This window comes from Ciceribacter ferrooxidans (genome assembly GCF_004137355.1).
Lineage (GTDB): Bacteria > Pseudomonadota > Alphaproteobacteria > Rhizobiales > Rhizobiaceae > Allorhizobium > Allorhizobium ferrooxidans.
This window is the reverse complement of sequence record NZ_SDVB01000170.1, coordinates 352,918-466,825: the sequence shown is the minus strand read 5'-3', so window position 1 is coordinate 466,825 and position 113,908 is coordinate 352,918. Positions and strand designations below refer to the sequence as shown.

Below are 113,908 nucleotides of genomic sequence, written 5' to 3'. Positions count from 1 at the left end.
GACGATCGAAGGCGTGATGATGCCGGGCAAGGGCCGCATGACGGTCACCGGCAACCTGCGCGACGTGATGAAGGAGTCCATTTCGGCGGCGGCATCCTATGTCCGCTCGCGCGCCGTGGACTTCGGCATCGAACCGCCGCGCTTCGACAAGTCGGACATCCACGTCCACGTGCCGGAAGGCGCCACTCCGAAGGACGGTCCGTCCGCCGGTGTTGCGATGGCGACCGCCATCGTCTCGGTGATGACCGGCATTCCGGTCCGCAAGGACATCGCGATGACGGGTGAAATCACCCTGCGCGGACGCGTCCTGCCGATCGGTGGCCTCAAGGAAAAGCTCCTCGCGGCGCTGCGGGGCGGTATCAAGAAGGTTCTGATCCCGGAAGAAAACGCCAAGGATCTGGCGGACATTCCGGACAATGTGAAGAACAGTCTGGAGATCGTTCCGGTCTCGCGTATGGGCGAGGTGATCCGCCAGGCGCTGGTCCGGGTTCCCGAGCCGATCGAGTGGGACGGCACCGTCGAAGGCCCGACCGTGGCTGCGGTCGACGTCGCCGACGACGCCGGACAGACCGTCGCTCACTGAGGACTTTCTGCCATAGTCCCGCCAAAATGGGACATCGACATCGAAAAGGCTGGCATTTTTGCCAGCCTTTTTTGTGTAAATAGGCCGAAACCCCTTGTTTTCCGGGCGATAGCGGTGCTTTTGGGTTGCTCAGGGCAGATGCTTACGTATTCTCCGCCTGACTTATCCATTGAGTCGTTTCATACCAATCAGAAAGGGTGGAAACATGAATAAGAACGAACTCGTATCCGCGGTTGCCGAGAAGGCCGGTCTGACCAAGGCTGACGCCGCTTCTGCCGTTGACGCTGTTTTTGAAACGGTCCAGGGCGAACTGAAGAAGGGCGGCGACGTTCGCCTCGCTGGCTTCGGTGCCTTCACTGTATCGCGTCGCGAAGCTTCGAAGGGCCGTAACCCCTCGACCGGCGCGGAAGTCGACATCCCGGCGCGCAACGTTCCGAAGTTCACGGCCGGCAAGGGCCTGAAGGACGCCGTCAACAGCTGATTTCCGCCCGCGCACGCGGATGGGCTCGACGCCCTCCGCAAGCGCTTGGAAACGACATGACGAAGCCCGGCCCCGGCGGCCGGGCTTTTTTCTTTTCCGCCGTTGCGCAGCGAGCCGCTCTGGCTTAATCCGTTTTCGGGCCGGTCGAAGACCGGCAATTCGTTCTCAGGGCGGGGTGAAACTCCCCACCGGCGGTATGAGGTTCGCCCTCGAGCCCGCGAGCGCCGCTTTCCGATGAAGGCGGGTCAGCAGATCCGGTGAGATGCCGGAGCCGACGGTTACAGTCCGGATGGAAGAGAATGAGGTCATGGCGGCACCGGTCCGCGCCTCCGGGCGGGCGGCCGGCACCGTGCACGGGGAAGGGCGAGTGTCGGCTGCAGGATTGCGGCCGGTCTGCCGGACGTCCCGTGCGTCATCCCCTCATGCGTCCTGGTTTGTGTTGGTCCTTTGTGTCGAAGGGAAAAGACATGAATCAGAGCCCCCTTGCGCTCACCCGTTCCGGTGCAGTCCTCGGCGCCGCTTTCATGGTTCTGGCGGGGATCGCCTTCGCCGTCGTCAATGTCGCGACCCAATGGGTGGCGATGGTCGCGGGCTTCCCGGCCACCTCGATCGCCTTCTGGCAATACGCCTTCGCGCTCGTCCTGTCGGTTCCGCTGCTACGGCGGCTCGGCCTGCGGGCCATGCGAACCCGCTTTCCGGGCCGCCACCTGGCGCGCGTGCTGCTTGCCGCCTTCGGCGTTCAGGCCTGGGTGGAGGGGCTCGCTACCGTGCCGATCTGGCAGGCGATCGCACTCGTGATGACCTCGCCCTTCTTCATCATCGTCGGGGCGAAGCTCTTCCTCGGGGAGCAGGTCGGCTGGAAGCGCTGGGCGGCGACGCTCACCGGCTTCTCAGGTGCGATGGTCATCCTGGAGCCGTGGTCGGAGGCCTTCACCACGGCCTCGCTGCTCCCGGTGCTCGCAGCCCTGCTCTGGGGCGCTTCCTCGCTGCTCGTCAAGGACCTGACCGCACACGAGCGGCCGGAGACGATCACCATCTGGCTTCTCGTATTGCTGACGCCGATCAACGCCGGGCTCGCCGCGGCGGCGGGTTTCGCCGTCCCGACCAGTACCGGTCTTGTGGTACTCGTGGCGGCGGGTCTCCTGACGGTCGTGGGACAATATTTCCTGACCGCCGCGTACAAGGCGGCCGATGCGGCCTACGTCCAGCCCTTCGACGATCTCAAGCTGCCGCTCAACGTGCTCGCCGGCTGGATCGCCTTCGGCTACGCACCCGCCGGCTATCTTTGGGTGGGCGCTGCGATGATCCTCGGCGCCTCGCTCTTCCTGATGGCGAGCGAGTTCTTGAAGGAGAAGGGGAGAGGTTGAGCAGGACGGTCGTATCCCCGCATTTTCGCAGGCATGTCATGCGCCTGTAACGACGAACCGGCAAAAACCTCCTGTCTCGTTTGAGGAAGCTGGAGGTTTTCCGATGAAGTACCGCCTTTCGCGCGCAGCATTCATGACTGCGCTGCTGACGTCCGTGGCGATGCCCGCCGCCGCAGAACAGGTTTTCAATCGCATCGCATCCTTCCCCGTCGCCGCCAATCTTCCGGCCGACAAGGAAAAATCCACCGCCACGTCCGCCGAGATCATCGCCGCGACGGAGGACGGCAACACGCTCGTCTATTCCGACAGTCCGCTCGGCGCGATCGGCTTCATCGACATTTCCGACGCCCGCGCTCCGAAGGCCGGCGGTGCGCTGATGATGGACGGAGAGCCGACCTCCGTCGCCATCCTCGGCGGCAAGGCGCTCGTCGCCGTCAACACGTCGGAAAGCTATGCGAAGCCCTCGGGCAGGCTCGCGGTCGTCGACATCGCCTCGAAGACGGTCGAGACCTCCTGCGATCTCGGCGGCCAGCCGGATTCGGTCGCGATCTCTGCGGACAAGAGCTTCGCGGTTATCGCCATCGAGAACGAGCGCGACGAGGAGCTCAACGACGGCAAGCTGCCGCAGATGCCGGCGGGCGATCTCGCGATCGTCACGCTGAAGGACGGCGGCGTCGATTGTGCGACGATCAGGCACGTCACGCTGACCGGCCTGGCCGAGGTCGGCGGCGAGGACCCGGAACCGGAATTCGTCGCGATTAACGGCCGCGGCGAGATCGCGCTGACGCTGCAGGAGAACAACCACGTCGTGATCGCCGATGGCAAGACCGGCGCGGTTACGTCGCATTTCTCCGCCGGCACGGTCGATCTCGAAGGCATCGACACCAAGTCCGACGGTGCGCTGAACTTCACCGGCAAGAAGGCGGGCGTGAAGCGCGAGCCGGATGCCGTCAAATGGCTGGATGACGATCGTCTCGTCGTCGCCAACGAGGGCGACTACGAAGGCGGCTCGCGCAGCTTCACCATCTTCGACAAGACCGGCAAGGTGCTCTTCGAATCGGGGCCCGCACTCGAACGCGAGATCGCGGCGATCGGTCACTTCCCGGACAAGCGCGCGAAGTCGAAGGGCGTCGAGCTCGAAGGACTGGAAGCCGCGACCTTCGGCGACCAGAAATACTTCTTCGTCCTGTCCGAGCGCGCCTCGGTTGTCGGCGTCTACAAGGACACCGGCGCAGAGCCTGAGCTGGTTCAGATCCTGCCGTCCGGCATCGGGCCGGAAGGCGCGGTCGCCATTCCGGGCCGCAACCTGTTCGTGACCGCCAACGAGACGGACCTCGTCGAGGACGGCGGCGCCCGCTCGCATGTGATGCTCTACGAACTCGGCGAAGGCGAAGCCGCCTATCCAACGATCCGCTCGGAAACGGTCGACGGCAACCCGATCGGCTGGGGCGCTCTCTCCGGCCTCGTCGGCGACGCGGAAAAGGCAGGCCGGCTCTATGCCGTCAACGACAGCTTCTACGGCATGCAGCCGCGGATCTTCACCATCGACACGACGGCGAAGCCCGCCCGGATCACCGACGCGCTTGCCGTGACTCGCAACGGCGAACCCGCCCAGAAACTCGACATCGAAGGCATCACGCTCGACGGCGAGGGCGGCTTCTGGCTCGCCTCCGAAGGCAACAGCGAGAAGCTGCTGCCGCACGCGCTCTATCATGTGAACGGGAAGGGCGAGATCAAGGAAGAGATCGCGCTGCCCGCCGAACTGCTGAAGGGCGAGACGCGCTTCGGCCTCGAAGGCGTGACGCAGGTCGGCACCGGCGACGATGCGGTGCTCTGGATGGCCGTGCAGCGCGAGTGGAAGGATGACGAGAAGGGCACCGTCAAGCTTCTCTCCTACAAGCCGGAGAGCAAGGAGTGGGGCGCTGTCCGCTATCCGCTCGACAAGACGGAAGCCGGCTGGGTCGGCCTTTCGGAAATCACCGCCCACGGCGACCATCTCTACGTTGTCGAGCGCGACAACCAGATCGGCGACCAGGCAAAGCTCAAGAAGCTCTACCGCATCGCCATCGCCGACCTGAAGCCGGCCGCGATCGGCGGCGCGCTGCCGACCGTCGCCAAGGAAGAGGTCCACGACTTCGTCCCGGATCTGAAGGCCGCCACCAACGGCTATGTCGTCGACAAGCTGGAAGGCTTCGCCTTCGATGCCGCCGGCACCGCCTATGCCGTCACCGACAATGACGGTGTCGACGACTCGTCCGGCGAGACGCTGTTCTTCCCGGTCGACTTGAAGGGCACCAACTGATCATCGTCCTCCCAAGACGATTGGAGGCCGGGTGAGCAATCACCCGGCCTCCTTCTACCTCGCCCTCGGCCCACCTTGCCGGAGTCAACCAGTCTGTCATCCCCCGGTTGCATGCAGCCTGGGGTCGTATAGCATGGTGCCGTACTGATGGAGACTCCGATGATCACCCGAATTGTGAATGTCCTGCGTCCGGTCTGCGTCGTCGCCACGATTGCGCTCGCAACGCTGTTTGCGCTCAGCTTTTGGGGCATCGAACTCGTGACGACCGCGACTTTCTGGAAACTGTTCCTGACCTATCTCGTCTTGATGATCGGTTCGACGCTCATCTGCTTCATCGATAATCCGAGTCGCATTACCGGACGCTGAACCGTTCGGGGCGTCGGGTATCACCAGCGATGATGCACGTGGGGTGCGACCAGACGGTCGTAGGTATCGCGGGCAGCCTTCATCACGTCTGCCGAAAGCGCCGGCAACTCGGCCGCTGCCGCGTTGGCGCGGGCCTGCTCGGCATTCCGGGCGCCGGGGATGACCACGGTCACGGCCTCGTTCATCAGGATCCAGCGGAGCGCAAAGGCCGCCATCGACGCGCCCTGCGGCACCAGCTTGCGGATTTCCTCCACCGCCTGCAGACCGACCTCGAAGGGGACGCCGGCAAAGGTCTCGCCGACGTCGAAGGCCTCGCCGTGGCGGTTGAAGCTGCGGTGATCGTCGGCGGAGAAGGCGGTCTTCGCGGTGATCTTGCCTGAGAGCAGGCCGCTTGCAAGCGGCACGCGGACGATGACGGCAATGTTCTTCCTCTTGGCTTCCTTGAAGAAGAGGTCGGCCGGCCGCTGGCGGAAGATGTTGTAGATGATCTGGACGCTGACGACGCCCGGATAATCGATCGCCTTCAGTGCTTCCTCGACGCGGGCGACGCTGACGCCGTAGTGGCGGATCTTGCCGGCCTTTCGCAGCTCCTCCATGCCCTCGAAGAGCGCCGGATCATAGTAGACGTCCTGCGGCGGGCAGTGGAGCTGCACGAGGTCGAGCAAATCGACCTCGAGGTTCGTCAGCGAACGATCGATGAAGCGCTCGATATTGGCCTTGGTATAGCCTTCCGCGACATGCGGATCGAGGCGGCGGCCGGCCTTGGTCGCCACCATCGGGCGCTGACCGCCGCGCGACTTCAGGACATCGGCGATGATCTTTTCCGAGCGTCCGTCGCCGTAGACGTCGGCGGTGTCGATGAAGGTGACGCCGGCATCGAGCGCAGCGTTGAGCGCGGCCCGGCCGTCGGCCTCGGAGACATCGCCCCAGGAGCCGCCGATCTGCCAGGCCCCGAAGCCGATCTCGCTGACGGTGAAGGGCGTGTTTCCGAACGAATGGTGTCGCATAGTGTCTCCTCTATGTCTCCTGTCCCGCCTGCCACTAGCAAACGGAGGGGGCCGGAGCAAGGCAGCCTGCGGGCGAGGCTGCTCCGGTGGCGCGCCGGTCACAGACGATATCCATCTTACCGCTGCGGCGATACGGTCGGGCCTCGGGCGCTGGACAGGCGGCCGCAACCGGCGCTAATGCCTCTTGCCCCTCTTTCGGGCGGCCGCCCGGGCAGGGGCGGTCGACGGATCAATTTCCCGCGTTTCGAGGTCGAGATCACACCATGCGCTATTTCGTTACGGGCACCGCCGGCTTCATCGGCTTCCATCTGGCGCGCCGGCTGCTGCAGGACGGCCACGAGGTCGCGGGCTTCGACGGCATGACCGCCTATTACAATCTCCGCCTCAAGGAGGCGCGACACGCAGCACTTGCGCAGTTTCCGGCCTTCCGCCCGACGCTCGCCATGCTGGAAGACCGCGCGGCGCTCGAAAAGGCAATGATCGACTTCCAGCCGGACGTGATCGTCCATCTCGCCGCCCAGGCAGGCGTGCGCTACAGCCTCGAAAACCCGAAGGCCTATCTCGATTCCAACCTCATCGGCTCCTGGAACATCCTGGAACTCGCGAAGACCCTGAAGGTCGGCCACCTGATGCTCGCCTCCACCTCGTCGGTCTATGGCGCCAACCCGGAAGTCCCCTTCCGCGAGACCGACCGCGCCGACGAGCCGCTGACCTTCTACGCCGCCACCAAGAAGGCGACGGAACTGATGGCCCACAGCTATTCGCATCTCTACCGGGTGCCGACCACGGCCTTCCGCTTCTTCACCGTCTACGGCCCCTGGGGACGCCCGGACATGGCGCTCTTCAAGTTCGTCAAGGCGATGATCGAGGACCGCGAGATCGAGGTCTACGGCGAAGGCAAGATGAGTCGCGACTTCACCTTTATCGACGACCTCGTCGATTCGATCATCGACCTGTCGCGGATCGTGCCGTCGGAGGAAAATCGCGTGGAGGGAAGCGTGAGGGATACGCTCTCGCACCAGGCGCCGTTCCGCGTCGTCAACATCGGCGGCGGCCAGCCGGTCGGACTTCTCGATTTCATCGAGGTGATCGAGAGCGTCATGGGCAAGCCGGCGAAGCGCAAGATGCTGCCCATGCAGCAGGGCGACGTGCCGCGCACCTATGCGAGCCCCGATCTCCTCGTCGCGCTGACCGGCAAGAAGCCCGAAACCGGCGTCGACACCGGCGTCCGCCGCTTCGTCGAATGGTATCTCGAACACCGCGAGGAACTGGGGCTGTAAGGGGGAGGGATAGCGGCTGCCACCGCATTCGGCGGCTCAGAAACAAAGACCTGAACGGCAGCCCGATCCGGAACCGATTCTGTGACCGAATTCGTGACGGAAACATGTGCCAAACGCCTTTCGGCGCAAACACATCAACAATTTCCAAGGAAAAATGGTGGGCAATGAGAGACTCGAAAACTCGAATCTCTCATCGCTTTCATCTGTAAGTAAATGAAAATAATAAATAAAAATAGACTAGACCTATTTGTGACGGTGTGACGACCTGATTCTTGTGAGAAATTTATGCCCACAGGGCGTAAACTTCCGCGTCTCGCGCTTTGACAATCAATGGCCTAAAGTTCGCCCTCAGTAGTTAGGGAGAGGGCAGTGGTTAACTTCGAGACCGCGACTTATGATGAACTTGACGAACATGCCATGCAGCAACTCGTCATGGACAATAGTGCCGTGTCAGCGATCTTGCGCGGTCATCTTTTTGTTGAAGGCGTGATTGAGCAGCTTGTCAGGCGGGCACTGCCTAAGCCCGATGCGATCATGGGGAAGGGCAATCTGAATTTCGATATGAAGATTGATCTAGCGCGCGCGCTTGATGTGCTGAGCGATCAACATGTCTCGCAATTTCGAGCGATCAATCGCATTCGAAACCGCTATGCTCATGATGCCGGATATCAAGTAACGGTCGCTGAGTTGAACGCCTTCAAGTTCGATTGGGCGGAAAGTCAGAATAAGGCGTTTGAGGTGTCGGTGGCGAGAGGCCCCGATGAAGCCGCTCGGATTGCGACCGTATTCCTCTGCTGGGAGGCGCTGAGCCTCATTAAGACGCCAATTGATACCGGTTCAGTAGGGTAGAGAGCTGGTTAGAAGGCGGTTGCTTTGCCTGTTGTCGCACCCGCGTTGATTGTGTATTTCGAGCTTTGGTCTACCCTAGACATGTCGCGGGAGGATTCGGCATGGAAGAAGAGCGATTGCGGGAAGTCTGGCGTCAGCGGAAGATTCCAGTCATCATCCGCCGCGATGAAAAAGGCGAGAAGCTTCGCGTGCGCTTACCCTACGCCGAAAACAACCGGCAATGGCTCAACACGGTTGGCAAGTCCACAGTGACGTGGATCGATAACAAGAGCTATTGGGAGCTTCCAAAGAACTGGTTCAACGATTTCGTCAATCGAGCATTGGAGCGCTACGGGAAGCTCTATGTGATCCAGCCCTATCGTGAGCAAGAAAAATGCGCCCGCAAGTGCATGGAGGCGACCGGACATGAATGCAATTGTTCATGCATGGGCCGGAACCACGGCGCGGGCATCAATGGAAGCTGGTTCGAGGTGTCAGAAACGTTCGCCACCCGATGGGGTGAGAAGGAAATCGCTTGCCGATTGATGGTATCTAAGGCTGCGAACATGCAGTGCAGCGCCCTATGAGACCGCCGAAAGCCATTTCGTAACTTCGGCTATCAGTCGTGAGATTAGCGCTTTCACCGCCTCGTCCCCCATCTTTTTCCCGAGCCACAATAGAGTCGGAACTAACAGCCGTCGCAGTAGATTAGAGTCAGCCTGTGGTGCGTTTATCAGCGCATGTCCGGCTTCCAACTCGGCAACCTTTTGCGCCAAATCCGGGTCGCTCATAAGCTCGTTCTTGGATCGGACAACACGAATGGTTTCCCTTATATCGGCTTCGATACCCTGAAACACTTCGGACATATGATCGATGACGATAACGGGACCGCTGCTTTCCACCGCACCGCCTTCAGAACCGGCAGGTTCAGTTTCATGGAAGTCGTCAATTGCCTCCCATAGATCATAGGAAATGGAGTTGCCGTATTCCCCTGCCGTCTCAAGCCCGAACCCCGTCAGCGATACGTAGCTGGCACCGATCATCGGATTGTGATTGAGCTTTGCCTCGCTCGCCAAATCAGAAGCAGCCGTCTCCGCCCATGCGCTTGGAAAGTTACCCTCCATCGTGGCCGCGACCTCTGAAACATCAATTCTGTCTCCGGGTCTGCCTTCGTCATTACGGCAACTTTGAACAGAAACTCGCTCTTGAATTCCTTGTAACTTAAACGGTTACCCATGACGGCCCCACTACTGATTCGCGCATAGTATACAAAAAAAGCCCGCCGAGTTTCCCCGGCGGGCTTATGACTGAATGATTGGCGGCTTATGCGGCGCGAATGTTCGCCTCATCTTCCGGCGTCATGTCCACGAAATCAGGTTCGGACATTCGAAACCCATTTTGTGACGCGATTTGTGACGTCAATATGGGCGAAACGCCTTACGGCGCAAGGGGTGTCAATGAAATCAAAGGGATGGAATGGTGGGCGATGAGAGACTCGAACTCCCGACATCCTCGGTGTAAACGAGGCGCTCTACCAACTGAGCTAATCGCCCTTTCGCGGAAGCGGGTCTGGTGCCCGTCGCGTCGGTGGCCGTGATCTATGCGGATCGCGGAAAATCCGCAAGAGGATTTTCGAAGTTTTTTTGTCTTTTTTTCTGTCCCGTCCGGTCCGTCTCAAGAAAAGGCCCGGATTTGCGGGCCTGTGGCAGGGGAGGGCGCACGGCGCGGGAGGCTGTGGATTTCGGGGCCGCGAGCGGCGGGCCGAACAATTTTCGTTCCGTCATTGTTTTGTCTTCGAACGCGCTTGACACCCATTCGCGAACCCCTTAGTTAGCCGCTCATCGAACGGCCGAGGCCGCTCGGTCGGGCCGGTTCGCCGGTATCCGTCAGGAAGTGCGGGTGTAGCTCAGTCGGTTAGAGTGCCGGCCTGTCACGCCGGAGGTCGCGGGTTCGAGCCCCGTCACTCGCGCCATTCCTGGACATGTTTCTGACGACCTCGCGATGTGGTAACATGCCGCATCAAGAAGTCAGGTTCCGCTTTCGTTGCGGAACACTATGCGCGGGTGTAGCTCAGTCGGTTAGAGTGCCGGCCTGTCACGCCGGAGGTCGCGGGTTCGAGCCCCGTCACTCGCGCCACTTTTTTCTTCCAGAAATGCGTTTGCCGGAAACACGGACATGTGGTCCGGCGTTTCGTTTTCATCGTTCTAAAGTCGGCTGAGAAAGTCGGGATGCGGCGCGTGAAAAGGCCTTTGCGGTCTTGCGCTGGGGCGGCACCTGCGCTAACCACGGCGCGTTACAACTCTCTTTTCGGCTTGTCCGCCTTCGGGCACGGTGCCTCCCGGCATTTCACAGCAAGCAGGGATGGATATGATGACTGAACTGCTCAGTTCCTACGTTCCGATCGCAATCTTTATCGGTATCGCCCTCGTTATCGGCCTGGCGCTGTTGATCGCGCCTTTCGCCGTCGCCTTCAAGGCGCCCGACTCGGAAAAACTCTCCGCCTACGAATGCGGCTTCAACGCCTTCGACGACGCCCGCATGAAGTTCGACATCCGCTTCTATCTGGTGTCGATCCTCTTCATCATCTTCGACCTCGAGGTTGCCTTCCTGTTCCCCTGGGCGGTGTCCTTCGGTGATCTGGGCTGGTTCGGCTTCTGGTCGATGATGGTATTCCTCGCCGTGCTCACCGTCGGCTTTATCTATGAATGGAAGAAGGGGGCGCTGGAATGGGAATGACCCAAGGCAATTCGACCCTGATCGCGCCGCAGCCGAAGGGGATTATCGATCCCAATACCGGCAAGCCGATCGGCAGCGACGATGCGTTCTTCGGCGAGATCAACAACGAGCTCGCCGACAAGGGCTTTCTCGTCACCTCGACGGATGATCTGATCAACTGGGCCCGTACCGGCTCGCTGATGTGGATGACCTTCGGTCTCGCCTGCTGCGCCGTCGAGATGATGCAGCTTTCCATGCCGCGCTACGACGCCGAGCGTTTCGGTTTTGCACCGCGCGCTTCTCCGCGCCAGTCCGACGTGATGATCGTCGCCGGCACGCTCACCAACAAGATGGCGCCGGCGCTGCGCAAGGTCTACGACCAGATGCCCGAGCCGCGCTACGTGATCTCGATGGGCTCCTGCGCCAACGGCGGCGGCTACTATCACTATTCCTACTCGGTCGTGCGCGGCTGTGACCGCGTCGTGCCGGTGGATATCTACGTACCGGGCTGTCCGCCCACGGCGGAAGCGCTGCTCTACGGCGTGCTCCTGCTGCAGAAGAAGATCCGCCGCACCGGCACGATCGAACGGTAACGGCGAGGGACGAGACAAATGAGTGAAGCCCTGGACGAGCTTGCATCCCATCTCGGCGAGGCCTGCCGCACGCTGATCGCGTCCAGCGAAGTCAAGTTCGGCGAGTTGACGCTGACGGCGACGCCGGAGAACCTGATCGCGCTCCTGACCTTCCTGCGCGACGACGTGCAATGCGGTTTCGTCAACCTGACGGATATCTGCGGCGTCGACTATCCGAAGCGCGAGAAGCGTTTCGACGTGGTCTATCACCTGCTCTCGCCGCGCCAGAACCTGCGCGTGCGCGTCAAGGTCGCGACCGGCGAATTCGAGCCGGTGCCGTCGGCCTGTCCGGTCTTTCCCGGCGCCGACTGGTTCGAGCGTGAGACCTGGGACATGTACGGCGTGATGTTCACCGGCCATCCGGACCTCCGCCGCATCCTGACCGACTACGGTTTCGAAGGTCATCCGCTGCGCAAGGACTTCCCGACCACCGGGTTCGTCGAAGTGCGCTACGACGACGAGGCCAAGCGCGTGATCTACGAGCCGGTCGAACTCAAGCAGGAATTCCGCAATTTCGACTTCCTCTCGCCGTGGGAAGGCACCGACTACGTGCTGCCCGGTGATGAGAAGGCGAAACAGTAGGAACGGGCAGTAGGCAATAGCCAATAGGCAGTAGGAAGGGAGACATCAGACGGCTATCAACTCCTACCAGGATCTGAAGGTGTGGCAACGCGCCATGGATCTGGCGGTAGAGAGCTATGAGCTGACGAAGTATTTTCCGCGCGAGGACGTCTACGGACTGACGTCGCAGGTGAAGAGGGCAGCCGCATCGGTGCCCGCCAGCATAGCGGAAGGATACGGTCGGGATGGTGCAGGTTCTTACGTCCAGCATCTGAAAATCGCTCAAGGGTCGCTCAAGGAGTTGGAGACGCATATTCTTCTGAGCTCGCGTATCGGATTGACGTCGCAAGACCGGGTGTCGAAGGCGATGGCAATCAGCGAAGAGGTCGGGAAAATGCTGAGGTCGCTGATCCGCAGCTTGCAGGATGAACGGAATGGTCGCACGAGTGAATAGACGCCCTACTGGCTACTGCCTATTGGCTAGTGCCTCGATGCGCGGAGCGAATCGCAATGACTGAACACAACGTCCGCAACTTCAACATCAACTTCGGCCCGCAGCATCCCGCCGCGCACGGCGTTCTGCGCCTGGTCCTCGAGCTCGACGGTGAAATCGTCGAGCGCGTCGACCCGCATATCGGCCTCCTGCACCGCGGCACCGAGAAGCTGATCGAGACCAAGACCTACCTGCAGGCACTGCCCTATTTCGACCGGCTCGACTATGTCGCGCCGATGAACCAGGAGCATGCCTATTCGTTGGCGGTCGAAAAGCTGCTCGGCCTCGAGATCCCGATCCGCGGCCAGCTGATCCGCGTCCTCTACTCGGAAATCGGCCGTATCCTGTCGCACCTTCTGAACGTCACGACGCAGGCCATGGACGTCGGCGCGCTGACGCCGCCGCTCTGGGGCTTCGAGGAACGCGAAAAGCTGATGGTGTTCTACGAGCGCGCTTCGGGCGCGCGCATGCACTCCGCCTATTTCCGCCCCGGCGGCGTCCACCAGGACCTGCCGCACAAGCTCGTCGAGGATATCGGCGCATGGTGCGATCCGTTCCTGAAGGTCTGCGACGACATCGAGGGGCTGCTGACCGACAACCGCATCTTCAAGCAGCGTAACGTCGACATCGGCGTCGTCAGCCTCGAAGATGCCTGGGCCTGGGGCTTTTCCGGCGTCATGGTGCGCGGCTCGGGCGCTGCCTGGGACCTGCGCAAGGCGCAGCCCTACGAATGCTACGCCGATCTCGACTTCGACCTGATGGTCGGCAAGAACGGCGACTGCTACGACCGTTACCTGATCCGCATGTTCGAAATGCGTGAATCGGTGAAGATCATGAAGCAGTGCATCAACCGCCTGCTCGGCGACGCCAAGACCGGTCCGATCTCCTCGCTCGACGGCAAGGTCGTTCCGCCGAAGCGCGGCGAGATGAAGCGGTCGATGGAAGCGCTGATTCACCACTTCAAGCTCTACACCGAAGGCTACCACGTTCCGGAAGGCGAAGTTTACGCTGCGGTCGAGGCGCCGAAGGGCGAGTTCGGCGTTTATCTCGTCTCCGACGGCTCCAACAAGCCGTACCGCTGCAAGATCCGCGCTCCGGGCTATGCTCATCTGCAGGCAATGGATTTCCTTTGCCGCGGCCACCAGCTCGCCGACGTTTCGGCGGTCCTCGGCTCGCTCGACATTGTGTTCGGAGAGGTGGACCGGTAATGCGCCGTGGTTTGTTGACGCTTGCTCTTTTGGCCTTTGCCCCGGGCGTCTTCGCCCAGGACGCAGCGGTCTCGTCGCAGGGCTCGTCGACAACCATGGCGGAACTCATCAAGCAGGGATACGAGATCAAGGCTGCCGTCCCGAACGGCTCGAAGTTCATCGTGTTCCTGCAGAAAGAGAACTCGGCCTATGCCTGTGAATTCGCGTCTTTGCAGAATTCCAGGTGTGGATCCATAAACTGAGACAAGGCGTGAGGAAGAATGTCCGTTCGTCGACTAGCCGAAGATCGCGTCCAGCCCGCCAGCTTCTCCTTCAACGAGGAGAATGCGGCCTGGGCTGAGAAGACCATTCGCAAATATCCTGAAGGCCGCCAGCAATCGGCGGTCATCCCGCTGCTCATGCGGGCGCAGGAACAGGAAGGATGGGTGACGCGCGCGGCGATCGAACACGTCGCCGACATGCTCGCGATGCCCTATATCCGCGTGCTGGAAGTGGCGACCTTCTACACCCAGTTCCAGCTGAAGCCGGTCGGCACCCGCGCGCACATCCAGGTCTGCGGCACGACGCCCTGCATGCTGCGTGGCGCCGAGGACCTGATCGAGGTCTGCAAGCACAAGATCCACCACGATCCCTTCGAGCTCAATGCCGACGGCACGCTGTCGTGGGAAGAGGTCGAGTGTCAGGGCGCCTGCGTCAACGCGCCGATGGTGATGATCTTCAAGGATTCCTACGAGGACCTGACGCCGGCACAGCTCGAAGACATCATCGACCGCTTCGAGGCGGGCAGGGGGGGCGAGGTGAAGCCGGGCCCGCAAACCGACCGCATCTATTCGGCGCCGGCCGGTGGCCCGACCACGCTGGTCGACGCGACCTCTGCCAAGAAGACGACGGCGAAGGCGGTACCCGCCGGCGAAGAGACCGTTCACGTTCCGCCGGCGAATGCCGGCAGGGTGGACGAGTCGGCTGACGAGACCAATCCTGCCGTCCGTTCGCCCGCCAACGGCAAGACCGCCGTTCCGGGCGGCCCGGAAGTGAAGCCGGCCCGCAAGCGTGCGACGCCTGCGAGCGACGAGATCAAGGAAGTCATCTCCGAGACCGCCGCGGCCGACGCCGCCGGCAAGGGGCCGGTCGACGAGATCTCCCGTGACGACAAGAACCGTCCCGCCGGGATCGAAAAGCCAGCTACCCCGGACGACCTGAAGATGATTTCCGGCGTCGGTCCGAAGATCGAAGCCATTCTCCACGAGCTCGGCATCTACACCTTTGCGCAGATCGCGGCCTGGAAGAAGGCCGAGCGCGAATGGGTCGACGGCTATCTGAAGTTCGGCGGCCGCATCGAGCGGGACGACTGGGTCAAGCAGGCCAAGGCGCTCGCCAAGGGCGGCGAGGCCGAATACATCAAGGTCTTCGGCAAGAAGCCGCGGTAAGAGGTTAGAATATGTTGAAGGATCAGGATCGCATCTTTACCAACATCTACGGCCTCAAGGACAAGTCCCTGAAGGGCGCCATGAGCCGTGGCCATTGGGATGGAACCAAGCAGCTGCTCGAAAAGGGCCGTGACTGGATCATCAACGAGGTGAAGGCGTCGGGCCTGCGCGGCCGTGGCGGCGCCGGCTTCCCGACCGGCCTCAAGTGGTCCTTCATGCCGAAGGAGAGCGACGGCCGGCCGCATTACCTCGTGGTCAATGCCGACGAGTCGGAGCCCGGTACCTGCAAGGACCGCGACATCATGCGCCACGATCCGCATACGCTGATCGAGGGCTGCGTTGTCGCCTCCTTCGCCATGGGCGCCCATCACGCCTTCATCTACGTGCGCGGCGAGTTCATGCGCGAGCGTGAGGCGCTGCAGGCGGCGATCGACGAGTGCTACGAATACGGTCTACTGGGCAAGAACAACAAGCTCGGCTACGACATCGACATCGTCGTCCATCACGGTGCTGGCGCCTATATCTGCGGCGAGGAAACCGCGCTGCTCGAAAGCCTGGAAGGCAAGAAGGGCCAGCCGCGCCTGAAGCCGCCGTTCCCGGCCAATATGGGCCTCTACGGCTGTCCGACGACGGTCAACAACGTCGAGTCAATCGCCGTGACCCCGACCATCCTGCGCCGTGGCGCGGGCTGGTATTCCAGTTTCGGCCGGCCGAACAACACCGGCACCAAGCTCTATTCGATCTCCGGTCACGTCAACAAGCCGTGCACGGTGGAGGAATCGATGTCGATCCCGTTCCACGAGCTGATCGAAAAGCATTGCGGCGGCATCCGCGGCGGTTGGGACAATCTTCTCGCCGTCATTCCGGGCGGTTCCTCGGTGCCGTGCGTACCGGGCGCCCAGATGAAGGACGCGATCATGGACTATGACGGCCTGCGCGAAGTCGGCTCCTCGCTGGGCACCGCCGCGGTCATCGTCATGGACAAGTCGACCGACATCGTGAAGGCGATCTGGCGCCTCTCGGCCTTCTACAAGCACGAGAGCTGCGGGCAGTGCACGCCCTGCCGCGAAGGCACCGGCTGGATGATGCGCGTGATGGAACGCATGGTGAAGGGCAACGCCCAGAAGCGCGAGATCGACATGCTCTTCCAGGTGACCAAGCAGGTCGAGGGCCACACCATCTGTGCGCTCGGCGACGCCGCCGCCTGGCCGATCCAGGGCCTCATCAAGCATTTCCGCCCGGAAATGGAAGCCCGCATCGACCAGTACACCCGAAACGCCATGGCTCATGGCGTCGTGATGGAAGCTGCCGAGTAAGGACGACCGGACGATGGCGAAGGCGAAGGACCAGACACGGGAGGGAGTTGCGGCGAAGCCGGCCGACTTCGGCCGTGCGTCCGACGCCGCGCCGGAAACGACCGGTCTGCCGCTGCACCCGCTGATGGCGCATCCCGCCGCAGCGCTTGCTGCGATGACGGCGGTCGGCTTCGGTTTCGCGACCCAGATGGCGAGTGCCTTCCTCGGTTCGCTGCAGGGAGCACTGGAGGCGACCGAAACGCTCGCCCGCAAGATCGAGGACGAGAAGGTGCGCGACGACCGTCCGGCACCTCCGTCTGAGTCTGTCGCGACGTCGGTCACGCGGAAACCCGCCGCAAAGGTGAAGCGCACGGCCAAGGTACCGGTTGCGAAGGCGGCTCCGGCGAAGTCCGTGAAGGCGACCCCGGTCGTTGCAGCGCCTGTTGCGTCAAAGGCAGCAACGCCGAAGCCCGCAAAGGCGGTCCCCAGGGGGCGCGGCAAGGCCGATGACCTGAAAAAGATTTCCGGCGTCGGGCCGAAGCTCGAGCAGGTCCTGAACGGCATCGGCGTCACCCGCTTTGCCGACATCGCCGGCTGGAGCGATGAGGACGTGGCGCGCATCGATGCCGAGATCGGCCTCGGTGGACGCATCGCCCGCGACGGCTGGGTTGCGCAGGCGAAGGCATTGAAGGAGGGCGGGGCGTGACGCAGCACCTCGCCGAACTCAACATCGCGCGTCTGCGCTATCCGCTGGAAGACCCGCGGGTTGCCGCCTTCGTCAAGGCGCTCGATCTCGTCAACGGCATTGCCGAGCGGTCGGAAGGCTTCGTATGGCGGTTGAAGGACGAGAGCGGCAATGCGACCGCGATCGATGGCTTCGACGATCCGCTGGTGATCGTCAACATGAGTGTCTGGCGCGACGTCGCGTCATTCGAGAATTTCGTATGGAAGACCGTTCACCGGCAGTTCTATGCCCGCCGCGCGGAATGGTTCGAGATCATGGAAAAGCAGCATTTCGTCATGTGGCATGTCACTGCGGGAGAATTCCCCACGGTGGCCGAGGCGAAAGAGCGGCTCGACGAATTGAACAAGCACGGCAACAGCGACAGGGCTTTCGGCTGGTCGCACTTGCCGGAGGTGAAACTCTGGCAACATGCGCGGTGTGCGTGAGACAGGAAGGCGAATATGGCAAAGCTGAAAGTCGACGGTAAAGAGATCGAAGTTCCGGATCATTTCACGCTGTTGCAGGCGTGCGAGGAAGCCGGTGCCGAAGTCCCGCGCTTTTGTTTTCATGAGCGGCTGTCGGTCGCCGGCAACTGCCGCATGTGTCTCGTGGAAGTGAAGGGCGGCCCGCCGAAGCCGGCGGCCTCCTGCGCCATGGGCGTGCGCGATATCCGCGGCGGTCCGAACGGCGAACTGCCGGAAGTCTTCACCAACACGCCGATGGTCAAGAAGGCCCGCGAAGGCGTGATGGAATTTCTGCTGATCAACCATCCGCTCGATTGCCCGATCTGTGACCAGGGCGGCGAGTGCGACCTGCAGGACCAGGCGATGGCCTTCGGCGTCGACAGCTCGCGCTACACGGAAAACAAGCGCGCGGTCGAGGACAAGTATATCGGTCCGCTCGTCAAGACCGTGATGAACCGCTGCATCCATTGCACGCGCTGCGTCCGCTTCACCACCGAAGTCGCTGGCATCGCCGAGCTCGGCCTGATCGGCCGCGGCGAGGATGCCGAGATCACCACCTATCTCGAGCAGGCGATGACCTCCGAGCTGCAGGGCAACGTCATCGACCTCTGCCCGGTCGGCGCGCTGACCTCGAAGCCGTTTGCGTTTACCGCCCGTCCGTGGGAACTCGGCAAGACCGAATCGATCGACGTCATGGACGCCGTCGGCTCGGCGATCCGCGTCGATACCCGCGGTCGCGAAGTCATGCGGATCATGCCGCGCGTCAACGAGGCGATCAACGAAGAGTGGATTTCCGACAAGAGCCGCTTCATCTGGGACGGCCTGAAGACCCAGCGTCTCGACCGGCCGTATGTCCGCCGTGACGGTCGTCTGCAGCCGGCGAGCTGGAGCGAGGCCTTCGCCGCCGTCAAGGCCGCCGTTGCCGCGACCACCGGCGACAAGATCGGCGCGATTGCCGGCGACCTTGCCTCCGTCGAGGAAATGTACGCGCTGAAGGAACTCGTTTCCGCCCTCGGCTCGGCCAATATCGACTGCCGTCAGGACGGAGCCGCTCTCGATCCGTCACTCGGTCGCTCGACCTATATCTTCAACCCGACGATCGAAGGCATCCAAGCCGCTGACGCGCTGCTCATCGTCGGCGCCAATCCGCGCTTCGAAGCGGCCGTCCTGAACGCCCGCATCCGCAAGCGCTGGCGCCACGGCGGCTTCCCGATCGGTGTGATCGGCGAGGGCGGCGAACTGCGCTACCAGTACGACTACCTCGGCGCTGGCTCCGAGACGCTCGCCGACCTCGTCGCCGGCAAGGGCGCCTTCGTCGACGTGCTGAAGAACGCCAAGGCCCCGATGATCATCGTAGGGCAGGGGGCTCTCGCTGGCGAAGACGGTGCGGCCGTTCTCGCGAACGTCGCCAAGCTCGCAGTCTCCGTCGGAGCCGTCTCGCCCGAGTGGAACGGCCTCGCCGTCCTGCACACCGCAGCCGCCCGCGTCGGCGGCCTCGACCTCGGCTTCGTGCCGGGTGCGAACGGTGTATCGGCTGGCGCGATGCTGGGCTCGATGGACGTGCTCTTCCTGCTCGGCGCGGACGAACTCGATTTCGCCAAGAAGGGTTCGACGTTCACCGTCTATATCGGCAGCCACGGCGATGCCGGTGCGCACAGCGCCGACGTCATCCTGCCGGGTGCCACCTATACGGAAAAGTCCGGCACCTGGATCAACACCGAAGGCCGCGTCCAGATGGGCAACCGCGCCGGCTTCGCGCCGGGCGAGGCCCGCGAGGACTGGGCGATCATCCGCGCGCTTTCCGACGTGCTCGGCAAGAAGCTGCCGTTCGATTCGCTGCAGGCTCTTCGCGCCAAGCTCTATGCCGCTTACCCGCACTTCGCCGAGATCGACGAGATCGCTACCGGTTCGGGTGACGAAATTGCCGCGCTTGCGAAAAAAGCCGGGCAGATGACCAAATCCGGGTTTGCGTCACCGATCAAAGACTTCTATTTGACGAACCCGATCGCGCGTGCTTCGGCCGTGATGGCCGAATGCTCGGCATTGGCCCGCAACAATTTCAAGGCTGCGGCAGAGTAAGGGCAGGGGAACATGGACTCTTTCGTTTCAACCTATGTCTGGCCGGCGGCCATCATGATCGCCCAGTCGCTGCTGCTGCTGGTCGCCCTGCTGCTGTTCATTGCCTATGTCCTGCTTGCCGACCGCAAGATCTGGGCGGCCGTGCAGATGCGCCGCGGTCCGAACGTCGTCGGTCCGTGGGGTCTCTTCCAGTCCTTCGCCGACCTGCTGAAATTCGTCTTCAAGGAGCCGGTCATTCCGGCAGGCTCCAACAAGGGCGTCTTCCTGCTCGCGCCGCTCGTCGCGGTCATGCTGGCACTCGCCACCTGGGCGGTCGTGCCGCTCGCCGACGGCTGGGTGATCGCCAACATCAATGTCGGCATCCTCTACGTCTTCGCGATCTCCTCGCTCGAGGTCTACGGCATCATCATGGGCGGCTGGGCTTCGAACTCGAAGTATCCGTTCCTCGGCGCGCTGCGTTCGGCTGCGCAGATGGTGTCCTACGAAGTCTCGATCGGTTTCGTGATCGTCACCGTCCTGCTCTGCGTCGGTTCGCTCAATCTCTCGGACATCGTCTACGCCCAGAAGGACGGTATTGGCACCATGCTCGGCATGCCGAGCTCCTTCCTCGACTGGCACTGGCTGGCGCTGTTCCCGATGTTCATCGTCTTCTTCATCTCGGCGCTCGCCGAGACGAACCGCCCGCCCTTCGACCTGCCGGAAGCGGAATCGGAACTGGTCGCCGGCTTCATGGTCGAATACGGCTCGACCCCGTACATGATGTTCATGCTCGGCGAATACGCCGCCATCGTCCTGATGTGCGCGCTGACCACCATCCTGTTCCTCGGTGGCTGGCTGCCGCCGGTCGACATCGCCATCCTCAACTGGGTGCCCGGCATCGTCTGGTTCGTGCTCAAGGCGTCGATGGTGTTCTTCATGTTCGCGATGGTGAAGGCCTTCGTGCCGCGCTACCGCTACGACCAACTGATGCGTCTCGGCTGGAAGGTCTTCCTGCCGCTCTCGCTCGCCATGGTCGTCATCGTTGCATTCGTGCTGAAGCTGATGGGATGGGCATGATGATGTCCGTTCCGTCCCTCGGCAGATTTGGAGGTTAAGATGGCTGGTCTCTCCCAGGCTATCAATTCCCTGTTCCTGAAGGAGTTCGTCGGCGCCTTCTTCCTGTCGATGCGCTACTTCTTCGCGCCCAAGGCCACGATCAACTATCCCTTCGAGAAGGGGCCGCTGTCGCCGCGCTTCCGTGGCGAGCATGCGCTGCGCCGCTACCCGAACGGCGAAGAACGCTGCATCGCCTGCAAGCTCTGCGAGGCGATCTGTCCGGCCCAGGCGATCACCATCGAGGCCGGTCCGCGCCGCAACGACGGCACGCGTCGCACGGTCCGCTACGACATCGACATGGTGAAGTGCATCTATTGCGGCTTCTGTCAGGAAGCCTGCCCGGTCGAGGCGATCGTCGAAGGGCCGAATTTCGAATTCGCCACCGAGACGCGCGAAGAACTTTATTTCGACAAGGCGCGGCTTCTCGACAACGGCGATCGCTGGGAACGGGAAATCGCGCGCAACATCGCGCTGGATGCTCCGTACCGCTGATCGGCGGGGACATCGACCGTGGGCGGCGCCGGCAAGCGGGGCCGCCTCGGCACATGAGTTTTGAACAGGGGCGTCCAGCCGGTAGGGGATTACCGGCAGCGTCCCATCGGACGGCGGCGCGGACGCGCGTCCCGGGGAAGATGAAAAGGCACCAACATGGGTCTTCAGGCTCTTTTTTTCTATCTCTTTGCCTTTGTCGCCGTGGCTTCGGCGTTCATGGTGATCTCGGCACGGAACCCGGTCCACTCGGTTCTGTTCCTCATCCTCACCTTCGTTAACGCCGCCGGCCTGTTCCTCCTGACGGGCGCGGAATTCCTGGCGATGATCCTGCTGGTGGTTTATGTCGGCGCCGTGGCGGTGCTCTTCCTCTTCGTCGTCATGATGCTCGACATCGACTTCGCCGAGCTCAGGTCCGGAGCGCTGAAATATGCGCCGATCGCCACGCTCATCGGTGTCGTCGTGGCGGCGGAACTGGTGCTTGTCATCGGCGGCAGCGTGATCTCGCCGGAAGCGATGAACGCGGTGACCATGCCGATCCCCGCACTTGCCGAACGCCAGAACACGGCAGCCCTCGGCGACGTGCTCTATACGAATTACGTCTACTTCTTCCAACTCGCCGGCCTGGTGCTGCTGGTGGCGATGATCGGCGCGATCGTGCTGACGTTGCGTCACCGCACCAACATCAAGCGGCAGGACATTTCCAGACAGGTTGCCCGCACGCCCGCGACCGCCGTCAAGGTGGTCAAGGTCAAGCCGGGGCAGGGCGTCTGAGGCAGCACGAGGTCAAGGAACAGAAAACATGGAAATCGGTCTTTCCCATTACCTGACGGTCAGTGCCATTCTCTTCACCCTCGGCGTGTTCGGCATTTTCCTGAACCGCAAGAACGTCATCGTCATCCTCATGTCGATCGAGCTCATCCTGCTCGCCGTCAACCTGAACATGGTGGCGTTCTCCGCCTTCCTCAACGATATGGTCGGCCAGGTCTTCGCCCTGTTCATCCTGACCGTCGCTGCGGCAGAAGCGGCGATCGGTCTTGCTATTCTCGTTGTCTTCTACCGCAATCGCGGCTCCATCGCCGTCGAAGACATCAATATGATGAAGGGCTGATAAAGCTATGATTTTGTATAAGGCTATCGTCTTTCTTCCGCTGATCGGCGCGCTGATCGCCGGCCTGCTCGGTCGCCAGATCGGCGCCAAGGCTTCCGAATACATCACCAGCGGCCTGATGATCGTCACGGCGGTTCTATCGTGGATCGTCTTCGTCAACGTCGGCTTCGGCGAGGGGCACGAGGTCATCAAGGTCTCGGTGCTGCGCTGGATCCAGTCCGGCGGCATCGACGTCGAATGGTCGCTGCGGATCGACACGCTGACCGCCGTCATGCTGGTCGTCGTCAACAGCGTCTCGACGCTGGTCCACATCTACTCGATCGGCTACATGCACCACGATCCGGACCGGCCGCGCTTCTTCTCCTATCTGTCGCTGTTCACCTTCGCCATGCTGATGCTGGTGACCTCCGACAACCTCTTGCAGATGTTCTTCGGCTGGGAAGGCGTCGGTCTCGCCTCGTACCTGCTCATCGGCTTCTGGTTCAAGAAGCCGTCGGCCTGCGCCGCAGCGATGAAGGCCTTCATCGTCAACCGCGTCGGTGACTTCGGCTTCATCCTCGGCATTGCCGGCATCTTCGTGCTGTTCGGCTCGATCAACTTCGAGACCATCTTCGCCGCTGCGCAGAGCTATCTGCCGGCCGAGGGTGCGGAAGGCGGCGAAGCCGTCATCAACCTCTTCGGCATGAGCCTCGACAAGGCAAATGCGATGACCGCCGTCTGTCTGCTGCTCTTCATGGGCGCGATGGGCAAGTCGGCGCAGTTCCTGCTGCACACCTGGCTGCCGGACGCGATGGAAGGCCCGACCCCGGTTTCGGCGCTCATCCATGCCGCCACCATGGTGACCGCCGGCGTCTTCCTCGTCGCCCGCATGTCGCCGCTCTTCGAACTCTCGCCGGACGCGCTGACCTTCGTCACGCTGATTGGCGCGATCACCGCTTTCTTTGCGGCGACCGTCGGTCTCGTGCAGAACGACATCAAGCGCGTTATCGCCTATTCGACCTGTTCGCAGCTCGGCTACATGTTCGTAGCCCTCGGCGTCGGAGCCTACGGCGCGGCGATCTTCCACCTGTTCACGCACGCCTTCTTCAAGGCACTGCTCTTCCTCGGCGCCGGCTCGGTCATCCATGCCGTCGACGGCGAGCAGGACATGCGCTACATGGGTGGCCTCAGGAAGCACATTCCGCTCACCTTCTGGGCGATGACCATTGGCACGCTGGCGCTGACCGGTGTCGGCATCCCGGGAACGATGTTTGGTTTCGCCGGCTTCTTCTCGAAGGACGTCATCATCGAGTCGGCCTATGCCTCGCATTCGGCGGTCTCCGGCTTCGCCTTCACGCTGCTCGTCATCGCGGCGCTGTTCACCAGCTTCTATTCCTGGCGTCTCGCTTTCCTTACCTTCTTCGGCAAGCCACGGGCGTCTGCCGACGTCATGCATCATGTGCATGAATCGCCGATGGTGATGCTGGCGCCGCTCGCGCTGCTGGCGCTCGGTGCGGTCTTCGCCGGCGTTGCCTTCGAGGGTCATTTCTTCGGCCACGAATACGGCGAGTTCTGGAAGGGCGCGCTCTTCACCCTGCCGGAGAACGAGATCCTCGAACAGTTCCACGGCGTTCCGACCTGGGTGAAGTGGAGCCCCTTCGTCGCCATGCTGACCGGCTTCGTTACCGCCTGGTACATGTACATCAAGTCGCCCTCGACCCCGAAGGTCCTGGCCGAGCAGCACCGCGTGCTCTACCAGTTCCTGCTCAACAAGTGGTACTTCGATGAGCTCTACGATCTGCTCTTCGTCCGCTCGGCCAAGGCCCTCGGCCGCTTCCTGTGGAAGAAGGGTGACGTCGGCGTCATCGACACCTACGGCCCGAACGGCGTCGCCGCGGCCGTCGTCGACGCGACCCAGAAGGTCGTCCGCCTGCAGTCGGGCTACCTCTACCACTATGCCTTCGCGATGCTGATCGGCGTTGCGGCCCTCATTACCTGGATGATGCTCGGGAGTTCCTTCTGATGACCGATTGGCCCATTCTTTCAACGGTCACCTTCCTGCCGCTGGTCGGCGTGGCGCTTCTCCTGCTGACCCGGGAGGATACCGCCCTCGGCCGCCGCAATATCCGCAACGTGGCGCTGCTGACGACGGTCTTCACCTTCGTTGTCTCGCTCTTCATCTGGATCGGCTTCGACAATTCGAACCCCGGCTTCCAGATGGTGGAAAAGCACGCCTGGCTCGGAACCGGCATCTCGTACCACGTCGGTGTCGACGGCATCTCGATGCTGTTCGTCATTCTGACGACGCTGCTCATGCCCTTCTGCATCCTCGCGAGCTGGGTCTCGATCGAGAAGCGCCTTAAGGACTACATGATCGCCTTCCTGCTCCTCGAAACCCTGATGATCGGGGTGTTCGTGGCGCTCGACATCGTGCTGTTCTACGTCTACTTCGAGGCAGGCCTGATCCCGATGTTCATCATCATCGGCGTCTGGGGCGGCAAGGATCGCGTCTACGCATCCTACAAGTTCTTCCTCTATACGCTTGCGGGCTCGGTGCTGATGCTGATCGCCATCATGGCGATGTACTGGGATGCCGGCACGACCGACATCACGCAGCTTCTCGCCCACAAGTTCCCGGCGCAGATGCAGACGTGGCTCTGGCTCGCCTTTTTCGCCTCCTTCGCGGTGAAGATGCCGATGTGGCCGGTCCACACCTGGCTGCCGGATGCGCACGTGCAGGCCCCGACGGCCGGCTCGATGATCCTGGCGGGAATCCTGCTGAAGCTTGGCGGCTACGGTCTTCTGCGCTTCTCGCTGCCGATGTTCCCGCTGGCGTCCGACTATTTCGCGCCGCTCGTCTACACCATGTCGGTGATCGCGATCATCTACACCTCGCTGGTGGCGATGATGCAGGAGGACATGAAGAAGCTGATCGCCTATTCGTCGATCGCGCACATGGGCTATGTCACCATGGGTACGTTTGCCGCCAACATGCAGGGCGTGCAGGGTGCGATCTTCCAGATGCTCAGCCACGGCTTCGTGTCGGCCGCACTCTTCTTCTGCGTCGGCGTGATCTACGATCGCCTGCATACCCGCGACATCGCGGCCTATGGCGGGCTGGTGAACAACATGCCGAAATACGCCGTCGCCTTCATGGTCTTCACCATGGCGAATGTCGGCCTTCCGGGCACCTCCGGCTTCATCGGCGAGTTCCTGACCCTGATCGGCGTCTTCCGCGCCAACACCTGGGTTGCGCTCTTCGCCGCGACCGGCGTCATCCTCTCGGCCGCTTACGCGCTCTGGCTCTATCGCCGGGTCGTGTTCGGCGCACTCGAGAAGGAGAGCCTGAAGGCCATGCTCGACCTCTCGCTCCGCGAGAAGCTCATTCTCTATCCGCTGATTGCGCTCACCATCTTCTTCGGTGTCTACCCGGCTCCGATCTTCGATGCCACGGCCGCCTCGGTCGAGCTTCTGGTGAACAACTACTCGGCAGCATTGCAGGCGGCGCAGGACGTTGCGCTCACGGTGAATTGACGACAGGACCCTTTGGACATGAACGCTGAAACACTCGTTGCAAGCCTGCATCTCGTCACACCGGAACTGATCCTCGCGGTCGGTGCCCTGGTGCTGCTGATGGTTGGCGTATTCTCCGGCGACAAGTCCACGCCGACGGTGACCGGACTTGCCGTGGCGCTGCTGATCGCCTCGGGCCTGTGGATGGTGCTGGTGCCGGCCGAGGGTTCCGCCTTCGGCGGTGCCTATCTCGCCGACGGCTATGCCCGCTTCATGAAGGTTCTCGCGCTGATCGGTTCGGTGACGGCGATGATCATGGCGGTCGGCCACGCCCGCTTCGACCATCTCGACCGTTTCGAATTCCCGGTCCTTCTGGTGCTGGCGACGCTCGGCATCATGCTGATGATCTCGGCGAACGACCTCATCTCGCTCTACCTGTCGCTGGAACTGCAGTCGCTGGCGCTCTACGTCGTCGCGGCGATCAACCGTGACAGCCTGCGTTCCACGGAAGCCGGCCTGAAGTATTTCGTCCTCGGCGCGCTCTCGTCCGGCATGCTGCTCTACGGCATGTCGCTCGTCTATGGTTTCACCGGCAACACCGGCTTCGACGAAATCGCGAAGGTGCTGATGGCTGGCAAGCCGCAGCTCGGCCTGATCTTCGGCCTCGTCTTCATCCTCGCCGGCCTCGCGTTCAAGATTTCCGCCGTTCCGTTCCACATGTGGACGCCGGACGTCTACGAAGGCGCGCCGACGCCGGTCACCGCCTTCCTCGCCGCCGCCCCGAAGATCGGCGCGATGGCGATCTTCGTCCGCCTCGTCATCGGCGCCTTCCAGCCGATCTTCGTCGAATGGCAGCAGGTCGTCGTCTTCATCTCGCTCGCCTCGATGCTGCTCGGTTCGTTCGCCGCGATCGGCCAGCGCAACATCAAGCGACTGATGGCCTATTCCTCTATCGGTCACATGGGCTATGCGCTCGTCGGCCTTGCCGCCGGTTCGAAGACGGGTATCACAGGCGTCATCATCTACCTGACGATCTACCTGATCACCACGCTCGGCACCTTCGCCTGCATCATGGCGATGCGCGTCAAGGAAGGCGGCAATGTCGAGAACGTCGACGATCTCGCCGGCCTTTCCACCACCAAGCCGTTCATGGCCGTGGTGCTGAGTGCGCTGATGTTCTCGCTCGCCGGCATCCCGCCGCTCGCCGGCTTCTTCGCGAAGTACTTCGTCTTCGTTGCCGCGGTCGAGGCGCAGCTCTACGGTCTCGCCATCATCGGCGTGCTCTCCTCGGTGGTCGGTGCCTACTACTATCTGCGCGTCGTGAAGGTCATGTGGTTCGATGATGCGAAGGTCGAGTTCACCCGCATCGCTGGCGAGCTTCGCCTGGTCTTCGGTCTGTCTGGCCTCTTCGTCGTCGGCTATCTGCTGGTCGGCGGTCCGCTCGACGTCATGGCCGAGGCCGCAGCCAAGACCCTCTTCTATTGAGCGGGCGCGGCACGTGCCGCCGGCTGTCGGTCGACGACTTCCGGCACGAGGCGCATCGCGTCCTCGCCTCCACCAACAGTGAATGTCTCGCCCGCGCTCGCGCGGGCGATTCCGGTTTTCTGTGGCTGACGGCCGAAAGCCAGACGGGCGGGCGCGGGCGCCGCGGCCGGACATGGGTCTCCGAACCCGGTAACCTCTACGCCTCGCTGCTTCTCGTCGATGCGGCACCGATGGAGCATATCTCGTCGCTGCCGCTTGCCGTCGCCCTTGCCGTGCATGATGCGATCCGTGCCGTGCTGCCGGCGGATGCGCCGCCGCTCGAAATCAAGTGGCCGAACGACATCCTGATCGGCCGGGCGAAGACCTGCGGTATCCTGCTGGAAGGGGAGGCGCTGCCCGACGGGCGCCATGCGATCGCGATCGGGATCGGCATCAACATCGTCCGGAAACCGGAGGGCACGGCCTATCCCGTCACCTCGCTTGTCGAGCACGGGGTGGCGGTGTCCCCGGAAGAACTCTTCGCGCGATTGTTCTCGTCCATGGCCGAGGTGCTGAACCTCTGGGATGCGGGACGGGGAACGGCGGCGGTCGTCGAACGCTGGCGCCGGCACGCCTGCGGGATCGGCGAAAAAATCACCGTGAACCTGCCGGACCGGTCGATTTCCGGTTACTTTGCAGGAATTGATGATAAAGGCTATCTCCTGCTCGATCGCGGCCCGGAAGGGCAGATGGCGATCACGGCCGGTGACGTGTTCTTTGGTTGAACTGGTACAAGGGAAGAATGGCAAAGCAAGAAGAACTGGTGTTCCTGCCGCTCGGCGGCGTCGGCGAGATCGGCATGAACCTCGCACTATACGGCTATGGAACGCCGTCGAACCGCCAATGGATCATGGTCGACTGCGGGGTGACCTTCCCCGGGCCGGACCTGCCGGGCGTCGACCTCGTGCTTCCTGACATACGCTTCATCGAGGCGCAGAAGCGCAATCTCAAGGCCATCATCATCACCCATGCCCATGAGGACCATTACGGCGGCCTGAACGACGTCTGGCCGGGCCTCAACGTTCCCGTCTATGCCTCGGCCTTCACCGCCGGCATGCTGGAAGCCAAGCGCGACTACGAAGGCGGACGCGCGGACATTCCGGTGACGCCGTTCAAGGCCGGCGACCGCATCAATGTCGGCCCGTTCAGCATCGAGGCGGTCGGCGTCAACCACTCCATTCCCGAACCGATGTCGCTGGTGATCCGCACGCCGCTCGGCAACGTGATCCACACGGGCGACTGGAAGATCGACCATGCGCCGTCGCTCGGGCCGCTGACCGACGAGACGCGTTTCCGCGAGCTCGGTGACGAGGGCGTGCTGGCTCTGATGTGCGACAGCACCAACGCCATGCGTGACGGTGTGTCTCCGTCCGAGCAGCAGGTTTCCGACGGTCTGCGTCAGATCATCGAGACGGCGGAAGGCCGTGTCGCGATCACCACTTTCTCGTCGAATGTCGGGCGCATCCGCTCGATCGCGCAGGCTGCGGAAGCGGCTGGCCGCGAGGTTCTCCTGCTCGGCAGTTCGCTGAAGCGCGTTGTCGCCGTCGCCGCCGATATCGGGCTCATGGAGGGTGTGAAGCCCTTCATTGCCGAAGACGAGTTCGGCTATATTCCGCGTGACAAGGTGGTGGTCATCCTGACCGGCAGTCAGGGCGAGCCGCGGGCGGCGCTTGCAAGGATCGCCCGTGACGAAATGCGCAACGTCGCCTTCGCCGCCGGCGATACGATCGTCTTCTCCTCGCGGACCATCCCGGGCAACGAGAAGGCGATCCAGGACATCAAGAATGGCCTGGTCGACCAGGGCCTCCACATCGTCACCGACAGCGAGGCGCTGGTCCATGTCTCCGGCCATCCGCGGCGTAACGAGCTGCTGCAGATGTACGAGTGGACCCGGCCGCAGATGGTCGTGCCGGTGCATGGCGAGGCCGCGCATCTGACGGCGCAAGCCGAACTCGCGCTGCAGGCCGGCGTCAAGACTGTTCCGAAGGTGCGCAACGGCGACATCCTGCGCCTGGCGCCCGGCCCGGCTGAAGTCGTCGACCAGGCGCCGTTCGGCCGCGTCTACAAGGACGGCAAGCTCGTCGGCGACTTCGAGGAGATGGGGATCGACGAACGCCGCAAGATCTCCTATGTCGGTCATGTGTCCGTCAACGTGCTGCTCGACAGCCGTTACGACTTTCTCGGCGATCCGGACGTCGTCGCCTACGGGTTGCCCGAAGTGGACGAGGAAGGGGAGGACATGGAAGACACCCTCTATGACGCCATCCTCGGCGCGGTCGAGAGCATTCCGCGGGTGCGGCGCAAGGATCTCGATGTCGTGCGCGAGAGCATCCGTCGCGCCGTTCGTGCCGCAGCCAACGAGGCCTGGGGCAAGAAGCCGGTGGTGACCGTTTTCGTGACGAAAGTCTGAGTGACGGACGAGCGGTTGCCGGTATAGGGTCCGCCGCGTTCGCAATCTCTGTTTCGTTCGAAGGGAGTATTCCATGCTTGGACGGGTCAATCATGTCGCCATCGCCGTGCCGGATCTCGAGGCCGCGACGGCGTCCTACCGCGACACGCTGGGCGCCACCGTCTCTGCACCGCAGTCCCTGCCGGAACACGGCGTCACCGTCGTTTTCGTGGAACTGCCGAACACCAAGATCGAGTTGCTCGAGCCGCTTGGCGCCGACTCGCCGATCGCGGCCTTCCTCGCAAAGAACCCCTCCGGCGGCATGCACCACATCTGCTACGAAGTGGACGACATTCTCGCCGCTCGCGACCGGCTGACGGAAAGCGGTGCGCGTGTGCTCGGCAACGGCGAGCCGAAGACCGGCGCACACGGCAAGCCGGTACTCTTTCTTCACCCCAAGGATTTCAACGGGACGCTGATCGAGCTCGAACAGCTCTGAGCTTCCTGCCAACGGACCGTTCCGGCCGCGTGCAGCGATCTCACCGATCATTGGCTCCGGGGTTTGTGCCCGCCGTCCGTTCGGCTATAAGGTGCCGACGCGGCGTGCCGCGGCTCGAAAAAATGACGACGCCCGGGTAGGGTGTCCCGGAGTTCTCGACATGACGTTCGTCTCAGCCTTCGCCGTCTACTTCATCATCTGGTGGATCACGCTGTTCGCCGTTCTGCCGATCGGGATGAGGACGCAGGACGAGGAGAAGGACGTCGTGCCCGGCAGCGTCGGGAGCGCGCCGGCCCGGTTCCGCGGTGCCCGCGTCGTTCTCCTGACGACGATCATCTCTGCCGTCATCTACGGGGGATGGTTCGTCGTCTCGACCTATTTCGGAATCAGCATCGACAGCCTGCCGCAGATCATGCCGCGCTTCGATTGAGGCGTTTGCGGTCTCAAGGTGAACTTGACAGCTCGGGAGGCGCCGCTCGCGCGTCTTCCGACTCGTTATGGGTGTCCAGAAAGCAAAAAAAAACAAGGTCGTGTGACCTTGTTTGAAAGTATCGCGTGATCCTTAACCTGTTACGGGGCAGCGAACGAGCGCGCCAAAGATCTGATCCTCCCAAGATTTAACCGCGAGTACGGCAAGAATTTAAGCTCCTTGCCTGTTTTGTGGGCTCACGCTAGCCCAAAGTTTGAACGTTGTCACGTCCAATTTTTGTATTTTTGCTACAGTCCGCGAAAAAATTCGATGATGCCCAAATGTCGCAGGCCGAGGTGCCGAAATCGGGCTGCCGACGACCGGCGCAGGCCCCGCGGGCGGGCAATGTGAGGGGCGAGGGCGCCGGCCGGCGGGCACGTCGGGCGGCAGGCGGGTTGCGGGTTTTCTTCCCCTGCGGAAACAGCTATGAACGCAGCCACACCAACCGTTGCCACGGCTGATTCCGCGAAAATGCGCGGGCGCCATTACCTGTCTGGAATTCGTTATGCGTCTGTCACGCTACTTCATGCCCATCCTCAAGGAAAATCCCAAGGAAGCGGAGATCGTCTCGCACCGCCTGATGCTGCGCGCCGGTATGGTGCGCCAGCAGAGCCAGGGGATCTATTCCTGGCTGCCGCTGGGCAAGCGCGTGCTCGACAAGGTCAACAAGATCATCCGCGAGGAGCAGAACCGCGCCGGCGCCATCGAGATCCTGATGCCGACGCTGCAGTCGGCGGAGCTCTGGCAGGAGAGCGGTCGTTATGACGACTACGGCAAGGAGATGCTGCGCATCAAGGACCGGCAGGACCGGCCGATGCTTTACGGTCCGACGAACGAGGAGATGGTCACCGACATCTTCCGCTCCTACGTCAAGTCCTACAAGGACCTGCCGCTGAACCTTTATCACATCCAGCTCAAGTTCCGCGACGAGATCCGTCCGCGCTTCGGCACCATGCGCTCGCGCGAATTCATGATGAAGGACGCCTATTCCTTCGACCTCACCATGGAAGCGGCGGTGCATTCCTACAACAAGATGTTTGCGGCCTATCTGCGTACCTTCGACCGGCTCGGGCTCCGCGCGATCCCGATGCGCGCCGATACCGGCCCGATCGGCGGCAATCACAGCCACGAATTCATCATTCTCGCCGAGACCGGCGAGTCGGAAGTCTTCTGCCATAAGGATTTCGTCGACTTCGACATTCCCGGCGTCGACACTGACTTTGACGATGTCCGGGGCCTGCAGGCGATCTTCGACAAGTGGACCTCGCTCTACGCCGCGACCTCCGAGATGCATGACGAGGCGGCCTTCGCCGCCGTTCCGGAAGGCGAGCGCCTTTCGGCCCGCGGCATCGAGGTCGGCCATATTTTCTACTTCGGCACCAAGTATTCCGAGCCGATGGGGGCGAAGGTTCAAGGCCCCGACGGCAAGGAGCACACGGTTCACATGGGATCTTACGGCATCGGCCCGACGCGCCTCGTCCCGGCAATCATCGAAGCCTCGCACGACGACACCGGCATCATCTGGCCGGCCTCGGTCGCGCCCTTCGATGCGGTCGTGATCAACATGAAGGCCGGCGACACGGCCTGCGACGCCACCTGCGACGCGATCTATGCCGCGCTTTCGAACGCCGGCAAGGACGTGCTGCTCGATGACACCGACGACCGCGCCGGCACCAAGTTCGCCACCGCGGACCTCATCGGCGTTCCCGTGCAGGTCATCGCCGGTCCGCGCTCGGTCGCCAACGGCGAGGTCGAGCTCAAGGACCGCAAGACCGGTGCGCGTGAAACGATGACGGTCGAGGCAGCCATCAACAAGCTGGTCGGCTGATTGCCGGTCGAGGAGGCGAGATGACAAGCGCAGTCGAAGGCCGCGAGGCGGACAAGGTCACCCCGAGCCCGTCGGCACGGCCATTCTCGGCCTTCGAACGCATCGTCGCCTGGCGCTACCTGCGCGCCCGGCGGAAGGAAGCCTTCATTTCGGTGATCGCCGGCTTCTCCTTCGTCGGCATCATGCTCGGCGTCGCGACGCTCATCATCGTCATGGCGGTGATGAACGGCTTCCGCACCGAACTCATCTCGCGCATCCTCGGCATCAACGGCCACATGATCGTGCAGCCCGTCGATGGACCGCTCGACAACTATGCGGAGCTTGCCGACAAGTTCTCCGGCATCGCCGGGGTGACGATGGCGCTGCCGCTCGTCGAGGGGCAGACGCTGGCCTCCGGCCGTGGCGGGGCGGGAACCGGTGCGCTGGTGCGCGGCATCCGCGCCGACGACCTCACCAAGCTCAAGACGGTCTCGAACAACATCCGTGCCGGCGACATGGTCGGCTTTGCGGCGGGGCAGGGCGTCCTGATCGGCTCGCGCATGGCGAACGAACTCGGGCTCACCGCCGGCGATACGATCACGCTCGTCTCGCCGGAAGGCGACGTCACGCCGCTCGGCGTCAATCCGCGGGTGAAGTCCTATACCGTCTCCGGCATCTTCGAGATCGGCATGTCGGAATACGACGCCTCGATCATCTATATGCCGCTCGAGGAGGCACAGCTCTATTTCAATGCCGAAGGCATCGTCCAGTCGATCGAGCTCTTCGTCGCCGATCCCGACATGGTCGACGAGCTGCGGCCCAAGGTCGAGGAGGCGGCCGGGCGACAGATCTTCATCACCGACTGGCGCCAGCGCAACCAGACCTTCTTCTCGGCCCTTCAGGTCGAGCGCAACGTCATGTTCATGATCCTGACGCTGATCGTGCTCGTCGCCGCGCTCAACATCATCTCGGGTCTCATCATGCTGGTGAAGGACAAGGGAAGCGACATCGCGATCCTGCGCACCATGGGGGCGACCGCCGGCTCGATCATGCGCATCTTCTTCATGACGGGTGCCGCGATTGGTGTCACCGGCACCTTCGCCGGGGTGGCGCTGGGCGTCGTCGTCTGTCTCAACATCGAATCGATCCGCGGCTTCTTCTCCTGGGTCAGCGGCACGGTGCTCTTCGATCCTGAACTCTACTTCCTGAGCCAGCTTCCGGCCGATATGAACGTCGGCGAGACGATGTCGGTCGTCGTTATGGCCCTGACGCTTTCCTTCCTGGCGACGCTCTTCCCCGCCTGGCGCGCTTCGCGGCTCGACCCCGTGCAAGCCCTCCGATACGAATAAGGATGCCGCTTTCCATGGCCACCGAAAAAGTCCTCGCGCTCACCGGGATCGATCGCAATTACGGGCAGGGCGACACGCTGCTGACGATCCTGAAAGGCGCCGATTTCAGCCTCTCGGCCGGAGAAACCGTGGCACTCGTCGCGCCGTCGGGCACGGGCAAGTCGACGCTTCTGCATGTCGCGGGTCTGCTGGAACATCCGGATGCGGGCGAGGTCGTTGTCGGCGGCGAGGCCTGTTCGGCGCTGTCGGAGGATCGTCGCACGGCGGTGCGGCGGCGCTCGATCGGCTTCGTCTACCAGTTCCACCACCTGCTGCCGGAATTCTCCGCCCTCGAAAACATCATGATGCCGCAGCTCATCGCCGGGCTGTCCATGGCCGAGGCCAAGGAGCGGGCCGCACAGCTTCTCGACTACATGCGGATCGGCCACCGCGCCGACCACCGGCCGGCGGAACTCTCGGGCGGCGAACAGCAGCGGGTGGCGATTGCCCGCGCCGTGGCCAATGCACCGCTCGTGCTGCTCGCTGACGAGCCGACCGGCAACCTCGACCCGGAGACGGCGTCCTACGTCTTCTCCGCCCTGCGCGCGCTGGTCCGCCAGTCGGGGCTCGCGGCGCTGATTGCCACCCACAATCACGAACTGGCCCAGCGCATGGACCGCTGCGTGACCATCGTCGACGGCAAGATCGTCGACTACGTGGTCTGAGAGACGTCGCGGCCCTCGCGACGACCATCGCCGCGGTGCGGGCTTTGGCTGCCGTCAACATTCCAGCTCTTCTGTCTTCGCGGGGCGAGAGCCCTTGCCGGTCGCGCCGTCGACCGCGTTTCCCCTATGTTCCCGCGCATTCGCGTCGTTGATCGAACCATATGACCCTTTTTGGGTTGACAAAGGAACAAATAGAGAACAAACTAAAAACATAAGGAGTAAGGAGTGAGCCATGACTGATGTTTTCCGTGATGTTGCCGCATTCGCCTCGATCCTCATGTTCATCACCGGTCTCTCGGTGGTCGTCTCTGCGATTTGAGGTTCCCGCACCTATCCTGTAGAGAGTGACCCGCGTCCCGCCGACAGGGCTGGACTTCCCCGTCGGGGCGACCGAAAATCGCGCCGATTCATCGGATGCGGGTAATGACGGATATGGGCGAAGCAGTTGACGAAGGCGGGCGCGGGTCGGGGTCGCCGGGCTTTGTGCATTTGCGGCTGCATTCGGCCTATTCGTTGCTCGAAGGTGCATTGCCGCTGAAGAAGATTCTCCGCAAGGCCGCCGCCGACGGCCAGCCGGCGATCGCCATTACCGACACCAACAATCTCTTCGTCGCGCTCGAATTTTCGCAATATGCCGTCGGTGACGGACTGCAGCCGATCATCGGCTGCCAGCTGTCGATCGACATGGAGGATGCGAGGGACGACAAGCGGTCGTCCCATGCGCCTGCCAGATACCCGGCGATCGTGTTGCTTGCGGCGGATGCCGCCGGCTACGAGCGGCTCGTCGATCTCGTCAGCCGTGCCTACCTCGAGGGCGAGGGGCACCAGGCGGTGCATGTCACCGCGTCGTGGCTGGAGGAACGCGGGACGGACGGGCTGATTGCCCTGACTGGAGCTTCAGGTGGGCCAGTGGACGTCGCGCTTTTGGAAGGACACGGCGCGCAGGCCGAAGCGAGGCTTTCGACGCTGAAGCGACTTTTCGGCGACCGGCTCTATGTCGAGCTGCAGCGCCACGGCGACTACGACCGCCGCCACGAGACGAAGATGGTGCAGCTCGCCTATCAGTACGACCTGCCGCTGGTCGCGACCAACGAAGCCTTCTTCCTCACCCGGGAGGACTATGACGCGCATGATGCGCTGATGGCCGTCGCTCACAATGCGATCGTTTCCGATGACAACCGTTTCCGCCTGACACCCGATCACTATCTGAAGAGCCGGGCCGAAATGCAGGCGCTCTTCGCCGACCTGCCGGAGGCGATCGAGAACACCGTCGAGATCGCCATGCGATGCTCCTTCGTGCTCAACACGCGCAAGCCGATCCTGCCGCGCTTTGCCGGCGTCGGTGCCGATCCGGAGGAGGCGGAGAAGGCCGAGGCGGAGGAACTGAGGCGGCAGGCGGTCGAGGGGCTCGACCGGCGGCTCGCCGCGCTCGGAATGGCCCCCGGCTATGAGGAGAAGGACTACCGCGAGCGGTTGGAGTTCGAACTCGGCGTTATCGAACGCATGAAGTTCCCCGGCTACTTCCTGATCGTTTCCGACTTCATCAAATGGGCCAAGCAGCATGATATTCCCGTCGGGCCGGGCCGCGGCTCGGGCGCGGGCTCGCTGGTCGCCTATGCGCTGACGATCACCGACGTCGACCCCTTGCGTTTCTCGCTGCTCTTCGAACGCTTCCTCAATCCGGAGCGCGTGTCGATGCCGGACTTCGACATCGACTTCTGCCAGGACCGGCGCGAAGAGGTGATCCGCTACGTCCAGCGCAAGTACGGCCGCGAACAGGTGGCGCAGATCATCACCTTCGGTTCACTGCAGGCGCGTGCGGCCCTGCGCGATGTCGGCCGCGTGCTGGAGATGCCCTACGGCCAGGTGGACAAGATCTGCAAGCTGGTGCCGAACAACCCGGCGAATCCGACGCCGCTCTCCAAGGCGATCGAGGAAGAGCCGAAGCTCCGCGAGGAGGCCGACGCCGAGCCGGTCGTCGCCCGTCTTCTCGACATCGCCCAGAAGATCGAGGGCCTCTACCGCCACGCCTCGACCCATGCCGCCGGTATCGTGATCGGCGATCGGCCGCTGTCGAAACTGGTGCCGATGTATCGCGATCCGCGCTCCGACATGCCGGTCACCCAGTTCAACATGAAGTGGGTCGAGCAGGCCGGCCTCGTCAAGTTCGACTTCCTGGGTCTGAAGACCCTGACCGTGTTGAAGACGGCTGTCGATTTCGTCGCTCGTCAGCGCGGTGTTACCGTCGACCTCTCGGCGATCCCGCTTGACGACAAGCCGACCTACGAAATGCTGTCGCGCGGCGAGACGGTCGGCGTGTTCCAGGTTGAAAGTGCCGGCATGCGCAAGGCGCTGATCGGCATGCGGCCGGACTGTATCGAGGACATCATCGCGCTGGTGGCGCTTTATCGCCCCGGTCCGATGGAGAACATCCCGGTCTACAATGCCCGCAAGCATGGCGAGGAGGAAATCGCCTCCATCCACCCGCAGATCGACTACCTGTTGAAGGAGACGCAAGGGGTTATCGTCTACCAGGAGCAGGTGATGCAGATCGCCCAGGTCCTGTCGGGCTACTCGCTCGGCGAGGCCGACCTTCTGCGCCGCGCGATGGGCAAGAAGATCAAGGCCGAGATGGACCAGCAGAGCGCCCGCTTCGTCGACGGCGCGATGAAGAACGGCGTGTCCAAGCCCCAGGCCGAGAACATCTTCGAACTGCTGGCCAAGTTCGCCAACTACGGCTTCAACAAGTCGCATGCCGCGGCCTACGCGATCGTCTCCTACCAGACAGCCTACATGAAGGCGCATTATCCGGTCGAGTTCCTCGCGGCGACCATGACCTACGATATGGCCAACAGCGAGAAGCTCAACGACTTCCGCCAGGATGCGGGCCGTCTCGGCATCAAGGTCATCCCGCCGTCGGTGCAGACCTCGTTCCGCCATTTCCAGACCGGCGACCGCTGCATCTACTATGCGCTCGCCGCGATCAAGGGCGTGGGCGAATCGGCGGTCGACCACATCGTCGAGGTCCGCGGCGACAAACCCTTCGAGAGCCTCGAGGATTTCTGCCTGCGGATCGATCCGAAGCAGATCAACCGCCGTGTCTTTGAAAGCCTGATCTGTGCCGGCGCGTTCGATTGTTTCGGTCACGACCGCGCCGAACTGATCGGCGGGCTCGACCGCGTCCTCGGCTATGCGCAGCGCGCGCAGGAAAATGCCGTCAGCGGCCAGTCGGACATGTTCGGCGCCGGCGGCGCCACCGGGCCGGAGAAAATCGCCTTCCCGACATACACGCCGTGGCTCGCCTCGGAGAAGCTGCACCGCGAATTCCAGGTGCTGGGCTTCTATCTCTCCGCCCATCCGCTCGACACCTACCGGTCGCTGCTCGAAAAGATGCGCGTCCAGACCTTCGCCGACTTCTCCGCCTCGGTGAAGCAGGGGGCGACGGCCGGACGTCTCGCCGGCACGGTGACGGGACGCCAGGAACGCAAGACCCGCACCGGCAACAAGATGGGCATCGTCACGTTTTCGGATTCCTCCGGGCAGTTCGAGGCGGTCCTGTTCTCCGAAGGCTTGAACCAGTATCGCGACCTCCTGGAATCCGGCAAATCCGTGGTGATCACGGTCGCCGCGGAAGAGCGGCCGGAAGGCATCGGGCTCAGGATCCAGACGGCACAGTCGCTCGAGGAAAAATCGCTGCAGATGCAGAAGGCGCTACGCGTCTATGTCCGCGATTCCGGCCCGCTGAAGGCGGTCGCCGCCCACCTCAACACCAGGGGTGACGGCCTCGTCTCCTTCGTCGTCATCAAGGAAGACGGTCAGCGGGAGATCGAGGTCGAGCTTTCGGAAAAGTACCGCATCTCGCCGGAGATCGCCGCAGCGTTGCGGTCGGCGCCTGGCATCGTCGACGTCGAACTGGTGTAACCGGCGCCGGACGGCGGTGCATTGCCGGCGTCAGCCGCGCGGCACCTTGCGGGTCACGGTGATGAAGTCGGTTCCGTCGCCGGTCTCCGGCCCGATCCCCGAATCGGAAATGGTGATCGAGCTGCCTTCTCCGAGCATGGGCTCGATCTTCCGGCGCACGGCGTCCGGGATGGAGATGCGGTCGAGCGTCTGCGCAAGCGTCGGCGCGGTCTCGTCGGCCGCGGGTGCTTCGATGCCGAGGCGCTTCATCGTCGCGTTGGAGAGGTTGTTCTCCAGCGTGACGCCGCGCCACTCGGCGCTGCCGGCGAGCAGGTCGACATGCGTCGCCTCGACGAAATGGGTGCCGAGCGGCTTCTGCGGATCGGCGATCGCGATCGCGGCCTCGAAGACAGGCTTGAATTGCTGCCGCACCATGATCTGGCCGAGCGGCGGCTCGCCCTTGCCGGCGCTGGCGTAAAGCCGCCCCAGAAATTCGGGCGTCAGGATTTCACCTTTGGTTTCGAGCCCCTTCCAGCGCTTGTAGCCGTTGATCGCCGAGATAGTCTGGCGGCCGAGATAGCCGTCGGCAATGCCGGCGTCGAAGCCGAGATCGGTGAGCATCGCCTGCACATCCATCAAGGTCTCGCGCTGGCCGCGCCTTGTGATGAGAATGCGCACGGGCGGAACGTCGGCGAAGACCTCGGACGACTGGACCGGGCTCGTCGCGTCCTTTTCGACCATCGCGACCTGGACTGGTCTCCGTCCCGCCTCGATGGTGGACGGTCGCAGTTCCGCATCTGAGAGAAATTGACCCCCGGCGACCGGCCGCCGCGGCTGGAAAAGCGCCGCATGGCGCACGGGTGCCGGAACGATCGGCTCGTCGGTGATGATGACGTGGGCGCCGCGCTCGGTCATCTGGTAGAGCGCCTTGGCGAAGGCACGGGGCAGCCGCACGCAGCCGTGGGAAGCGGGATAGCTCGGCACACTGTTCGATTCGTGGAGCGCAACGCCGGACCATGTGAGCCGCTGCATCCACGGCATCGGAGCGTTCGAATACAGGTTGGACTCGTGATAGCGGCGCTTCTCGAGGATCGAGAATATGCCGGACGGTGTCGAGTGCCCGGGTTTGCCGGTCGAGACATGGGATGTGGCGACCACCTGGTCGCCGTCATAAACCGTCAGGCTCTGTTCGGCCTTGGAAACATAGATCTGCAGCGAGCCGCCGTCCCCGGCGAAGCTCTCGGAGGCGAGCGTTGTCGCGGAAAGCAGACACACGACGTGCAGGTACTTCAGCATGCGATTTCGTCCTCAACGCGAAACTGACCGGGCGAGTATTTATGCCGGTCGCTAAAATACCGGCCGAAGTTTAAGGAAGCTTTTCTCTTTCCTGGCCTGCGATCACGAGTTTGTGTGAGTTTGTATTTCATGCAATACTAATTTTGGAGGGGGATTTATGCAGGTCGATGTTGCGTCCACGTTCGATGAACTCGATGCCTGGAAGGACGACTGGGAGCGCGTCCATGCCGCCGATGGCGAGGCCCATTGCTTCCTCTCCTGGGCGTGGATGCGGCGCTGGCTCGAGCGTCGTTCGCCCTGGCTGGTGCTCGCCGCCCGGCGCACGCCCCCGAACCACGGCTATGTCGCGTTCCTGCCGATCCAGTTGAGGATCTCGGCGGATGACACGGGCCTTTTCAACCTGGTGCTTCTCGGCGGGGCGCCGTTTGCCGGCTATTGCGGTATGATCGCCGTTCCGGAGGAAGCCGAGGCGGCACTCGATGCCTTTGCCGCCTTTCTGCAGGATGAGGTTGGCTGGCGGCATTTCGTTCTCGATGACGTGCTGATGTCCGAGCTGCGGCTGAAGCGCCTGCTGGACGCCTTTCCGCAAGCGGAGTTCACCCACGGCAAGGTGAAGCGGGCCGCACATGTGACCGCCGGCGGTGACAGCATCGACCACGACGTTTACGTCTATGTGCCCCTTGCCGATGACTACGAAGACTTCCTTTCAGAGAAGCTCGGCGCCCGCACCCGCCGCCATGCGCGCAAGGCGCTGCGCCTCCTCGATGACCCCGAGCAGGAACTTAAGGTAACACTGCCGACCGCCGACACGCTGGCCGAAAGCATTGACACCTTCTGTGAGCTCTGGCGCCGGCAATGGTGGGATCTGCGGCCGACCTATGGCGAGTTCATCCTGGAGAGCGCGCGCCACATGCTGCCGGCCTGCTTCGAGGCGGGCATGCTGCATATGCCGATCCTGCGCCATCGCGGCAGCCCGGTTGCCGCCTTCGTCATCCTCCTCGATCCCTCCCGCCGGACGATGGTCGGTTTCCTGAGCGGTCGCGATCTCTCCTTCGACCGTTCCGTCAGCCCGGGCCTCATCCTGCACTGCCACAGCATCCGCTGGGGGATAGAGAACGGCTATCGCATCTACGATCTCGGAACAGGCGACTACAGCTACAAGGACTCGTTCGGTTCCGAGCACCGGATCGTCGAGAAATACAGGGTCTCGACCCGCGACGGGCAGAATATCGGCGGGCGGCTCGATCCGCGGACGGTGGACGAGGCGCTTGCCCGGACGGCGGCGCTCGCCCGGGAGGGAAAGCTGGCGCTGGCGGCGACCTGTTGCGCGCAGGTTATTGCAGCCGCGCCGACGGACCCGCGAGCCTCGGCGCTTGCGGCCGAGATCGACAAGGCGCGGCATGTGCTTTCCGAACGTCGCTTTGCCGCCGCGACGGCCTTGCTCCGGGCGGACAGTCTCGCAGACGCGGAACGCGCTCTGCTGGAGGTCGTGGACCTCTCCCCCCGGCACGCCGGCGCGCTGCAGGCGCTTGCCCTCCTCCGCCTCAGGAAGGGAGACTTCGACGGGGCGATCCGTCATATCGATGAGGCGATCGCCGTCCTGCCGGGCTCGGCTCCGGCACATTTCTGTCGCGGCAACATCCTGGTCCGGCAGGGCCGGTTCGGCGAGGCGCTCGAAAGCTATGAGCGGGCAGTCGCGCTCGATGGAAACCACGCGCCGGCATTCAACAACCGCGGTACGCTGCTTTACCGGATGGGGCGGCGGGAAGAGGCGATCGACAGTTATCGGCGGGCTCTGGCGATCGATCCGGGATTTGTGAGCGCCGCGGACAATCTCGAACGCGCCTGCGGCGAACGGCACGCGGTGCCGGTACAGTCCTAGCTATTTCCGCCGCCCGAACGTGTAGCCGGTCTCGACCGTCGACTTGCCGAACTTGTCGCGCAACTTGTCCATCGCCGCCTCGGCGGCGGCGCGTCGGCCCGCCTGCTGGTCAACGAGGTCCGGCGGGTCGGCGACCGAAGCTTCCTTGAGATCGGTGACGCCGATTCCGATCAGCCGGAAGCGCGTGCCGTCGGTCTCCTTTTCCAAGAGCGTCAGCCCGGTGCGGAAGATGCGGTCGGCAAGCTGTGTCGGATCTTCCAGACGCCGGTTGCGCGTGCGGCCCTTGAAGTCCGCCGTCTTGAGTTTCAGGACGACGGTCTGTCCCGATATCCTGTGCTTCTTCAACCGCCACGCGACCTTTTCCGACAGCGCCCGCAGGTGGATGACGAGATCCTCGTGGCGGCTGATGTCCTCGAAGAAGGTCGTTTCGGCAGAAACGCTCTTCGCCGCCTCGTTCGGATGGACGTCGCGATCGTCGATACCGCGGGCAAGGCGGTAGAGCCGCTGGCCGATCGAGCCGTAGCGGCGCATGAGATCGGCCTCCTCCATGGTCTGCAACTGCCCGACGGTGCGGATGCCGTCGCTTTCGAGGGTTGCCGCAAACGCCTTTCCGACGCCCCAGATCGTCGTCACCGGGCGCGGAGCGAGGAACTCCAGCGCCTCCGTCTGGCCGATCACCGAAAAGCCGCGAGGTTTCTGCAGATCGGAGGCGACCTTCGCCAGAAATTTGCAATAGGAGAGGCCGACGGAGACGGTGATGCCGACTTCCTGCTCGACGCGGCGGGCAAAGCGGGCGAGCACGCGTGCCGGCGGATCATGGTGCAGCCGCTCGGTGCCGGAAAGCTCGAGGAACGCCTCGTCGATCGAGAGTGGCTGCACGAGCGGCGTCAGTTCCTCCATCATCGCCCGGACCTGGCGTCCGACGCGTACGTATTTCTCCATGTCCGGCTTGATGACGACGGCGTCGGGACAGGCTTCCAGTGCCTTGAACATCGGCATCGCGGAACGGACGCCGTGGATACGGGCGATGTAGCAGGCGGTCGAAACCACGCCACGCTTGCCGCCGCCGACGATCACCGGCTTGTCGGCGAGTTCCGGATTGTCCCTCTTTTCGATCGAGGCATAGAAGGCGTCGCAATCGATGTGGGCGAGCGTGAGCTTGTAGAGTTCCGGATGGTAGACGAGCCGGGGGCTGCCGCAGCCGCTGCAGCGACGATTGCCATGCGGCTGGCCTCTGAGGCAGTCGCGGCAGAAGCCTGGATACGCGGTCGGGTCGATTGTCATCGCTGGAACAAATGTTGAACATTCGCAGACTTAGCGTTACTCTTGCACGACTCGGCTGGCAAGGAAAATGCGATGAACGAACGATTCCATGCCCAACCTCTCACCGCCGACCGCTGGGGCGACTTCGAGGCTGTTATGGGGCCGCGCGGTGCCTGCTACGACTGCTGGTGTACCCATTTTCGTCTGCCGCCTGCCGAGCGGAAGAGCTTTGTCGGCAGCGAGAAGAAGGACTTCATGCACCGGCGCGTGGGCGAGGGGCCGCCTCCGGGCATCATCGGCTACCTCGGTGACCGGCCCGTCGGCTGGGTGCAGGTGGGGCCGCGCGCCGATGTGCCGAACTGGAATTCTCCGCGCACCGTCTCGCGCCCGCTCGATGAGGCGGACGCGGAAGACCCGAGCGTATGGGCGGTGAGCTGCTTCTTCATCGTGTCGAAAGAGCGCGGCAAGGGCCTGAGCCATCGGATGCTCGACGCCGCCGTAGTGCATGCCCGTTCTGCTGCGGCGCGCGTCATAGACGCCTGCCCGATCGAGCGGACGAAACAATCGAAGTCCGTTGGTCTTTATGTCGGATCGAGACGAATTTTCGAAGCGGCCGGATTTTCCGAGGTGGCGTCGAGAAAAGAGGGAAGGCCGTTGATGCGGCTGGTGCTGTGAGTCGCGAGACCGGGTGCCGCCTCAGTATTCGCCCGAATCAAGCCCGGGGCCGGAATAGTGCCGCCACGCCTTCACGACGGTTTCCGGCGCGATGCCTGAGGCGTCACAGAACGCGATGAGCGTGGGCTCGTGGCCCATGAGGAAGTCGAGCATGCCGGCGAGAAAGCCGGGATCGTTGATCGCCTGACGGAGTTGATCGGCCCGGGTGCCGCTCAAAGCCAGGAAGCGGCCGAGCATTTCCGGTTCACCTGCAAGCCATGTGAGCACGGCAATGGCGGTTTCTTCCGGACCGGGCGGCAATTCTAGAGGTTTCATGTCGTGTTCCGAGTTACCTTTTTCTCAACCAAATGAACTTAATATTCCATCGAGGGGAAGGTGCAACAGCCAACCGCAACTTGCCGCGGCGGCCTGGAACGCCGGGGCTGAAGGATCGCATCGTATGCCGAAGAAGGTCATGATCGTCGAAGACAACGAGCTCAACATGAAGCTCTTCCGCGATCTCATCGAGGCTTGTGGGTACGAGACCATCCAGACCCGCAATGGCATGGAAGCGCTCGATCTCGCGCGCCGCTACCGGCCCGATCTCATCCTGATGGATATTCAGTTGCCGGAGGTCTCCGGCCTCGAAGTCACCAAGTGGCTCAAGGACGACCCGGAATTGCACGTCATACCCGTCATCGCCGTTACTGCTTTCGCCATGAAGGGCGACGAGGAACGCATTCGCCAGGGCGGCTGTGAAGCCTATGTATCAAAACCCATTTCTGTGCCAAAATTTATCGAGACGATCAAAGTCTATCTCGGTGATGCCTGAAACACCGGACAAATTGTCATGACCGCCAGAATTCTTGTCGTCGACGATATTCCAGCCAACGTGAAGCTGCTCGAGGCGCGGCTTCTCGCCGAGTACTTCGACGTGCTGACGGCCGACAACGGCTTTGCCGCCCTCGAAATCTGCGACAAGACGCATGTCGACGTCATCCTGCTCGACGTCATGATGCCGGGCATCGACGGGTTCGAGGTCTGCGAGCGCCTGAAGGCCAATCCGAGGACGTCGCATATTCCCGTCGTCATGGTGACGGCGCTCGACCAGCCGTCCGATCGTGTCCGCGGCCTGAAAGCGGGTGCCGACGACTTCCTGACGAAGCCGGTCAACGACCTGCAGCTCATTTCGCGCGTGAAGAGCCTGGTGCGCCTCAAGACGCTGACGGACGAACTGCGTATCCGCACCGAGGCGGCTCGCAGCATGGGTGTGGAGGATATGCTGCGGATGGGGGACGGTCGGATCGATGAGATCGCCCAGGTCCTGCTCGTCGACGGGCGTGCCAACAGCCAGGAACGCATCATCAAGGCGCTGAAGCCGGTGGCGGCGGTGACCGCAAGCTCCGATCCGCAGGCGGCCCTGTTCGAGGCGGCTGAGAATGCCTTCGACCTGGTGATCGTCAATGCGAATTTCGATGATTACGATCCGTTGCGCCTCTGCTCGCAACTGCGTTCTCTCGAACGCACGCGTTTTATTCCGGTCCTGCTCGTGACGGACAACGGCGACGAGCAGATGATCATCCGTGCGCTCGATCTCGGTGTGAACGACTATCTTGCGCGCCCGATCGATCCGAATGAACTGGTCGCACGCACGCTGACGCAGATCCGCCGCAAGCGCTACAACGACCGCCTTCGCCTCAGCGTCAAGGAGAGCATCGAGCTTGCCGTCACCGACGGGCTCACCGGCCTCCACAATCGCCGCTACCTCGACAATCATCTCAAGGTGCTCTTCAATCGTGCGCAGGCGAGGGGCCGTCCGCTCTCGATCTGCATCACTGACATCGACCGCTTCAAGCAGGTCAACGACACCCACGGCCATGACGCCGGGGACGACGTCATCCGCGAGTTCGCCACCCGTATCCGCTCGACGGTGCGCGGGGCCGATCTCGCCTGCCGCTACGGTGGCGAGGAATTCGTGGTGGTGATGCCCGATACGACGGCGGAGGCGGCTGCGGTCATCGCCGAGCGCCTGCGCGGCATGATCGAACATCGCCCGTTCGCTCTGAAGGCCAGCGCTTCGTCTCTCGACGTCACCGCCTCGATGGGCATCGCGACGCTGACGCCGAATATCGAGACGCCCGAGCAACTGCTGAAGCAGGCCGACCGCGCACTCTACCAAGCAAAAAGCGCCGGTCGTAACCGGGTCGTCGCCGCGGCGGCCTGATTTTACCGATAGAACAGCAGGAAAAGCACGACCGCCTCGCCAGCGGTCGGCATTGCTGCGCGCGCGTCAGCTGCAAAATATGGCCGCCCTCCAGCCGTCGTCTTCTGTTCACGAGCGGAACAAGTGGGCGGAAGTATTCGCGTTTTGTTGTTCTGTCCAACAGTTTGTATAGTGCTATTATTTGCCCTCGTGAATTTTCGCATCTTAACCATAGTTCCGGACAAAGAATGAAACGGTTAAGAAAATGTTGCTTTTTCTCTCCAGTTGCGCAAGTTTGACATCACCGAAAACAAGGCCTCCTGGAAGGCCGGATATACCCCATGATGCTCAGGTCCGCCGCATCTCCTGGGTCGTGGGGTCGGTCGGTTGGCATGCTTCAAACGCGGTTCCTCGTACCGCAGGCATGCCGACCGACCCCCATTCAACGAAGAAGCACCGCCATCCGGTTCCGGAGCGGTGCTTTTTTGTTGGCGGAAAGCGGATGGCGAGATCGCAGAAAACGAAAAAGGCGCGGGGCCGGGGCCGCGCGCCTTCGAAGAAGGGAAGAGATCAAGCCTTACTTGATCTTGGCTTCCTTGAATTCGACATGCTTCTTGACGATCGGATCGTACTTCGTCTTCGTCATCTTGTCGGTCATCGTGCGGCTGTTCTTCTTGGTAACGTAGAAGAAACCGGTGTCGGCTGTCGACAGCAGCTTGATCTTGATCGTGGTCGCTTTCGCCATGGTCGTCCTGCCTTTAATAACAATCAAGCCGTGGACGACCAGAGCAGCCCACGGCAAATTCTGGCGCGAAACTACAAATCACGCCCGAAAAGTCAAGCCTGTTTCGGTTTAAAAAGCAGCCTGACCACCGAAACGAGGACGTAGAGCCCGAAGAAGCCCGCAATCGCCCAGGCGAAACCATGGTTTCCAGCGATATCGATCGCCGCTCCGATCCCCTGTGGTCCCGCGACCGTGCCGACGGCGTAACAGAAAACGAAGGCGGCATTGGCGGCGGCGAGGTCCGCTCCGGTGAGTCGCGAGCCGAGGTGGCTCAAGCCGACGGTGTAGAGACCGGAGACGCAGCCACCCCAGAAGAGCAGTACGAGCGCCATGAGCGCCCAGCTCTGTGACAGCCAAGGCAGCGCCAGCGATCCGCAGAGGCCGATGACCGCCATGATCGAGAGCAACAGCCGACGGTCCTTCAGCTTGTCGGAGAGCATTCCGAGCGGGATCTGGAACACCATGTTGCCGATTCCCATCACCGTCAGCAGCAAAGCTGCCTGCGCCTCGGTAAAGCCGGTGCGCGTCGCGTAGATCGGGAAGAGCGACAGGCCACCCGCTTCCACGGCGCCGAAGACGAAGACCGCGACGGTCGCCGTCGGCACCAGGAAAATATAGCGGAAGAAGTGCTGTTCCGGCTTGCTGTCGAGGACCGGGCTTTCCCGCCGGGCGATGAAGATCGGCACGGCGGCGACGAGGATCGCCAGCGCCCCGACGACGAAGGGCAGCACGCCGTCACTGCCGAGGACGGAGAAGAGCAGGGGGCCGCAGGCAAAGCCCACTGAAAGCACCGTCGCATAGATGCCGAGGACGAGGCCGCGGCGGGAGGGCGGGGCCGCCGCATTGATCCAGAATTCGGACAGGATGAAAAGCGTGGTCGTTGCCCCGTGGAAGACGAGGCGCAACGGAAACCACATCCAATAGGCCTCTGCATAGTAGAACCCGAGCGCGCTCGCGGCGGAGAGTACCACCGCCCAGAGCATGGTGCGGGCGACGCCGACATCGTGGGCGAGCTTGGTCGTCACCGGCGCCGCGACCATGGCGGCGATGCCGGCCATGGCGGAGTTGAGGCCGATCAGCGTCGAGGAAATGCCCCGCTTCTCCAGGATGATGCTGAGGAGCGGCAGTCCGAGGCCGATCGCGATGCCGACCGCCGTGATGGCCGAGATGGCGGCGACCAGCGAGGGCCAGTGGATGTCTTCGCGGTGACCGTTTGCGCCGTTCTTCGGCTTGGACATGGGGCAGTTCCTCAGATGTCGCCGCGGAACGTTCGTCCGCGACGGCTATAGTAGAAGGGACCCGGGCTTCCGAATGGCAATGACGGATCGGCTTTCAGCCGGCCGACGACGTCTTCGAGAATGGTCCTCGTGATCAGCGGCATGTTCAGACCCGATGACGCCTCGATGTCAAGCCATGTGAGATCATGCAACTCGGCCGAGTCGCGGACATCGCCCGGATCGATGGCGGCCTCGTCGGTGAAGGTGAGAAAGAAGCGGGTGTCGAAACGGCGGACATTGCCGGGCGGCGTGATGGCGCGGGCGACGTAGCGCAGGTTTGCGAGATCGGCGGCGGTGGCGCCTTCCGACTGTCGTCCGATGAACAGGCCGGTCTCTTCGCGAAGTTCTCGCACAGCCGCAAGTGCCAGAGCACGGCCACGCCGCAGCGCCGCGGGATCGCTGCTGCCGGCGGCGAGCCTTTCAAGGACCTGCGGATGAAGATCGCGGATGTAGGGCAGGGTGTGGTCGCCACGGTCCCGCCGGCCACCCGGAAAGACGTAGAGATTCGGCATGAAGACGTGGCGCTCGCCGCGCTTGCCAAAGAGCACGCGCAGGCGTCCGTCCGTGCGGTCGACCACGATCAGCGTCGCCGCGTCCTTGGGCGTCAGGCGCGGGGTCGGTGAAACGGCTGTAGTCGGGTCAGGAAATGCGGAACGGCTCATTGATCCTTCGGCAGCGGATCGTATTCGGCCGGATCGTCACTCTCGCCACCGAAGCCGTGCATGCGCAATGCCCATTGCAGGCCGATGACGCCGCCCTTGATCGGCTGGATGGCGAGCAGGGTGGTGATGACGCCGAGAGGTGCCCAGATGGCGAGGTGCACCCAGTCCGAGGCGGGGAAGATGAGGTCCGTCATCATGAAGCCGCCGAGCAGCACGTGGCCGAGGACCAGGATCGCCAGATAGGGCGGCAGGTCGTCGGCGCGATGGTGGAACATCTCCTCCTGGCAGGCGGCGCAGCGGTCGACCGGCTTCAGGAAGGCCCGGAAGAGCTTGCCGCCCCCGCAGGCGGGACAGGTGTTCAGCATGCCGCGCATGATCGATTGTCCGACAGGGCGGTTCGCTTCCTGTCCGCCGAGGCGAAGCGCCGTATCGGCCGGGTTGTCTTGCATGTCGAACTTCCTTTCGTGTCGGGCGCGCCGTCAGCGTCGCCCGCGCCGTGCCCGCGTGCCCGGCTGCTTCTTGCCGCGACGGGTGGTCTTGTGGAACGAGCGGGTCGCCGTCGGCATTTCGCGGCCCTCGCTCAGCATTTCGAATCGCAGCGCGCCGGCGAGCGGCACCGCCTCGACGAGCTTCACCAGAACCGCGTCTCCGAGCCGGTAGCCGAGGCCGGTCTTCTCGCCGGAGAGCGCCTGGTGTGCCTCGTCGTAGATATAGTAATCCCGCCCCAGCGTTGACACCGGCACGAAACCATCGGCGCCGAACTGCGGCAATGCGACAAATAGGCCCGCCTTGGTGACACCCGAGACGCGGCCGTCGAACTCCTCACCGATGCGGCCGGCGAGATGATGGGCGATCAGCCGGTTCACGGTATCGCGTTCCGCCGCCATAGCCCGCCGTTCGAAGGTGGAGATCTCTGCGGCGATATCGTCGAGCGCGGCCTCCTCGTCCGGGGTGATGCCGCCTTCGCCGAGACCGAGCGAACCGATCAACGCACGATGCACGATGAGGTCGGCATAGCGCCGGATCGGCGAGGTGAAGTGGGCGTATTTCAAGAGGTTGAGACCGAAATGGCCGATGTTTTCCGGGCTGTAGATCGCCTGGCTTTGCGAGCGCAGCACCATTTCATTGACCATGGTCTGGTGCGGCGTGTCGAGCGCGCTCGCCAGAATGCCGTTGAAGCTGTTGGAACGCAGCTGCCCGCCCTTAGCCATGTTGATGCCGATGGTCGCGAGGAACTCGCGAAGCGCCTCCTGCTTGGAAAGCGCCGGCGCGTCGTGGACGCGATAGACGAGCGGCTGGCGCTTCTTTTCGAGCGTCTCGGCGGCGGCGACGTTCGCCTGGATCATCATTTCCTCGATGAGCTTGTGCGCATCAAGCCGTTCGGGAATGAAGACGCGATCGACGGTGCCGTCGGGCTTCAGCAGGATCTTGCGCTCCGGCATGTCGAGTTCGAGCGGCTGGCGGCGGTCGCGCCCGCGCTTCAGAACGTCGTAGGCGTGCCAGAGCGGCTTCAGGATCGTCTCGAGCAGGGGGCCGGTCTTGTCGTCCGGCGCCCCGTCGATGGCGGCCTGCGCCTGCGCATAAGAGAGCTTGGCCGCGCTTCTCATCATGATCCGGTGGAAGGTATGGCCGGCCTTTCGGCCTTCCTTCGAGAAGACCATGCGCACGGCGAGCGCCGGGCGGTCGACGCCTTCACGAAGCGAGCAGAGATCGTTTGAGATCCGCTCGGGCAGCATCGGCACCACGCGGTCGGGGAAGTAGACCGAATTGCCGCGCTTCACTGCCTCGCGATCGAGCTGCGATTTCGGCCGCACGTACCAGGAGACGTCGGCGATCGCGACGGTAACGATCACGCCGCCCGGATTATCCGGCGAGGTGTCTGGTTCTGCATAGACGGCGTCGTCGTGGTCCTTGGCGTCCGCAGGATCGATGGTGATCAGAGGCAGGTCGCGCCAGTCCTCCCGATGCGACATGCCGGCGAGCTTCACCGTTTCCACCTCGGCGAGAACGGAAGGCGGGAAGATGTGCGGAATGCCGTGCGCGTGGATGGCGATCATCGAAATCGCCTTTTCCGACGCGACGGAGCCGATCACCGAAAGCACCTTGCCGCGCGGCAGGCCGAACCGGCTGCTGCGCGCGATTTCCGCCTCGACGAGATCGCCGTCCTTTGCCTCGGCCCGGTCGGCACTGTCGATCAGCATTTCCTCGTCGCGCCGGTCGATCGGCATCAGCCGCCCGCCGCCGCCCGGCGTTTCGCGGAAGACGCCGAGCATGGCGTTGCGACGCTTGTCGAGAATCTTGATGACGCGGGCGGTGTAGGCGGGGCCTGCGCGATCCTTCGCGGGAAAGACCTTGGCGAGTACGCGGTCTCCGAGCCCGCCGACGGGCGCCTTGCCCTTGGCGCGATCGGAGCTCGACTGACGGATGGCGACGGCGGGCGCGACACCGAGTTCGTCCGCCCATTCGGCGGGCCGTGCAATGAGCTCGCCGTCCTTGTCGCGTGTGGTGATGTCGAGAACTGCGACCGAGGGCAGGGCGCCGGGGCGCGTCAGCGTCTTGCGGCTCTTCTGCACCAGCCCATCGTCCTCCAGCGCGCGCAGCACATCCTTGAGTTCGACGCGCGCCTCGCCCTTGAGGCCAAAGGCCTTGGCGATCTCGCGCTTGGAGGCACGGTCCGGGTTTTCCGCAATGAAGCGCAGCAGTACTTCGCGCGAGGGAACGGCGCCGTGGATGATCGGCAGGTCATCACCTGCCGGATCAGTCTCTCCCCGCCGGGGCTTGCCTTTGCGGGTGTCTGCGGGGCGGCTCGTGTCGCGCGATGGCTTCTTCAATCGTCAGCTCTTCTTCGCTTTCGAGGCCGTCTTGGCCTTCGGTTTCGCTGCCGTCTTCGTCTTGGCAGCCTTGGTGCCGTCGGCCTTTGTCGCCTTGGCGGAGGTCTTCTTCGCTTTCGTGCCCGCCTTGCCGCCGGACTTGCCGGCCTTTTCGGCGATCAGTACCAGCGCCTCCTCGACGGTGACGGACAGCGGATCCTTGCCCTTCGACAAGGTGGCATTCACCTTACCCCAGTTGACGTAAGGACCATAGCGTCCGTCGCGAACGGTGATTGCGCCGCCGTCCGGATGCTCGCCGAGCTCCTTCAGTGCCGCTTGGGTGGTTCGCCCGCGGGCTCCGGGTCCCTTGCTCTGCTTTTCCGCCAAAACTGTGACCGCGCGGTTGAGGCCGATCGAGAACACGTCCTCGATGCTGTCGAGATTGGCGTAGGTACCGTCATGCAGCACGAACGGCCCGTAGCGGCCGAGGCCAGCCGAAATCATCTTGCCGCTCTCGGGATGCTTGCCGACATCGCGCGGGAGCGACAGCAGCGCCTGGGCCTTTTCATAGTCGACGGTCGCCGGCGTCCAGCCCTTGGGCAGGGAGGAACGCTTGGCCTCCTTGCCTTCGCCGCGTTGGACATAAGGTCCGAAGCGGCCGCTGCGAAGCGTGATCTCCTCGCCGGTCACGGGATCCTTGCCGAGGTTCTTCGTCTCGGGGACACCCGAGGCCTCTGCATCGGCGCCACCCTCCGAGGAGAGCTGGCGGGTATAGTTGCACTCCGGATAGTTGGAGCAGCCGACGAAAGCGCCATATTTGCCGAGCTTCAGCGACAGCTGCCCGGTGCCGCAGACCTGGCAAATGCGCGGGTCCGAGCCGTCGTCCCGCTTCGGGAAGACGAGCGGTGCAAGCGCTTCGTTCAACGCATCGAGCACGTTGGTGACGCGCAGTTCCTTGGTGTCTTCGATCTGGGAGAAGAAATCGCGCCAGAAGTCCCGCAGCACGTCCTTCCAATTCAGCTCGCCGGCGGAGATCTGGTCGAGCTTCTCTTCGAGGTCGGCGGTGAAGTCGTATTCGACATACTTGGTGAAGAAGCTTTCGAGGAAGGCCGTCACCAGCCGGCCCTTCGCCTGCGGGATGAGCTTGCGCTTGTCGATCGTCACATAGTCGCGGTCGCGGAGCGTTGCGAGCGTCGCGGCATAGGTCGACGGGCGGCCGATGCCGAGCTCTTCCATCTTCTTGATCAGCGAGGCTTCCGAATAACGCGGCGGCGGCTCGGTGAAGTGCTGGCTGGCATTCACCTTGCGCTTTTCCAGCATTTCGCGGGCATTGATTTCCGGCAGGCGGCCGCTTTCGTCGTCGTCCTCGCCGTTCTCGCTCTCGTCGCGCTGATCGGTATAGGCGGCGAGGAAGCCATCGAAGCGGACGACGGAGCCGACGGCGCGCAGGCCCGCTTTCTCGCCGTCGCGATCGGCGAGGATTTCCGCTGTCGTGCGCTCGATCTCGGCCGAGGCCATCTGGCTGGCGATGCCGCGCTTCCAGATCAGTTCATAAAGCCGCAACTGGTCGGAATCGAGGTGGCTGCGGACCTTGGCCGGGATTCGGTTGAAGTCGGTCGGACGGATCGCTTCGTGGGCCTCCTGGGCGTTCTTCGCCTTGGTCGAGTAGAAGCGGGCCTTTTCGGGCAGGTAGCGGGGGCCGAACTGGTCGCCGATCGCATGCCGCGCCGCATCGATCGCTTCCGGCGCCATCTGCACGCCGTCGGTACGCATATAAGTAATGAGACCGACCGTCTCGCCGCCGATGTCAATGCCCTCGTAGAGCCTCTGGGCGATCTGCATGGTGCGCGAGGCGGAGAAGCCGAGCTGCGACGATGCCGCCTGCTGCAGGGTCGATGTGGTGAAGGGCGGGCCCGGATTGCGCTTGACGGGCTTCGCCTCGACGCTTTCGACGACGTAGCGGGCGCCTTCCAGCAGGTCCTTGATCCGGTGGGCGGCCTCGCCGTTCTTGATCGAGTTCTTCTGGATGCGCTTGCCGTCGGCGGAGACGAGGCGAGCCTCGAACTCGTCGCCGCGCGGCGTCTTCAGGAGCGCGGAGATCTGCCAGTATTCCTCGGCGACGAAACGTTCGATTTCCGTTTCGCGGTCGCAGACGAGGCGAAGCGCCACCGACTGCACGCGGCCGGCCGAACGTGCGCCCGGAAGCTTGCGCCAGAGGACCGGCGAAAGGTTGAAGCCGACAAGATAGTCCAGCGCCCGGCGGGCAAGATAGGCGTCGACGAGCGCCTCGTCGATGTCGCGCGGCTGCGCCATTGCGTCAAGAACGGCCTTCTTGGTGATCGCATTGAAGACGACGCGCTTGACCGGCTTGCCGTTCAGCACCTTCTTCTTCTTCAAGAGGTCGAGAACATGCCAGGAGATCGCTTCACCTTCGCGATCCGGGTCGGTCGCGAGAAAGAGGCCGTCGGAGTCCTTGACTGCGTCGGCGATGTCCTTCATCCGCTTCGCAGAGGCGCCATCGACCTCCCAGACCATCTCGAAGTCGTCGTCCGGCCGCACGGAACCGTCCTTGGCCGGCAGGTCGCGAACGTGACCGAACGAGGCTAGGACCTTGTATCCCGATCCGAGATACTTGTTGATCGTCTTGGCTTTGGCTGGAGATTCAACGACTACGACATTCATGCTTTTTCTCGGTACAAGCCAGCGGACCTTTGATCTTCAGCACGGCTGAGAGCGGTACGTTGCGTTACAGGCCTCCCGACATGGACAGGGATTCGCTTCCGGTCAAGGGGGAGCCGTCATTTTCTCAAGTTCAACGCAATGCAACCACAGGAAGTAATCGTTAAAGTTGCAATTCTAGATAAATTGTCTATCCTCGACTCCGTTGATGTGCAGCCGTCCGGTGTGACCGGGCATTTTGGATCTGGGGGCAAGACGATGGTTCCGAATTTTCTTGACGGCAACGGGGACGGCTTGCGGGTACGCGAAAACGTCGCCTACATCCGCCAGATACTTGGCGAGCTGCGCAACGTGGCGCAGCGGGAAGGCGCGGACATGCTCTGCTACCTCATCGAGATGGCTTATCTGGAGGCGGGCGATATCCAGGCGGGGCGGCGGGGCCTTTCAGTCCGCCATGGCCAGAGAGACTAGGCCGCCGGCGTGGCGGTGAAGTCGCCCGGCGATGTCGAGTTCGAGCAGCACAAGATAGACCGCCGAAGCGGACAGGCCTGTGTGGCGGATGATGTCGTCGATCTCCACGGGTGTGGGCCCCAGGGCGTCGATGATGCGCGTCCGTTCGTTCTCGGTCGGCGGCGGCTGCAACGCCTTCTCCTCTCCATCTCCCTCTGGCTCTTCGGCTTGCCGCGGCGCGAGGTTCTCCACGCCGGCGATCGGCGCCAGCGCCTGCAGGATGTCCTCGGGCCCGGTTGTCACGATCGCCCCGTCCTTGAGAAGCCCGTTGGTGCCGTGACATCGCGGGTCGAGGGGGGAGCCCGGCACCGCGAAGACGAGCCGCCCGAACTCGCCGGCAAGCCGTGCGGTGATCAGCGAGCCGGAGCGGCTCGCCGCCTCGATGACGACGACGCCGAGGGCAGCGCCGGCAATCAGGCGGTTGCGGCGCGGGAAGTCGCGCGCCCGCGCCTCCCAGCCGAACGGCATCTCGCTGATGGCGAGCCCGCGGCCGCTGCAGATATCCTCGAGAAGTCCGGTGTTCTCCGGAGGGTAGGGGCGGTCGAGCCCGCCGGCCATCGCTGCGATCGTTCCTGTGTCGAGGCTTGCGCGATGGGCGGCGGTATCGATGCCGCGCGCCAGCCCGGAAATCACGCCGTAGCCCGCCCTGCCTAGTTCACGCGCGATGAGGCTCGCGAATTTGACGCCGGCGATCGAGGCATTGCGGGAGCCGACGATCCCGACTTGGGCAAGCCGTGTCGCCGAAAGGTCGCCTCTTGCCGCGAGTAGTGGCGGTGCGCCGTCGATCTGGCGCAGGGCCGGCGGATAGTCCGGCTCGCCGATGCCGATGAAGGTTGCGCCGAGGCGCCGGGCCGTTTCCAGCTCCCGAACCGCGTCGGCCTCGCTGGCGATGCGGACGGATCTGGTCGAGCCGCCGCGGCGCGACAGCTCCGGCAGGGCGGCGAGCGCCGCTTCGGCATTTCCAAAATGGTTGATGAGGTCGCGAAAGGTTGCCGGACCCACATTGTCGCTGCGGATCAGCCGCAGCCAGGCGATCCGTTGTCTTTCCGTCAGCGCAATCCCGTTCCGTCTTGCGCTGCGCTCGGGCATGCGCCTATCCCTTTTGTCCGATCCGGCTTTCCGTTCCCGCGATCAGGCGCTCGATATTGGCCTTGTGCCGCCACCACGAAACGGCGGTCATGATCGCGGTGACGATGGCGGCTTCCTCGGCGCCAGTAATCCACAATACAACCGGAATGACAAGGGTCGCGATCAGCGCGGACAACGAGGAGTAGCGAGTGATGAAGGCGATCGACAGCCAGACGACCGCGAAGACGGCGACCATCAGCGGCGTGACCCCGAGCAGCGTGCCGATATAGGTTGCGACACCCTTGCCGCCCTTGAAGCCGAGCCAGACCGGAAACAGGTGTCCGATGAAGGCGGCAAAGCCGGCGAGGAGCCCGGCATTGGCGCCGAACACCGCCTGGGCGGCCACGGCGGCGGCCGTCGCCTTCAGCGCGTCGAGCAGCAGGGTCGCCGCCGCGAGCTTCTTGTTGCCGGTCCTGAGCACGTTGGTGGCGCCGATATTGCCCGACCCGATCTGGCGGAGGTCGCCGTGGCCGGCCATCCGCGTGAGGATGAGGCCGAAGGGGATCGAGCCCAGGAGATAGCCCAGACTCAGCACCGCGATCAGCGCCGGCAGGCCGATTTGCAGAAAATTGACGTTCGCCACTGTGTCCCCCCGTTACTTATTCTATAGCGAATGCACGCGCCGTCCGCGGACATAGGTCGACACCGCCCGTCCGGAAAAGCGCGCATCCTCGAACGGCGTGTTCTTGGAACGCGAAACAATCGCCTCCTTGGAGACGAGCCAGGGCTCGTCGAGGTCGATGAGCGTGATGTCGGCCGGAGCGCCCGGCTTCAGCGTGCCGGCGTCGAGACCGAAGATGCGGGCCGGCCGTGTCGACATGGCGTCGATCAGCCGCATCAGCGATACCTGGCCGCTGTGATGCAGGCGAAGGGCGGCGGAAAGCATCGTCTCGAGCCCGATCGCACCGTCGGCGGCGTCGGAAAAGGGCAGGCGCTTGGTGTCGACGTCCTGCGGATCGTGCGAGGAAACAATGATATCGACGGTGCCGTCGGCGATCGCTTCGACCATGGCCATGCGGTCGTCTTCTGAGCGCAGCGGCGGCGACAGCTTGAAGAAGGTGCGGTACTCGCCGATGTCGTTCTCGTTGAGCGACAGGTGGTTGATCGAGACGGCGCAGGTGACGTTCGCCCCGCGCTCGCGGGCAACCCGGATCGCCTCGGCCGACTCGGGGACCGAGATTTTTGCCGCATGATATTTCGCGCGGGTGAGCGTCGCGATCCTGAGGTCGCGTTCGAGCGGGATGATCTCGGCCTCCTTCGGAACGCCGGAAAGCCCGAGCCAGCTGGCGAACAGCCCTTCGTTCATCACGCCGTTGGCGCCGAGATACTTGTCCTTCGCCTCAAGCGCGACGACGGCGGAAAACTCCCGCGCATAGGTCATCGCGCGCCGCAGGACCTGCGTGTCGTGAAGCCCGTGGCGGCCGTTGGTGAAGGCGACGGCGCCCGCTTCCTGCAGGAGCCCCATCTCGGTCATCTCGACCCCGTCGAGGCCCTTCGTCAGGGCCGCCGCCGGGTAGACGTTGACGAGGGCGGTGTCGCGGGCGGTCTTCCGCACGAATTCGACGAGCGCAATGTCGTCGATTACCGGGTCGGTGTCCGGCATGACGATGAAGGAAGTGACGCCGCCGGCTGCCGCAGCCCGGCTCGCCGAGGCTATGGTCTCGCGGTGTTCCGCACCCGGCTCGCCGGTGAAGACGCGTGCGTCCACAAGACCCGGAACTGCGGTGAGCCCGCGGCAGTCGCGCACCTCCGCGCCGTCGGGTGCACCCTGGTTCAGCGCATCGGCGCCGGCTGCGGCGATGCGGCCATCGGCCCCGACGACGATCGTGCCGACCTCGTCGATGCTACGCGACGGATCGACGATCCGGACATTCTTCAAGACGAGGGGCGTGGTCGTGCTCATGCGCCCATTCCTTCCGTTCTCGGACCCTGGTTGCCGGAGACGAGCAGGGCCTCCATCACGGCCATGCGCACCGCGACACCCATTTCCACCTGCTGCTCGATGACGCTCTGGGGGCCGTCGGCGACTTCCGAGGCGATTTCGACGCCGCGGTTCATCGGTCCGGGATGCATGACGAGCGCATCTTCCTTCGCGACCTTCAGCTTTTCGGCGTCGAGGCCGTAGAAGTGGAAATATTCTCGGATCGACGGCACGAAGGCGCCCGACATGCGCTCGCGCTGCAGACGCAGCATCATCACGACGTCTGCGTCTTTCAGGCCTTCCTTCATGTCGTGGAAGACTTCGACCCCCATCTGCGCGATCCCGGCCGGCAGAAGCGTCGCCGGCGCCACGACCCGGACGCGGGCGCCCATGGCGTTCAGCAGCAGGATGTTGGAGCGGGCGACGCGCGAATGCAGCACGTCGCCGCAGATCGCGACGATGATGCGCGAGAGCTTGCCCTTGGCGCGGCGGATCGTCAGCGCGTCGAGGAGCGCCTGCGTCGGATGCTCATGCTGGCCGTCGCCGGCGTTGACCACCGAGCACGCGACCTTCTGCGAGAGGAGAGCGGCAGCACCGGCGGAAGAGTGACGGATGACCAGCACGTCCGGCCGCATGGCGTTGAGCGTCATCGCCGTGTCGATCAGCGTCTCGCCCTTTTTGACCGAGGACGTGCTGACGGACATGTTCATGACGTCCGCCCCGAGCCGCTTGCCGGCGAGCTCGAACGAGGACTGCGTCCGCGTCGAGGCTTCGAAGAAGAGATTGATCTGGGTGAGGCCACGCAGCGTCGAGGTCTTTTTTTCCCTCTGTCGGCTGATCTTGACGGCCTCGTCGGCCTTGTCGAGCAGGAAGGTGATGTCCTGTTCGGTGAGGCCCTTGATGCCGAGGAGGTGGCGGTGGGGAAAGAAGACCATGGGACTGTCCTCCTGAGATAGTCACGCGGTCTATAAAGATTGCCAGCCGGGGGGGCAAGCATGTGCTATGTGGATTGGACTTTGTTCCCCATGTTAAACGAATCACATCCTTCAAAAGCCAAAAATGAGCGAAATGAGCCGGACAGAAGACAAACTCGCCGAACTGAACCAGCCGAAACCCTGGTCCGGCGTCAACGCCTACCGGTCCGATCCGCTGATCGTCGATCTGAGCTCGGGGCTTCATCGTTCGCTTCGGGAAGAATATGACGCGCTCGGCCGCTACGTGACCTCGCCGGAGGCGCAGGAACTGGCGCGTATGGCGAACCAGAATGTGCCGCAATTGCGGACCCACGGCGTGCGCGGTGAACGGCTGGACGTCGTCGAGTTCCATCCGGCCTGGCATGCTCTGATGCGCCGCTCGATGGCGAACGGGCTGCATTCGTCCGCCTGGGAAAACCATCCCGACACCCGCGGGAACGAGCACAGGGCCCGCGCGGTCCGCTTCTTCCTGACCGCCCAGCTCGAATGCGGGCACCTCTGCCCACTGACGATGACAAGCGCGTCCGTCGCCGCCCTGATGGCTTCGCCGCAGGTGCAGAAGGAGTGGGTGCCGAAAATCCTCTCGCGCAAGTACGACTCCTCCAACAAGCCGCCGATGCAGAAGACGGGCATCACGCTCGGCATGGGCATGACGGAGAAGCAGGGCGGCACCGACGTCCGCGCCAACATCTCCCGCGCCGAGCGGGCGGGCGAGGGCATCTATCGCCTTTCCGGCCACAAGTGGTTCATGTCCGCGCCGATGAGCGATGCCTTCGTGATGCTCGCCCAGACGCCGGAGGGGATCGGCTGCTTCCTCGTACCGCGCCTGCTCGAAGACGGCTCGGCCAACGGGCTGCGGTTCCAGCGCCTGAAGGACAAGCTCGGCAACCGTTCGAACGCCTCCTCGGAGGTCGAGTTCGACGGCACGTTCGGCTATATCCTCGGCCACCCCGGCGACGGCATCCGCACTATCCTCGACATGGTGACGCTGACCCGGCTCGACTGCGCCGTTGCGTCTGCAGGCATCATGCGCGCGTCGATGGCGGAAGCCGTCCACCATGTTCGTGGCCGCAGCGTCTTCGGCAAGATGCTGATCGACCAGCCGATCATGACCCGTGTCCTCGCCGACATGGCGCTCGACGTCGCAGGCGCGACGGCGCTCGTCTTCCGGCTCGCGCAGTCCTTCGATCAGGCCCGCGACAACCCCGCCGATGCCGCCTATGCGCGGGTGATGACGCCGGTCGTGAAATACTGGGTCTGCAAAATGGCGCCGGCGCTGATCTACGAGGCGATGGAATGCATCGGCGGCAGCGGCTACATCGAGGAGCGAGCGATCGCCCGCCACTACCGGGAAGCGCCGGTCAATGCGATCTGGGAAGGATCGGGCAACGTCATGGCGCTCGACGTGCTCAGGGTGCTGAACCGCGGCAAGGATCTCTTCGAGACGATCTTTGCCGGACTCGAACGCGACCTCGGTGTCTCCGGCAGGAAGACTGTCGAGGTCCTGAGGGCCGCGACCGCACTCGCCGAACGCGACGAAGCCGCGTCAAGGCTCCTCGTCGAGCAGTTGGCGCTCGCAGCCGCCGCGGCGGAACTCTATCGCCTCGGTGCCGGCAAGATCGCCGATGCCTTCCTCGAGACGCGCCTCGCCGGCGGCTGGCGCCACACCTACGGCGCCATCGACGCCCGCTTCGACGCTCGCTATGTCCTCGATCTCCTCTATCCGGCGGCAGGGTAGGGCCGGTCTGCCGGCGCCGACATCGAGGGTGGATAAGCGGCGGCGCGCGGTCTGGTAAGGTCTATATTTAGTTGGATAGCTAAATACAACATTGTCTGTCACTGCCGTCGGGCAGGCGGGAGCAGGAGCGGGCGGGTATGCCGGTTATCCCCAGGGCGCATTAACCTTAACAAATGGTTTACGTTGCGCGGAGGCGGTTAACGCGCGAGTTTCGGACCGGACAATGCCGGAGCCGATGGCAAGATGGTTAACAGCGCCGCACGAATTGCGAGAATGCTGATGGTGATGATGTTCTTCGCCGGTCTGGCGCTCGACATCGCCGTGCCTGCCGTCGTGCTCAGCGCGATGGCGCTGGCAACATGGCTCGTCCGCAACTGGACGCCGACGCAAGAATGGAAGGGGAGGGCGGCATGAAGACGTTCCTGATTTTCTGGGCGACGCCGATCGTGCTGCTCGGAGGCTGGTACGGCCTTTCCTACAACGACATCAGTTTCGGCTACTTCATGCTGACCCGTCAGGCGCATGACCTGGTCTTCCAGATCTACGGCGACATTCTCGGCATCCCGCCGGAAACCATTCCGCCGCTGGTCGCACGCGCCATCGTATTCGACAGCCTGTTCGTCTTCGCGATCATCGCCTTGCGCAAGCGCCGCGCGATCGCCGCCTGGTGGCGGGCGCGTCAGGGCGTGTCTGTGTCCGAGGTGCCTGTCCTCGAAAGCGTCGAAAGCCTGTCGAGGGCGCCCTGAAGGATGAAGGCCGCGGCCGCCGAGTCGATGCGCTCGGCGCGCTTGTTGCGTGAGACGTCCATTTCGAGAAGCGCGCGTTCCGCCGCGACCGTCGAAAGCCGCTCGTCCCAGAGCACGAAGGGAATATCCGTCTTTTCCGCCATCGTGCGGACGAAGGCTCGCGTCGCCTGAACGCGTGGCCCGGACGAGCCGTCCATGTTCATCGGCAGGCCGATGACGAAGGCGGCCACCCTTTCCCTTGCCGCGAAATCGAGCAACACCTCGGCGTCCCTGGTGAACTTGACGCGCTTGATGACCGGACGGGGGGTGGAGAAGCGGCGACCGAGGTCCGACATCGCGACCCCGATCGTCTTGGTGCCGAGATCGAGGCCGGCAATCGCCTGGCCGGGCTTCAGGAAGCCTGCAAGTTCCTCGATCGTCAGCGTGGCCATGCCGTTCCTTACCGCTTGCGCAAGAATTCGGTGCGCAGCACGAGGCCCTTGATCGCGTCGTGGCGGCAGTCGACCTCCTCCGGATTCTCCGTGAGGCGGATCGACTTGATGACGGTCCCCTGCTTCAGGGTCGTGCTGGTGCCCTTGACCTTGAGGTCCTTGATGAGGGTGACGGAATCACCGTCGGCGAGAACGTTGCCCGCACTGTCGCGAACCTCGGCCGCGGCTGCGGCCTGCGCAGCCATTTCGGAGGCCGGCCGCCATTCGCCGGTTACTTCGTCGTATACATAATCATCGTCGGACATTCTTGCCTCCTTGCGGCCGTCACGCGAAAACCCGATAGATGGCGCCACTTGGGCCGCAAAGTCCGTCCATCGGGGGATGATGTCGCATATCCTACCGGGCAGGGCAGCGCAATACGAGCGCGGAAGGCGTCGGCGGACTTGCCCTGCTGCCGCTGTCGGCCAAAATACTCTAATGAGATCGGTGGCCACACGGCAGAAGATTCGAAAGGAAGAGATGACAATGAAAATCACCTGGCTCGGACACTCCGCCTTCCGCATCGAAACCGGCAAGGCCCGCATCCTCGTCGATCCCTTCTTCACCGGCAATCCGGGCTTTTCCGGTGTTGACGTGAAGGAGGCCGCCGCCGGCGTCACCCACATCCTGCTGACCCATGGTCACGGAGACCATGTCGGCGATACGCTTGCGATCGCGAAGGAGAGCGGTGCAACGGTCGTCGCCAATTTCGACCTCTGCATGTGGCTCGCCCATAAGGGGCTCGAAAACTACTCGCCCGGCAACACCGGCGGCACCATCGACATGGAGAGCTTCACCGTTACCTTCACCAACGCGCTGCATTCCTCCGCCTCCATCACCGAAGACGGCGTCTCCCACTCGCTCGGCAATCCGAACGGCCTGATGCTGCATTTCGACGACGGCGCCTCGCTGCTCCACATGGGCGACACCGACATCTTCTCCGACATGGCGCTGATCAACGAGTTGCATCGCCCCGACATCGGCATCGTGCCGATCGGTGACCGCTTCACCATGGGCGGTGCCGTCGCTGCGCTCGCCTGCCAGCGCTTCTTCAATTTCGAAGTCGCTCTGCCCTGCCATTACGGTTCCTTCCCGATCATCGACCAGACGCCGGAGAAGTTCGTTGCCGGCATGGAGGGAACGAAGACCAGGGTCGCCACGCCGAAGCCCGGCGAGAGCCTCGACCTCTGACGATTTCCCCCGTTGCGCATGCGTCTTGCGGCCATTATAGCGGGGGAAACAGTCTGTCTGGAGAATACCCATGTCCGTTGATCTCGCCACCGTGAAGCGTGTTGCGCATCTTGCCCGCATTGCCCTCGATGAAGAGGACGCGGAGCGGATGATGGGTGAACTGAACGGCATTCTCGGCTTCGTCGAGCAGCTTTCCGAGGTCGACGTCACCGGCGTCGAGCCGATGACTTCGGTCACGCCGATGGCGATGAAGAAGCGCAAGGACGAGGTCACCGACGGCAGCAAGGCGGACGATATCGTCGCCAATGCGCCGGAGACCGATCGCAATTTCTTCCTCGTGCCGAAGGTTGTCGAATAACCGTCGCCTATTTCCGCGCGTGACGGCCGTCTCCGGGCCGTATCCAGCATTGACGCGCTGCCAAGGCGCCTTTCATTTTTGAAGTGAACCGATCATGAGCGAACTGACCAGCCTGACCATTGCCGAAGCCCGCGCCAAACTGGCGGCGAAGGAATTCAAAGCCGTCGAGCTGACCGACGCCTATCTGCAGGCGATCGAGAGCGCGAACGATGCGATCAACGCCTATGTGACGGTCACGCCGGAGAAGGCGCTTGAGATGGCGAAGGCCTCCGATGAGCGCATTGCCGCCGGCAAGGCCGGGGTGCTCGAAGGCATTCCACTCGGCGTCAAGGACCTGTTTGCGACCCGCGATGTCCACACCCAGGCCTGCAGCGCGGTCCTCAGCCGCTTCCGGCCGAAATACGAATCGACCGTCACCCAGAATCTCTGGGACGACGGCGCCGTCATGCTCGGCAAGCTCAACATGGACGAGTTTGCCATGGGGTCCTCCAACGAGAGCTCCCACTACGGTCCGGTGACCAACCCGTGGAAGGCGAGCGGCTCCGATCAGCGCCTCGTTCCCGGCGGCTCGTCGGGCGGCTCGGCGGCTGCGGTCGCGGCCCATCTCTGCGCCGGCGCGACGGCCACCGACACCGGCGGCTCGATCCGCCAGCCGGCCGCCTTTACCGGCACGGTCGGCATCAAGCCGACTTATGGCCGCTGCTCGCGTTGGGGCATTGTCGCCTATGCGTCCTCCCTCGACCAGGCCGGCCCGATCGCCCGCGACGTCCGCGACGCGGCGATCCTGCTGAAGTCGATGGCGAGCGTCGACGACAAGGACACGACCTCGGTCGACATCCCGGTTCCGGACTACGAGGCGGCGCTCGGCCAGTCGCTCAAGGGCATGCGGATCGGCATTCCGAAGGAATACCGCGTAGAGGGCATGCCCGAAGAGATCGAGAAGCTCTGGGCACAGGGTGTGGCCTGGCTGAAGGACGCCGGTGCCGAGATCGTCGATATTTCCCTGCCGCACACCAAATACGCGCTGCCGGCCTACTACATCGTCGCACCGGCGGAAGCCTCGTCGAACCTTGCCCGCTATGACGGCGTCCGCTACGGGCTGCGCGTCGACGGCAAGGACATTGCCGACATGTATGAGAAGACCCGCGCGGCCGGTTTCGGCACCGAGGTCAAGCGGCGTATCCTGATCGGTACCTACGTGCTCTCGGCCGGTTACTACGACGCCTATTATCTGCAGGCGCAGAAGGTCCGCACGCTGATCAAGCGCGACTTCGAGCTCGCCTTCAACGAGGTCGACACCGTGCTCGCGCCGATCACGCCGTCCTCGGCCTTCGCCATCGGCGACGAGGCACTCGCCGCCGATCCGGTGGCGATGTACATGCAGGACATCTTCACCGTCACGGTGAACATGGCCGGGCTTCCGGGTCTTTCCGTTCCCGCCGGCCTCGACGCCAAGGGCCTTCCGCTCGGCCTGCAGCTCATCGGCCGGCCATTCGAGGAGAGCACGCTCTTCAAGGCGGCCCACGTCATCGAACAGGCCGCCGGCACCTTCCGCCCGGCGAAGTGGTGGTAAGCGGGATCCTGATCCGGCCGATGACCCAGGCCGACGCCGAAAGCGTCGGCGAAGTCGGCTTTTCCGCCTGGGCGGCGAACCCCGTCTTGAACGACTTCGGCGCCGAGATGCCGGCGCGCGTGCACCGCGCCTTCCGTGATTTCGCCGCGTCCGGTTCGGTGGTCATTCTTGTCGCCGAATGCGACGGCGAGATCGTCGGCTGGACCGCCCGCGACGGCGATGCCGATTATGTCTCCGACCTGTGGGTTCATCCCGATCACCAGGGAAAGGGCGCCGGCAGGGCGCTTCTCGAACACGTCTTCTCCCTGATGCGGAGCGAGGGAATAGAGCGCGCGCATCGCCACCCATGCCCGCAACATCGGCGCCATTCGGCTCTATGAGCGCTGCGGCTTCGTCCTTGTCTGGCGTGGGATGGAGCGGTCGGAGGCGATGCAGATGGAGGTCGAGAAGGTCCATCTGGAAAAGGCGCTGTAGCTGCCGGCCTTCACGTGAAAGGCCGTCGACACCTTCCTCCCGGCGAAGGGGTGGTGACTGAATGAATAAGGGGCGGCCCCGGAAGACGGAGCCCCTGACCCGCATACCATCCTGACCGCCTGACGCCTTCTGCCTCCGGTCCGGAGAGCGCGGGCGGCACGCCACCACCTGTTGGTAGTCCTCCGCGTCCGGCGTAGATCTCCGCAAGACCCCCTCGAACGCGATTTCGGACGTCCTGAATCGCGTTCTTGGGCGAACCTGCCCGTTTTCCTGTCGATTGTGAGCCTGAACACGAACCATCCGGTCTGCCTCGATCCGGGTTGCGGCGCGGCGCGGGATTGTTCGAGCGTGAAGGTCACAGGAGGACGGCAATGAAAAAACTGACGTCAATGGTTATCGTGCTTTGCACCATCGCTTCTTCGATGCTGATGACGTACCATCCGGCGGTTGCCGGTGACTATGTCGGTGTGCGTGAGATTGCGGTTCCCTCCAGGGAACGGGGCCGCGATCTTGCCGTTACCGTCTGGTATCCTGCGGATGCGGAGGGCGATCCCGTGAAGCTTGGCGAGAGCGTCTTTTTTGTTGGGACGCCCGCCGGGCTCGACGGTCCGATCTCGGGTGGCGGATTTCCTTTGATACTGCTTTCCCACGGTGCCGGCCTCGCGGGAAACGCGCAAGCCTTGAGCTGGATTGCCGTGCCCTTGGCGAAACAGGGTTTCATCGTGGCGGCGCCCACCCACCCCGGAAACACAGGCGCCAGCAGGTCTGCGGCGGAAACGATGAAGCTCTGGCTGCGCCCAGCCGATATCACCGAAACCTTGAATGCGATGGAGGACGCCCCTCTTTTCAAAGAGCATATCGCGTTCGACAAGACAGGTATCCTCGGGCTTTCGATGGGAGGCGGCACGGCGTTGGCGATCGCCGGTGCTCGCATCGATCCTGAGCGCCTGGCAAGCTATTGTGATACGGATGCTCTCAACCCTTCACTTTGCGATTGGGTCAGGCAAAGCGGCGTCGATCTGCACGCGATGGATCTGCGATCGGCCGGACGAGATAACCATGACGCGCGCATCGGATTTGCCATGGCGATTGATCCGGCGCCTGTCGATGTCTTCGAGTTCGACAGCCTTTCTCGAATCTCGATTCCCGTCGCACTCGTGAATCTGGGCCAGCCGGGCAAAATCCCTCCCACCCTGCGGGCGGACGAAATCGCAAATGTCATTCCAAACGCAAGCTACTCCACGATCGAAGATGCAAGTCACTACAGCATGTTTGCCGAATGTAGACCCGGGGCGGCCGAGATCGCCGAATCCGAAAAGATAGGCGATCCGATCTGCTCGGATGGCGGAGGACGCTCACGCCGCGAAATCCACGGGCAGATCATCGATATGGTCGCTGCCGCATTCAGCCGAGCATTGAAATAGGGCCTTAAGCTGCGTTTGCCGGACGTCATTTCGCACTTTCGCCAGGGTGTATCGGCCCTCTGCTGTCGAGCGCGTTCAATATTCAGGTTCGAGAGCGGCGCCGGAAGGCGCCGCTTTGATTTGGTCACCTGTTGTCCGGTTCCGCCCTGACGAGCCGCAGACCCCTTTCGGTGATCCGGTAGGGGCGTCCGGCCTTCGAGCTGATCGCCTTCAGCCGTTTCAGTTTTCGGAAAAGGAGAAGGTCGAAGCCGGGATAGAGCCAGCCGTCGCGCGAGAAGCACCGGGCGTTCTCGATCTTGCGGCTGTCGTTGCGGCAGATTTCGATCCGCCCGCCCTGGGCGAGCAGGTGAAGGATGCGCTGTTCGTTGCGCGAAATGTCCATTGTCGTTGATCCGGTATTCGCGTCCTTTCAGTAGGACGCACGAAAACGTATCCGGTGCCGGTCAGGCATCGGGGTTCTGTTCTCGTCGGGCCCATGCGCGCAGATCGTAATCGATCGCGGGCAGGGCCTTCACCGGGTCTGTGACAAACCGTACATCAACGCTCCATCGTGTGGAGCTGTTTTTGCCGCATGGCTCTGCGCGCGTCAAGCGCAGGACGACATGCGCGTCTCAATCCTTTGGCGAATCAGGCAATCGACTTACCAAAACTTCCGTAACGTAATGCTAAGATGCAGAACGGAGTGTAGAGAATTGTTTATAAATGATATTCTCCCGGCATGAGACTGACGGAGATGGTGGGCTGGTAAATCCGCATCGCCGGTGTTCTACTGATGCAAAGCAGGGGGCACTTCATGATGACGATCCGCAGTGCACGGCAGGACGAGGCGGCCATCCTCGCCGACGTGGGGCTGCGCGCCTGGGAAAAGGCGATGATCCCGGTCGGCGAAACGAAGGCCATGGTCGAGAACGCGCGTGTCGCCTTCTGGAATTTTGTGAGCTCCGAGTGGCTCACGATCACGGTGATCGAGCAGAACGGCGATGTGGCCGGCTGGGCGGCGCGCGAAAACCTGGACGAGGACATCACCGACTTCTGGATCGACCCGGTTTTCCAGGGGCAGGGCCTCGGCACGGCCTTGCTCGAAGCGGTGGAGAACGAAATCCGCCATCTCGGCTTCGAAAAGGCAACGCTCGAAACCCACGCGATGAACCGTGAGGGGCTGCATTTCTTCGAGAAGCACGGCTACTCCGTGCACTGGCTGACCATCGCCTATAATCCCAAGCTCGATCGCGACATTCAGACGGTCGGCCTCGCCAAGGCCTTCGTCGCGCCCGAGCCGGTCGGCTACGGCCAGGAATTCTGACGTCTCCGACAGCTCGCCGCGAGGCGTGGCATATCGATCGTCGCGGCCGCGTCGAGCCTTGCGCCGCCGCGCCATTTGCTCTACCCAACGGGGTCAGAAATCCCAAGCATGACAAGAGCTCCAGATGACCATTGTTGACACGCGCACGCCTGACCCGAAACGCTTGATCCCCGGCGCCACCGGCGATTGGGAAGTGGTGATCGGCATGGAAGTCCATGCCCAGGTGACCAGCAACGCCAAGCTCTTCTCGGGCGCTTCGACCACCTTCGGCAATGCGCCGAATTCCAACGTTTCGCTCGTCGATGCGGCAATGCCGGGCATGCTGCCGGTGATCAACGAGGAATGCGTGGCCCAGGCCGTGCGCACCGGCCTCGGCCTCAAGGCGAAGATCAACAAGCGCTCGATCTTCGACCGGAAGAATTACTTCTATCCGGACCTGCCGCAGGGCTACCAGATATCGCAGTTCAAGGATCCGATCGTCGGCGAGGGCAGGATCGTGATCTCGCTCGGCCCCGACCGCCAGGGCAATTTCGAGGACATCGAGATCGGCATCGAGCGCCTGCACCTCGAGCAGGACGCTGGCAAGTCGATGCACGACCAGCATCCGACCATGTCCTATGTCGATCTGAACCGCTCTGGCGTCGCGCTGATGGAAATCGTGTCGAAGCCCGACATGCGTTCCTCCGACGAGGCCAAGGCCTACATGACCAAGCTGCGCTCGATCGTGCGCTACCTCGGCACCTGCGACGGCAACATGGACGAAGGTTCGATGCGCGCCGACGTCAACGTCTCCGTGCGCAAGCCGGGCGGCGCCTTCGGCACGCGCTGCGAGATCAAGAACGTCAACTCGATCCGCTTCATCGGCCAGGCGATCGAATACGAGGCCCGTCGTCAGATCGCCATCCTCGAGGACGGCGGCGAAATCGACCAGGAAACCCGCCTCTTCGACCCCGGCAAGGGCGAAACCCGTGCCATGCGGTCGAAGGAAGAGGCGCATGATTACCGCTATTTCCCCGATCCGGACCTTCTACCGCTCGAATTCGACGACGCCTTCGTCGAGGCGCTGAAGAAGGACCTGCCGGAACTGCCGGACGACAAGAAGGCGCGTTTCGTCGCCGATCTCGGCCTCTCGGTCTATGACGCTTCCGTGCTCGTCTCGGAGAAGGCGATTGCGGACTACTTCGAGGCCGTGGCCGAGGGCCGCGACGGCAAGACCGCTGCCAACTGGGTCATCAACGATCTGCTCGGTGCGTTGAACAAGGCCGGCAAAGCCATTGAAGAGACTCCGGTTTCGCCCGCCCAGCTCGGTGGCATCATCGACCTCATCAAGGACGGCACGATCTCGGGCAAGATCGCCAAGGATCTCTTCGAGATCGTCTGGAACGAGGGCGGTGACCCGGCGGCGATCGTCGAGAGCCGCGGCATGAAGCAGGTGACCGATACCGGCGCGATCGAAAAGGCGGTCGATGACATCATCGCCGCCAATCCCGACCAGGTCGCCAAGGTGCTCGCCAAGCCGACGCTCGCCGGCTGGTTCGTCGGCCAGGTGATGAAGGCGACCGGCGGCAAGGCCAATCCGCAGGCCGTGCAGGCGCTCGTCAAGCTGAAGCTCGGTATAGAGGAGTGATGGCAGCGCTGTTCTTCGTCCGCACGGCCAGCGAGCGCGATGTCGACGCGCTGCGCGGCCTGCTGGCGGAGACCTTCCATGCCACCTATGACGGCTTCTACGGACCGGAGAAGGTACAGCAGCTCATCGATGCCTGGCATTCCCTGCCGGCCCTGAAGGCGCGGGTGGAGAAGAAGGGCGGCGAGTTCCTCGTCGCCGACGACGGCCGCCGGCTGGGCGGCATGGCCTATGCCGCCATGTCGAAGACGATGACGAAGACGGCCATGCTGCATCAGCTCTACGTGCGGCCGTCCTGCCAGCGCATGGGGATAGGCCGCGATCTCTTCGCCGAGCTCGAAACCTGCTTTCCGGATGCGGAGATCATGCGTCTGGAGGTCGAGCCGCGAAACGCCGCGGCCATCGCCTTCTACGAAGCGCACGGCTTCGTCGAGGTCGATCGCACGACGAGCTGCGGCGGCCCGGATTCGGGCCTGCCGGCGATCATCATGGAAAAGCCGCTCGGCTGAGCGTCCTCACTCCTGGGGGACTTCCTCCTGCTTGCCGTCCTCGTCATAGAGGAGGACGGCGGCGCATTCGGCGAGGTCGGGACGCCGTTCCCTGTCACAGGCGACCTTTGCCGCGGCGAGCGCCGCTTCCTTGCTCTCCCAACCGCAGTAGAATTCTTCCCAATGGAGGCCTTCGGTATGCAGGATCGAGACCTCGACGCTGTAGAGCGCCGGGAAACAGTAGTTCATCGCGACGCAATCCTCATCCGTGCCGCCACCGTCGACGCACTGCTTCCGGGCGCAGGCGAAGGCCTCGTCCGCGTTGGCTCCGGTGCAGACGCCGCTGCTCATCTCCGGGGCCTGTACGAAGGCGATCCCCTTGCGTCCGCCTTCCTCGGCGAATGCTGCCGGCATGGACAAGATTAGCGCAAGAAAGAACGTGCAAGCGCTGCGACAGATCATGTAAGTCATCCCCCAGTTCCCCTGATTTGCGGGTGCTCCCGCTCGCGAAGGACCATATATGGAAACCGAGTCTGTCACCATCAGGAAGGCCGGGCACGACGATGTGCCGGCGATCGTCGCGATGTTCGCAAGCGATTCGCTCGGCGGCCACGGCGATACGACGGATCCCGCCGCACTTCCCGGCTATATGGCGGCATTCCGCCGCATCGAGCAGTCCCCGAACGAGACCCTCTACGTGGCCACAAAAGACGGGGAGGTGTTCGGAACCTTCCAGACCCTGATCACCACGACCCTGACCGGCCGCGGTGGCTCCTCGATGATCATCGAGGCGGTGCATACGCGGGCGGATTGCCGAGGGCAGGGGATCGGCGAGGCGATGATCCGCTTCTGTCTCGACGAGGCGAGGCGGCAGGGATTGCGGCAGGTGCAATTGACCTCCAACGCGAAGCGGACGGACGCCCACCGCTTCTACGGACGGCTCGGTTTCGAGGCCAGTCACATCGGCTTCAAGTTGAAGCTGAAATGACGGTTGAAGGCCCGCGAAACACTGGACAATCGGCCCCCGAGGCGGCATAAGCGGGGAACTGTTGAACCCGAGCGCCGTTCGGGCGTCGGAGCCGAAGGACGAGACATGAAGCAGCTTCTGTTGCAACTTTTCACCTGGTGGAACGGCCAGACCATGGGCACGCGCTTCTTCACCTGGCGCAATGGCAAGCGCGTCGGCGAAGACGAGTTCGGCAATGTCTACTACGAGGGCGGCATGACCTCCTTCGGTCTCCCGCGCCGCTGGGTCATCTACAACGGCTATGCCGAGGCTTCCAAGATTTCGGCCGACTGGCACGGCTGGATGCATCACCGCACGGATGTTCCTCCGACCAAGGAGGATTACAAGGCGCGCGAGTGGCAGAAGCCGCACCGTCCGAACTATACCGGTTCCTCGCTCGCCTATCGTCCGCAGGGTTCGATTGCCGTTCCGGGCGAGCGTCCGCGCGTAACCGGCGACTACGACGCCTGGACGCCCGGCAACTGACACCGGTTTTGGCCACAATTGACGTTTAGCCGCTTTGGTGGCGTTGCCTTCTCCCCCGGGGAGCATCGTCGGCAGGACGGCTGGAGACTGGAGATATGAAGCTTTTCGGAAACGGCATCGGGCTTGGCGCGGCCTCACTCCTTGCGCTGACGACCGCCGTTTCCCTGCTCTCGCCCGTCGCTCCGGCGAGAGCGGAGCGTATCGCCAATCCGGTCGCACAGTTCGCCGGCATCGACAAGATCACCGGGCGCATTACCTCCTTTGATGTCTACGTCAACGAGACCGTGCAGTTCGGTGCGCTGCAGGTGACGCCGAAGGTCTGCTACTCCCGCGACGAAACGGAAGCCCAGAAGATCGACGCCTTCATCGAGGTCGACGAGATCACCCTCGACCGCAAGATCCGCCGCATCTTTTCCGGCTGGATGTTTGCCGACAGCCCGGCGCTGAACGCCGTCGAGCATGCGATCTACGACGTGTGGCTGACGGGCTGCAAGCAGTCGTCGGACGTTCCGGCGCCCGAGGGTGTCGTCGCCGCCCATCCCGCCCCCGTGCCGGTCTCGGAAGCCGAGAAGGCCGCCGAAGCGCAGAAGCGGGCTGCAAGCTCGGAAAGCCAGCCGCAGCCGACGGTGAGCGAACAGCCGCAGCCGGCGGGCGAAGGCGCGGTAGCACCGGCAGAGACCGCACCCGCGCCGCAGGACAGCGGCACGCTTCAACCGTCGCCGCCGCAGGATGCCGTTCCTCCGCTCGGCGCCCCGCAGGAAATTCCAGACAACGTTCCAGGCGATGCCCTGCCACCGCTCGGCGCTCCCCAGGAGATACCGGAGAACGCGCCCGGAGACGCCTTGCCACCGCTCGAGGAACCCCAACCTGTGCCGGACAATGCGCCGGGAGACCTCCTGCCGCCGCTCGATATTCCGCAGGGTGTCGAGGAGATACCGGAGGGGCAGCCCATGCCGCAGGCCCCTGTGACGCAGCCGGGAGGTGTCGGGCTGTTCTGACGTCCTGATGCCCGCGTCGCCGCGTTAGACGAACGCGACATCCGGTCCGGCTACTGCCTTTTCCAACAATTGCCCATATTGGTCCTTCGGCACGTCGATCGCGCCGAAGGTCTTCAGGTGCTCTGTGGTGAACTGCGTGTCGAGCAGCGTGAAACCACGTTCCTTCAGGCGTTCGACGAGGTGGACGAGGCAGATTTTCGAGGCGTTGGTGCGCCGGGCGAACATGCTCTCGCCGAAGAAGGCGGAACCGAGGGAGACGCCGTAGAGCCCACCGACGAGTTCGTCGCCGTCCCAGGCTTCGACGCTGTGGGCATGTCCCATCCGGTGGAGCGCGCCGTAGAGATCCTTGATCGTCTGGTTGATCCAGGTGCTCGGCCGGTCCTCGGCCGCTTCCGCGCATTTGTCGAGCACACGGTCGAAGGCGGTGTCGTAGCGGATGTCGAAGGGCTTGTGGCGGATCGCCTTCGCGAGGCTCTTCGAAACGTGGAACTGGTCGAGGGGGATTATGCCGCGAAGCTCCGGCTCCACCCAGAAGATTTCCGGGTCGTCGGCCGATTCCGCCATCGGAAAAAGGCCGATGGAATAGGCGCGCAGCAGGATCTCCGGAGTGATCGAGTAGTCCCTGCTGCGCGGTCCTGCCATCGGCGTCCTTCAGGCTGAAGTTCTGGCCAGATAATCCTCCAGCCAGTGGATGTCGTAGTCGCCGTTCGCGATGTCCTGATTGGCGATCAGGTCCTGGAACAGCGGCAGGGTTGTCTTGATGCCGTCGATGACGAACTCATCGAGCACGCGGCGCAGCCGCATCATGCATTCGACACGGGTACGTCCATGCACGATGAGCTTGCCGATCAGGCTGTCGTAGTAGGGCGGGATCTTGTAGCCTTGGTACGCGCCCGAATCCACGCGCACGCCGAGGCCGCCCGGCGCGTGAAAATGCGTGATCGTGCCGGGGGAGGGCACGAAGGTGCGCGGGTCCTCGGCGTTGATACGGCATTCGATCGCGTGACCGGAGAAGGTCACCTCGTCCTGTGTGACCGATAGGCCAGCGCCCGACGCGATGCGGATCTGCTCGTGCACGAGGTCGATGCCGGTGATCGCTTCGGTGATCGGATGCTCCACCTGCAGGCGGGTGTTCATCTCGATGAAGTAGAATTCGCCGTTCTCGTAGAGGAACTCGATCGTGCCGGCGCCGCGGTACTTCATCTTCTTCATGGCGTCGGCGCAGATCTGGCCGATCTTCATCCGCTGCTCGACGTTGAGGGCCGGAGAGTTCGCTTCTTCCCAGACCTTCTGGTGGCGGCGCTGCAGCGAGCAGTCGCGCTCGCCGAGGTGGATTGCGTTGCCTTCACCGTCGCCGAGCACCTGGATTTCGATGTGCCGCGGCTTGCCGAGGTACTTTTCCATGTAGACGGCCGGGTTGCCGAAGGCAGCAGCCGCTTCGGTCCGGGCGGTGTTGAAGGCTTCTTCGAGGTCTTCCTCGGTCTTGGCCACCTTCATGCCGCGGCCGCCGCCGCCGGCGGTCGCCTTGATGAGAACCGGAAAGCCGATGCGGTGCGCCGTGGCCATCAGGTTGTCTTCCGTCACCTCGCCGTCGGAGCCCGGAACGACGGGAATGCCGAGTTCCATCGCCGTCTGCTTGGCGGTGATCTTGTCCCCCATCAGGCGGATGTGCTCGGCCGTCGGCCCGATGAAGGTGATGCCGTGCGCATCGAGGATGTCGGCGAACTTCGCGTTCTCCGAGAGGAAGCCGTAACCCGGATGGACGGCGTCGGCGCCGGTGATTTCGCAAGCCGCGACGATCTGGTGAATGTTGAGATAGCTTTCGCGCGAAGGCGGCGGGCCGATGCAGACGCTCTCGTCGGCGAGCCGGACATGCATCGCATCCGCGTCCGCCGTGGAGTGCACGGCCACCGTGGCGATGCCGAGCTCCTTGCAGGCGCGCAGGACGCGCAGGGCGATTTCGCCGCGATTGGCAATCAGGATCTTCGAAATACCGCTCATGGGCCTCACTCGATGATCAGCATGGGCTCGCCGTACTCGACGGGCCGGGCATCCTCGATCAGGATTTCGACGACCTTGCCGGAGCGCGGGGCCGGGATCTGGTTCATCGTCTTCATTGCTTCGATGATGAGAAGCGTCTGGCCTTCCTTGACGATCGAGCCGACTTCGATGAAGGGGCGGGCGCCCGGGGCGGGGGCGAGATAGGCGGTGCCGACCATCGGCGCGGTGACCGCATTTGCGAGATTGCGTGCCGGCTCGGCTGCAATTGCCGGAGCGGCGGCAACCGGGGCAGCGGCGGCCGCGGGAAGCTGGTAGGCCGGGGCCTGCTGCATGGCGACCATCTGCGGACCGGAGCGCGAGACGCGAATTCTCAGTTCGTCCTGTTCGACTTCGATCTCGGTCAGATCGGTCTCGTTGAGGATGTTCGCGAGGTCACGGATCAGCGCCTGATCGATTCCCGATTTCTTTTCAGCCATGGGTGAGGTCCTATATTCTTGTTATTGCGTGATGTTTTTCAGCGCGTGCAGCGCCAGGATGTAGCTGTGGGGGCCGAAGCCGCAGATCATGCCCTTGGCGGCCGGTGCGATCATCGACTTGTGGCGGAATTCTTCCCGCGCGTGGATATTGGATATGTGCACTTCGACGACCGGAACGGAAATCGCCCGGATCGCGTCGTGCAGGGCAATGGAGGTGTGTCCGTACGCGCCGGGATTGATGGCAACGCCGACGGCCGCGTCGTTGGCCTCATGCAGCCAGTCGACGAGCTTGCCCTCGTGGTTGCTCTGGCGGAAGTCGACATGGAAGCCCAGAGCGTCGCCGGCTTCCTTGCAGTCGGCCTCGATATCGACGAGGGTCTTGCCGCCATAGATGCCGGGCTCGCGTTTGCCGAGCATGTTCAGATTGGGGCCGTTCAGCACGAAGATCGTTTTGCTCATGAGGGGTCCGTCTCTCTTCAACCGCCTCCTATAGACTGAGAGGCCCGCAAGGGAAAGCCCCTTGCGGGCCCGAGACCGGAGTTCCCCCTACTTTGCGAGAGGGAGAGGCGGAGGGAAGACGTAAGGCCGCGCTCAGCAGGCGGTACGGCCGCAACTGCGGACGTTTGCGACCTTCTCCTCGATCGCCTTCGAGCCGATGGCGCCGAACACGGCTTCGTTGCCGACGATGTAGGAGGGGGTACCGGTGATGCCGAGGCTGGTCGCCAGCTGGTAGGCTTCGCGGACGGACTCGTCGTTGGGGCTCTCCGCCATCTTCTTGCGGATATCGGCCTCTTCGACGCCGAGTGAGGCGGCGACTTCGATGGCGCGCGCCTCGTCGGCGCGGCCCTCGCCGCCGAGCAGTGCACGATGGAATTCACCGTATTTTTCCGGCGAGATCTTGCGGAAGGCGTCCGATACCTTGTGTGCGGCTTCCGAATCCGGCCCGAGGATCGGGAATTCCTTCAGCACGAAGCGCACGTTCTTGTCGGCTGCGATGATGCTGTCCATGTCGGAAAGCGCACGCTTGCAGTAGCCGCAATTGTAGTCGAAGAACTCGACGATCGTGATGTCGCCGTGCGGATTGCCGAGGGAGAGATCGTACTTCGAGGTGAAGAGCGCCTCTTTGTTGGTCTCGACCGCGGCCGAGGCCTGCTGCTGGCGTGCCTCCTGCTGCTTCTTTTCGAGTGCGTCCTGCACGTCGAGCATGATCTCGGGGTTCTCGATCAGGTATTCCTTGATGAACTCGCCGAATTCCTTCTTCTGCTGCTCGTCGAGGGCATTCACCGTTGTCGGCAGTGCTGCGGGCAGGAGAGCAAGAGCCGCAACGGCGAGATGTTTGAACGTCAGGGGCATGTCATTCCTCGTAAGGGCCGCCGGCAAATCGCCGACAGCCGGCTGGCTCCGTCGGAACCGATTGGATTCGGGATCAATGTAGTGTCTGGAGCGCGGAATGGAAGGTCGAAAAATGGCCCCTCCGCGCCAATCTCGCCATTGTGAACACAGCAATAATGCGGCAAATGTCAGGCGCCCCAGCAGAAGCGAGAGAATTGCCCGTGGTCACCATTTCCAAACGCAGTGCCGTCGAACCGTTCCACGCCATGGATGTGCTGGCGGAAGCCACCCGGCGCCGGCAGGCGGGGCAGCCGGTCATTTCCATGGCCGTCGGCCAGCCCGGGCATCCCGCCCCGCAGGCGGCGCTTGCGGCGGCACGGACGGCGCTCGAGCACGGCCGGATCGGCTACACGGACGCACTTGGAACCGGCGAATTGCGCCAGGCGCTCGCGTGTTACTACCAGCGGCGGCACGGCGTTGCCGTCGACGCCGGACGGATCATCGTCACGACGGGCTCGTCGGCGGCGTTCAACCTCGCTTTCCTCGGCCTTTTCGACGCCGGCGATGCGGTAGCGATCGCAAGGCCCGGATATCCGGCCTACCGAAATATCCTCAAGGCGCTCGGCCTGACGGTCGTCGAAGTACCGGTCAATGCCGGAACGCATTTCACCCTGACTCCCGAAAGCCTCGAAAACGCGCAACGCCAAGCAGGGTTGCGGCTGAAGGGTGTCCTCCTCGCGAGCCCCGCCAATCCGACCGGGACGGTGACCGGCAAGGCGCAGCTTGCAGAACTGGCGCGCTATTGCGAGGACGAGGGGATCAGCCTCATCTCCGACGAGATCTATCACGGCCTGACCTTCTCCGGTGACGAGGCGAGTGCGCTGGAGATCGGCGACCACGCAGTCATCATCAACTCCTTCTCGAAATACTATTGCATGACCGGCTGGCGCATCGGCTGGATGGTGGTTCCGCCGGAACTCGTGCGCCCGCTCGAATGCCTGGCGCAGAGCCTCTACATCTCCGCTCCGGAACTCTCGCAGATCGCGGCGGTCGCGGCGCTCTCCGCCGGCGAAGAACTGGAGCATTACAAGGCGAGCTGCCGTGCCAATCGCGACTATCTCATGGAGAGGCTGCCGACGCTCGGCTTTCCCTTGCTGTCGCCGATGGACGGGGCATTCTACGCCTATGTCGACGTCAGCCGTCACACCAATGACAGCATGGCCTTTGCCCGCGAGATGCTTTCGGCAATCGACGTCGCGGCGACGCCCGGCCTCGACTTCGATCCGGTGGAGGGCCACCGCGCCATGCGCTTCTCCTACGCCGGCACGATGGCGGAAATGGTCGAGGCACTCGACCGGATCGAGCGCTGGCTCAAATAGCGCCGGCAACCCTCGCCTTTGATCTCTTGCCGAGATGGGCCAAGTCAGGCTCTAACGTCTGGACTGGATCTACCAACGAGGCGGGAGGTGTCGATGACCATTTCATGGGTGAGACAGCCATCGTTCGAGGCTCCGGAACTGTTGACGGAGCGCACGCGACTGCGCGGGCACCGTGTTTCCGACCTCGACGCGCTGGCTCGCATGTGGGCCGATGAGAACGTCGTCCGCTACATCAGCGGAAAACCGTCCACCAGGCAGGAGAGCTGGGCCCGCCTGCTGCGCTATGTGGGGCACTGGCGTCTTCTCGGCTTCGGTTATTGGGCGATCGAGGATCGTCACACGGGCGAATATCTGGGCGAACTGGGCTTCGCCGACTTCAAGCGCGAGATGACCCCGTCGCTCGGCGGCGTTCCCGAGGCGGGCTGGCTTCTGGCCCCGGAAGTCCAGGGACGAGGAATCGCGACCGAGGCGCTCACGGCGGTCCTCCGGTGGGCGGACGGCAATTTCGTCGGCGACAGCATCGCTGCCATCTTCGATCCCGCACACCAGCGCTCGATCCGCCTCGCTGCGCGATGCGGCTTTGCCGTGCAAGGGGAGGCGATGGTCGCCGGTACCCAGGCCCTTTTGATGTCACGTCGCAGGCCGCTTCTCTGACTCTTGCCCGGGACTTGCCGGCTTGGGGAAGCGCGAACGCGAAACGGCCGCCCATCGGGCGGCCGTCGCATCTTTCAGACGTCAGAATGGCGATCTCAGAAGAAGCCGCGCTTCTGCCACCAGCCACCCTTCTTCGGCTTTTCGCCTTCACCTTCCGGCGTGGCCGATTTCACCGAAGTCACGACCGGCTCGGACGAGGCGACATTCGACTGGCGGTTGGCGCGGGCGGGCTTTGCCGGTTCCGCCGCCTCTTCGGTCACGGTCTCCTCGGCAACCGGTTCTTCGGCGAGCGTCGCGCTCTTTTCTGCCACTTCGGGTTCGACCGGCGGCGCCTCTTCGGCGAGGATCGGCTCCTCCACCGGCGAAACGGCGACCTTGGCCTTGCGGGTGCGGCGCGGCTTGCGAGCTACCGGTTCTTCCGCCGATTCGATGGCCGCCATGGCGGACGGCTCCTCGGCCACCGCTTCTTCGGCGACCGCTTCGATCACCTCGGCGGCGGTTTCTCCACCTTCGGCCTCATCCTCGGCCGCTTCGGACTCGTCGCCCTCGGCGCCTGCGGCTTCCGCCGTGCCTTCTTCGCCCGGACGGCTCCGGCGGCCGCCGCGCTTGCCGCGACGGCGGCGCTTGCGCTTCTGGCCTTCTGCGGACGTCTCGTCGGCTGCGGCAGAGGCGGCTACGGTGCCTTCCTCTTCGCCCTCATCCTCATCCTCGTCTTCATCCTCATCGACGCCATCGTGCGCAGATGCAGAGGCAGCCTCACCGTTGCCGTTTCCGTTGCGGTTGCGCCGGCGCCGACGACGCTTGCGCTTGCGGCCCTGCTGCTCCTCACTGGAGGTTGCCTGCGGCGCGGACGAGGTTTCGACGGTTTCGTCTTCATCCTCTTCTTCCGGCTCGATGTAGATTTCCTCGTCCTCTTCCGGCTCGGAAATCACGGGCATCAGGCTTTCGATCTTGACCGGGTTCAGAACGGGTTCGCCGCGGTCGATGGCGAAGTGCTGCGATCCGACGGTGTCGTCGGAGTCGATCACGATCGACACGCCGAAACGGCGTTCGTAGTCGACGATCGTCCCGCGCTTGTGGTTCAGCAGATAGAGCGCCGTTTCCGGCGTCGTGCGCACGGTGATGTCGTGCGTCGTGCTCTTCAGGAGAAATTCCTCGATGCCGCGCAGGACATGCAGCGCAACGGAGGACTGCGAGCGGATGAGGCCGGTGCCGCCGCAATGCGGGCAGAGCTGCGTCGTCGATTCGAGGACCGAAGCGCGGATGCGCTGGCGCGACATCTCGAGGAGGCCGAAATGCGAGATCCGGCCGACCTGGATGCGGGCGCGGTCGTTCTTCAGGCAATCCTTCAGCTTCTTCTCGACGGCGCGGTTGTTGCGCTTCTCTTCCATGTCGATGAAGTCGATGACGATGAGGCCGGCAAGGTCACGCAGGCGAAGCTGGCGGGCGACTTCCTCCGCCGCCTCGAGGTTCGTCTGCAGCGCGGTGTCCTCGATCGAGTGTTCGCGCGTCGAGCGGCCGGAGTTGACGTCGATCGCCACCAGCGCTTCGGTCTGGTTGATGATGATGTAGCCGCCGGATTTGAGCGTCACCTGCGGCTGCAGCATGCGGTCAAGCTGGGCCTCGATGCCGGAACGCGAGAAGATCGGGTGAATGTCGCGATAAGGCTGGACGACCTTGGCGTGGCTCGGCATCAGCATCTTCATGAAGTCTTTCGCTTCACGATAGCCGTCTTCGCCGGCGACGACGATCTCTCCGATGTCCTTGTTATAGAGGTCGCGGATCGAGCGCTTGATGAGCGAGCCTTCCTCGTAGACGAGGCAGGGCGCGGTCGAGTTCAGCGTCAGCGTCCGGACGTTTTCCCAAAGACGCATCAGGTATTCGAAGTCGCGCTTGATCTCGACCTTGGTGCGGTTCGCACCGGCGGTGCGCAGGATGACGCCCATGCCCTGCGGCACTTCGAGACCGCGGGCGATTTCCTTCAGCCGCTTGCGGTCGGCCGGATTGGTGATCTTGCGGGAGATGCCGCCGCCGCGCGCCGTGTTCGGCATCAGCACCGAATAGCGGCCGGCAAGCGAAAGATAGGTGGTGAGGGCCGCACCCTTGTTGCCGCGCTCTTCCTTGGCGACCTGCACGAGCAGGATCTGCCGGCGTTTGATGACTTCCTGGATGCGATACTGCTTGCGGGGCTTGCGAACGACGCGGTCAGGAACCTCTTCCATCGCGTCCTCGGCGCCGACGGATTCGATTTCTTCCTTCTCCTCGACGTGATCGTCGTCATCATCGTCGAAATCGTCGTCGCGTCCTCGGCGACCGCCGGCCTCTTCGGAGATTTCGTCCATGTCGACCATGGCGGCCATGGTCTTGCCGCCTTCGTCTTCGTCCGTCGCTCCGGCTTCTTCCGCCGGCTCTGCAGCCACATCTGCGGCCTTCTTGCCGCGCGGCTTGCGGGCTCGCCGCGCCTTCGGCTTTGCGACAGGTTCCTCGGCGGCCTCGACCGGAGCTTCTTCGGCCGTTGCCGCTTCAGCAGCGGGTTCGGCGTCTTCGGCCGGGGAGACGGCTTCGGCCGCGGCGGCCGGCGCTTCGTGTTCCGCATCGCCTTCGTCGGCGCGGCGATGCTCCTCGGCTTCGGCGCTCAGGAGCGCCTGGCGATCCGCAAGCGGGATCTGGTAGTAATCGGGATGGATTTCGGCGAAGGCCAGGAAGCCGTGGCGATTGCCGCCGTAATCGACGAAGGCGGCCTGCAGCGAGGGTTCGACCCGCGTGACCTTTGCCAGATAGATGTTGCCCCTGATCTGTTTCTTATGCTGGGACTCGAAATCGAATTCTTCTATCCGGTTACCACGAACGACGACAACGCGCGTCTCTTCCTCGTGAGACGCGTCGATAAGCATTCTGTCTGCCATATAAGTTGTGCTCCTCGGCGCCTTCGCGGCAAGATCGAGTCGCACGTTGCTGGAACGGACGAGAGATATCTTGGGGACGCGCCGGATATAGATGTCTTCGTCCGGTGGGGTGAGCGAGCAGCAACTGAACAGCGTCCGGGGCGCCGAGCGCTCCAAATCCGCTGATGTTTCTGACTACCTGCTGCAACGACATCAAAGACCGAACAAAAACGACAATGCCATAGGCCCTTGGGCCCGATGAATGCTCACAAAGAGCGTTTGGTAGTTACCCACCAGTAGACGAAACCGACCGAATGCCGGCTTGTGATCCAGTTTCAGGACAAAGCTGCAGAGACGGAGGATGAATGTCCGGCAAGCTGGCGCCAAACCCGATTGCGGTTGGCAGCCGCGGCGATGATTCTATCCCGTGGGCATCTCTATCCCTCGGTTGCGTTGTATGTTTTCTCCACCGCAATAGCAAGGGAAAACCCATTTGTGCCATAATACCCATGGATTAGTAGTGTTTAGCACGCCGAGGTGATTCTCTTGTGGAGGATGGGTGGCGGGCTCTGTCATTTCATCGAAAGGGGTGGGTGTTGCATCAGTCCGGATTCTGTCGGTCAGGGTCGCGCCGCAGCGCGTGGCTGCTCGGCGTCCTGATGGCGGCGCTGTTGTCGCTGACGGTGCCGGAAAGCGCGTCGGCCGCCGATGAGGACCGGGAACCGCCGGTGCTCGCCTATGCCGCGAGAATCGCCGGCGACCGGGCCCGAACCCGCATCGTCGTCGACCTCGACCGTAAACCGGTTTTCGAAGTCCGTTACCTGGAGAAGCCCGATCGCATCGTTGTCGACCTGCCCGCCATGGCTTTCGCCTTTCCGGTGGAGGATCTGAAGGCGCGCGGCCTTTTCAAGGACGTCCGTTACGGCGCGATTGGTGCCCAGTCCGCGCGAATCGTGCTGACGACCGAGCGACCCGCACAGCTCGCACTTGCCGAAGTGCAGGCCGACGAGGCTGGCAAGGGCTTTCGTCTCGTGCTGGACGCCGAGATGGTGAAGAGGGAAGTCTTCGACGATCTCGTCAAGCGCCAGGCCTGGAGTGGCGGAAAGACGGCTGTCGGCACCCCGGCCGCTGAGGCGGCGGCACGGGGCGACCGGCTCGGAACATCCAGTCCGGTCCCGGGCGGCACCTTCGTCATTGCCATCGACGCTGGCCACGGCGGCATCGACAACGGCGCGATCGCCGCCGAAACCAAGACACCTGAAAAGGACATCACGCTCGCCTTCGCCAAGGCTTTGCAGCGGCGTCTAGCCAGGGAGCCGGGGATCTTCGCCTTCCTGACGCGTGACGGCGACGAGTTCCTGTCCCTGTCCGAGCGGGTGACGATCGCGCGCCAGCACCATGCGAACCTCTTCGTTTCCCTTCATGCCGACAAGCTGCGGCAGGACAACATCCGCGGTGCGACCGTCTACACGATCTCCGACAAGGCCTCCGACAAGATGGCCGCCGAGCTTGCCGAACGGGAAAACCTCGCCGACGTGATCGGCGGCGCCGATCTCGCCACCGAGCCGGCGGAGGTCACCGACATCCTTCTCGATTTCACCCGGCGCGAAACCCAGGCGTTTTCCGTAGCGATGGCAGAGCAGGTCGTGTCGTCCTTCGAAGGGCAGGTCGCCCTGATCAATAATCCGCACCGTTTTGCGGGTTTCCGTGTCCTGCAGGCCCACGACGTCCCGTCGATCCTGCTCGAGCTCGGCTTCCTGTCGAACAAGGAGGACGAGAAGGTGTTGCTCGACGAAAGCTGGCGGGAGAAGATCGCCGAACTGCTGACCGCGGCAATCACCCGATACCGCGAGCCGGCACTTGCGAACGGTGGCTGATGCGAACCTTCGCCGCGCTGCCGATGCGCGACGCCGTCGAGGCGGAGGTGGCTTTTGCCGCCCGCCGTGCGGAATGAATGCGGGACGGGCGCTGACTGGCCCTATTTTCCTCACAATCGCGCCTTTACTCCGGGGAGGCATCGAGGAGCACAGCGACAGCGTCGCCTGGCTGTCCCCGAAGTCTTGCCAATAGGCGCTTGACGTGCAAAACGCGACGACATGTGCGATGTTTGCCATTGCGCGCCGAACCGAAAGCGAACGCCGGTAGCTCGATTATGATCAGACTGATTGGATACTTCTTCGGACTTGCCTCCGTGCTTGCGCTCGCCGTTGCGGTGGTCGTCGCGATCTATCTGACCAACGTCACGAGGGATCTGCCGGATTTCGCCGTCCTGTCGAGTTATGAACCTCCGGTCGCGACCCGCATCCATGCCGATGACGGCTCGCTGATGGCCGAATACGCGCGCGAGCGTCGGTTGTTCCTGCCGATCCAGGCGGTCCCGGACCGCGTCAAGGCCGCCTTCCTTTCGGCCGAAGACAAGAACTTCTACAATCACCCCGGCGTCGACATCTATGGTCTCGGTCGCGCGATTCTGGTCAACCTGCAGAATTTCGGCTCCGGTCGCCGTCCGGTCGGTGCCTCGACCATCACCCAGCAGGTCGCCAAGAACTTCCTGCTGACCGCTGACCAGACGATTGACCGCAAGGTGAAGGAAGCGATCCTCTCCTTCCGCATCGAGCAGGCCTATTCGAAGGACAAGATTCTCGAACTCTACTTGAACGAGATCTTCTTCGGCATGAACGCCTACGGTATTGCCGGTGCCGCGCTCACGTATTTCGACAAGTCGGTGACCGAACTCACCATCGCCGAGGCCGCTTATCTCGCTTCGCTGCCGAAGGGCCCGTCCAACTATCATCCGTTCCGCCACCCCGATGCCGCCCTCGAGCGCCGCAACTGGGTCATCGACCGCATGGTCGAGAACGGCTTCGTTTCGCAGGAGGACGGTGCGGAGGCGAAGAAGCAGCCGCTCGGCGTCACTCTTCGCCGCACCGGTTCCCATCTCTTCGCCTCGGACTACTTTGCCGAGGAGGTCCGTCGCCAGATCATCGAGCGTTACGGCGACAAGGCACTCTACGAGGGCGGGCTGTCCGTCCGCACATCGCTCGATCCCAAGATGCAGATCGTCGCCCGCAAGGCTCTCCAGAAGGGGCTGCTCACCTATGATGAGCGTCGCGGCTACCGCGGCCCCGTCAGCCAGATCGACGTCTCGGGCGACTGGGGCGTGCCGCTCGCGAAGGTGGCGGGCTTGAGCGACGTTCCGGAATGGAAGCTGGCCGTCGTGCTCGCCGTCTCCAGCGACCGCGTCGACATCGGCCTGCAGCCGGCGACCGAAGCCGGCGGCAAGGTGGCGGCCGAGCGCCAGACCGGCAAGATCATGGCCGCGGACATGGACTGGGCCTATCGCTCCGCGACCGGCGACCGCAAGACCGCGAAGTCTCCGGAAGGCGTACTGAAGGCCGGCGATGTCGTCTTCGTCGAAGCCCTCGAAGGCGAGGGGCAGAAGGATCGCTACCGTCTGCGCCAGCCGCCGAAGGTGCAGGGTGGCCTTGTCGCGATGGATCCGCACACGGGCCGCGTTCTCGCCATGGTCGGCGGTTTCTCCTATGCACAGTCGGAATTCAACCGTGCCACCCAGGCGATGCGCCAGCCCGGTTCGTCGTTCAAGCCGTTCGTCTACGCCGCCGCGCTCGACAACGGCTATACTCCCGCTTCCGTCATCATGGACGCGCCGATCGAGATCGTGCAGGGCGGCCAGGTCTGGCGCCCGCAAAACTACGGCGGCGGCTCGGCCGGTCCGTCGACGCTCCGGCTCGGCATCGAAAAGTCGCGTAACCAGATGACCGTGCGCCTTGCCAACGACATGGGCATGAACCTCGTTGCAGAATACGCCGAACGCTTCGGTATCTACGACAAGATGAACCCGGTTCTGGCGATGTCCCTCGGTTCGGGCGAAACGACGGTGCTGCGGATGGTTTCGGCCTATGCCGTGCTCGCCAACGGCGGCAAGCAGATCAAGCCGACGCTCATCGACCGCATCCAGGACCGCTACGGCAAGACGATCTTCCGTCACGAGGAACGGGTCTGCGAAGGCTGCAATGCCGACGGCTGGAGCAATCAGGAAGAGCCGGCGGTCGTCGACAATCGCGAACAGGTGCTCGATCCGATGACGGCCTACCAGATCACCTCGATCATGGAGGGGGTCATCACGCGCGGCACCGCAGCCGGCAAGATCAAGCTCGACCGGCCCGTCGCCGGCAAGACCGGCACCACCAACGACGAGAAGGATGCCTGGTTCGTCGGCTACACCCCCGATCTCGTCGCGGGTCTCTACATCGGCTACGACAATCCGGCCCCGCTCGGCCGCGGCGCGACCGGCGGCTCGCTGTCGGCCCCGATCTTCAACGAATTCATGCAGGCTGCCGTCGCCGGCACGCCGCCAGGCAAGTTCCACATTCCGGAGGGCATGAGCCTGATCGCCATCAACCGCAAGACCGGCATGGCGGCGGTGCAGGGCGAGCCGGATACCATCATCGAGGCCTTCAAGCCCGGCACCGGTCCGGCCGACAGCTTCTCGGTCATCGGTATGGAGGAGTACATGGCGCCGGAGGAAATCCTGCGGACGTCGCCGCAGGCGAACGAGGCCGTGACCTCGGGCTCCGGCGGTCTCTTCTAGAACGTCCGGAAACCGGCCGGAACTGCTCTGACACCCTGATCCGCATGCGGCCACCCCTTTACAGAAGCGGTGGTCGCAACTATGCACGGGGCTCCTTTTCAGCGAGGTGAAATAGCAACCAAATGCGTAACGAAATCGAGAACGTCGTCGACGAAATCAAGCAGGCCATAAGCCTGCTGAGGAGGCATCTTTGACTGGGACCAGGCGATAAGGCGACTGGACTGGTTGAACAACAAGGCAGAGGATCCGAACCTCTGGAACGATGCCGCCGAAGCACAGAAGCTGATGCGCGAGCGCCAGCAGCTCGACGACAGCATCAACGGCGTGAAGGCGCTGGAACGGCGGCTCTCCGATAATATCGATCTCATCGAGATGGGTGAGGAGGAGGGTGATCAGGAGATCGTCACCGAAGCCGAAAACGCGCTGAAGGCACTGAAGGCCGAGGCCGGCCGGCTGCAGGTCGAGGCCATGCTGTCGGGCGAAGCCGACAGCAACGACACCTATCTCGAAGTCCATTCGGGCGCCGGCGGCACGGAGAGCCAGGACTGGGCGAACATGCTCTTGCGCATGTACATCCGCTGGGCCGAGAAGCAGGGCTTCAAAGTCGAGGTTCTGGAGGTTCACGCAGGTGAAGAGGCCGGCATCAAGTCGGCGACGATCCACGTCAAGGGTCATAACGCCTACGGCTGGCTGAAGACGGAATCCGGCGTGCACCGGCTGGTGCGCATTTCGCCCTATGATTCGAACGCGCGACGCCACACGTCCTTCTCGTCCGTCTGGGTCTATCCGGTGGTCGACGATTCGATCCAGATCGACATCAACGAGGGCGATTGCCGCATCGATACCTACCGCTCCTCGGGTGCCGGCGGACAGCACGTCAACACTACCGACTCGGCGGTGCGCATCACGCACATTCCGAGCGGCATCGTCGTTGCCTGCCAGCAGGAACGTTCGCAGCACAAGAACCGCGCCAAGGCCTGGGACATGCTGCGTGCCCGTCTTTACGAGGCGGAACTGAAGAAGCGGGAAGAAGCGGCCAATGCCGAAGCCGCGTCGAAGACCGACATCGGCTGGGGGCACCAGATCCGCTCTTACGTCTTGCAGCCGTACCAGCTGGTGAAGGATCTCAGAACCGGCGTCGAGAGCACCGATCCGGACAGCGTGCTGAATGGCGACGTCAACGAGTTCATGGAGGCGGCACTTGCCCACCGCATCTCGGGCGGGGCTGACGTCGAGGTCGCGGATATCGACTGATTTCCGGAAGATTGCAGAAATGGCGAGGCGGCGGGACGAAAATCCCGCCGCCTGTGTGTTTCAGAGGCGTTCTTCTGCCGTTTCGGCTGCCGCTGCCGGGCGCAGCGTCAATGCGGCCAGGAAGAGCACCGTCAGCGAGCAGGCGGCGATGGTCGTCACCATCGGCATGGCCGTGCCGTCGAAGAACAGGCTTGCCACCCCGATCACGCTCGATGCCGTGACGAATTGCAGCGTCCCCATGAGCGCCGAGGCAGTTCCGGCGATCCGTCCGTGGCTTTCGAGTGCCAGCACCGCCGAGGTCGGGATGACCATGCCGAGGAAGCCGTAGGCGACGAAGAGCAGGGCGGAGAGGGCTGGCAGGCTGCCGAAGCCGGAAGCGAACGCCACGAAGAGCATTGTCGAGGCGAGCGCGAAGCCGGCGACCGCGATGCGGATCAGTCGTCTCAGGCCGAACCGGCGCGACAGCCGGCCGTTCATCTGCGATGCGCCGATGAAGGAGACGGCGTTCATTGCGAAGACCACGCTGTAGAGGCTGGGCGAGAGCCCGTAATGTTCAATCAGCACGAAGGACGAGTTGGCGACGTAGATCATATAGCTCGCCATGCCGAAGGAGGCGATGAGGACGAGCCCGAGATAGTAAGGATCACGTAGCAGCGTCCCGTAGGAGGCAAGGGCGCTGCCGAAGCTGCTCTGGCTGCGGGCCTCTTCGGAGCGGGTCTCCGGGAGCAGCAATGTGACAAGCACGGCACCGAGGGCGGCGGCGAGAACCATCACCCAGAAGATCGCGCGCCAGCTTGCCGCGAGCGTCACGGCGCTGCCGGCGAGCGGCGCCAGAATCGGCGACACGCTGAAGACCAGCAACAAGCGTGACATCAGCTGGGCCGCCGCGACGCCGGTGAAGAGGTCTCGGACGATGGCGCGGCAGATGACGGCGCCGGCGCAGGCACCGACGCCCTGCAGCGCGCGGAATGCGACCAGCCATTCGATCGAGGGGGAAAGCGCGCAGCCGATCGCCCCGATGGAGAAGAGCGAAAGACCAAAATAAAGCGGCTTCTTGCGGCCGATCATGTCGGAGACCGGACCATAGATGAGCTGGGAAAGCGCCATGGCGACGAAGAAAGAGACGAGGCTTGCCTGTACGGTGCCGCTGCCGGCATGGAGCCCCTGGCCGATCTCGGGAAGGGCGGGAAGATACATGTCGATCGCGAAAAGGCCGACGGCAGTGAGCAGGCCGAGGACGATCGGAAGGGATGCCTTGATGTTTTGCTGCTGCATGGAAAAAACCTTCGTTGCTCCGCGGCAGGGGCCGCGAGGAGGTTGAATCGGATGCGAAATGAATGAATGAGGCGCGTCGGCCTGTGCCGAGCGGTGACTATAATGTATAAATTATTGGACACAATTGTCCAACTCGTCAAGCCCCCTTATGGTGAGGCATGGATCAAATCACGGACCATCGAAAATCAGCGGACGGTCACCGCGCTGGCGCACCAGGCAAGCGCGCCGCAATCATCGACGCGGCAGCGGCGATCTTCGCCGACAGCGGCTATTCGAGCGCGAGCATCGACGCGATTGCCGCCCGCGCCAAGGTCTCCCGCCAGACCGTTTACAACCAGATCGGCGACAAGGATAAGGTCTTCAAGGCGGTCGTGGAGGACGTCACGCAGCGCTCCAGCGCCCGCTTTTTCGCCGTTCTCGACAGCTTTCCCGATGCGCCTTCGGACATCGAGGCGGATCTCGCCGCCTTCGCGAAGCGGTTGCTGAAGGTGGCGATCTGCGAGGACTGCGGACGCTGGCTTTTCCGGATCCTGTCGCTCGAGGGTGCGCGGCACCCGGAGCTCTTCGCAAGCTGGAAGGAATATGGCCCCGGACGCAAGTATCCCGCGCTCGCCGCCCGCTTCGCGCAACTCGCCCACGGCGGCTATCTGGAACTCGATGACCCGTCGCTTGCTGCGCGCCAGTTCATGGCGCTCGTCATGACCGACGTGCGCGCCGACCTGCAGCTCGGCCTGCCGATCGCGGAAAGCGAGCTGGACGGGCTCGCACGCAGTGCTGTCCGAACCTTCCTCAAGGCATTCGGAAAGCGCTGAGAGCGAAGCTTCTCCCGCGCTTTTCCGCCAGTCAGTTCGTGGCCTTCTCGATCTTGATCTCACCGAGCTCGTCGATCAGCACCGTCCAGCTTTCCGGTTCCGTCGCTGCCGGATCGGTCTTCAGGTAGACGGTGGCAAAGAGCCCGGGCTGGCGGCTGATGCCGGTCGAGTCCTCTGGCCGGATGTCGGTGACATAGGGCTTGATCGCCGTGAACTCCTCGAGTTCGACGCTCTCCACCACCTGCGGGCCCGCCTCGCCGAGCGCGATCTGCTGCAGGTAGACCTTGGCGGTGCGATCCGGCTGGCGGATGGCGACGAGCTTGTAATAGCCGCGGCGCGTTGCGGTGTCGGCTGCGGTGTTGTCGGTGCCCGTCGTACTCTTGGCTTCGGTCTTTCCGCTCGGCTCACCGCCGACTTCCTCCCAGAAACCGGTGCTGACGACGAAGGTCGCCGTTACCGGAAGTTCGTCGATATCTCCGGCGAAAGCAGGGGCGGCAGCCATTGCCAGGGCGGCGAAGGCCAGGCGGGAGAAGATGTGTACAGCCATCCCGAAACCTCCCTAGTTGGAAAACTGTTCGGCGAGAATGCGGTCCGACCACGACCGGTCGGGGTCAGAAAGTATCCGTGCCGTGGTGTCCTCGGACTGGGTGATCTGCACCCTGGTCACCGATTTCACCTCGGTGTGGTCGGCGACCGCATTCACCGGTCGCTTGTCCGCTTCGAGCACGTGGATGTCGACGCTCACTTTATTCGGAAGCAGCGCGCCGCGCCAGCGCCGCGGACGAAAGGCGCTCACCGGGGTCAGTGCGAGCAGCGGTGCTTCCAGCGGCAGGATCGGTCCGTGGGCCGAGAGATTGTAGGCGGTCGATCCCGCAGGCGTCGCGACCATCAGACCGTCACAGATGAGTTCGTCGAGTCGCACCTTGCCGTCGATGATGACGCGGAGCTTTGCTGCCTGGTAGGACTGGCGGAACAGCGAGACCTCGTTGATCGCCAGCGCCACCGAGGCGGTTCCGTCGGCGCTCTCGGTCGTCATCTTCAGGGGATGGCAGTCGTTCTCGACGGCGGCTTCAATCCGCTCGCGCAGCTTCTCCATGTGGAAATCGTTCATCAGGAAGCCGACCGAACCGCGGTTCATCCCGTAGACGAGCTTGCCCGTGTTCATCGTGTCGTGCAGCGTCTGGAGCATGAAGCCGTCACCGCCGAGCGCGACGATTACGTCGGCTTCCTCGGGCGCGACATTGCCGTAGACGCGAATCAGCTCCTGCCGGGCGGCCTGCGCTTCCGGCGCGCTGGAAGCTATGAAGGAAAGCGACTGGAAGGAACGAGACATCGGGGGCCCTCGGTGACGGGCTCTGTGGTACATGAAAAGGGTCGAGAGCGACAAGGTGTTTCGCTGCCCCGTTTGCCGGCCGTAGCAGTCGGACGTGGCCGGGCAAGTGTCTGCGACGGTGCAAAAATTGCTTTACAGCCGGCCAAAATCTGCTTATCCGACGGGCTCATGATGCCCTTGTAGCTCAGTTGGTAGAGCACCTGATTTGTAATCAGGGGGTCGCGGGTTCGAATCCTGCCGGGGGCACCATTTTTCGTTGGTCCGTTCTGGACAGACCGCCTCCGCTCTCCGCCCTTCTTGACGTTTGTCGTGTCCTGGCTCGCTTCCTTGCGCTATGATCGCCAGAGTTGCAGGAGGCTCTCATGATCAGACGATTGCGCGTGATTGCGGGACTGGTCGCATTTGCCGCGCCGGCTATGCCGGCCATGGCCGAGGATGTGCCTACCGCCGTATACAAGTGTGACGGCGGCAGCACGTTCACCGTGCGCTTCGAGAACGATACGGCCTATGTGAGCTTCCCTGACGGCAAGACGTACGATCTCCCGGTCGCGATCTCGGGCGACGGCTTCCGCTACGAGGCGGACGGCGTCGAACTGCGGGGTAGGGGCGAGGATGCGACCCTGACGGTGCCGGGGACGGCACCGCTCGTCTGCCGGGCGGAAGACGCCGATTAGGACGCAGCCTTCGCGAGGAACTGCCGCGAGGCATAGAGCGCGATCGCCGCGGCGTTCGAGACGTTGAGCGACTTGATAGCGCCCGGCATGTCGAGCCGGGCGAGCGCATTGACGGTCTCGCGCGTCTTCTGGCGCAGGCCCTTTCCTTCCGAGCCGAGCACGAGCGCTATTTTCTCGCCGCGGAAGGTGCCTTCGAGCGGGGCCGGTCCCTCCGAATCGAGGCCGATCGAATAGAAGCCGAGTCTATGCAGTTCGCCGAGCGCATCCGCCAGGTTGGTGATCTGGATATAGGGGATGAGTTCGAGGGCGCCCGAGGCCGATTTGGCCAGCACGCCCGATTCGGTCGGGCTGTGACGCTGGGTGGTGATTACCGCGCCGGCATTGAACGCGACCGCCGAGCGCATGATGGCGCCGACATTGTGGGGGTCCGTCACCTGGTCGAGCACGAGCAGGAGCGGACTTTCCTTCAGGGCTTCCAAGCGCCGGACGGGCAGGGGGCGCGTCTCGATCATCACCCCCTGATGGATGGCATCCGGGCCGAGCACCTTGTCGATCTCCTGCGGCGAGACGATTTCCACAGGAAAGGGCAGCGTCTCCGGCGCGCCGATCTCGAGCCGGGCGAGGGCGTTCTGGGTCACCGAGAGCTTGATGATCCGGCGCTCGGGGTTGTCGATCGCCGCGCGTACCGTGTGCAGGCCGTAGAGATAGACCTGCTCGGGGGCGAGCTGCGGCGGTGTCCAGCCTTCGGCGGATTTCTTCCGCTTCTGCGGCGCCGGGGTGGGGATTTCGCCCCTCTCCCGCTTGGCGTCGCGCACCTGGCGGCGCAGGGTGGCGTAGTGGCTGTCGCGGGCGGATCTGTCTTTGGAAGTGTCTTTGGCCATGCGGCTTTATAGCGGCGAAGTCTTGCGGCGGATAGAGGTGCCCGGCCGCGAAGGCGTTTTTGCGAGGCGCGGAAAAATTTCGGAAAAATTCCCCGGACATCGTGTTGACATCGACCGAGAGGGCGGTCATATACCCGCCGCAGATCACGGGGCGTCGCTCCCGAGGATCTGGAGAAAGCTTGGTCGCTTGATCCGGTCGGAGACTGGAGGGATGCCCGAGTGGTTAAAGGGGACGGACTGTAAATCCGTTGGCTCAGCCTACGTTGGTTCAAATCCAACTCCCTCCACCATTCCGACATCGGATCGAACACCGCGGGTATAGCTCAATGGTAGAGCAGCAGCCTTCCAAGCTGAATACGCGGGTTCGATTCCCGCTACCCGCTCCAATCGCACTCATCACCCCAGAACTCTCGCGTGTTTGTCGGTCTGTCGCCGCTACCGGCCGGCTGTTTCGGTCTATCGTGCGCGAGGGAGACGGTATCCGGATCGCCCATGTCGCGGCCTTTGCCGCGCAGAGCAAATAGGTCTTGCGCAATTGCTGCGAAAGCCTTAAACGGCGGCACTAAACCCGTTTGCCGGGTCAACCATTTACGATCATAGGAAGCATTCAAATGGCAAAGAGTAAGTTTGAGCGCACGAAGCCGCACGTCAACATCGGCACGATTGGCCACGTTGACCATGGCAAGACGTCTCTGACGGCGGCGATCACCAAGTACTTTGGTGAGTTCAAGGCCTATGACCAGATCGACGCGGCACCGGAAGAGAAGGCCCGTGGTATCACGATCTCGACGGCACACGTCGAATACGAGACGGCGAACCGCCACTACGCGCACGTCGACTGCCCCGGCCACGCCGACTACGTCAAGAACATGATCACCGGTGCTGCCCAGATGGACGGCGCGATCCTGGTTTGCTCGGCTGCTGACGGCCCGATGCCGCAGACGCGCGAACACATCCTGCTCGCCCGCCAGGTCGGCGTTCCGGCGATCGTCGTGTTCCTGAACAAGGTCGACCAGGTCGACGACGCCGAGCTTCTCGAACTCGTCGAGCTCGAAGTTCGCGAACTCCTGTCGTCCTACGACTTCCCGGGCGACGAAATCCCGGTCATCAAGGGCTCGGCTCTTGCTGCTCTGGAAGATTCCAACAAGGAAATCGGCGAGAACGCCATCCGCGCTCTGATGGAAGCGGTCGACGCCTACATCCCGACGCCGGAACGTCCGATCGACCAGCCGTTCCTGATGCCGATCGAAGACGTGTTCTCGATCTCGGGCCGTGGTACGGTTGTGACCGGCCGCGTCGAGCGTGGCATCATCAAGGTCGGCGAAGAAGTCGAGATCGTCGGCATCCGTCCGACCATCAAGTCGACCTGCACGGGCGTTGAAATGTTCCGCAAGCTTCTGGACCAGGGCCAGGCCGGCGACAACATCGGCGCGCTGCTTCGCGGTGTGGACCGCAACGGCGTCGAGCGTGGCCAGATCCTCTGCAAGCCGGGTTCTGTGAAGCCGCACAAGAAGTTCAAGGCCGAAGCCTACATCCTGACGAAGGAAGAAGGCGGCCGTCATACGCCGTTCTTCACGAACTACCGTCCGCAGTTCTACTTCCGCACGACGGACGTGACGGGCATCGTGACGCTTCCGGAAGGCACGGAAATGGTCATGCCGGGCGACAACGTGACCGTTGACGTCGAGCTGATCGTTCCGATCGCGATGGAAGAAAAGCTGCGCTTCGCGATCCGCGAAGGCGGCCGCACCGTCGGCGCCGGCATCGTCGCTTCGATTATTGAATAATAATCGAGCGAGAGGCCGAAAGCTGCCGACGCATTGAAGTGGTGCAAATGGCGCGCAAGCGCGATTTGCACGCGGCGCCGGCATCGTCGCCTCGATCATCGAGTAATCGATCCTTGAGTAAGTTTCGGTTCCCTACAGGGGCCGAGAGAACCCCGCCGGAAACGGCGGGGTTTTTGCTTTTAGGAGGTTCCTCGGCCATGCGCAGGCGGGAAGGCCGCTCTGCAGGCTCGCGGGTTGCGGCAGGGCGCCCGTGGTGGTAGAAAGTGATCAGTGATTTCGCCGCGCTCGCATGGTTCGAGCGCATTCGACGGCTGACAAACCACGGTTCCCGATGTGAAGACGATGAGCTCCGCAGCGACGGCTGTTGCCGCTTGCCTGGCGTTTGCCTGTCCGCCTCTCGGCGCGGCGGCGCGTGCCGATGACGGCCGGCCGCTCATCTGGAACGTCTCGAAGGCTGGCGACCGTGCCTTCCAGTTCCGCACCGGGATCCGCTGGCCCAGCCTGTTCTCCCCGAGCGTCGGTGCCGACACGACGATGACGGCGGCGACCAACGGGAGGGACGGATCGCGGGAACTGCCCTTGCGGCTGTGGGGGAGCGTCGCACTGGGGGCAGGGGCGACCGCCGCCGGCGCATGGCAGGTGAATGCCGGCGCCGGTTATGATCCTGCGGTCGGCCGGCAGGCCTTTTCGCTCTCGCAGACCGGACAGTGGTCGCTGACGCCGGCGATCGACGTTGCCGCTTCGCGTACGGTGGAAGCGAGTGCGATCGCGGGACAGTCGGTCGGTTTCGTCGCGCGGCAGTCGGTGAAAGTCGATTTTTCCGATCTCGGCACATCCTTGCGGATGGAGGGCTTCCTCGACGGACGCACCCGTGCCGCTCACGCGAATCTCGGTGTGGAAAAGAGGCTGTCGAGGGGCGTGGTCCTCTCTGCCGATCTTTCCGATCCGTTCCGCTCGAGCGCCGCGACCTTCGGTGCCCGCGTCCAGTGTCGGTGGTGAGCGCGAAAGATCGCACCGGCCTGTCGAAAAAGAAAAAACAGGCTTGCCAATCGTTTCGGCTCACCTTAAAGGAGCGCCATGCCAGCGCGCAGGACGTGGTTTGAGGCCGCGTCGGTGCCGGATCTAGGGGTATAGCTCAGTTGGTAGAGCGGCGGTCTCCAAAACCGCAGGTCGGGGGTTCGAGCCCCTCTGCCCCTGCCATGTCCCTTTCGAAGAGGACGTAGAACCGCGTGCCCGAGGTTTCGGGTGGGCCGGCAAAAGTTTGCATGATGTCGATTTCGCTCTTGTGAAATACGGAATCGGTGTTTATGTAGGGTGAAACAGACACGCGGTGCGTGGGGCTGACATAGTCGGCTTTACGCGCCGTAAAAGCGTGGGCAATAGATGGCATCCAAGACAAATCCGTTTGCGTTTCTGCAGCAGGTCCGCTCCGAGACGAACAAGGTGACATGGCCCACTCGTCGCGAGACGATGATCTCCACGGCCATGGTTCTCTTCATGGTGCTTTTTGCGGCGCTGTTTTTCTTTTCGGCGGATCAGATCATCGGTTGGCTTATCGGCCTGGTGCTGAGCGTCGGTAATTAATCGGGCGGAGACGGACATGGCGGCGCGTTGGTACATCGTCCACGCTTATTCGAATTTTGAGAAGAAGGTGGCTGAATCCATTGAGGAGAAGGCCAGACAGAAGGGGCTCGAGCATCTTTTCGAGAAGATCCTCGTGCCGACCGAGAAGGTGGTCGAGGTGCGGCGTGGCCGCAAGGTCGACAGCGAGCGCAAGTTCTTCCCGGGCTATGTCCTGGTGCGCGCCGATCTGACCGACGAGGCCTACCATCTCATCAAGAATACCCCGAAGGTGACGGGTTTCCTCGGTTCCGACAACAAGCCGGTTCCGATCCCGGACTACGAGGCTGAGCGCATCCTGGGTCAGGTCCAGGAAGGTGTCGAGCGCCCGAAGTCCTCCGTCTCGTTCGAGATCGGCGAGCAGGTCCGTGTTTCCGACGGTCCGTTCGCCTCGTTCAACGGCACCGTCCAGGATGTCGATGAAGAGCGTTCGCGCCTCAAGGTGGAAGTGTCGATCTTCGGTCGCGCCACCCCGGTCGAGCTCGAATATTCTCAGGTCGAAAAGGTCTGAGTGTCGGGGCGGTCATCCGCCCTGTTCCGCGTGGGAGGATGAGGGCCTGAAGCCGGGCCTTTCAGACGCACCACGCAACCGCAGCCGCCGATGCAAATCGGCATTTTCGGACCGGGCGACCGGTCCTTAAGGAAAGGCAGAGAGAAATGGCTAAGAAAGTTGCAGGCCAGCTCAAGCTGCAGGTCAAGGCAGGATCGGCAAACCCGTCCCCGCCGATTGGCCCGGCGCTTGGTCAGCGTGGCATTAACATCATGGAATTCTGCAAGGCGTTCAATGCCGCCACGCAGGAAATGGAAAAGGGTATGCCGATCCCGGTCGTCATCACCTACTACCAGGACAAGTCCTTCACCTTCGCGATGAAGCAGCCGCCGGTCACCTACTGGCTGAAGAAGGAAGCAAAGATCACCTCCGGCTCGAAGACGCCGGGCAAGGGTGCGAAGGTCGGTACCATCACTAAGGCTCAGGTCCGTGCGATCGCCGAAGGCAAGATGAAGGACCTCAACGCAGCCGACGTCGAAGGCGCAATGGCGATGGTCGAGGGCTCTGCCCGCTCCATGGGCCTGGAAGTGGTAGGTTGATCATGGCTAAGCTCGCAAAGCGCATTCAGAAGATCCGCGAAGGCATCGATCCGTCGAAGCTCGTCGCCCTGTCGGACGCCATCGCAATGGTCAAGGAACGGGCCGTCGCCAAGTTCGACGAAACCGTCGAAATCGCGATGAACCTCGGCGTCGACCCGCGTCACGCCGACCAGATGGTTCGTGGCGTCGTCAATCTGCCGAACGGCACCGGTCGCGACGTTCGCGTCGCCGTCTTCGCCCGTGGCGCCAAGGCTGACGAAGCCAAGGCAGCCGGTGCGGATATCGTCGGTGCGGAAGAGCTCGTCGAGATCGTCCAGGGCGGCAAGATCGACTTCGATCGCTGCATCGCGACCCCGGACATGATGCCGCTCGTCGGCCGTCTCGGCAAGGTTCTCGGCCCGCGCGGCATGATGCCGAACCCGAAGGTCGGGACCGTCACCATGGATGTCACCGGTGCCGTCAAGGCTTCCAAGGGCGGTGCCGTCGAGTTCCGCGTCGAGAAGGCCGGTATCGTTCATGCCGGTATCGGCAAGGCTTCCTTCGACGCCAAGGCGCTCGAAGAAAACATCAAGGCCTTCGCTGACGCCGTCATCAAGGCAAAGCCCGCCGGCGCGAAGGGTAACTACGTCAAGCGCGTAGCGATCTCCTCGACCATGGGCCCGGGCGTCAAGATCGACCCGGCGTCGGTCACCGCGGCCTAAGAATTTTTCCGGAGCCACAGCGGCTCCGGAATACAGTGATTTCCGGCCTGAAAGGGCCGGGAATTTCCGGGGAAACCCGGAACTCCTGTCCGAGATTGCAGGCGGCTTTGGCCTTAATCGTCATGGTCTGCATGAGACGGGTAAGACCCGGATTTGGAAAGACACCTGGTGTCTTGAAAGAGTCGGTTCGAGCCTAGTGTGCCTTGTGCCTGGAGCCAGACGGCGACAGTGCGAGGGGACAGGATCCTCAAGCGTCGCTTGGGGTCCGATCTGAAGGATCCCTTGAGGCAAAGGCAAACCGGCAGGGTCCGAGACATCGGTCCTGCCAACTGGAGACAGACAGTGGAAAGAGCGGAAAAACGCGAATTCGTCACGGAGCTGAACGAAGTCTTCAAGGCTTCCGGTTCGGTTGTCGTGGCCCACTATGCTGGTGTCACAGTCGCGCAGATGAACGACTTCCGTTCGAAGATGCGCGCTGCTGGCGGCACCGTCAAAGTCGCGAAGAACCGTCTGGCCAAGATCGCTCTTCAGGGTACGGAGTCGGAAGGGATCACTGATCTCTTCAAGGGTCAGACGCTGATCGCATACAGCGAAGACCCGATTGTGGCTCCGAAGGTCGTCATGGATTTCGCCAAGACCAACGACAAGCTCGTTGTACTCGGCGGCGCCATGGGGGCAACCGCTCTCAATGCGGATGCAGTCAAGTCGCTCGCGACCCTGCCTTCGCTGGACGAGCTGCGTGCGAAGCTGCTGGGCCTCCTCAACGCCCCGGCTACCCGCATCGCAACGGTTGTCGCAGCACCGGCAAGCCAGCTTGCTCGCGTGTTCTCGGCCTACGCCAAGAAGGACGAAGCCGCCTAAGGTGGTTTTTCGCTGTTAATATCGAACCAGTTCGAACCGAACAAAAGGAACTAGTAAAATGGCTGATCTCGCAAAGATCGTTGAAGACCTCTCCTCGCTGACCGTTCTGGAAGCTGCTGAGCTTTCCAAGATGCTCGAAGAAAAGTGGGGCGTTTCCGCTGCTGCTCCGGTAGCCGTTGCTGCCGTTGCCGGCGGTGCTGCCGGTGGCGCTGCTGCCGCTGAAGAAGAAAAGACCGAATTCGACGTCATCCTCGTCGACGCCGGCGCCAACAAGATCAACGTCATCAAGGAAGTCCGCGGCATCACCGGCCTCGGCCTCAAGGAAGCCAAGGACCTGGTCGAAGGCGCTCCGAAGCCGGTCAAGGAAGGCGTATCCAAGGGCGAAGCTGCTGACCTCAAGAAGAAGCTTGAGGAAGCCGGCGCCAAGGTCGACGTCAAGTAATATCGGAACAGCTTGTGGGAGAGGGCGTTCTGTCCTCTCCCATTCGCCGTTTCTCGAGAACAGATTACCCAAAAGCCCGTCAAAACGGCTTTTGGGTAATGGGTTCTTCAAGAGGATGGTTCCAATCCGACCCGCCAGGCAATCCGGCCGGCCGTTCGGAGACAGGAACGAGATTGAACGTTTCCCATTGATTGATGGACCTGAATGGCCAGCAGGTTCCGTCTGTTGCAGGCCCGGATGCACAAATTGACAAGGAGCGACGATGGCTCAGACCCTTTCCTTTAATGGTCGCAGGCGCGTACGCAAGTTTTTTGGAAAAATTCCAGAAGTCGCGGAAATGCCGAACCTCATCGAGGTTCAGAAGGCTTCCTATGACCAGTTCCTCATGGTCGACGAACCCCAAGGGGGGCGTCCCGACGAGGGGCTTCAAGCCGTTTTCAAGTCCGTCTTCCCGATCACCGACTTCTCGGGCGCTTCGATGCTCGAATTCGTGTCCTACGAATTCGAACCGCCGAAGTTCGACGTCGACGAATGCCGCCAGCGTGACCTGACCTATGCTGCGCCGCTCAAGGTGACGCTGCGTCTCATCGTGTTCGATATCGACGAGGATACCGGCGCCCGCTCGATCAAGGACATCAAGGAACAGTCCGTCTACATGGGCGACATGCCGCTCATGACCAATAACGGTACCTTCATCGTCAACGGTACCGAGCGCGTCATCGTTTCCCAGATGCACCGTTCTCCGGGCGTGTTCTTCGATCACGACAAGGGCAAGAGCCATTCCTCCGGCAAGCTGCTGTTCGCCGCTCGCGTGATCCCGTATCGCGGTTCCTGGCTCGACATCGAGTTCGACGCGAAGGACATCGTTCACGCGCGTATCGACCGCCGCCGCAAGATCCCCGTGACGTCGCTCTTGATGGCGCTCGGCATGGACGGCGAAGAGATCCTGTCGACGTTCTACTCGAAGTCCGTCTACCAGCGTGACGCCGACGGCTGGCGCGTTCCCTTCAGCCCGGAAGCGCTGAAGGGTGCCAAGGCCATCTCAGACATGATCGACGCCGACACCGGCGAAGTGGTCGTCGAGGGTGGCAAGAAGCTCACCCCGCGCCTGCTGCGGCAGTTGCAGGACAAGGGCCTGAAGGCCCTCAAGGCCACCGATGACGATCTCTACGGCAACTACCTCGCCGAAGACATGGTCAACATGGCGACCGGCGAGATCTATCTCGAAGCCGGTGACGAGATCGACGAGAAGTCGCTGCAGGTGATCCTGGATTCCGGTTTCGACGAGATCCCGGTTCTTGGCATCGACCACATCAACGTCGGCGCCTACATCCGCAACACACTTTCCGCCGACAAGAACGAGAACCGCCAGGACGCGCTGTTCGACATCTACCGCGTCATGCGTCCGGGCGAACCGCCGACCATGGAATCGGCCGAAGCGATGTTCCAGTCGCTGTTCTTCGACGCCGAGCGCTACGACCTGTCGGCTGTCGGCCGCGTCAAGATGAATATGCGTCTCGACCTCGACTGCCCGGACACCGTGCGCGTCCTGCGCAAGGACGACATCCTGGCCGTCGTCAAGATGCTGGTCGAACTGCGTGACGGCAAGGGCGAGATCGACGACATCGACAACCTCGGCAACCGTCGTGTTCGCTCCGTCGGCGAACTGATGGAGAACCAGTACCGTCTCGGCCTGCTCCGCATGGAGCGCGCGATCAAGGAACGCATGTCCTCGATCGAGATCGACACGGTCATGCCGCAGGATCTCATCAACGCCAAGCCGGCCGCCGCCGCGGTTCGCGAATTCTTCGGCTCCTCGCAGCTGTCGCAGTTCATGGACCAGGTGAACCCGCTCTCGGAAATCACCCACAAGCGCCGTCTTTCGGCTCTCGGCCCGGGTGGTCTGACCCGTGAGCGCGCCGGCTTCGAAGTCCGCGACGTTCATCCGACGCACTACGGCCGTATCTGCCCGATCGAAACGCCGGAAGGCCCGAACATCGGTCTGATCAACTCGCTCGCCACCTTCGCCCGCGTCAACAAGTACGGCTTCATCGAGAGCCCGTACCGCAAGATCGTCGACGGCAAGGTGACCAACGAGGTCGTATACCTGTCGGCCATGGAAGAGGCGAAGTACTACGTCGCCCAGGCGAACTCCGAGATGACCGCCGATGGCGCGTTCGTCGAAGAATTCGTCGTCTGCCGTCATGCCGGCGAAGTCATGCTTGCCCCGCGCGACACCATCAACCTGATGGACGTCTCGCCGAAGCAGCTCGTTTCGGTCGCGGCCGCGCTCATCCCGTTCCTGGAAAACGACGACGCCAACCGCGCTCTCATGGGCTCGAACATGCAGCGTCAGGCCGTGCCGCTCCTGCGTGCGGAAGCGCCGTTCGTCGGCACCGGCATGGAACCGATCGTCGCTCGTGACTCCGGTGCTGCGATCGCGGCTCGCCGCGGCGGCGTGGTCGACCAGGTCGATGCGACCCGTATCGTTATCCGCGCCACGGAAGACCTCGATCCGTCGAAGTCGGGCGTCGACATCTATCGCCTGATGAAGTTCCAGCGTTCGAACCAGAACACCTGCGTCAACCAGCGTCCGCTGGTCACCGTCGGTGACGTGCTCAACAAGGGTGACATCATTGCGGACGGTCCGTCGACCGATCTCGGCGACCTGGCGCTCGGCCGCAATGCGCTCGTCGCGTTCATGCCCTGGAACGGCTACAACTATGAGGACTCGATCCTCATGTCCGAGCGCATCGTGAGCGAAGACGTCTTCACCTCGATCCACATCGAGGAGTTCGAGGTCATGGCCCGCGACACCAAGCTGGGTCCGGAAGAAATCACCCGCGATATTCCGAACGTTTCGGAAGAAGCGCTGCGCAACCTCGATGAAGCCGGTATCGTCTACATCGGTGCGGAGGTTCAGCCGGGTGACATCCTGGTCGGCAAGATCACGCCGAAGGGCGAAAGCCCGATGACGCCGGAAGAAAAGCTTCTGCGCGCCATCTTCGGCGAGAAGGCGTCCGACGTCCGCGACACCTCCATGCGCATGCCTCCGGGCACGTTCGGCACTGTCGTCGAAGTTCGCGTCTTCAACCGCCACGGCGTGGAGAAGGACGAACGCGCGATGGCGATCGAGCGCGAGGAAATCGAGCGTCTCGCGAAGGACCGCGACGACGAACAGGCGATCCTCGACCGCAACGTCTACGGTCGTCTGCTCGACATGCTGCGCGGCCAGGCGTCGATCGCCGGTCCGAAGGGCTTCAAGAAGGGCGTCGAGCTCTCCAACGCCGTCGTCTCGGAATACCCGCGTTCGCAGTGGTGGATGTTTGCCGTCGAGAACGAGAAGGTCCAGGGCGAAATCGAAGCGCTCCGTGCCCAGTACGACGAATCCAAGTCGCGCCTCGAACAGCGCTTCATGGACAAGGTCGAGAAGGTCCAGCGCGGCGATGAAATGCCTCCGGGCGTGATGAAGATGGTCAAGGTCTTCGTCGCTGTGAAGCGCAAGATCCAGCCGGGCGACAAGATGGCCGGCCGTCACGGCAACAAGGGTGTCGTCTCGCGCATCGTTCCGGTCGAGGACATGCCGTTCCTCGAAGACGGCACGCATGTCGACATCGTCCTGAACCCGCTCGGCGTGCCTTCGCGCATGAACGTCGGCCAGATCCTCGAAACGCACCTTGCCTGGGCTTGCGCCGGCATGGGCAGGAAGATCGGCCAGATGCTCGAGGACTATCGCAAGCACCTCGACATCACCGACCTCAGGAAGGAACTGACGGACATCTACGCGTCCGAAGCCCACGACGAAGTGAAGAACTTCGACGATGCGTCGCTGGTCAAGCTCGCCGAAGAAGCCAAGCGCGGTGTCTCCATCGCGACCCCGGTCTTCGACGGTGCGCATGAAAGCGATGTCGCCTCGATGCTGAAGCGCGCGGGTCTCGACCCGTCGGGTCAGTCGGTCCTGTACGACGGTCGTACCGGTGAAGCCTTCGACCGCAGGGTCACCGTCGGCTACATGTACATGATCAAGCTGAACCACCTGGTCGACGACAAGATCCACGCTCGCTCGATCGGTCCGTACTCGCTCGTCACCCAGCAGCCGCTGGGCGGCAAGGCGCAGTTCGGCGGTCAGCGCTTCGGGGAAATGGAAGTCTGGGCGCTCGAAGCCTACGGTGCTGCATACACCCTGCAGGAAATGCTCACCGTCAAGTCGGACGACGTCGCGGGCCGTACCAAGGTCTACGAAGCGATCGTGCGCGGAGACGACACCTTCGAAGCGGGCATTCCCGAGAGCTTCAACGTTCTCGTCAAGGAAATGCGCTCGCTCGGTCTCTCCGTCGAGCTCGAGAACTCGAAGGTCGGCACCGAGGACGGGAGCCAGCTTCCGGACGCCGCCGAGTAACAGGTTGACAAGGGCGTGCGTGGCGAAGGCCGCGCACGCCATCCCCTCCCGGGACAGCCGTTCCGGATCTGGCCGGGGCAGGGGAGTTTCGCCGCATTTCGCGGTTATTGTCATTTAGGGGTCCGGAGCGGCAACCCGGGATTTCGCCGCCACCGTGACCCAATTGAGGGCTCTTTGCCCCATCAAGGAGACAGGCATGAACCAAGAGGTCATGAACCTTTTCAACCCGCAGGTGCCGGCCCAGCACTTCGATTCGATCCGCATCTCGATCGCGTCGCCTGAGAAGATCCTTTCCTGGTCCTACGGCGAGATCAAGAAGCCGGAAACGATCAACTACCGCACGTTCAAGCCGGAACGTGACGGCCTGTTCTGCGCGCGCATCTTCGGACCGATCAAGGACTACGAGTGCCTGTGCGGCAAGTACAAGCGCATGAAGTACAAGGGCATCATCTGCGAAAAGTGCGGCGTCGAAGTCACGCTGTCGCGCGTTCGCCGCGAGCGCATGGGCCACATCGAGCTTGCTGCGCCGGTTGCCCACATCTGGTTCCTGAAGTCGCTTCCCTCGCGCATCTCGACGCTGCTCGACATGACGCTGAAGGATGTCGAACGCGTCCTCTACTTCGAAAACTACATCGTCACCGAGCCCGGCCTGACCGCGCTCAAGGAACACCAGCTTCTCTCCGAAGAAGAGTACATGCTGGCGGTGGACGAGTATGGTGAAGACCAGTTCACGGCGATGATCGGTGCAGAGGCCATCTACGAGATGCTCGCCTCGATGAACCTCGACAAGATCGCCGGCGACCTGCGTTCGGAACTCGCCGACACCACCTCGGATCTGAAGCAGAAGAAGCTGATGAAGCGGCTGAAGATCGTCGAGAACTTCATCGAGTCCGGCAACCGCCCGGAATGGATGATCATGAAGGTCGTTCCGGTCATCCCGCCGGACCTGCGCCCGCTGGTTCCGCTCGATGGCGGCCGTTTCGCGACGTCCGACCTCAACGATCTCTATCGTCGCGTCATCAACCGTAACAACCGTCTGAAGCGCCTCATCGAGCTGCGCGCGCCGGGCATCATCATCCGCAACGAAAAGCGCATGCTGCAGGAATCTGTGGATGCGCTGTTCGACAACGGTCGCCGCGGCCGCGTCATCACCGGCGCCAACAAGCGTCCGCTGAAGTCGCTGTCCGACATGCTCAAGGGCAAGCAGGGCCGCTTCCGCCAGAACCTGCTCGGCAAGCGCGTCGACTATTCCGGCCGTTCGGTCATCGTGACCGGTCCGGAACTCAAGCTGCACCAGTGCGGCCTGCCGAAGAAGATGGCGCTCGAGCTCTTCAAGCCGTTCATCTACGCCCGCCTCGACGCCAAGGGTTACTCCTCGACCGTCAAGCAAGCCAAGAAGCTGGTCGAAAAGGAAAAGCCGGAAGTCTGGGATATCCTCGACGAGGTCATCCGCGAGCATCCGGTTCTCCTGAACCGCGCGCCGACGCTGCACCGCCTGGGCATCCAGGCCTTCGAACCGATCCTGGTCGAAGGCAAGGCGATCCAGCTGCACCCGCTCGTCTGCACGGCCTTCAACGCCGACTTCGACGGTGACCAGATGGCCGTTCACGTGCCGCTGTCGCTCGAAGCCCAGCTCGAAGCCCGCGTGCTGATGATGTCGACGAACAACATCCTGCATCCGGCGAACGGCGCCCCGATCATCGTTCCCTCGCAGGACATGGTTCTCGGCCTCTATTACCTGTCGATCCTGAACCAGAACGAGCCGGGCGAAGGCATGGCCTTCTCCGACATGGGCGAACTGCACCACGCTCTGGAAAACAAGGTCGTCACGCTGCACGCGAAGATCCGCGGCCGCTTCAAGACCGTCGATGCCGAAGGCAAGCCGGTTTCGAAGATCTACGAAACCACGCCCGGTCGCATGATCATCGGCGAACTTCTGCCGAAGAACGTCAACGTGCCGTTCGACATCTGCAACCAGGAAATGACCAAGAAGAACATCTCCAAGATGATCGACACGGTCTACCGCCATTGCGGCCAGAAGGACACGGTCATCTTCTGCGACCGCATCATGCAGCTGGGCTTCACCCATGCCTGCAAGGCGGGCATTTCCTTCGGCAAGGATGACATGGTCATCCCGGACACCAAGGCGAAGATCGTCGGTGACACCGAAGCCCTGGTCAAGGAATACGAGCAGCAGTACAACGACGGCCTGATCACCCAGGGCGAGAAGTACAACAAGGTCGTCGACGCCTGGGGCAAGGCCACCGAAAAGGTCGCGGAAGAAATGATGGCCCGCATCAAGGCCGTCGAATTCGACCCCGAGACCGGTCGCCAGAAGCCGATGAACTCGATCTACATGATGAGCCACTCGGGTGCTCGTGGTTCTCCGAACCAGATGCGCCAGCTGGGCGGCATGCGCGGCCTCATGGCCAAGCCGTCGGGCGAAATCATCGAGACGCCGATCATCTCGAACTTCAAGGAAGGCCTGACCGTGAACGAGTACTTTAACTCGACGCACGGTGCCCGTAAGGGTCTCGCAGACACCGCTCTGAAGACCGCGAACTCCGGTTACCTGACCCGTCGTCTCGTCGACGTGGCGCAGGACTGCATCGTCAACATGGTCGATTGCGGCACCGACAAGGGCCTGACCATGACGGCGATCGTCGACGCCGGCCAGGTCGTGGCCTCCATCGGCGCCCGCGTTCTGGGTCGTACCGCACTCGATGATATCGATCATCCGGTCACGGGTGAGCGCATCGTCGATGCCGGCAAGATGATCATGGAAGCCGATGTCGTCGAGATCGAAAAGGCAGGCATCCAGTCGATCCGCATTCGCTCGGCTCTGACCTGCGAAGTCCAGACGGGCGTCTGCTCCGTCTGCTACGGCCGCGACCTTGCGCGCGGTACGCCGGTCAACATGGGCGAAGCCGTCGGTGTCATCGCCGCGCAGTCGATCGGCGAGCCGGGCACGCAGCTCACCATGCGTACCTTCCACCTTGGCGGCACCGCGAACGTGGTCGACCAGTCGTTCCTCGAAGCGTCGTATGAAGGTACGATCGCGATCAAGAACCGCAACATGTTGCGCAACTCCGAAGGCAATCTCATTGCCATGGGCCGCAACCTGGCGATCACGATCCTCGATGAACGTGGCGTCGAGCGCTCCTCGCAGCGCGTCGCCTACGGTTCGAAGGTCTTCGTGGACGATGGCGACAAGGTTCGCCGCGGCCAGCGTCTCGCCGAGTGGGATGCGTACACCCGCCCGATGATGACGGAAGTCGAGGGTATCGTGCACTTCGAGGACGTCGTGGACGGCATCTCCGTTCTGGAAGCGACCGACGAGTCGACCGGTATCACCAAGCGTCAGGTCATCGACTGGCGTTCGACCCCGCGCGGTGCGGACTTGAAGCCTGCGATCGTCATCAAGGACGCCGCCGGCAACGTGGCCAAGCTGTCGCGTGGCGGCGAAGCCCGCTTCCAGCTGTCGGTCGACGCGATCCTGTCGGTCGAGCCCGGACAGAAGGTCTCCCAGGGTGACGTTCTTGCCCGTTCGCCGCTCGAAAGCGCCAAGACCAAGGACATCACCGGTGGTCTGCCGCGCGTTGCCGAACTGTTCGAAGCCCGTCGTCCGAAGGACCACGCCATCATCGCGGAGATCGATGGCACGATCCGTCTCGGTCGCGACTACAAGAACAAGCGTCGCGTCATCATCGAGCCGGCGGAAGACGGTGTCGAGCCGGTCGAGTACCTGATCCCGAAGGGCAAGCCCTTCCATCTTCAGGACGGCGACTATATCGAAAAGGGTGACTACATCCTCGACGGTAACCCGGCTCCGCACGACATCCTGGCGATCAAGGGCGTCGAGGCTCTGGCCTCGTACCTGGTCAACGAGATCCAGGAAGTCTACCGTCTGCAGGGCGTTGTGATCAACGACAAGCACATCGAGGTGATCGTTCGCCAGATGCTGCAGAAGGTCGAGATCACGGACTCGGGCGACAGCCAGTACATCGTCGGCGACAATGTCGACCGCATCGAGCTGGAAGACGCCAACGAGCGCCTGATCGAGGAAGGCAAGAAGCCGGCTTACGGCGAGCCCGTCCTCCTCGGCATCACCAAGGCCTCGCTGCAGACGCCGTCGTTCATCTCGGCCGCATCCTTCCAGGAAACCACCAAGGTTCTCACGGAAGCTGCGATTGCCGGCAAGACCGACACGCTGCAGGGCCTCAAGGAAAACGTCATCGTCGGTCGTCTGATCCCGGCCGGTACCGGCGGAACCATGACGCAGATCCGCCGCATCGCCACCTCGCGCGACGACCTCATCCTCGAGGAGCGCAAGAAGGGTACCGGTGCGGATGTGGCAACCCCGATGCTGCAGGACCTCGCCGCCGGCGAGAACCTTCCGGCCGGCGAATAATCGCCGCGCCACTTCGGACAAGAAAGACCGCCCGGAGCAATCCGGGCGGTCTTTTGCATCTACGGGTCGCGCGTACCGACCTTGATCTATCTCAAGGTGCATTATTAGAATAAGTCTAAACTATGGGGTGTTCGAAACCGAATGGAGACTCCCCATGAAGAAGCTTTCGACTACCGTCTCGGCCCTTCTGGTTGCGACTTCCACATTGGCCGCCGACGCCGTCCCCGACATTCGTTCGAGGGCGCTTGAGGTGTTCAAGCCCCTGCCGTCGACGACACCGGCGGTGGCGCACAACCCGATCACGCCGGCCAAGATCGCGCTCGGCAAGGCACTGTTCTTCGATCCACGCGTATCCGCCTCCGGCGTCTTCTCCTGCAATTCCTGTCATAACCTGGCGACCGGCGGGGACGACAATCTGGAGACGTCGATCGGCCATGGTTGGCAGAAGGGGCCGCGCAACGCGCCGACGGCACTGAACGCGGTGTTCAATGTCGCCCAGTTCTGGGACGGACGGGCGGAGGATCTGAAGGCGCAGGCCAAAGGTCCGGTGCAGGCAGGCGTCGAGATGGCGAACACACCGGAGAACGTCGTCGCGACGCTGAAATCCATGCCGGACTACGGCGAGTGGTTCAAGGCGGCCTTTCCGGATGACGCCGATCCGGTGACCTTCGACAACTTCGCCAAGGCCATCGAGGCCTTCGAGGCGACGCTCATTACGCCGGCACCCTTCGACGCGTGGTTGAACGGCGACGAAGAGGCGTTGACGCCGGACGAGAAGCAGGGGCTCGCGCTCTTCATGGACAAGGGCTGTTCCTCCTGTCACACGGGCATCAATGTGGGCGGGCAGGGCTATTTCCCGTTCGGCGTCGTCGAAAAACCCGGCGCTGACGTGCTGCCGCAGAACGACAGGGGGCGTTTTTCGATCACCAACACGGCGGACGACTCCTACGTCTTCCGCGCAGCTCCTCTCCGCAATGTCGCGCTGACGGCGCCGTACTTTCACTCGGGAAAGGTGTGGGACCTGAAGCAGGCGGTGGCGATCATGGGCACGGCGCAGCTCGGTCAGGAGTTGAGCGAAGGGGAGGTGACCCTCATCGTCGCCTTCCTCGACTCCCTGACCGGCAGAATGCCGGAGGTGAACGTGCCGGTCCTTCCGCCCGAGACCGATGCGACGCCGCGGCCGAACGGGAAGATCGTCAAGAAATAGGTACCTCGACAGACGAGAAAGGCCGCCGGCATGTGCCGGCGGCCCCTGGTTTTGTGCTCGGGACGCGGCCCTCAGTTGAAGCGGATGATGGCGATCTCGCCTTCGAGCGCACCCTGATAGGCAGAGGCGTGCGGCTCTTCATCCGGCGCGCCGTTGATCATGCCGATCTGGTCGAGGTCGGCCTCCACGAAGCCTTCCTCGGAGAGTGCGTTCAGAGCCTCGCGAACGGCGGAGTCGTCGTCAGGCGCGCGCAAGAGGATGTGAAGGTCGACGCCTTCGCCGCCTTCCTCTTCATAGCCCTTGGCGATGATGATGAAGACCATCGGCGTGTCGAAATTGTTGTCGTTGTCCGGATTGTGGGCCATCTCGGTCTTCTTTCCTGAGTCGGGAATCGAAACGCGCGGGAGCGGAAGAGCCCGTGCGAAGGGTGGTTGGAGGATGTTTGCCGTTTCTAGCCGATTTTCATAGCGAGGCCCATGCAGAATCTCCAAGGGGGTGCTATATATCGTTGGTCCGCGCCGTCAAACGGCCGGAACGGCGGCCTGCCGACCCGATAATTTGCGATTGTGACTTGACGTCAGCAGGTGAAAACAGTAGTACGCCCGACATCGGAACCCATGTGAGGTTAGGCTTTTCGGAACGCCATGTTCCGGAGTTCATCTCAAACAGGGTCTAAAACGCACTTGAAGATACAAATGCTGCATACATGACGCGTCGTTGGATGCGTCCTCTGATCGTTGTGGTCCATCCGCGATGAGCGGGTAGGGCCACATTTTGCGCATGAGGATAGGGTGCGTCCGTCGCCGGAAACGGCAAAAGCAACGGCCCGGAAGGGCTTGAGAGACAAGATCTATAAGGGATGGTTGTATGCCTACCGTAAACCAGCTTATCCGCAAGCCCCGTCAGGCGCAGGTAAAGCGTAACAAGGTTCCTGCCCTGCAGGAAAACCCGCAGAAGCGCGGCGTTTGCACCCGCGTTTATACCACGACCCCGAAGAAGCCGAACTCGGCACTTCGTAAGGTTGCCAAGATCCGTTTGACCAACGGCTTCGAAGTGATCGGCTACATTCCGGGCGAAGGTCACAACCTTCAGGAACACTCCGTCGTCATGATCCGTGGCGGCCGCGTGAAGGACCTTCCGGGTGTTCGTTACCACATCATCCGCGGCGTTCTCGATACCCAGGGTGTCAAGAACCGCAAGCAGCGCCGTTCGAAGTACGGTGCGAAGCGTCCGAAGTAATTCGGTTTTTATTGGAATTCGGCGCTGCGCGAGGTTCTCCGCGTGATAAGGCGCCTTAACAGTTGAGAGACAAGAAGTATGTCCCGTCGCCATAGTGCAGAAAAGCGTGAGATCAACCCGGATCCGAAGTTCGGTGATCTCGTCGTCACGAAGTTCATGAATGCCATCATGCTTCACGGCAAGAAGTCGGTTGCTGAAAGCATCGTCTACGGTGCCTTCGACGCCGTTCAGGGCAAGTTGAAGCAGGAGCCGCTGGCCGTCTTCCATCAGGCGCTCGACAACGTCGCGCCGCATGTCGAAGTCCGCTCCCGCCGCGTCGGCGGTGCGACCTACCAGGTCCCGGTCGATGTTCGCCCGGAGCGCCGTCAGGCTCTTGCCATTCGCTGGCTGATCGCTGCTGCACGCAAGCGCAACGAGACCACCATGGTCGATCGCCTCTGCGGCGAACTCATGGATGCTGCCAACAACCGTGGCAGCGCGGTCAAGAAGCGTGAAGATACGCACAAGATGGCTGACGCAAACCGCGCGTTCTCGCATTACCGCTGGTAATCAGAACCGATCGATATTTGAAAGGCAGTCCATCATGGCTCGCGAATATAAAATCGAAGACTACCGCAACTTCGGTATCATGGCTCATATCGACGCCGGTAAGACCACGACGACCGAACGCATCCTCTACTACACCGGCAAGTCGCACAAGATCGGCGAAGTCCATGACGGCGCTGCGACCATGGACTGGATGGAGCAGGAGCAGGAACGCGGCATCACCATCACGTCTGCCGCGACCACGACCTTCTGGAAGGGTCGCGACGGCAAGATGCGCCGCTTCAACATCATCGACACGCCCGGCCACGTCGACTTCACCATCGAAGTTGAGCGCTCGCTGCGCGTTCTCGACGGCGCCGTAGCGCTTCTCGACGCCAACGCCGGCGTTGAGCCGCAGACGGAAACCGTGTGGCGTCAGGCGGACAAGTACAACGTTCCGCGCATGATCTTCTGCAACAAGATGGACAAGATCGGCGCGGACTTCTATCGCTCCGTCGAGATGATCAAGACCCGTCTCGGCGCGACCGCCGTCGTCTGCCAGTTGCCGATCGGCGCAGAAAACGACTTCAAGGGCGTTGTCGACCTGATCGAGATGAACGCTCTCGTCTGGCGCGACGAATCGCTCGGCGCCCAGTGGGACGTCGTCGAAATCCCGGCCGACCTGAAGGACAAGGCTGAAGAATGGCGCGAGAAGATGATCGAAACGGTCGTCGAACTCGATGAAGCCGCCATGGAAGCCTACCTCGAAGGCAACATGCCCGACAACGACACGATCCGCGCGCTGATCCGCAAGGGTACGATCGAAGTCAAGTTCTTCCCGATGTTCTGCGGCTCTGCCTTCAAGAACAAGGGTGTTCAGCCGCTGCTCGACGCCGTCGTCGAATTCCTGCCGTCGCCGATCGACATTCCGGCGATCAAGGGTATCGACGTCAAGACCGAAGCGGAAATCGAACGTCACCCCGACGATACCGAGCCGCTCTCGATGCTGGCGTTCAAGATCATGAACGACCCCTTCGTCGGCTCGCTGACCTTCTGCCGCATCTATTCGGGCAAGCTCGAAAAGGGCTCTTCCGTTCTCAACACGGTCAAGGACAAGCGCGAGCGCGTCGGCCGCATGCTGCAGATGCACTCCAACTCGCGTGAAGACATCGAAGAAGCCTTCGCAGGCGACATCGTTGCTCTTGCCGGCCTCAAGGAAACCACCACGGGCGACACGCTCTGCGATCCGCTGAAGCCGGTCATTCTCGAGCGCATGGAATTCCCGGAACCGGTTATCCAGATCGCGATCGAGCCGAAGTCGAAGGGCGACCAGGAAAAGATGGGCCTCGCGCTCAACCGCCTCGCCGCCGAAGACCCGTCCTTCCGCGTCAAGACCGACCAGGAATCCGGCCAGACCATCATCGCCGGCATGGGCGAACTTCACCTCGACATCATCGTCGACCGCATGCGTCGCGAGTTCAAGGTCGAAGCCAACGTCGGTGCTCCGCAGGTTGCCTATCGTGAAACCATCACGAAGACCTGTGAAGAAGACTACACGCACAAGAAGCAGACCGGTGGTACCGGCCAGTTCGCGCGCGTCAAGATCATCTTCGAACCGAACCCGGAAGGCGAAGACTTCAAGTTCGAGTCGAAGATCGTCGGTGGTTCCGTTCCGAAGGAGTACATCCCGGGCGTTCAGAAGGGTATCGAAAGCGTTCTGTCTTCCGGTCCGCTGGCAGGCTTCCCGATGCTGGGCGTGAAGGCGACCCTCATCGACGGTGCCTTCCACGACGTCGACTCCTCGGTTCTGGCCTTCGAAATCGCCTCGCGTGCCTGCTTCCGTGAAGCTGCTCGCAAGGCCGGTGCACAGCTCCTCGAGCCGATGATGAAGGTCGAGGTCGTCACCCCCGAGGACTACGTCGGTGACGTTATCGGCGACCTCAACTCCCGCCGTGGCCAGATCCAGGGCCAGGAGCAGCGAGGAATCGCGATCGTCATCAACGCTCACGTTCCGCTGGCGAACATGTTCAAGTACGTCGACAGCCTGCGCTCCATGTCGCAGGGCCGCGCGCAGTACTCGATGGTGTTCGACCACTACGCCCCGGTACCGAGTAACGTCGCCCAGGAAATCCAGGCCAAGTATTCCGGTCAGAAGTGACCGGAATACCCCAAAACCTGAACATTTAACGAATTTCTCCCCTCGTGGGAGATGAAAGAATGGAGAGCCGAAAATGGCAAAGAGTAAGTTTGAGCGCACGAAGCCGCACGTCAATATCGGCACGATTGGCCACGTTGACCATGGCAAGACGTCTCTGACGGCGGCGATCACCAAGTACTTTGGTGAGTTCAAGGCCTATGACCAGATCGACGCGGCACCGGAAGAGAAGGCCCGTGGTATCACGATCTCGACGGCACACGTCGAATACGAGACGGCGAACCGCCACTACGCGCACGTCGACTGCCCCGGCCACGCCGACTACGTCAAGAACATGATCACCGGTGCTGCCCAGATGGACGGCGCGATCCTGGTTTGCTCGGCTGCTGACGGCCCGATGCCGCAGACGCGCGAACACATCCTGCTCGCCCGCCAGGTCGGCGTTCCGGCGATCGTCGTGTTCCTGAACAAGGTCGACCAGGTCGACGACGCCGAGCTTCTCGAACTCGTCGAGCTCGAAGTTCGCGAACTCCTGTCGTCCTACGACTTCCCGGGCGACGAAATCCCGGTCATCAAGGGCTCGGCTCTTGCTGCTCTGGAAGATTCCAACAAGGAAATCGGCGAGAACGCCATCCGCGCTCTGATGGAAGCGGTCGACGCCTACATCCCGACGCCGGAACGTCCGATCGACCAGCCGTTCCTGATGCCGATCGAAGACGTGTTCTCGATCTCGGGCCGTGGTACGGTTGTGACCGGCCGCGTCGAGCGTGGCATCATCAAGGTCGGCGAAGAAGTCGAGATCGTCGGCATCCGTCCGACCATCAAGTCGACCTGCACGGGCGTTGAAATGTTCCGCAAGCTTCTGGACCAGGGCCAGGCCGGCGACAACATCGGCGCGCTGCTTCGCGGTGTGGACCGCAACGGCGTCGAGCGTGGCCAGATCCTCTGCAAGCCGGGTTCTGTGAAGCCGCACAAGAAGTTCAAGGCCGAAGCCTACATCCTGACGAAGGAAGAAGGCGGCCGTCATACGCCGTTCTTCACGAACTACCGTCCGCAGTTCTACTTCCGCACGACGGACGTGACGGGCATCGTGACGCTTCCGGAAGGCACGGAAATGGTCATGCCGGGCGACAACGTGACCGTTGACGTCGAGCTGATCGTTCCGATCGCGATGGAAGAAAAGCTGCGCTTCGCGATCCGCGAAGGCGGCCGCACCGTCGGCGCCGGCATCGTCGCTTCGATTATTGAATAATAATCGAGCGAGAGGCCGAAAGCTGCCGACGCATTGAAGTGGTGCAAATGGCGCGCAAGCGCGATTTGCACGCGGCGCCGGCATCGTCGC

104 protein-coding genes, 7 tRNA genes, 1 pseudogene and 1 riboswitch (1 of these 113 cut by a window edge) are annotated in these 113,908 nt (G+C 62.9%); of the genes and pseudogenes, 81 read left to right on the top strand and 31 right to left on the bottom strand.

The annotated features are described in order from the left end of the window. From lon to EUU22_RS06700, 5 genes are all read left to right on the top strand, one after another. Positions 1-583, top strand: partial view of an endopeptidase La gene (gene lon, locus EUU22_RS06720; protein ID WP_129331244.1) — the final stretch only. The gene continues 1,838 nt to the left of window position 1, outside the view; the window shows 583 of its 2,421 coding nt (coding positions 1,839-2,421); the start codon falls outside the window, past its left edge; it ends in the stop codon at positions 581-583. 205 nt (positions 584-788) lie between these two features. After that, positions 789-1,064 carry a DNA-binding protein HupB gene (gene hupB, locus EUU22_RS06715; RefSeq protein WP_112687112.1) on the top strand — a complete coding sequence of 92 codons (276 nt, stop codon included), beginning with the start codon at positions 789-791 and terminating at the stop codon, positions 1,062-1,064. 157 nt (positions 1,065-1,221) lie between these two features. Continuing rightward, a riboswitch (FMN riboswitch) is annotated at positions 1,222-1,369 on the top strand. Positions 1,370-1,531: 162 nt separating this feature from the next. Then, positions 1,532-2,431, top strand: coding sequence for a DMT family transporter (locus EUU22_RS06710; RefSeq protein ID WP_129331243.1), 900 nt, complete (start codon positions 1,532-1,534; stop codon positions 2,429-2,431). A 103-nt stretch (positions 2,432-2,534) separates the two neighbouring features. Further along, the gene (locus EUU22_RS06705) at positions 2,535-4,733 is read left to right on the top strand and encodes an esterase-like activity of phytase family protein (RefSeq protein WP_129331242.1); all 2,199 of its coding nucleotides are present in this window, start codon (positions 2,535-2,537) and stop codon (positions 4,731-4,733) included. A 159-nt stretch (positions 4,734-4,892) separates the two neighbouring features. Next, the gene (locus tag EUU22_RS06700) at positions 4,893-5,099 is read left to right on the top strand and encodes a hypothetical protein (RefSeq protein WP_129331241.1); all 207 of its coding nucleotides are present in this window, start codon (positions 4,893-4,895) and stop codon (positions 5,097-5,099) included. A 20-nt stretch (positions 5,100-5,119) separates the two neighbouring features. On the opposite strand, the gene EUU22_RS06695 is transcribed toward EUU22_RS06700, so the two are convergent. Next, a complete protein-coding gene (locus EUU22_RS06695; protein ID WP_129331240.1) occupies positions 5,120-6,106 on the bottom strand; it encodes an aldo/keto reductase in 987 nt (328 codons plus the stop codon). Positions 6,107-6,369: 263 nt separating this feature from the next. Here EUU22_RS06695 and EUU22_RS06690 point away from each other — a divergent pair, with 263 nt between their 5' ends. The 3 genes from EUU22_RS06690 (at position 6,370) to EUU22_RS06680 (ending at position 8,801) form a co-directional block, all read left to right on the top strand. Beyond that, positions 6,370-7,386, top strand: coding sequence for an NAD-dependent epimerase/dehydratase family protein (locus EUU22_RS06690; RefSeq protein ID WP_129331239.1), 1,017 nt, complete (start codon positions 6,370-6,372; stop codon positions 7,384-7,386). 369 nt (positions 7,387-7,755) lie between these two features. After that, entirely contained in the window at positions 7,756-8,235 is a 480-nt protein-coding gene (locus EUU22_RS06685; protein ID WP_129331238.1) for a hypothetical protein, read from the top strand. Positions 8,236-8,336: 101 nt separating this feature from the next. Further along, on the top strand, positions 8,337-8,801 hold the full coding sequence (locus EUU22_RS06680; protein ID WP_129331237.1) for a hypothetical protein: 465 nt from the start codon (positions 8,337-8,339) through the stop codon (positions 8,799-8,801). Here EUU22_RS06680 and EUU22_RS06675 read toward each other — a convergent pair. Together EUU22_RS06675 and EUU22_RS06670 are read right to left on the bottom strand one after the other, a co-directional pair. Next, complete coding sequence (locus EUU22_RS06675) at positions 8,796-9,338, bottom strand: hypothetical protein (protein ID WP_129331236.1); 543 nt, start codon at positions 9,336-9,338, stop codon at positions 8,796-8,798. The two genes, EUU22_RS06680 and EUU22_RS06675, sit on opposite strands and share 6 nt — an antisense overlap. Before the next feature lie 353 nt (positions 9,339-9,691). Further along, a tRNA-Val gene (locus EUU22_RS06670) sits at positions 9,692-9,767 on the bottom strand. A 342-nt stretch (positions 9,768-10,109) separates the two neighbouring features. Here EUU22_RS06670 and EUU22_RS06665 point away from each other — a divergent pair. The 28 genes from EUU22_RS06665 (at position 10,110) to dnaE (ending at position 38,661) form a co-directional block, all read left to right on the top strand. Continuing rightward, positions 10,110-10,186, top strand: a tRNA-Asp gene (locus tag EUU22_RS06665). An 87-nt stretch (positions 10,187-10,273) separates the two neighbouring features. After that, positions 10,274-10,350, top strand: a tRNA-Asp gene (locus EUU22_RS06660). 234 nt (positions 10,351-10,584) lie between these two features. Next, positions 10,585-10,950 carry an NADH-quinone oxidoreductase subunit A gene (locus EUU22_RS06655; RefSeq protein WP_112687300.1) on the top strand — a complete coding sequence of 122 codons (366 nt, stop codon included), beginning with the start codon at positions 10,585-10,587 and terminating at the stop codon, positions 10,948-10,950. Further along, positions 10,941-11,522 (top strand): NuoB/complex I 20 kDa subunit family protein, encoded by a 582-nt coding sequence (locus EUU22_RS06650; RefSeq protein WP_129331235.1) that lies wholly within the window; start codon positions 10,941-10,943, stop codon positions 11,520-11,522. Before EUU22_RS06655 ends, EUU22_RS06650 begins: the two co-directional genes overlap by 10 nt. 18 nt (positions 11,523-11,540) lie before the next feature. Further along, positions 11,541-12,143: an NADH-quinone oxidoreductase subunit C gene (locus EUU22_RS06645; RefSeq protein WP_129331234.1), complete on the top strand. Its 603-nt coding sequence runs from the start codon at positions 11,541-11,543 to the stop codon at positions 12,141-12,143. 55 nt (positions 12,144-12,198) lie between these two features. Next, a complete protein-coding gene (locus tag EUU22_RS06640; protein WP_280956479.1) occupies positions 12,199-12,576 on the top strand; it encodes a four helix bundle protein in 378 nt (125 codons plus the stop codon). A 56-nt stretch (positions 12,577-12,632) separates the two neighbouring features. After that, positions 12,633-13,823, top strand: coding sequence for an NADH-quinone oxidoreductase subunit D (locus tag EUU22_RS06635; protein ID WP_129331232.1), 1,191 nt, complete (start codon positions 12,633-12,635; stop codon positions 13,821-13,823). Next, the gene (locus tag EUU22_RS06630) at positions 13,823-14,065 is read left to right on the top strand and encodes a hypothetical protein (RefSeq protein ID WP_129331231.1); all 243 of its coding nucleotides are present in this window, start codon (positions 13,823-13,825) and stop codon (positions 14,063-14,065) included. Before EUU22_RS06635 ends, EUU22_RS06630 begins: the two co-directional genes overlap by 1 nt. An 18-nt stretch (positions 14,066-14,083) precedes the next feature. After that, a complete protein-coding gene (locus EUU22_RS06625) occupies positions 14,084-15,250 on the top strand; it encodes an NADH-quinone oxidoreductase subunit E (RefSeq protein WP_129331230.1) in 1,167 nt (388 codons plus the stop codon). 11 nt (positions 15,251-15,261) lie between these two features. Continuing rightward, positions 15,262-16,566, top strand: coding sequence for an NADH-quinone oxidoreductase subunit NuoF (gene nuoF, locus EUU22_RS06620; RefSeq protein ID WP_112687138.1), 1,305 nt, complete (start codon positions 15,262-15,264; stop codon positions 16,564-16,566). A gap of 13 nt (positions 16,567-16,579) precedes the next feature. After that, positions 16,580-17,251 (top strand): helix-hairpin-helix domain-containing protein, encoded by a 672-nt coding sequence (locus EUU22_RS06615; RefSeq protein WP_129331229.1) that lies wholly within the window; start codon positions 16,580-16,582, stop codon positions 17,249-17,251. Continuing rightward, positions 17,248-17,715 (top strand): DUF3291 domain-containing protein, encoded by a 468-nt coding sequence (locus EUU22_RS06610; protein ID WP_129331228.1) that lies wholly within the window; start codon positions 17,248-17,250, stop codon positions 17,713-17,715. The genes EUU22_RS06615 and EUU22_RS06610 overlap by 4 nt, the downstream gene beginning before the upstream one ends. 15 nt (positions 17,716-17,730) lie before the next feature. Continuing rightward, positions 17,731-19,812, top strand: a complete 2,082-nt coding sequence (gene nuoG / locus EUU22_RS06605; RefSeq protein WP_129331227.1) for an NADH-quinone oxidoreductase subunit NuoG — start codon at positions 17,731-17,733, stop codon at positions 19,810-19,812. Between the two features lie 12 nt (positions 19,813-19,824). Further along, positions 19,825-20,868, top strand: a complete 1,044-nt coding sequence (gene nuoH, locus EUU22_RS06600) for an NADH-quinone oxidoreductase subunit NuoH (protein ID WP_129331226.1) — start codon at positions 19,825-19,827, stop codon at positions 20,866-20,868. 39 nt (positions 20,869-20,907) lie between these two features. After that, on the top strand, positions 20,908-21,399 hold the full coding sequence (gene nuoI / locus EUU22_RS06595; RefSeq protein ID WP_112687148.1) for an NADH-quinone oxidoreductase subunit NuoI: 492 nt from the start codon (positions 20,908-20,910) through the stop codon (positions 21,397-21,399). A 156-nt stretch (positions 21,400-21,555) separates the two neighbouring features. Further along, on the top strand, positions 21,556-22,170 hold the full coding sequence (locus EUU22_RS06590) for an NADH-quinone oxidoreductase subunit J (RefSeq protein ID WP_129331225.1): 615 nt from the start codon (positions 21,556-21,558) through the stop codon (positions 22,168-22,170). Between the two features lie 28 nt (positions 22,171-22,198). After that, positions 22,199-22,507 (top strand): NADH-quinone oxidoreductase subunit NuoK, encoded by a 309-nt coding sequence (gene nuoK / locus EUU22_RS06585; RefSeq protein ID WP_112687152.1) that lies wholly within the window; start codon positions 22,199-22,201, stop codon positions 22,505-22,507. A gap of 7 nt (positions 22,508-22,514) precedes the next feature. Continuing rightward, on the top strand, positions 22,515-24,509 hold the full coding sequence (gene nuoL, locus EUU22_RS06580; protein WP_205687859.1) for an NADH-quinone oxidoreductase subunit L: 1,995 nt from the start codon (positions 22,515-22,517) through the stop codon (positions 24,507-24,509). Next, on the top strand, positions 24,509-26,020 hold the full coding sequence (locus tag EUU22_RS06575) for an NADH-quinone oxidoreductase subunit M (protein ID WP_129331224.1): 1,512 nt from the start codon (positions 24,509-24,511) through the stop codon (positions 26,018-26,020). The genes nuoL and EUU22_RS06575 overlap by 1 nt, the downstream gene beginning before the upstream one ends. 18 nt (positions 26,021-26,038) lie before the next feature. After that, positions 26,039-27,484, top strand: a complete 1,446-nt coding sequence (nuoN, locus tag EUU22_RS06570; RefSeq protein ID WP_129331223.1) for an NADH-quinone oxidoreductase subunit NuoN — start codon at positions 26,039-26,041, stop codon at positions 27,482-27,484. Next, positions 27,481-28,248 (top strand): biotin--[acetyl-CoA-carboxylase] ligase, encoded by a 768-nt coding sequence (locus EUU22_RS06565; protein ID WP_245484917.1) that lies wholly within the window; start codon positions 27,481-27,483, stop codon positions 28,246-28,248. Before nuoN ends, EUU22_RS06565 begins: the two co-directional genes overlap by 4 nt. A 17-nt stretch (positions 28,249-28,265) precedes the next feature. Beyond that, positions 28,266-29,933, top strand: a complete 1,668-nt coding sequence (locus EUU22_RS06560; protein ID WP_129331222.1) for a ribonuclease J — start codon at positions 28,266-28,268, stop codon at positions 29,931-29,933. 73 nt (positions 29,934-30,006) lie between these two features. Continuing rightward, a complete protein-coding gene (gene mce, locus EUU22_RS06555) occupies positions 30,007-30,411 on the top strand; it encodes a methylmalonyl-CoA epimerase (RefSeq protein WP_129331221.1) in 405 nt (134 codons plus the stop codon). Between the two features lie 160 nt (positions 30,412-30,571). After that, a complete protein-coding gene (locus EUU22_RS06550; protein WP_129331220.1) occupies positions 30,572-30,841 on the top strand; it encodes a DUF1467 family protein in 270 nt (89 codons plus the stop codon). A 544-nt stretch (positions 30,842-31,385) separates the two neighbouring features. Then, a complete protein-coding gene (proS, locus tag EUU22_RS06545; protein ID WP_129331219.1) occupies positions 31,386-32,708 on the top strand; it encodes a proline--tRNA ligase in 1,323 nt (440 codons plus the stop codon). Between the two features lie 20 nt (positions 32,709-32,728). Continuing rightward, a complete protein-coding gene (locus tag EUU22_RS06540) occupies positions 32,729-34,036 on the top strand; it encodes a lipoprotein-releasing ABC transporter permease subunit (protein WP_129331218.1) in 1,308 nt (435 codons plus the stop codon). Positions 34,037-34,050: 14 nt separating this feature from the next. After that, entirely contained in the window at positions 34,051-34,740 is a 690-nt protein-coding gene (locus EUU22_RS06535; protein WP_129331217.1) for an ABC transporter ATP-binding protein, read from the top strand. Between the two features lie 432 nt (positions 34,741-35,172). After that, positions 35,173-38,661, top strand: a complete 3,489-nt coding sequence (gene dnaE / locus EUU22_RS06530) for a DNA polymerase III subunit alpha (RefSeq protein ID WP_129331491.1) — start codon at positions 35,173-35,175, stop codon at positions 38,659-38,661. Positions 38,662-38,691: 30 nt separating this feature from the next. Here the strand turns inward: dnaE and EUU22_RS06525 are convergent, their stop codons facing one another. Continuing rightward, on the bottom strand, positions 38,692-39,936 hold the full coding sequence (locus EUU22_RS06525; RefSeq protein WP_129331216.1) for a L,D-transpeptidase family protein: 1,245 nt from the start codon (positions 39,934-39,936) through the stop codon (positions 38,692-38,694). 157 nt (positions 39,937-40,093) lie between these two features. Between EUU22_RS06525 and EUU22_RS06520 the strand changes: the two genes are divergently transcribed. Next, positions 40,094-41,818 carry a GNAT family N-acetyltransferase gene (locus EUU22_RS06520; protein ID WP_129331215.1) on the top strand — a complete coding sequence of 575 codons (1,725 nt, stop codon included), beginning with the start codon at positions 40,094-40,096 and terminating at the stop codon, positions 41,816-41,818. Here the strand turns inward: EUU22_RS06520 and EUU22_RS06515 are convergent, their stop codons facing one another. After that, positions 41,819-43,102: a DNA polymerase IV gene (locus EUU22_RS06515; protein WP_129331214.1), complete on the bottom strand. Its 1,284-nt coding sequence runs from the start codon at positions 43,100-43,102 to the stop codon at positions 41,819-41,821. A 72-nt stretch (positions 43,103-43,174) separates the two neighbouring features. Between EUU22_RS06515 and EUU22_RS06510 the strand changes: the two genes are divergently transcribed. Further along, positions 43,175-43,756 carry a GNAT family N-acetyltransferase gene (locus tag EUU22_RS06510; protein WP_129331213.1) on the top strand — a complete coding sequence of 194 codons (582 nt, stop codon included), beginning with the start codon at positions 43,175-43,177 and terminating at the stop codon, positions 43,754-43,756. 21 nt (positions 43,757-43,777) lie between these two features. On the opposite strand, the gene EUU22_RS06505 is transcribed toward EUU22_RS06510, so the two are convergent. Continuing rightward, positions 43,778-44,071 (bottom strand): DUF3572 domain-containing protein, encoded by a 294-nt coding sequence (locus EUU22_RS06505; protein ID WP_129331212.1) that lies wholly within the window; start codon positions 44,069-44,071, stop codon positions 43,778-43,780. Positions 44,072-44,195: 124 nt separating this feature from the next. Between EUU22_RS06505 and EUU22_RS06500 the strand changes: the two genes are divergently transcribed. Continuing rightward, a complete protein-coding gene (locus EUU22_RS06500; protein WP_112687182.1) occupies positions 44,196-44,567 on the top strand; it encodes a response regulator in 372 nt (123 codons plus the stop codon). Positions 44,568-44,585: 18 nt separating this feature from the next. Further along, positions 44,586-45,959, top strand: coding sequence for a PleD family two-component system response regulator (locus EUU22_RS06495; protein ID WP_129331211.1), 1,374 nt, complete (start codon positions 44,586-44,588; stop codon positions 45,957-45,959). A gap of 556 nt (positions 45,960-46,515) precedes the next feature. Here EUU22_RS06495 and rpmG read toward each other — a convergent pair. From rpmG to topA, 6 genes are all read right to left on the bottom strand, one after another. After that, entirely contained in the window at positions 46,516-46,683 is a 168-nt protein-coding gene (gene rpmG / locus EUU22_RS06490; protein WP_112687186.1) for a 50S ribosomal protein L33, read from the bottom strand. A 92-nt stretch (positions 46,684-46,775) separates the two neighbouring features. Further along, positions 46,776-47,960: an MFS transporter gene (locus tag EUU22_RS06485; RefSeq protein WP_129331210.1), complete on the bottom strand. Its 1,185-nt coding sequence runs from the start codon at positions 47,958-47,960 to the stop codon at positions 46,776-46,778. A gap of 11 nt (positions 47,961-47,971) precedes the next feature. Next, positions 47,972-48,661 (bottom strand): NUDIX hydrolase, encoded by a 690-nt coding sequence (locus tag EUU22_RS06480; RefSeq protein WP_129331209.1) that lies wholly within the window; start codon positions 48,659-48,661, stop codon positions 47,972-47,974. Beyond that, positions 48,658-49,110 (bottom strand): DUF983 domain-containing protein, encoded by a 453-nt coding sequence (locus EUU22_RS06475; RefSeq protein ID WP_129331208.1) that lies wholly within the window; start codon positions 49,108-49,110, stop codon positions 48,658-48,660. Before EUU22_RS06475 ends, EUU22_RS06480 begins: the two co-directional genes overlap by 4 nt. Before the next feature lie 30 nt (positions 49,111-49,140). Further along, positions 49,141-51,402: a ribonuclease R gene (gene rnr, locus EUU22_RS06470; protein WP_245484931.1), complete on the bottom strand. Its 2,262-nt coding sequence runs from the start codon at positions 51,400-51,402 to the stop codon at positions 49,141-49,143. 93 nt (positions 51,403-51,495) lie between these two features. Beyond that, positions 51,496-54,153: a type I DNA topoisomerase gene (topA, locus tag EUU22_RS06465; RefSeq protein WP_129331206.1), complete on the bottom strand. Its 2,658-nt coding sequence runs from the start codon at positions 54,151-54,153 to the stop codon at positions 51,496-51,498. 255 nt (positions 54,154-54,408) lie between these two features. On the opposite strand from topA, the gene EUU22_RS06460 reads away from it, so the two are divergent. Continuing rightward, the gene (locus EUU22_RS06460; protein ID WP_129331490.1) at positions 54,409-54,621 is read left to right on the top strand and encodes a hypothetical protein; all 213 of its coding nucleotides are present in this window, start codon (positions 54,409-54,411) and stop codon (positions 54,619-54,621) included. On the opposite strand, the gene dprA is transcribed toward EUU22_RS06460, so the two are convergent. The 4 genes from dprA to EUU22_RS06440 are packed head-to-tail and all read right to left on the bottom strand — an operon-like array spanning position 54,595 to position 58,644. Next, positions 54,595-55,749, bottom strand: a complete 1,155-nt coding sequence (gene dprA, locus EUU22_RS06455; protein ID WP_129331205.1) for a DNA-processing protein DprA — start codon at positions 55,747-55,749, stop codon at positions 54,595-54,597. The genes EUU22_RS06460 and dprA overlap by 27 nt on opposite strands. Before the next feature lie 4 nt (positions 55,750-55,753). After that, entirely contained in the window at positions 55,754-56,371 is a 618-nt protein-coding gene (plsY, locus tag EUU22_RS06450) for a glycerol-3-phosphate 1-O-acyltransferase PlsY (RefSeq protein ID WP_129331204.1), read from the bottom strand. A 21-nt stretch (positions 56,372-56,392) separates the two neighbouring features. Continuing rightward, on the bottom strand, positions 56,393-57,691 hold the full coding sequence (locus tag EUU22_RS06445; protein WP_129331203.1) for a dihydroorotase: 1,299 nt from the start codon (positions 57,689-57,691) through the stop codon (positions 56,393-56,395). Continuing rightward, on the bottom strand, positions 57,688-58,644 hold the full coding sequence (locus EUU22_RS06440; protein ID WP_129331202.1) for an aspartate carbamoyltransferase catalytic subunit: 957 nt from the start codon (positions 58,642-58,644) through the stop codon (positions 57,688-57,690). The genes EUU22_RS06445 and EUU22_RS06440 overlap by 4 nt, the downstream gene beginning before the upstream one ends. 124 nt (positions 58,645-58,768) lie before the next feature. Here EUU22_RS06440 and EUU22_RS06435 point away from each other — a divergent pair, with 124 nt between their 5' ends. From EUU22_RS06435 to EUU22_RS06430, 3 genes are all read left to right on the top strand, one after another. After that, positions 58,769-60,421, top strand: coding sequence for an acyl-CoA dehydrogenase family protein (locus tag EUU22_RS06435; RefSeq protein ID WP_129331201.1), 1,653 nt, complete (start codon positions 58,769-58,771; stop codon positions 60,419-60,421). 243 nt (positions 60,422-60,664) lie between these two features. Beyond that, positions 60,665-60,835 carry a hypothetical protein gene (locus EUU22_RS25205; RefSeq protein ID WP_165351099.1) on the top strand — a complete coding sequence of 57 codons (171 nt, stop codon included), beginning with the start codon at positions 60,665-60,667 and terminating at the stop codon, positions 60,833-60,835. Further along, positions 60,832-61,167 carry a DUF6105 family protein gene (locus EUU22_RS06430; RefSeq protein ID WP_129331200.1) on the top strand — a complete coding sequence of 112 codons (336 nt, stop codon included), beginning with the start codon at positions 60,832-60,834 and terminating at the stop codon, positions 61,165-61,167. Before EUU22_RS25205 ends, EUU22_RS06430 begins: the two co-directional genes overlap by 4 nt. On the opposite strand, the gene ruvX is transcribed toward EUU22_RS06430, so the two are convergent. Beyond that, positions 61,101-61,598 (bottom strand): Holliday junction resolvase RuvX, encoded by a 498-nt coding sequence (ruvX, locus tag EUU22_RS06425; RefSeq protein ID WP_129331199.1) that lies wholly within the window; start codon positions 61,596-61,598, stop codon positions 61,101-61,103. The genes EUU22_RS06430 and ruvX overlap by 67 nt on opposite strands. Positions 61,599-61,606: 8 nt before the next feature. After that, a complete protein-coding gene (locus EUU22_RS06420) occupies positions 61,607-61,903 on the bottom strand; it encodes an alkylphosphonate utilization protein (protein WP_129331198.1) in 297 nt (98 codons plus the stop codon). Between the two features lie 220 nt (positions 61,904-62,123). On the opposite strand from EUU22_RS06420, the gene EUU22_RS06415 reads away from it, so the two are divergent. The 5 genes from EUU22_RS06415 to EUU22_RS06395 all read left to right on the top strand — a co-directional run bounded on the left by EUU22_RS06415 (position 62,124) and on the right by EUU22_RS06395 (position 66,657). Continuing rightward, positions 62,124-62,828: a metal-dependent hydrolase gene (locus EUU22_RS06415; protein WP_129331489.1), complete on the top strand. Its 705-nt coding sequence runs from the start codon at positions 62,124-62,126 to the stop codon at positions 62,826-62,828. A 70-nt stretch (positions 62,829-62,898) separates the two neighbouring features. Further along, entirely contained in the window at positions 62,899-63,186 is a 288-nt protein-coding gene (gatC, locus tag EUU22_RS06410) for an Asp-tRNA(Asn)/Glu-tRNA(Gln) amidotransferase subunit GatC (RefSeq protein WP_129331197.1), read from the top strand. A 94-nt stretch (positions 63,187-63,280) separates the two neighbouring features. After that, the gene (gatA, locus tag EUU22_RS06405) at positions 63,281-64,759 is read left to right on the top strand and encodes an Asp-tRNA(Asn)/Glu-tRNA(Gln) amidotransferase subunit GatA (RefSeq protein ID WP_129331196.1); all 1,479 of its coding nucleotides are present in this window, start codon (positions 63,281-63,283) and stop codon (positions 64,757-64,759) included. Between the two features lie 20 nt (positions 64,760-64,779). Beyond that, positions 64,780-65,139, top strand: coding sequence for a GNAT family N-acetyltransferase (locus EUU22_RS06400; protein WP_342635412.1), 360 nt, complete (start codon positions 64,780-64,782; stop codon positions 65,137-65,139). A gap of 465 nt (positions 65,140-65,604) precedes the next feature. Continuing rightward, positions 65,605-66,657 carry an alpha/beta hydrolase family protein gene (locus EUU22_RS06395; RefSeq protein WP_129331195.1) on the top strand — a complete coding sequence of 351 codons (1,053 nt, stop codon included), beginning with the start codon at positions 65,605-65,607 and terminating at the stop codon, positions 66,655-66,657. 124 nt (positions 66,658-66,781) lie between these two features. Here EUU22_RS06395 and EUU22_RS06390 read toward each other — a convergent pair whose 3' ends face one another. Next, positions 66,782-67,039, bottom strand: a complete 258-nt coding sequence (locus EUU22_RS06390) for a YjhX family toxin (protein ID WP_129331194.1) — start codon at positions 67,037-67,039, stop codon at positions 66,782-66,784. 411 nt (positions 67,040-67,450) lie between these two features. On the opposite strand from EUU22_RS06390, the gene EUU22_RS06385 reads away from it, so the two are divergent. From EUU22_RS06385 to EUU22_RS06375, 3 genes are all read left to right on the top strand, one after another. After that, the gene (locus EUU22_RS06385; RefSeq protein ID WP_129331193.1) at positions 67,451-67,960 is read left to right on the top strand and encodes a GNAT family N-acetyltransferase; all 510 of its coding nucleotides are present in this window, start codon (positions 67,451-67,453) and stop codon (positions 67,958-67,960) included. 124 nt (positions 67,961-68,084) lie between these two features. Continuing rightward, complete coding sequence (gatB, locus tag EUU22_RS06380) at positions 68,085-69,587, top strand: Asp-tRNA(Asn)/Glu-tRNA(Gln) amidotransferase subunit GatB (RefSeq protein WP_129331192.1); 1,503 nt, start codon at positions 68,085-68,087, stop codon at positions 69,585-69,587. 8 nt (positions 69,588-69,595) lie between these two features. Further along, positions 69,596-70,093 (top strand): GNAT family N-acetyltransferase, encoded by a 498-nt coding sequence (locus EUU22_RS06375; protein WP_129331488.1) that lies wholly within the window; start codon positions 69,596-69,598, stop codon positions 70,091-70,093. A gap of 6 nt (positions 70,094-70,099) precedes the next feature. On the opposite strand, the gene EUU22_RS06370 is transcribed toward EUU22_RS06375, so the two are convergent. Continuing rightward, positions 70,100-70,486, bottom strand: a complete 387-nt coding sequence (locus EUU22_RS06370) for a hypothetical protein (RefSeq protein ID WP_205687858.1) — start codon at positions 70,484-70,486, stop codon at positions 70,100-70,102. A 106-nt stretch (positions 70,487-70,592) separates the two neighbouring features. Between EUU22_RS06370 and EUU22_RS06365 the strand changes: the two genes are divergently transcribed. The 3 genes and pseudogenes from EUU22_RS06365 to EUU22_RS25800 all read left to right on the top strand — a co-directional run. Continuing rightward, positions 70,593-71,060, top strand: a complete 468-nt coding sequence (locus EUU22_RS06365; RefSeq protein ID WP_129331191.1) for a GNAT family N-acetyltransferase — start codon at positions 70,593-70,595, stop codon at positions 71,058-71,060. 105 nt (positions 71,061-71,165) lie between these two features. Beyond that, complete coding sequence (locus EUU22_RS06360; protein WP_129331190.1) at positions 71,166-71,564, top strand: NADH:ubiquinone oxidoreductase subunit NDUFA12; 399 nt, start codon at positions 71,166-71,168, stop codon at positions 71,562-71,564. A 95-nt stretch (positions 71,565-71,659) separates the two neighbouring features. Next, a pseudogene (locus EUU22_RS25800) lies at positions 71,660-72,097 on the top strand (DUF2155 domain-containing protein); the annotation flags it as partial. A 489-nt stretch (positions 72,098-72,586) separates the two neighbouring features. On the opposite strand, the gene aat reads toward EUU22_RS25800, so the two are convergent. The 5 genes from aat to EUU22_RS06330 form a co-directional block, all read right to left on the bottom strand. After that, on the bottom strand, positions 72,587-73,204 hold the full coding sequence (aat, locus tag EUU22_RS06350; RefSeq protein ID WP_129331188.1) for a leucyl/phenylalanyl-tRNA--protein transferase: 618 nt from the start codon (positions 73,202-73,204) through the stop codon (positions 72,587-72,589). A 9-nt stretch (positions 73,205-73,213) separates the two neighbouring features. Continuing rightward, complete coding sequence (gene accC, locus EUU22_RS06345; RefSeq protein ID WP_129331187.1) at positions 73,214-74,563, bottom strand: acetyl-CoA carboxylase biotin carboxylase subunit; 1,350 nt, start codon at positions 74,561-74,563, stop codon at positions 73,214-73,216. Between the two features lie 5 nt (positions 74,564-74,568). Then, complete coding sequence (gene accB, locus EUU22_RS06340) at positions 74,569-75,039, bottom strand: acetyl-CoA carboxylase biotin carboxyl carrier protein (RefSeq protein WP_129331186.1); 471 nt, start codon at positions 75,037-75,039, stop codon at positions 74,569-74,571. Positions 75,040-75,060: 21 nt separating this feature from the next. Continuing rightward, positions 75,061-75,498, bottom strand: coding sequence for a type II 3-dehydroquinate dehydratase (aroQ, locus tag EUU22_RS06335; RefSeq protein ID WP_129331185.1), 438 nt, complete (start codon positions 75,496-75,498; stop codon positions 75,061-75,063). 132 nt (positions 75,499-75,630) lie between these two features. Further along, positions 75,631-76,392, bottom strand: coding sequence for a DsbA family protein (locus tag EUU22_RS06330; RefSeq protein WP_129331184.1), 762 nt, complete (start codon positions 76,390-76,392; stop codon positions 75,631-75,633). 200 nt (positions 76,393-76,592) lie between these two features. On the opposite strand from EUU22_RS06330, the gene EUU22_RS06325 reads away from it, so the two are divergent. Next, positions 76,593-77,750 (top strand): pyridoxal phosphate-dependent aminotransferase, encoded by a 1,158-nt coding sequence (locus tag EUU22_RS06325; RefSeq protein WP_129331486.1) that lies wholly within the window; start codon positions 76,593-76,595, stop codon positions 77,748-77,750. Positions 77,751-77,843: 93 nt separating this feature from the next. Beyond that, complete coding sequence (locus EUU22_RS06320; RefSeq protein WP_129331183.1) at positions 77,844-78,404, top strand: GNAT family N-acetyltransferase; 561 nt, start codon at positions 77,844-77,846, stop codon at positions 78,402-78,404. 95 nt (positions 78,405-78,499) lie between these two features. Here EUU22_RS06320 and EUU22_RS06315 read toward each other — a convergent pair whose 3' ends face one another. Beyond that, a complete protein-coding gene (locus tag EUU22_RS06315) occupies positions 78,500-81,310 on the bottom strand; it encodes an Rne/Rng family ribonuclease (RefSeq protein WP_129331182.1) in 2,811 nt (936 codons plus the stop codon). Positions 81,311-81,948: 638 nt separating this feature from the next. On the opposite strand from EUU22_RS06315, the gene EUU22_RS06310 reads away from it, so the two are divergent. From EUU22_RS06310 to prfB, 3 genes are all read left to right on the top strand, one after another. Next, a complete protein-coding gene (locus EUU22_RS06310; RefSeq protein WP_129331485.1) occupies positions 81,949-83,166 on the top strand; it encodes an N-acetylmuramoyl-L-alanine amidase in 1,218 nt (405 codons plus the stop codon). Between the two features lie 275 nt (positions 83,167-83,441). After that, a complete protein-coding gene (locus tag EUU22_RS06305) occupies positions 83,442-85,901 on the top strand; it encodes a penicillin-binding protein 1A (protein WP_129331181.1) in 2,460 nt (819 codons plus the stop codon). 122 nt (positions 85,902-86,023) lie between these two features. Continuing rightward, positions 86,024-87,155 (top strand): peptide chain release factor 2 gene (prfB, locus tag EUU22_RS06300; protein ID WP_129331180.1). Its coding sequence is split into 2 segments (ribosomal slippage): positions 86,024-86,092 and positions 86,094-87,155, totalling 1,131 coding nucleotides; the frame shifts between segments, so codons are not numbered across the junction. A gap of 60 nt (positions 87,156-87,215) precedes the next feature. Here prfB and EUU22_RS06295 read toward each other — a convergent pair. Next, positions 87,216-88,430, bottom strand: a complete 1,215-nt coding sequence (locus EUU22_RS06295; RefSeq protein WP_129331179.1) for a multidrug effflux MFS transporter — start codon at positions 88,428-88,430, stop codon at positions 87,216-87,218. Between the two features lie 158 nt (positions 88,431-88,588). Between EUU22_RS06295 and EUU22_RS06290 the strand changes: the two genes are divergently transcribed. Continuing rightward, complete coding sequence (locus EUU22_RS06290; protein WP_129331178.1) at positions 88,589-89,242, top strand: TetR/AcrR family transcriptional regulator C-terminal domain-containing protein; 654 nt, start codon at positions 88,589-88,591, stop codon at positions 89,240-89,242. 31 nt (positions 89,243-89,273) lie between these two features. Here EUU22_RS06290 and EUU22_RS06285 read toward each other — a convergent pair whose 3' ends face one another. Together EUU22_RS06285 and EUU22_RS06280 are read right to left on the bottom strand one after the other, a co-directional pair. Continuing rightward, entirely contained in the window at positions 89,274-89,789 is a 516-nt protein-coding gene (locus tag EUU22_RS06285) for a hypothetical protein (protein WP_129331177.1), read from the bottom strand. Positions 89,790-89,801: 12 nt separating this feature from the next. Then, positions 89,802-90,575, bottom strand: coding sequence for an NAD kinase (locus EUU22_RS06280; RefSeq protein WP_129331176.1), 774 nt, complete (start codon positions 90,573-90,575; stop codon positions 89,802-89,804). 173 nt (positions 90,576-90,748) lie between these two features. On the opposite strand from EUU22_RS06280, the gene EUU22_RS06275 reads away from it, so the two are divergent. After that, positions 90,749-90,824: transfer RNA gene (locus EUU22_RS06275), tRNA-Thr, on the top strand. A 113-nt stretch (positions 90,825-90,937) separates the two neighbouring features. After that, entirely contained in the window at positions 90,938-91,249 is a 312-nt protein-coding gene (locus EUU22_RS06270; RefSeq protein ID WP_129331175.1) for an MliC family protein, read from the top strand. On the opposite strand, the gene EUU22_RS06265 is transcribed toward EUU22_RS06270, so the two are convergent. Next, the gene (locus EUU22_RS06265) at positions 91,246-92,130 is read right to left on the bottom strand and encodes a TrmH family RNA methyltransferase (RefSeq protein ID WP_129331174.1); all 885 of its coding nucleotides are present in this window, start codon (positions 92,128-92,130) and stop codon (positions 91,246-91,248) included. The two genes, EUU22_RS06270 and EUU22_RS06265, sit on opposite strands and share 4 nt — an antisense overlap. 205 nt (positions 92,131-92,335) lie before the next feature. Here EUU22_RS06265 and EUU22_RS06260 point away from each other — a divergent pair. The 14 genes from EUU22_RS06260 (at position 92,336) to EUU22_RS06195 (ending at position 108,647) form a co-directional block, all read left to right on the top strand. Then, positions 92,336-92,420: transfer RNA gene (locus EUU22_RS06260), tRNA-Tyr, on the top strand. A gap of 22 nt (positions 92,421-92,442) precedes the next feature. Further along, positions 92,443-92,516: transfer RNA gene (locus EUU22_RS06255), tRNA-Gly, on the top strand. A 225-nt stretch (positions 92,517-92,741) separates the two neighbouring features. Further along, positions 92,742-93,917, top strand: a complete 1,176-nt coding sequence (gene tuf, locus EUU22_RS06250; protein ID WP_129331163.1) for an elongation factor Tu — start codon at positions 92,742-92,744, stop codon at positions 93,915-93,917. A 342-nt stretch (positions 93,918-94,259) separates the two neighbouring features. After that, entirely contained in the window at positions 94,260-94,916 is a 657-nt protein-coding gene (locus EUU22_RS06245; RefSeq protein ID WP_129331173.1) for a hypothetical protein, read from the top strand. Positions 94,917-95,041: 125 nt separating this feature from the next. After that, positions 95,042-95,117: transfer RNA gene (locus EUU22_RS06240), tRNA-Trp, on the top strand. 183 nt (positions 95,118-95,300) lie between these two features. Beyond that, positions 95,301-95,501, top strand: coding sequence for a preprotein translocase subunit SecE (gene secE / locus EUU22_RS06235; protein WP_112691122.1), 201 nt, complete (start codon positions 95,301-95,303; stop codon positions 95,499-95,501). A 16-nt stretch (positions 95,502-95,517) separates the two neighbouring features. Further along, entirely contained in the window at positions 95,518-96,048 is a 531-nt protein-coding gene (nusG, locus tag EUU22_RS06230; RefSeq protein ID WP_112691121.1) for a transcription termination/antitermination protein NusG, read from the top strand. Between the two features lie 146 nt (positions 96,049-96,194). Further along, positions 96,195-96,626, top strand: a complete 432-nt coding sequence (gene rplK, locus EUU22_RS06225) for a 50S ribosomal protein L11 (protein WP_099057545.1) — start codon at positions 96,195-96,197, stop codon at positions 96,624-96,626. Positions 96,627-96,628: 2 nt separating this feature from the next. After that, positions 96,629-97,327: a 50S ribosomal protein L1 gene (gene rplA, locus EUU22_RS06220; protein WP_129331172.1), complete on the top strand. Its 699-nt coding sequence runs from the start codon at positions 96,629-96,631 to the stop codon at positions 97,325-97,327. Between the two features lie 342 nt (positions 97,328-97,669). Beyond that, positions 97,670-98,188, top strand: a complete 519-nt coding sequence (rplJ, locus tag EUU22_RS06215) for a 50S ribosomal protein L10 (RefSeq protein WP_129331171.1) — start codon at positions 97,670-97,672, stop codon at positions 98,186-98,188. A gap of 58 nt (positions 98,189-98,246) precedes the next feature. Beyond that, a complete protein-coding gene (rplL, locus tag EUU22_RS06210) occupies positions 98,247-98,630 on the top strand; it encodes a 50S ribosomal protein L7/L12 (protein ID WP_129331170.1) in 384 nt (127 codons plus the stop codon). Between the two features lie 262 nt (positions 98,631-98,892). Next, positions 98,893-103,029 carry a DNA-directed RNA polymerase subunit beta gene (rpoB, locus tag EUU22_RS06205; protein WP_129331169.1) on the top strand — a complete coding sequence of 1,379 codons (4,137 nt, stop codon included), beginning with the start codon at positions 98,893-98,895 and terminating at the stop codon, positions 103,027-103,029. 196 nt (positions 103,030-103,225) lie between these two features. After that, positions 103,226-107,440, top strand: a complete 4,215-nt coding sequence (rpoC, locus tag EUU22_RS06200; protein ID WP_129331168.1) for a DNA-directed RNA polymerase subunit beta' — start codon at positions 103,226-103,228, stop codon at positions 107,438-107,440. Between the two features lie 154 nt (positions 107,441-107,594). After that, positions 107,595-108,647 (top strand): cytochrome-c peroxidase, encoded by a 1,053-nt coding sequence (locus EUU22_RS06195; protein ID WP_129331167.1) that lies wholly within the window; start codon positions 107,595-107,597, stop codon positions 108,645-108,647. A gap of 71 nt (positions 108,648-108,718) precedes the next feature. On the opposite strand, the gene EUU22_RS06190 is transcribed toward EUU22_RS06195, so the two are convergent. Next, positions 108,719-109,012, bottom strand: coding sequence for a transcriptional regulator (locus EUU22_RS06190; protein ID WP_129331166.1), 294 nt, complete (start codon positions 109,010-109,012; stop codon positions 108,719-108,721). Positions 109,013-109,514: 502 nt separating this feature from the next. Here EUU22_RS06190 and rpsL point away from each other — a divergent pair. The 4 genes from rpsL (at position 109,515) to tuf (EUU22_RS06170) (ending at position 113,818) form a co-directional block, all read left to right on the top strand. Continuing rightward, positions 109,515-109,886: a 30S ribosomal protein S12 gene (rpsL, locus tag EUU22_RS06185; RefSeq protein ID WP_003507760.1), complete on the top strand. Its 372-nt coding sequence runs from the start codon at positions 109,515-109,517 to the stop codon at positions 109,884-109,886. A 78-nt stretch (positions 109,887-109,964) separates the two neighbouring features. Beyond that, positions 109,965-110,435, top strand: a complete 471-nt coding sequence (gene rpsG, locus EUU22_RS06180) for a 30S ribosomal protein S7 (protein WP_129331165.1) — start codon at positions 109,965-109,967, stop codon at positions 110,433-110,435. 34 nt (positions 110,436-110,469) lie between these two features. Continuing rightward, the gene (gene fusA, locus EUU22_RS06175) at positions 110,470-112,569 is read left to right on the top strand and encodes an elongation factor G (protein ID WP_129331164.1); all 2,100 of its coding nucleotides are present in this window, start codon (positions 110,470-110,472) and stop codon (positions 112,567-112,569) included. A gap of 73 nt (positions 112,570-112,642) precedes the next feature. After that, entirely contained in the window at positions 112,643-113,818 is a 1,176-nt protein-coding gene (gene tuf / locus EUU22_RS06170; RefSeq protein WP_129331163.1) for an elongation factor Tu, read from the top strand. The last annotated feature ends 90 nt before the right edge of the window (positions 113,819-113,908 follow it).

Coding starts and splice junctions, on each gene's coding strand:
- EUU22_RS06675 (WP_129331236.1), bottom strand. CDS start 9,338: ATGGAGGGTAACTTTCCAAGCGCATGGGCGGAGACGGCTGCTTCTGAT.
- EUU22_RS25205 (WP_165351099.1), top strand. CDS start 60,665: ATGGTTAACAGCGCCGCACGAATTGCGAGAATGCTGATGGTGATGATG.
- EUU22_RS06330 (WP_129331184.1), bottom strand. CDS start 76,392: ATGCCCCTGACGTTCAAACATCTCGCCGTTGCGGCTCTTGCTCTCCTG.
- EUU22_RS06635 (WP_129331232.1), top strand. CDS start 12,633: ATGACTGAACACAACGTCCGCAACTTCAACATCAACTTCGGCCCGCAG.
- EUU22_RS06550 (WP_129331220.1), top strand. CDS start 30,572: ATGACGTTCGTCTCAGCCTTCGCCGTCTACTTCATCATCTGGTGGATC.
- EUU22_RS06540 (WP_129331218.1), top strand. CDS start 32,729: ATGACAAGCGCAGTCGAAGGCCGCGAGGCGGACAAGGTCACCCCGAGC.
- EUU22_RS06695 (WP_129331240.1), bottom strand. CDS start 6,106: ATGCGACACCATTCGTTCGGAAACACGCCCTTCACCGTCAGCGAGATC.
- nuoF (WP_112687138.1), top strand. CDS start 15,262: ATGTTGAAGGATCAGGATCGCATCTTTACCAACATCTACGGCCTCAAG.
- EUU22_RS06370 (WP_205687858.1), bottom strand. CDS start 70,486: ATGCCGGCAGCATTCGCCGAGGAAGGCGGACGCAAGGGGATCGCCTTC.
- EUU22_RS06420 (WP_129331198.1), bottom strand. CDS start 61,903: ATGTCCGACGATGATTATGTATACGACGAAGTAACCGGCGAATGGCGG.
- rplK (WP_099057545.1), top strand. CDS start 96,195: ATGGCTAAGAAAGTTGCAGGCCAGCTCAAGCTGCAGGTCAAGGCAGGA.
- EUU22_RS06400 (WP_342635412.1), top strand. CDS start 64,780: ATGACCCAGGCCGACGCCGAAAGCGTCGGCGAAGTCGGCTTTTCCGCC.
- dnaE (WP_129331491.1), top strand. CDS start 35,173: ATGGGCGAAGCAGTTGACGAAGGCGGGCGCGGGTCGGGGTCGCCGGGC.
- EUU22_RS06690 (WP_129331239.1), top strand. CDS start 6,370: ATGCGCTATTTCGTTACGGGCACCGCCGGCTTCATCGGCTTCCATCTG.
- EUU22_RS06435 (WP_129331201.1), top strand. CDS start 58,769: ATGAGCGAAATGAGCCGGACAGAAGACAAACTCGCCGAACTGAACCAG.
- EUU22_RS06190 (WP_129331166.1), bottom strand. CDS start 109,012: ATGGCCCACAATCCGGACAACGACAACAATTTCGACACGCCGATGGTC.
- EUU22_RS06440 (WP_129331202.1), bottom strand. CDS start 58,644: ATGGTCTTCTTTCCCCACCGCCACCTCCTCGGCATCAAGGGCCTCACC.
- EUU22_RS06630 (WP_129331231.1), top strand. CDS start 13,823: ATGCGCCGTGGTTTGTTGACGCTTGCTCTTTTGGCCTTTGCCCCGGGC.
- EUU22_RS06285 (WP_129331177.1), bottom strand. CDS start 89,789: ATGGCTGTACACATCTTCTCCCGCCTGGCCTTCGCCGCCCTGGCAATG.
- rplA (WP_129331172.1), top strand. CDS start 96,629: ATGGCTAAGCTCGCAAAGCGCATTCAGAAGATCCGCGAAGGCATCGAT.
- EUU22_RS06415 (WP_129331489.1), top strand. CDS start 62,124: ATGAAAATCACCTGGCTCGGACACTCCGCCTTCCGCATCGAAACCGGC.
- nuoN (WP_129331223.1), top strand. CDS start 26,039: ATGAACGCTGAAACACTCGTTGCAAGCCTGCATCTCGTCACACCGGAA.
- accB (WP_129331186.1), bottom strand. CDS start 75,039: ATGGCTGAAAAGAAATCGGGAATCGATCAGGCGCTGATCCGTGACCTC.
- tuf (WP_129331163.1), top strand. CDS start 112,643: ATGGCAAAGAGTAAGTTTGAGCGCACGAAGCCGCACGTCAATATCGGC.
- rplL (WP_129331170.1), top strand. CDS start 98,247: ATGGCTGATCTCGCAAAGATCGTTGAAGACCTCTCCTCGCTGACCGTT.
- EUU22_RS06500 (WP_112687182.1), top strand. CDS start 44,196: ATGCCGAAGAAGGTCATGATCGTCGAAGACAACGAGCTCAACATGAAG.
- EUU22_RS06700 (WP_129331241.1), top strand. CDS start 4,893: ATGATCACCCGAATTGTGAATGTCCTGCGTCCGGTCTGCGTCGTCGCC.
- EUU22_RS06265 (WP_129331174.1), bottom strand. CDS start 92,130: ATGGCCAAAGACACTTCCAAAGACAGATCCGCCCGCGACAGCCACTAC.
- EUU22_RS06575 (WP_129331224.1), top strand. CDS start 24,509: ATGACCGATTGGCCCATTCTTTCAACGGTCACCTTCCTGCCGCTGGTC.
- nuoI (WP_112687148.1), top strand. CDS start 20,908: ATGGCTGGTCTCTCCCAGGCTATCAATTCCCTGTTCCTGAAGGAGTTC.
- EUU22_RS06290 (WP_129331178.1), top strand. CDS start 88,589: ATGGATCAAATCACGGACCATCGAAAATCAGCGGACGGTCACCGCGCT.
- nuoK (WP_112687152.1), top strand. CDS start 22,199: ATGGAAATCGGTCTTTCCCATTACCTGACGGTCAGTGCCATTCTCTTC.
- rpsG (WP_129331165.1), top strand. CDS start 109,965: ATGTCCCGTCGCCATAGTGCAGAAAAGCGTGAGATCAACCCGGATCCG.
- EUU22_RS06390 (WP_129331194.1), bottom strand. CDS start 67,039: ATGGACATTTCGCGCAACGAACAGCGCATCCTTCACCTGCTCGCCCAG.
- EUU22_RS06245 (WP_129331173.1), top strand. CDS start 94,260: ATGAGCTCCGCAGCGACGGCTGTTGCCGCTTGCCTGGCGTTTGCCTGT.
- EUU22_RS06505 (WP_129331212.1), bottom strand. CDS start 44,071: ATGAAACCTCTAGAATTGCCGCCCGGTCCGGAAGAAACCGCCATTGCC.
- rpmG (WP_112687186.1), bottom strand. CDS start 46,683: ATGGCGAAAGCGACCACGATCAAGATCAAGCTGCTGTCGACAGCCGAC.
- EUU22_RS06485 (WP_129331210.1), bottom strand. CDS start 47,960: ATGTCCAAGCCGAAGAACGGCGCAAACGGTCACCGCGAAGACATCCAC.
- gatC (WP_129331197.1), top strand. CDS start 62,899: ATGTCCGTTGATCTCGCCACCGTGAAGCGTGTTGCGCATCTTGCCCGC.
- EUU22_RS06710 (WP_129331243.1), top strand. CDS start 1,532: ATGAATCAGAGCCCCCTTGCGCTCACCCGTTCCGGTGCAGTCCTCGGC.
- topA (WP_129331206.1), bottom strand. CDS start 54,153: ATGAATGTCGTAGTCGTTGAATCTCCAGCCAAAGCCAAGACGATCAAC.
- EUU22_RS06280 (WP_129331176.1), bottom strand. CDS start 90,575: ATGTCTCGTTCCTTCCAGTCGCTTTCCTTCATAGCTTCCAGCGCGCCG.
- EUU22_RS06590 (WP_129331225.1), top strand. CDS start 21,556: ATGGGTCTTCAGGCTCTTTTTTTCTATCTCTTTGCCTTTGTCGCCGTG.
- secE (WP_112691122.1), top strand. CDS start 95,301: ATGGCATCCAAGACAAATCCGTTTGCGTTTCTGCAGCAGGTCCGCTCC.
- tuf (WP_129331163.1), top strand. CDS start 92,742: ATGGCAAAGAGTAAGTTTGAGCGCACGAAGCCGCACGTCAACATCGGC.
- nuoH (WP_129331226.1), top strand. CDS start 19,825: ATGGACTCTTTCGTTTCAACCTATGTCTGGCCGGCGGCCATCATGATC.
- EUU22_RS06680 (WP_129331237.1), top strand. CDS start 8,337: ATGGAAGAAGAGCGATTGCGGGAAGTCTGGCGTCAGCGGAAGATTCCA.
- EUU22_RS06360 (WP_129331190.1), top strand. CDS start 71,166: ATGAAGCAGCTTCTGTTGCAACTTTTCACCTGGTGGAACGGCCAGACC.
- EUU22_RS06615 (WP_129331229.1), top strand. CDS start 16,580: ATGGCGAAGGCGAAGGACCAGACACGGGAGGGAGTTGCGGCGAAGCCG.
- EUU22_RS06480 (WP_129331209.1), bottom strand. CDS start 48,661: ATGAGCCGTTCCGCATTTCCTGACCCGACTACAGCCGTTTCACCGACC.
- hupB (WP_112687112.1), top strand. CDS start 789: ATGAATAAGAACGAACTCGTATCCGCGGTTGCCGAGAAGGCCGGTCTG.
- rpsL (WP_003507760.1), top strand. CDS start 109,515: ATGCCTACCGTAAACCAGCTTATCCGCAAGCCCCGTCAGGCGCAGGTA.
- EUU22_RS06655 (WP_112687300.1), top strand. CDS start 10,585: ATGACTGAACTGCTCAGTTCCTACGTTCCGATCGCAATCTTTATCGGT.
- gatA (WP_129331196.1), top strand. CDS start 63,281: ATGAGCGAACTGACCAGCCTGACCATTGCCGAAGCCCGCGCCAAACTG.
- EUU22_RS06625 (WP_129331230.1), top strand. CDS start 14,084: ATGTCCGTTCGTCGACTAGCCGAAGATCGCGTCCAGCCCGCCAGCTTC.
- EUU22_RS06460 (WP_129331490.1), top strand. CDS start 54,409: ATGGTTCCGAATTTTCTTGACGGCAACGGGGACGGCTTGCGGGTACGC.
- EUU22_RS06445 (WP_129331203.1), bottom strand. CDS start 57,691: ATGAGCACGACCACGCCCCTCGTCTTGAAGAATGTCCGGATCGTCGAT.
- EUU22_RS06310 (WP_129331485.1), top strand. CDS start 81,949: ATGGCGGCGCTGTTGTCGCTGACGGTGCCGGAAAGCGCGTCGGCCGCC.
- aroQ (WP_129331185.1), bottom strand. CDS start 75,498: ATGAGCAAAACGATCTTCGTGCTGAACGGCCCCAATCTGAACATGCTC.
- fusA (WP_129331164.1), top strand. CDS start 110,470: ATGGCTCGCGAATATAAAATCGAAGACTACCGCAACTTCGGTATCATG.
- EUU22_RS06645 (WP_129331234.1), top strand. CDS start 11,541: ATGAGTGAAGCCCTGGACGAGCTTGCATCCCATCTCGGCGAGGCCTGC.
- gatB (WP_129331192.1), top strand. CDS start 68,085: ATGACCATTGTTGACACGCGCACGCCTGACCCGAAACGCTTGATCCCC.
- EUU22_RS06515 (WP_129331214.1), bottom strand. CDS start 43,102: ATGACAATCGACCCGACCGCGTATCCAGGCTTCTGCCGCGACTGCCTC.
- EUU22_RS06535 (WP_129331217.1), top strand. CDS start 34,051: ATGGCCACCGAAAAAGTCCTCGCGCTCACCGGGATCGATCGCAATTAC.
- mce (WP_129331221.1), top strand. CDS start 30,007: ATGCTTGGACGGGTCAATCATGTCGCCATCGCCGTGCCGGATCTCGAG.
- EUU22_RS06385 (WP_129331193.1), top strand. CDS start 67,451: ATGATGACGATCCGCAGTGCACGGCAGGACGAGGCGGCCATCCTCGCC.
- nusG (WP_112691121.1), top strand. CDS start 95,518: ATGGCGGCGCGTTGGTACATCGTCCACGCTTATTCGAATTTTGAGAAG.
- EUU22_RS06365 (WP_129331191.1), top strand. CDS start 70,593: ATGGAAACCGAGTCTGTCACCATCAGGAAGGCCGGGCACGACGATGTG.
- EUU22_RS06560 (WP_129331222.1), top strand. CDS start 28,266: ATGGCAAAGCAAGAAGAACTGGTGTTCCTGCCGCTCGGCGGCGTCGGC.
- EUU22_RS06195 (WP_129331167.1), top strand. CDS start 107,595: ATGAAGAAGCTTTCGACTACCGTCTCGGCCCTTCTGGTTGCGACTTCC.
- ruvX (WP_129331199.1), bottom strand. CDS start 61,598: ATGGCCACGCTGACGATCGAGGAACTTGCAGGCTTCCTGAAGCCCGGC.
- EUU22_RS06305 (WP_129331181.1), top strand. CDS start 83,442: ATGATCAGACTGATTGGATACTTCTTCGGACTTGCCTCCGTGCTTGCG.
- EUU22_RS06510 (WP_129331213.1), top strand. CDS start 43,175: ATGAACGAACGATTCCATGCCCAACCTCTCACCGCCGACCGCTGGGGC.
- nuoL (WP_205687859.1), top strand. CDS start 22,515: ATGATTTTGTATAAGGCTATCGTCTTTCTTCCGCTGATCGGCGCGCTG.
- EUU22_RS06295 (WP_129331179.1), bottom strand. CDS start 88,430: ATGCAGCAGCAAAACATCAAGGCATCCCTTCCGATCGTCCTCGGCCTG.
- EUU22_RS06520 (WP_129331215.1), top strand. CDS start 40,094: ATGCAGGTCGATGTTGCGTCCACGTTCGATGAACTCGATGCCTGGAAG.
- EUU22_RS06395 (WP_129331195.1), top strand. CDS start 65,605: ATGAAAAAACTGACGTCAATGGTTATCGTGCTTTGCACCATCGCTTCT.
- nuoG (WP_129331227.1), top strand. CDS start 17,731: ATGGCAAAGCTGAAAGTCGACGGTAAAGAGATCGAAGTTCCGGATCAT.
- proS (WP_129331219.1), top strand. CDS start 31,386: ATGCGTCTGTCACGCTACTTCATGCCCATCCTCAAGGAAAATCCCAAG.
- EUU22_RS06315 (WP_129331182.1), bottom strand. CDS start 81,310: ATGGCAGACAGAATGCTTATCGACGCGTCTCACGAGGAAGAGACGCGC.
- EUU22_RS06495 (WP_129331211.1), top strand. CDS start 44,586: ATGACCGCCAGAATTCTTGTCGTCGACGATATTCCAGCCAACGTGAAG.
- EUU22_RS06270 (WP_129331175.1), top strand. CDS start 90,938: ATGATCAGACGATTGCGCGTGATTGCGGGACTGGTCGCATTTGCCGCG.
- rpoC (WP_129331168.1), top strand. CDS start 103,226: ATGAACCAAGAGGTCATGAACCTTTTCAACCCGCAGGTGCCGGCCCAG.
- EUU22_RS06650 (WP_129331235.1), top strand. CDS start 10,941: ATGGGAATGACCCAAGGCAATTCGACCCTGATCGCGCCGCAGCCGAAG.
- accC (WP_129331187.1), bottom strand. CDS start 74,563: ATGAGCGGTATTTCGAAGATCCTGATTGCCAATCGCGGCGAAATCGCC.
- rpoB (WP_129331169.1), top strand. CDS start 98,893: ATGGCTCAGACCCTTTCCTTTAATGGTCGCAGGCGCGTACGCAAGTTT.
- EUU22_RS06705 (WP_129331242.1), top strand. CDS start 2,535: ATGAAGTACCGCCTTTCGCGCGCAGCATTCATGACTGCGCTGCTGACG.
- EUU22_RS06475 (WP_129331208.1), bottom strand. CDS start 49,110: ATGCAAGACAACCCGGCCGATACGGCGCTTCGCCTCGGCGGACAGGAA.
- EUU22_RS06320 (WP_129331183.1), top strand. CDS start 77,844: ATGACCATTTCATGGGTGAGACAGCCATCGTTCGAGGCTCCGGAACTG.
- aat (WP_129331188.1), bottom strand. CDS start 73,204: ATGGCAGGACCGCGCAGCAGGGACTACTCGATCACTCCGGAGATCCTG.
- EUU22_RS06525 (WP_129331216.1), bottom strand. CDS start 39,936: ATGCTGAAGTACCTGCACGTCGTGTGTCTGCTTTCCGCGACAACGCTC.
- EUU22_RS06430 (WP_129331200.1), top strand. CDS start 60,832: ATGAAGACGTTCCTGATTTTCTGGGCGACGCCGATCGTGCTGCTCGGA.
- dprA (WP_129331205.1), bottom strand. CDS start 55,749: ATGCCCGAGCGCAGCGCAAGACGGAACGGGATTGCGCTGACGGAAAGA.